95 protein-coding genes and 2 tRNA genes (1 of these 97 running past the window's edge) are annotated in these 115,343 nt (G+C 36.8%); 61 read left to right on the top strand and 36 right to left on the bottom strand.

What is annotated here, in order from left to right; translation table 11 throughout:
• Positions 1-170 carry the start of a sensor histidine kinase gene (locus tag QM481_RS06655; protein WP_283381157.1) on the bottom strand. It extends 919 nt beyond the left edge of the window, so only the first 170 of its 1,089 coding nucleotides appear in the window; its start codon is at positions 168-170; its stop codon lies off the left edge, out of view.
• A gap of 284 nt (positions 171-454) precedes the next feature.
• Here QM481_RS06655 and QM481_RS06650 point away from each other — a divergent pair, with 284 nt between their 5' ends.
• The 5 genes from QM481_RS06650 to QM481_RS06630 all read left to right on the top strand — a co-directional run bounded on the left by QM481_RS06650 (position 455) and on the right by QM481_RS06630 (position 5,186).
• On the top strand, positions 455-1,924 hold the full coding sequence (locus QM481_RS06650) for a CotH kinase family protein (RefSeq protein ID WP_283381156.1): 1,470 nt from the start codon (positions 455-457) through the stop codon (positions 1,922-1,924).
• A 471-nt stretch (positions 1,925-2,395) separates the two neighbouring features.
• Positions 2,396-2,881 carry a hypothetical protein gene (locus QM481_RS06645; RefSeq protein ID WP_283381155.1) on the top strand — a complete coding sequence of 162 codons (486 nt, stop codon included), beginning with the start codon at positions 2,396-2,398 and terminating at the stop codon, positions 2,879-2,881.
• On the top strand, positions 2,871-3,680 hold the full coding sequence (locus QM481_RS06640; protein WP_283381154.1) for a polyphosphate polymerase domain-containing protein: 810 nt from the start codon (positions 2,871-2,873) through the stop codon (positions 3,678-3,680). The genes QM481_RS06645 and QM481_RS06640 overlap by 11 nt, the downstream gene beginning before the upstream one ends.
• Positions 3,640-4,257 (top strand): DUF4956 domain-containing protein, encoded by a 618-nt coding sequence (locus QM481_RS06635; RefSeq protein ID WP_166551526.1) that lies wholly within the window; start codon positions 3,640-3,642, stop codon positions 4,255-4,257. Before QM481_RS06640 ends, QM481_RS06635 begins: the two co-directional genes overlap by 41 nt.
• Before the next feature lie 275 nt (positions 4,258-4,532).
• Positions 4,533-5,186, top strand: coding sequence for a DUF2490 domain-containing protein (locus tag QM481_RS06630; protein WP_283381153.1), 654 nt, complete (start codon positions 4,533-4,535; stop codon positions 5,184-5,186).
• A gap of 66 nt (positions 5,187-5,252) precedes the next feature.
• Here the strand turns inward: QM481_RS06630 and dacB are convergent, their stop codons facing one another.
• From dacB to QM481_RS06615, 3 genes are all read right to left on the bottom strand, one after another.
• Positions 5,253-6,731: a D-alanyl-D-alanine carboxypeptidase/D-alanyl-D-alanine endopeptidase gene (gene dacB / locus QM481_RS06625; RefSeq protein WP_283381152.1), complete on the bottom strand. Its 1,479-nt coding sequence runs from the start codon at positions 6,729-6,731 to the stop codon at positions 5,253-5,255.
• A gap of 247 nt (positions 6,732-6,978) precedes the next feature.
• Positions 6,979-8,865 carry a CocE/NonD family hydrolase gene (locus tag QM481_RS06620; protein WP_283381151.1) on the bottom strand — a complete coding sequence of 629 codons (1,887 nt, stop codon included), beginning with the start codon at positions 8,863-8,865 and terminating at the stop codon, positions 6,979-6,981.
• A 210-nt stretch (positions 8,866-9,075) separates the two neighbouring features.
• A complete protein-coding gene (locus QM481_RS06615) occupies positions 9,076-10,953 on the bottom strand; it encodes a CocE/NonD family hydrolase (RefSeq protein ID WP_310589660.1) in 1,878 nt (625 codons plus the stop codon).
• A gap of 387 nt (positions 10,954-11,340) precedes the next feature.
• Here QM481_RS06615 and hisG point away from each other — a divergent pair, with 387 nt between their 5' ends.
• From hisG to QM481_RS06550, 13 genes are all read left to right on the top strand, one after another.
• Positions 11,341-12,201, top strand: coding sequence for an ATP phosphoribosyltransferase (hisG, locus tag QM481_RS06610; protein WP_283381150.1), 861 nt, complete (start codon positions 11,341-11,343; stop codon positions 12,199-12,201).
• Between the two features lie 107 nt (positions 12,202-12,308).
• Positions 12,309-13,568, top strand: coding sequence for a histidinol dehydrogenase (gene hisD / locus QM481_RS06605; RefSeq protein WP_283381149.1), 1,260 nt, complete (start codon positions 12,309-12,311; stop codon positions 13,566-13,568).
• A 154-nt stretch (positions 13,569-13,722) separates the two neighbouring features.
• Positions 13,723-14,778, top strand: a complete 1,056-nt coding sequence (hisC, locus tag QM481_RS06600; RefSeq protein WP_283381148.1) for a histidinol-phosphate transaminase — start codon at positions 13,723-13,725, stop codon at positions 14,776-14,778.
• Between the two features lie 20 nt (positions 14,779-14,798).
• Complete coding sequence (locus QM481_RS06595; RefSeq protein WP_166551518.1) at positions 14,799-15,329, top strand: hypothetical protein; 531 nt, start codon at positions 14,799-14,801, stop codon at positions 15,327-15,329.
• 61 nt (positions 15,330-15,390) lie between these two features.
• A tRNA-Ala gene (locus QM481_RS06590) sits at positions 15,391-15,464 on the top strand.
• A gap of 242 nt (positions 15,465-15,706) precedes the next feature.
• A complete protein-coding gene (locus QM481_RS06585; protein WP_283381147.1) occupies positions 15,707-15,928 on the top strand; it encodes a hypothetical protein in 222 nt (73 codons plus the stop codon).
• A 76-nt stretch (positions 15,929-16,004) separates the two neighbouring features.
• Entirely contained in the window at positions 16,005-16,475 is a 471-nt protein-coding gene (locus tag QM481_RS06580; protein ID WP_283381146.1) for a hypothetical protein, read from the top strand.
• A 458-nt stretch (positions 16,476-16,933) separates the two neighbouring features.
• Entirely contained in the window at positions 16,934-18,151 is a 1,218-nt protein-coding gene (locus QM481_RS06575; protein WP_283381145.1) for a glycoside hydrolase family 88 protein, read from the top strand.
• Between the two features lie 87 nt (positions 18,152-18,238).
• Positions 18,239-19,489 (top strand): DUF2264 domain-containing protein, encoded by a 1,251-nt coding sequence (locus QM481_RS06570; RefSeq protein WP_283381144.1) that lies wholly within the window; start codon positions 18,239-18,241, stop codon positions 19,487-19,489.
• Between the two features lie 151 nt (positions 19,490-19,640).
• Positions 19,641-21,017: a family 43 glycosylhydrolase gene (locus QM481_RS06565; RefSeq protein WP_283381143.1), complete on the top strand. Its 1,377-nt coding sequence runs from the start codon at positions 19,641-19,643 to the stop codon at positions 21,015-21,017.
• An 828-nt stretch (positions 21,018-21,845) separates the two neighbouring features.
• Positions 21,846-22,319, top strand: coding sequence for an Lrp/AsnC ligand binding domain-containing protein (locus QM481_RS06560; protein ID WP_166551512.1), 474 nt, complete (start codon positions 21,846-21,848; stop codon positions 22,317-22,319).
• Positions 22,320-22,584: 265 nt separating this feature from the next.
• Positions 22,585-24,033 carry a Fe-S cluster assembly protein SufB gene (gene sufB / locus QM481_RS06555; protein WP_095163022.1) on the top strand — a complete coding sequence of 483 codons (1,449 nt, stop codon included), beginning with the start codon at positions 22,585-22,587 and terminating at the stop codon, positions 24,031-24,033.
• 127 nt (positions 24,034-24,160) lie between these two features.
• Positions 24,161-25,048, top strand: a complete 888-nt coding sequence (locus tag QM481_RS06550; RefSeq protein WP_283381142.1) for a bestrophin family protein — start codon at positions 24,161-24,163, stop codon at positions 25,046-25,048.
• A 38-nt stretch (positions 25,049-25,086) separates the two neighbouring features.
• Here the strand turns inward: QM481_RS06550 and pheA are convergent, their stop codons facing one another.
• Together pheA and QM481_RS06540 are read right to left on the bottom strand one after the other, a co-directional pair.
• Positions 25,087-26,163 (bottom strand): prephenate dehydratase, encoded by a 1,077-nt coding sequence (gene pheA, locus QM481_RS06545; protein WP_283381141.1) that lies wholly within the window; start codon positions 26,161-26,163, stop codon positions 25,087-25,089.
• Between the two features lie 88 nt (positions 26,164-26,251).
• Positions 26,252-28,129, bottom strand: a complete 1,878-nt coding sequence (locus tag QM481_RS06540; protein ID WP_205690885.1) for a DNA topoisomerase IV subunit B — start codon at positions 28,127-28,129, stop codon at positions 26,252-26,254.
• A gap of 337 nt (positions 28,130-28,466) precedes the next feature.
• Between QM481_RS06540 and QM481_RS06535 the strand changes: the two genes are divergently transcribed.
• The 14 genes from QM481_RS06535 to QM481_RS06470 all read left to right on the top strand — a co-directional run bounded on the left by QM481_RS06535 (position 28,467) and on the right by QM481_RS06470 (position 48,436).
• Positions 28,467-30,995 carry a polysaccharide biosynthesis/export family protein gene (locus QM481_RS06535; RefSeq protein ID WP_283381140.1) on the top strand — a complete coding sequence of 843 codons (2,529 nt, stop codon included), beginning with the start codon at positions 28,467-28,469 and terminating at the stop codon, positions 30,993-30,995.
• A gap of 34 nt (positions 30,996-31,029) precedes the next feature.
• Positions 31,030-32,118 carry a hypothetical protein gene (locus QM481_RS06530; protein WP_283381139.1) on the top strand — a complete coding sequence of 363 codons (1,089 nt, stop codon included), beginning with the start codon at positions 31,030-31,032 and terminating at the stop codon, positions 32,116-32,118.
• 7 nt (positions 32,119-32,125) lie between these two features.
• On the top strand, positions 32,126-32,953 hold the full coding sequence (locus QM481_RS06525; protein WP_166551507.1) for an ABC transporter permease: 828 nt from the start codon (positions 32,126-32,128) through the stop codon (positions 32,951-32,953).
• Positions 32,954-32,967: 14 nt separating this feature from the next.
• Complete coding sequence (locus tag QM481_RS06520; protein WP_283381138.1) at positions 32,968-34,224, top strand: ABC transporter ATP-binding protein; 1,257 nt, start codon at positions 32,968-32,970, stop codon at positions 34,222-34,224.
• An 80-nt stretch (positions 34,225-34,304) separates the two neighbouring features.
• On the top strand, positions 34,305-35,378 hold the full coding sequence (locus QM481_RS06515; protein ID WP_283381137.1) for a DegT/DnrJ/EryC1/StrS family aminotransferase: 1,074 nt from the start codon (positions 34,305-34,307) through the stop codon (positions 35,376-35,378).
• Positions 35,379-35,404: 26 nt separating this feature from the next.
• Positions 35,405-37,492, top strand: coding sequence for a glycosyltransferase family 39 protein (locus QM481_RS06510; protein ID WP_283381136.1), 2,088 nt, complete (start codon positions 35,405-35,407; stop codon positions 37,490-37,492).
• Between the two features lie 30 nt (positions 37,493-37,522).
• Positions 37,523-38,221 carry a WbqC family protein gene (locus QM481_RS06505; protein WP_283381135.1) on the top strand — a complete coding sequence of 233 codons (699 nt, stop codon included), beginning with the start codon at positions 37,523-37,525 and terminating at the stop codon, positions 38,219-38,221.
• A gap of 78 nt (positions 38,222-38,299) precedes the next feature.
• On the top strand, positions 38,300-38,959 hold the full coding sequence (locus tag QM481_RS06500; RefSeq protein ID WP_095163074.1) for an acetyltransferase: 660 nt from the start codon (positions 38,300-38,302) through the stop codon (positions 38,957-38,959).
• A 29-nt stretch (positions 38,960-38,988) separates the two neighbouring features.
• Entirely contained in the window at positions 38,989-39,873 is an 885-nt protein-coding gene (locus QM481_RS06495) for a class I SAM-dependent methyltransferase (protein WP_283381134.1), read from the top strand.
• A gap of 92 nt (positions 39,874-39,965) precedes the next feature.
• A complete protein-coding gene (locus QM481_RS06490; protein ID WP_166551501.1) occupies positions 39,966-40,898 on the top strand; it encodes a glycoside hydrolase family protein in 933 nt (310 codons plus the stop codon).
• A 107-nt stretch (positions 40,899-41,005) separates the two neighbouring features.
• Complete coding sequence (locus QM481_RS06485; RefSeq protein ID WP_283326666.1) at positions 41,006-41,821, top strand: phytanoyl-CoA dioxygenase family protein; 816 nt, start codon at positions 41,006-41,008, stop codon at positions 41,819-41,821.
• 179 nt (positions 41,822-42,000) lie between these two features.
• Positions 42,001-42,984 (top strand): glycosyltransferase family 2 protein, encoded by a 984-nt coding sequence (locus QM481_RS06480; RefSeq protein WP_283381133.1) that lies wholly within the window; start codon positions 42,001-42,003, stop codon positions 42,982-42,984.
• Between the two features lie 205 nt (positions 42,985-43,189).
• Positions 43,190-45,580: a family 78 glycoside hydrolase catalytic domain gene (locus QM481_RS06475; protein ID WP_283381132.1), complete on the top strand. Its 2,391-nt coding sequence runs from the start codon at positions 43,190-43,192 to the stop codon at positions 45,578-45,580.
• 156 nt (positions 45,581-45,736) lie between these two features.
• Entirely contained in the window at positions 45,737-48,436 is a 2,700-nt protein-coding gene (locus QM481_RS06470; protein ID WP_283381131.1) for a family 78 glycoside hydrolase catalytic domain, read from the top strand.
• 149 nt (positions 48,437-48,585) lie between these two features.
• On the opposite strand, the gene QM481_RS06465 is transcribed toward QM481_RS06470, so the two are convergent.
• A complete protein-coding gene (locus QM481_RS06465) occupies positions 48,586-49,851 on the bottom strand; it encodes an asparagine synthetase B (RefSeq protein WP_166577556.1) in 1,266 nt (421 codons plus the stop codon).
• Between the two features lie 338 nt (positions 49,852-50,189).
• Here QM481_RS06465 and QM481_RS06460 point away from each other — a divergent pair, with 338 nt between their 5' ends.
• Both QM481_RS06460 and QM481_RS06455 read left to right on the top strand, forming a co-directional pair.
• On the top strand, positions 50,190-51,431 hold the full coding sequence (locus tag QM481_RS06460; protein ID WP_166551495.1) for an ABC transporter permease: 1,242 nt from the start codon (positions 50,190-50,192) through the stop codon (positions 51,429-51,431).
• 207 nt (positions 51,432-51,638) lie between these two features.
• A tRNA-Leu gene (locus tag QM481_RS06455) sits at positions 51,639-51,725 on the top strand.
• Positions 51,726-51,766: 41 nt separating this feature from the next.
• Here QM481_RS06455 and QM481_RS06450 read toward each other — a convergent pair.
• Positions 51,767-52,429 carry an alpha/beta hydrolase gene (locus QM481_RS06450; RefSeq protein WP_283381130.1) on the bottom strand — a complete coding sequence of 221 codons (663 nt, stop codon included), beginning with the start codon at positions 52,427-52,429 and terminating at the stop codon, positions 51,767-51,769.
• A 97-nt stretch (positions 52,430-52,526) separates the two neighbouring features.
• Between QM481_RS06450 and QM481_RS06445 the strand changes: the two genes are divergently transcribed.
• The gene (locus QM481_RS06445) at positions 52,527-54,038 is read left to right on the top strand and encodes a DUF4394 domain-containing protein (protein ID WP_283381129.1); all 1,512 of its coding nucleotides are present in this window, start codon (positions 52,527-52,529) and stop codon (positions 54,036-54,038) included.
• 121 nt (positions 54,039-54,159) lie between these two features.
• Here QM481_RS06445 and QM481_RS06440 read toward each other — a convergent pair whose 3' ends face one another.
• Together QM481_RS06440 and QM481_RS06435 are read right to left on the bottom strand one after the other, a co-directional pair.
• Positions 54,160-54,870, bottom strand: coding sequence for a phytanoyl-CoA dioxygenase family protein (locus QM481_RS06440; RefSeq protein WP_283381128.1), 711 nt, complete (start codon positions 54,868-54,870; stop codon positions 54,160-54,162).
• 55 nt (positions 54,871-54,925) lie between these two features.
• Positions 54,926-56,479 carry a DUF5723 family protein gene (locus tag QM481_RS06435; protein WP_283381127.1) on the bottom strand — a complete coding sequence of 518 codons (1,554 nt, stop codon included), beginning with the start codon at positions 56,477-56,479 and terminating at the stop codon, positions 54,926-54,928.
• A 703-nt stretch (positions 56,480-57,182) separates the two neighbouring features.
• Here QM481_RS06435 and pfkA point away from each other — a divergent pair.
• Positions 57,183-58,154 (top strand): 6-phosphofructokinase, encoded by a 972-nt coding sequence (gene pfkA, locus QM481_RS06430; RefSeq protein WP_166551490.1) that lies wholly within the window; start codon positions 57,183-57,185, stop codon positions 58,152-58,154.
• Between the two features lie 184 nt (positions 58,155-58,338).
• On the opposite strand, the gene QM481_RS06425 is transcribed toward pfkA, so the two are convergent.
• Positions 58,339-59,115, bottom strand: coding sequence for a YdcF family protein (locus QM481_RS06425; protein ID WP_283381126.1), 777 nt, complete (start codon positions 59,113-59,115; stop codon positions 58,339-58,341).
• A 372-nt stretch (positions 59,116-59,487) separates the two neighbouring features.
• On the opposite strand from QM481_RS06425, the gene QM481_RS06420 reads away from it, so the two are divergent.
• Both QM481_RS06420 and QM481_RS06415 read left to right on the top strand, forming a co-directional pair.
• Complete coding sequence (locus QM481_RS06420) at positions 59,488-60,933, top strand: DUF4369 domain-containing protein (RefSeq protein ID WP_166551488.1); 1,446 nt, start codon at positions 59,488-59,490, stop codon at positions 60,931-60,933.
• A gap of 94 nt (positions 60,934-61,027) precedes the next feature.
• On the top strand, positions 61,028-62,392 hold the full coding sequence (locus tag QM481_RS06415; RefSeq protein WP_283381125.1) for a TlpA family protein disulfide reductase: 1,365 nt from the start codon (positions 61,028-61,030) through the stop codon (positions 62,390-62,392).
• Between the two features lie 196 nt (positions 62,393-62,588).
• Here the strand turns inward: QM481_RS06415 and QM481_RS06410 are convergent, their stop codons facing one another.
• From QM481_RS06410 to QM481_RS06395, 4 genes are all read right to left on the bottom strand, one after another.
• Positions 62,589-63,143 (bottom strand): hypothetical protein, encoded by a 555-nt coding sequence (locus tag QM481_RS06410; RefSeq protein WP_283381124.1) that lies wholly within the window; start codon positions 63,141-63,143, stop codon positions 62,589-62,591.
• A 29-nt stretch (positions 63,144-63,172) separates the two neighbouring features.
• Positions 63,173-63,319 (bottom strand): hypothetical protein, encoded by a 147-nt coding sequence (locus tag QM481_RS06405; protein WP_283381123.1) that lies wholly within the window; start codon positions 63,317-63,319, stop codon positions 63,173-63,175.
• 81 nt (positions 63,320-63,400) lie between these two features.
• Positions 63,401-64,300 (bottom strand): DUF58 domain-containing protein, encoded by a 900-nt coding sequence (locus QM481_RS06400; RefSeq protein WP_166551485.1) that lies wholly within the window; start codon positions 64,298-64,300, stop codon positions 63,401-63,403.
• A gap of 337 nt (positions 64,301-64,637) precedes the next feature.
• Positions 64,638-65,243 (bottom strand): septal ring lytic transglycosylase RlpA family protein, encoded by a 606-nt coding sequence (locus QM481_RS06395; RefSeq protein WP_166551484.1) that lies wholly within the window; start codon positions 65,241-65,243, stop codon positions 64,638-64,640.
• Between the two features lie 248 nt (positions 65,244-65,491).
• Between QM481_RS06395 and QM481_RS06390 the strand changes: the two genes are divergently transcribed.
• A complete protein-coding gene (locus QM481_RS06390) occupies positions 65,492-65,809 on the top strand; it encodes a DUF3276 family protein (protein WP_095163185.1) in 318 nt (105 codons plus the stop codon).
• A 267-nt stretch (positions 65,810-66,076) separates the two neighbouring features.
• A complete protein-coding gene (ychF, locus tag QM481_RS06385) occupies positions 66,077-67,183 on the top strand; it encodes a redox-regulated ATPase YchF (RefSeq protein WP_166551483.1) in 1,107 nt (368 codons plus the stop codon).
• Between the two features lie 169 nt (positions 67,184-67,352).
• On the opposite strand, the gene QM481_RS06380 is transcribed toward ychF, so the two are convergent.
• The 8 genes from QM481_RS06380 to QM481_RS06345 form a co-directional block, all read right to left on the bottom strand.
• Positions 67,353-68,690: an OmpA family protein gene (locus QM481_RS06380; protein WP_283381122.1), complete on the bottom strand. Its 1,338-nt coding sequence runs from the start codon at positions 68,688-68,690 to the stop codon at positions 67,353-67,355.
• 72 nt (positions 68,691-68,762) lie between these two features.
• A complete protein-coding gene (locus QM481_RS06375) occupies positions 68,763-70,076 on the bottom strand; it encodes a type IX secretion system plug protein (RefSeq protein WP_283381121.1) in 1,314 nt (437 codons plus the stop codon).
• 250 nt (positions 70,077-70,326) lie between these two features.
• Positions 70,327-72,258 carry a ribosomal protection-like ABC-F family protein gene (gene abc-f, locus QM481_RS06370; RefSeq protein WP_283381120.1) on the bottom strand — a complete coding sequence of 644 codons (1,932 nt, stop codon included), beginning with the start codon at positions 72,256-72,258 and terminating at the stop codon, positions 70,327-70,329.
• Positions 72,259-72,307: 49 nt separating this feature from the next.
• Positions 72,308-72,829 carry an NADPH-dependent FMN reductase gene (locus QM481_RS06365; RefSeq protein ID WP_283381119.1) on the bottom strand — a complete coding sequence of 174 codons (522 nt, stop codon included), beginning with the start codon at positions 72,827-72,829 and terminating at the stop codon, positions 72,308-72,310.
• Between the two features lie 153 nt (positions 72,830-72,982).
• Complete coding sequence (locus QM481_RS06360) at positions 72,983-73,579, bottom strand: Crp/Fnr family transcriptional regulator (protein WP_166551477.1); 597 nt, start codon at positions 73,577-73,579, stop codon at positions 72,983-72,985.
• Positions 73,580-73,793: 214 nt separating this feature from the next.
• A complete protein-coding gene (locus QM481_RS06355) occupies positions 73,794-75,344 on the bottom strand; it encodes an FMN-binding glutamate synthase family protein (protein WP_283381118.1) in 1,551 nt (516 codons plus the stop codon).
• Positions 75,345-75,496: 152 nt separating this feature from the next.
• Positions 75,497-76,072 carry a DUF502 domain-containing protein gene (locus QM481_RS06350; protein WP_095163200.1) on the bottom strand — a complete coding sequence of 192 codons (576 nt, stop codon included), beginning with the start codon at positions 76,070-76,072 and terminating at the stop codon, positions 75,497-75,499.
• On the bottom strand, positions 76,032-76,529 hold the full coding sequence (locus QM481_RS06345; RefSeq protein ID WP_166551475.1) for a DUF4139 domain-containing protein: 498 nt from the start codon (positions 76,527-76,529) through the stop codon (positions 76,032-76,034). The genes QM481_RS06350 and QM481_RS06345 overlap by 41 nt, the downstream gene beginning before the upstream one ends.
• Positions 76,530-76,673: 144 nt before the next feature.
• On the opposite strand from QM481_RS06345, the gene QM481_RS06340 reads away from it, so the two are divergent.
• The 5 genes from QM481_RS06340 to QM481_RS06320 all read left to right on the top strand — a co-directional run bounded on the left by QM481_RS06340 (position 76,674) and on the right by QM481_RS06320 (position 81,213).
• Positions 76,674-77,744 (top strand): Ldh family oxidoreductase, encoded by a 1,071-nt coding sequence (locus QM481_RS06340; protein WP_166551474.1) that lies wholly within the window; start codon positions 76,674-76,676, stop codon positions 77,742-77,744.
• Between the two features lie 48 nt (positions 77,745-77,792).
• Entirely contained in the window at positions 77,793-78,842 is a 1,050-nt protein-coding gene (gene mltG, locus QM481_RS06335; protein ID WP_283381117.1) for an endolytic transglycosylase MltG, read from the top strand.
• 109 nt (positions 78,843-78,951) lie between these two features.
• The gene (locus tag QM481_RS06330) at positions 78,952-79,362 is read left to right on the top strand and encodes an acyl-CoA thioesterase (protein ID WP_283326618.1); all 411 of its coding nucleotides are present in this window, start codon (positions 78,952-78,954) and stop codon (positions 79,360-79,362) included.
• 147 nt (positions 79,363-79,509) lie between these two features.
• Positions 79,510-80,346 (top strand): YihY/virulence factor BrkB family protein, encoded by an 837-nt coding sequence (locus QM481_RS06325; RefSeq protein ID WP_205690884.1) that lies wholly within the window; start codon positions 79,510-79,512, stop codon positions 80,344-80,346.
• A gap of 243 nt (positions 80,347-80,589) precedes the next feature.
• Entirely contained in the window at positions 80,590-81,213 is a 624-nt protein-coding gene (locus tag QM481_RS06320) for an L-threonylcarbamoyladenylate synthase (protein ID WP_283381116.1), read from the top strand.
• A gap of 378 nt (positions 81,214-81,591) precedes the next feature.
• On the opposite strand, the gene QM481_RS06315 is transcribed toward QM481_RS06320, so the two are convergent.
• The gene (locus QM481_RS06315; RefSeq protein ID WP_166551469.1) at positions 81,592-82,326 is read right to left on the bottom strand and encodes an MlaE family ABC transporter permease; all 735 of its coding nucleotides are present in this window, start codon (positions 82,324-82,326) and stop codon (positions 81,592-81,594) included.
• A 213-nt stretch (positions 82,327-82,539) separates the two neighbouring features.
• Here QM481_RS06315 and QM481_RS06310 point away from each other — a divergent pair, with 213 nt between their 5' ends.
• The 7 genes from QM481_RS06310 to QM481_RS06280 all read left to right on the top strand — a co-directional run bounded on the left by QM481_RS06310 (position 82,540) and on the right by QM481_RS06280 (position 87,418).
• Positions 82,540-83,217: an SDR family oxidoreductase gene (locus QM481_RS06310; RefSeq protein ID WP_166551468.1), complete on the top strand. Its 678-nt coding sequence runs from the start codon at positions 82,540-82,542 to the stop codon at positions 83,215-83,217.
• 89 nt (positions 83,218-83,306) lie between these two features.
• A complete protein-coding gene (gene tsaE, locus QM481_RS06305; protein WP_310589659.1) occupies positions 83,307-83,894 on the top strand; it encodes a tRNA (adenosine(37)-N6)-threonylcarbamoyltransferase complex ATPase subunit type 1 TsaE in 588 nt (195 codons plus the stop codon).
• Positions 83,895-83,979: 85 nt separating this feature from the next.
• Positions 83,980-85,215: an alanine dehydrogenase gene (locus QM481_RS06300; RefSeq protein ID WP_166551466.1), complete on the top strand. Its 1,236-nt coding sequence runs from the start codon at positions 83,980-83,982 to the stop codon at positions 85,213-85,215.
• Between the two features lie 18 nt (positions 85,216-85,233).
• Complete coding sequence (locus tag QM481_RS06295) at positions 85,234-86,016, top strand: Fic family protein (RefSeq protein WP_283381115.1); 783 nt, start codon at positions 85,234-85,236, stop codon at positions 86,014-86,016.
• A gap of 13 nt (positions 86,017-86,029) precedes the next feature.
• Positions 86,030-86,431 (top strand): hypothetical protein, encoded by a 402-nt coding sequence (locus QM481_RS06290; protein ID WP_166551464.1) that lies wholly within the window; start codon positions 86,030-86,032, stop codon positions 86,429-86,431.
• 66 nt (positions 86,432-86,497) lie between these two features.
• Positions 86,498-87,058, top strand: coding sequence for a Crp/Fnr family transcriptional regulator (locus QM481_RS06285; protein ID WP_283381114.1), 561 nt, complete (start codon positions 86,498-86,500; stop codon positions 87,056-87,058).
• A 123-nt stretch (positions 87,059-87,181) separates the two neighbouring features.
• On the top strand, positions 87,182-87,418 hold the full coding sequence (locus QM481_RS06280; RefSeq protein WP_166551462.1) for a hypothetical protein: 237 nt from the start codon (positions 87,182-87,184) through the stop codon (positions 87,416-87,418).
• Here QM481_RS06280 and QM481_RS06275 read toward each other — a convergent pair.
• The 5 genes from QM481_RS06275 to QM481_RS06255 form a co-directional block, all read right to left on the bottom strand.
• A complete protein-coding gene (locus QM481_RS06275) occupies positions 87,415-87,942 on the bottom strand; it encodes a L,D-transpeptidase family protein (protein ID WP_283381113.1) in 528 nt (175 codons plus the stop codon). The two genes, QM481_RS06280 and QM481_RS06275, sit on opposite strands and share 4 nt — an antisense overlap.
• 465 nt (positions 87,943-88,407) lie before the next feature.
• Complete coding sequence (locus QM481_RS06270) at positions 88,408-90,153, bottom strand: M14 family metallopeptidase (RefSeq protein WP_166551460.1); 1,746 nt, start codon at positions 90,151-90,153, stop codon at positions 88,408-88,410.
• Between the two features lie 53 nt (positions 90,154-90,206).
• The gene (locus QM481_RS06265; RefSeq protein WP_283381112.1) at positions 90,207-91,847 is read right to left on the bottom strand and encodes a M14 family metallopeptidase; all 1,641 of its coding nucleotides are present in this window, start codon (positions 91,845-91,847) and stop codon (positions 90,207-90,209) included.
• 196 nt (positions 91,848-92,043) lie between these two features.
• Entirely contained in the window at positions 92,044-93,954 is a 1,911-nt protein-coding gene (locus tag QM481_RS06260) for a beta-N-acetylhexosaminidase (RefSeq protein ID WP_283381111.1), read from the bottom strand.
• Between the two features lie 101 nt (positions 93,955-94,055).
• A complete protein-coding gene (locus QM481_RS06255; protein WP_283381110.1) occupies positions 94,056-94,364 on the bottom strand; it encodes a hypothetical protein in 309 nt (102 codons plus the stop codon).
• A gap of 182 nt (positions 94,365-94,546) precedes the next feature.
• On the opposite strand from QM481_RS06255, the gene QM481_RS06250 reads away from it, so the two are divergent.
• Positions 94,547-95,611, top strand: a complete 1,065-nt coding sequence (locus QM481_RS06250; protein WP_283381109.1) for a carbohydrate-binding family 9-like protein — start codon at positions 94,547-94,549, stop codon at positions 95,609-95,611.
• A gap of 214 nt (positions 95,612-95,825) precedes the next feature.
• Positions 95,826-96,914, top strand: a complete 1,089-nt coding sequence (locus QM481_RS06245) for a family 10 glycosylhydrolase (RefSeq protein WP_283381108.1) — start codon at positions 95,826-95,828, stop codon at positions 96,912-96,914.
• Between the two features lie 313 nt (positions 96,915-97,227).
• On the opposite strand, the gene QM481_RS06240 is transcribed toward QM481_RS06245, so the two are convergent.
• Both QM481_RS06240 and QM481_RS06235 read right to left on the bottom strand, forming a co-directional pair.
• Complete coding sequence (locus QM481_RS06240; protein ID WP_283381107.1) at positions 97,228-98,325, bottom strand: DUF695 domain-containing protein; 1,098 nt, start codon at positions 98,323-98,325, stop codon at positions 97,228-97,230.
• Between the two features lie 330 nt (positions 98,326-98,655).
• Complete coding sequence (locus tag QM481_RS06235; RefSeq protein WP_166551453.1) at positions 98,656-99,621, bottom strand: sulfite exporter TauE/SafE family protein; 966 nt, start codon at positions 99,619-99,621, stop codon at positions 98,656-98,658.
• A gap of 416 nt (positions 99,622-100,037) precedes the next feature.
• Here QM481_RS06235 and leuS point away from each other — a divergent pair, with 416 nt between their 5' ends.
• Together leuS and QM481_RS06225 are read left to right on the top strand one after the other, a co-directional pair.
• Positions 100,038-102,851, top strand: coding sequence for a leucine--tRNA ligase (gene leuS, locus QM481_RS06230; protein ID WP_283326586.1), 2,814 nt, complete (start codon positions 100,038-100,040; stop codon positions 102,849-102,851).
• Positions 102,852-103,212: 361 nt separating this feature from the next.
• Positions 103,213-103,737 carry a YfiT family bacillithiol transferase gene (locus tag QM481_RS06225; protein WP_166551451.1) on the top strand — a complete coding sequence of 175 codons (525 nt, stop codon included), beginning with the start codon at positions 103,213-103,215 and terminating at the stop codon, positions 103,735-103,737.
• 234 nt (positions 103,738-103,971) lie between these two features.
• On the opposite strand, the gene QM481_RS06220 is transcribed toward QM481_RS06225, so the two are convergent.
• From QM481_RS06220 to QM481_RS06200, 5 genes are all read right to left on the bottom strand, one after another.
• Entirely contained in the window at positions 103,972-105,330 is a 1,359-nt protein-coding gene (locus tag QM481_RS06220) for an MATE family efflux transporter (RefSeq protein ID WP_283381106.1), read from the bottom strand.
• A 110-nt stretch (positions 105,331-105,440) separates the two neighbouring features.
• Complete coding sequence (locus tag QM481_RS06215; RefSeq protein WP_283381105.1) at positions 105,441-106,145, bottom strand: hypothetical protein; 705 nt, start codon at positions 106,143-106,145, stop codon at positions 105,441-105,443.
• 482 nt (positions 106,146-106,627) lie between these two features.
• Positions 106,628-107,548 (bottom strand): carbohydrate kinase family protein, encoded by a 921-nt coding sequence (locus QM481_RS06210; RefSeq protein WP_283381104.1) that lies wholly within the window; start codon positions 107,546-107,548, stop codon positions 106,628-106,630.
• 52 nt (positions 107,549-107,600) lie between these two features.
• On the bottom strand, positions 107,601-108,011 hold the full coding sequence (locus QM481_RS06205; RefSeq protein ID WP_283381103.1) for a VOC family protein: 411 nt from the start codon (positions 108,009-108,011) through the stop codon (positions 107,601-107,603).
• Between the two features lie 20 nt (positions 108,012-108,031).
• A complete protein-coding gene (locus tag QM481_RS06200) occupies positions 108,032-109,342 on the bottom strand; it encodes a sugar porter family MFS transporter (RefSeq protein WP_283381102.1) in 1,311 nt (436 codons plus the stop codon).
• Positions 109,343-109,602: 260 nt separating this feature from the next.
• Between QM481_RS06200 and QM481_RS06195 the strand changes: the two genes are divergently transcribed.
• The 5 genes from QM481_RS06195 to QM481_RS06175 all read left to right on the top strand — a co-directional run bounded on the left by QM481_RS06195 (position 109,603) and on the right by QM481_RS06175 (position 115,217).
• The gene (locus QM481_RS06195; protein ID WP_283381101.1) at positions 109,603-110,661 is read left to right on the top strand and encodes a hypothetical protein; all 1,059 of its coding nucleotides are present in this window, start codon (positions 109,603-109,605) and stop codon (positions 110,659-110,661) included.
• Between the two features lie 430 nt (positions 110,662-111,091).
• Positions 111,092-111,748, top strand: a complete 657-nt coding sequence (locus tag QM481_RS06190) for a response regulator transcription factor (protein ID WP_283381100.1) — start codon at positions 111,092-111,094, stop codon at positions 111,746-111,748.
• Positions 111,749-111,788: 40 nt separating this feature from the next.
• Complete coding sequence (locus QM481_RS06185) at positions 111,789-112,265, top strand: hypothetical protein (protein WP_283381099.1); 477 nt, start codon at positions 111,789-111,791, stop codon at positions 112,263-112,265.
• Between the two features lie 5 nt (positions 112,266-112,270).
• Positions 112,271-113,353 carry a phosphotransferase gene (locus tag QM481_RS06180; protein WP_283381098.1) on the top strand — a complete coding sequence of 361 codons (1,083 nt, stop codon included), beginning with the start codon at positions 112,271-112,273 and terminating at the stop codon, positions 113,351-113,353.
• On the top strand, positions 113,337-115,217 hold the full coding sequence (locus tag QM481_RS06175; RefSeq protein WP_283381097.1) for a T3SS effector HopA1 family protein: 1,881 nt from the start codon (positions 113,337-113,339) through the stop codon (positions 115,215-115,217). The genes QM481_RS06180 and QM481_RS06175 overlap by 17 nt, the downstream gene beginning before the upstream one ends.
• Positions 115,218-115,343: the final 126 nt, after the last annotated feature.

Below are 115,343 nucleotides of genomic sequence, written 5' to 3'. Positions count from 1 at the left end.
ATATAAAATGCCGCCATCAATGCCAAATTATTAAAACACTGGACGGTAAAAAATCGGCTAAATTCAGGTCGATTATAAAAACTATTGGGCATCATAAGCACTGGTAAAAAGAATACCAACGACCAACCAACAATGTGAAATACTAACTGATATTTTTCGAATACTTTCATGCTTTTCAAGTATGTGCTATTATAACAAAGTGTTGAACTAACGTAAGAAAATTCCAAAACCACGCCAACTGTCTATCAAGAATGCCTTTGTGTAGATAAACGCTCGAGCATTAGACTTTTCTACAAATAAACATTCTATATCTATCATCCATTACCTTATAAATTTATTCACAGAATATTTGTATAGTTTTGAAAAACAGTTGTTTATGGCTTTGTTGTAGCTATGTCTAGTTATGCTAACAGAGGAAAAACTGATTATCTAAACATTTCAATTTGAATAAATTATGAAAAGAACACTTGTAGGTGTGTTGTTGTCTTTGATCGTATTGGGCAACTTTTCATGGGGAGAGGCACAAGTTTCTTCTACACCAGATTACGCCAAGGTTTTTCCACAAAACCGATTGAACAAAATCACTATTTCTATTTCGAAAGCAGATTGGGATAGTATCAAAATAGACATGAAGGAAAAGTTCAAAACCGATTTTGGCAAATCTCCATTTCCTCGTATGGGACCACCCAATGGTGAACGTCCTAATCAGCAGGGTTTTCCACCGATGTCACAAGATGGCAAACGACCAGAAGGATTTCCACCACAGCGTGGAGGTGATGGCGAAATGATGCCTCAACCTATGGGGACATCCGAAGAGCCTCGTTACGTTGCTTGCCAAGTGGAATTTGAGGGAAAAAAATGGCATAATATAGGTTTCAGACTCAAAGGTAATTCGAGCTTAATGAGCTCGTGGGGAGCAGGAGTATATAAAATGCCCTTTAGGTTAGATTTTGATAAATATGAAAAATCAGATTTGTATGGTTTTCATGAACTGTCAATGTCTCCCGCATTTCATGACAATTCTTTGATTCGTGAAAAACTAGCAAGCGACATTTACCGACAAGCGGGTATCCCAACGGCTCAGACGGCTTTTTATGAGGTATATCTTGACTATGGTGATGGCGTACAATATGCAGGGGTGTACACCATGGTAGAGGTGATTGACGATACAATGATTCAGTCACAATTTGGTAGCTCAACAGGCAATATTTATAAACCCGAATCAACCTTTCAGCGATTCAGGGAGAAAGAATTCGAGAAAAAGAACTTTAAAAAAGAGAAGAAATTCCAAGATGTTCAGGCATTTGTATCGGCGCTCAACGACTCAAGCAGAATCAAGGCACCTGCCCTGTGGCGTACAAATCTTGAAAAGACTTTTGACATTAATCACTTTATCAAATGGTTGGCTATCAATACCGCTATGACTAATTGGGATACCTATGGTGCAATGGCTCATAATTTTTATTTGTACAACGCACCCAATCGTGGTTTGGTCTGGATTCCTTGGGATAACAATGAAGCAATTTCGACCAACGACAAGCCCAATTTTCCTATACCTGAAGGTATGCCAGAGCCTCCTAAAAATTTCAGAATGCCTAATAGAGGTTTGTCTTTATCGTTGAAGGATTGCCCCAAACATTTTGTTTTGATTACCTACATCGCTCAGGACCCTGTGTATTATGCTAAATATTTGAAAGAAATAGCTGCTTTCAGAAAAAACGATTGGCAAGCTACAAAACTGACTAAGCAAATTGCAGAGTATGCTCTTTTGATAAAACAGGCTGCTAGTAAAGAGAAAGCGCCTTATTCGCACTTGACAAATGAGAAAAGCTTTGAAGAAGGAATCCAGAGTTTGCAAAAGCAAATTGGTAAAAGAGCAACTGAAATAGACCAATTTTTGGCAGAAAAGCCTTCTGGGAAATAACGTTTGTCTAAAGACTTGATAAATTTTACGGATGTTACCAATTGTCGAAACTTATAGGATTTATGTAGACGAGTGGCGTTTTTGGACTAAAAAACGCCATTTTTTGCATAAAATTCTTGTTAAGAAATGTTAAAGTCGACAGATAAAAAGGCAATTTCTACACACTAACATTATCATAGTCGTGGTCTCAAAATTTCTTCCGTGATTTGTGAAGGATTTCGATGGACGCTAGTATTTTCAACGAAAACGAAGTTCGTAAATAGTCAACGGAGATTGTGTATATTTGAATAAAGTGCCTTGGTTATACTCAGAATAGTTTGAGAAAAATAGATATTATTTAGAATCTTTTTTAATAAGCAGGCAACAGTTTCTTAGAATAGTCAGTCATGATAGATAAAAGAGAAACCTAGTACAACGAATATTATTGTAAAATCTTTTATGTACCAATATAAAATCTCTAAATTTTATACAATGAAGCAATTCACCATTGTCGTATTTCTTTCCGTTTTGACTGCTTCTACTTTTGCTCAAAGCAAAAAAGAGGTTAAGAAGAATAAGATTAAAACTGTCACTGAACAAATCACAGATTATGTAGGAGGCAAGGAAATTACTCGTAACGACAGTTATAAAAAATTTAATAAACAAGGTGAAGTATTAGAGGAGATAGAATATGATAAAACAGGAAAGCTCAAGCGCAAAGTGCTTTCAAGATACAATGAGTTTGACGATAAAGTAGAGGAGATTATCGTCGATGCCAACAATCATCAAGTGGAACGAGAGGTGTACAAATATGATTCTTTCAAAGAAAAATCAGAAGTACTTCACTACAATGAGCGAAATGAATTGGATAGCAGGTCTGTATATATCATCAATGGCAACGGACTGAAGACTGAAAAGAAGACTTATGATGCGAAGGGTAAATTAATTCAAATCAAAAAGTATTCGTATGGTTTCTGATACTTTCATGCAGGATGTTCAAATCCAAGCAAGCTTGTTTGAGCCAATTACCTTAGCCCAAATGGACGGGGTAAAACTGATGGATCGTATGGATGTAAAATATTTGATTCCCTTGGCTTTATTGTCTGATATTCTTCGAGAAGCACAGCCTTATTACAAGATTTTGGAGATAGAAGATCATCGTCTCTGTAACTACAAAACCTTGTATTATGACACAGATGATTTGGCGCTTTACAAGGCTCATCAAAATGGTTTGTTGAATCGCTACAAGGTTCGGGCTCGTAATTATGTGGAATCGAGTTTGTCGTTTTTTGAAATAAAGCATAAAAACAATAAAGGTAGAACCAAAAAAACGCGAATAAGACAACCTGAAATTACAGATTTTTTGGAAGAGAGTAGTGCAGATTTTTTACAAAAAACTACGCAAAATATAATCCCAGAGTCTTTAAAAGGCATTCTTTGGGTCAATTATCAACGTATTACTCTGGTAAGTAAAGTCGGTCCAGAACGATTGACAATTGACTTAAATCTAACATTTGAATTTGAAGAGCAGCAAAAGGTATATGCAGCGATGGTAATTGCGGAGGTAAAACAAGAAAAATTGGGACAATCTCCTTTTATTGACCTCATGCGCAAGTATCGACTCAAGCAAGGAGGAATCAGCAAATATTGTTTTGGAATCATCAGTTTATACCACCAAATCAAGCAAAACAAGTTTAAAAAACATTTAAGAAGAGTTTCAAAAATATTGGCGCACCATGACCATCTTGCAACAACTAACCTCACCACAAGTTACTGAGAGTTTTCAGTGGATAGACAAATTACCAGCCAAGTTCTTTATCCGAATGGGAATAGATTTACTCTCTGTTTTGGTATTAATTAGGTTGATTTATTATAAAAATTATCGCCGTGCAGATCTGTTTTTAACCTTTTTTGTATTCAATATTATCATTTTTTTATTGACCTATATGCTCAATAAAGTGGTAATGTCGATGGGAGCGGCTTTTGGGTTGTTTGCGGTGTTTTCGATGCTACGTTATCGTACCGAGGGTATTTCAGCGAAGGATATGACCTATTTGTTTATGGTGATAGCCATAGGGTTGATTTCGGCAGTGAGCAAAGGTGGTTGGGATGAATTATCAGTATTGAATGGATTGATTTTGTTTGTTACATGGTTGCTCGAAAGTGGCTTAATCATGCGAAAGGAATACTCGAAGGTCGTTATGTATGAGCGTATTGAGTTGATTACCCCTGATAAACAGGAAGAACTTTTGCAAGATTTAAGAACACGTACAGGCTTAGCCGTTCATAGAGTCGAAATCCATGAAATAGACTTTCTGAAAGATGCTACCAGAATGACCATTTTTTATCATTAGTGAGGACTGAACAACGGATTTCGAGCTATTGCGGATTTGGGATTTCTGATTTCGGAAATATTGAAAAATACCTTTGTTTACTAATTAAGCTTCAAAATACAGGGCAAATCATTGGTATTTCATTGTTAATTATTCAAAAATAGGTAAACAAACATGCAGAATAAGATTTTATCGATGTTGAATATAAATTCCTAATAGCAGAAAATTTACATTCACAATTCACAACTCATAATTCAGTATTATTACCTAATCAGCCAACCACATATAAGTTTAATATGAAAAAAATCCTTTTACTCTTGCTTCTTATATCTGGAAAGATGTTGGGGCAGGAAACAGATATTCGTTCGTGGACTGGAGTGTCGTTAGAGAAAAAGCTAAATAAACATATTAGTCTCAATGCCAATTTGCAGGTTCGAACAACGGATAATTTTACAGCGGTTGGTTCTTACGTAGGAGAGTTTGGATTAGGATATAAAATCAATAAACACTGGGAGGTTTCGGCTTATTATCGATTTTCGAAAAGACAAAAATGGGATAAAAGCGAAGATGCCTATATCTATAAACCTTTTCATCGGTTTTATGCCAATATTGATTATGATAGAAAAATCTCCATTTTTAAATTGAGTTACCGACTTCGTTATCAAGACCAATTTAAGGATACAGATACAGGGTTGGAAGAAACAAAGAGTTATTTAAGAAATAAAATTGAGTTAGCCTATCCAAATAAAACAAGATTTACGCCGTCTATTTCGGCAGACTTTTTTTACAAAATTGGAGAGGACTTCGACCAAATAAGATATAAGGCAGGCGTTGATTATACCGTAAACAAACGCAATAGTGTGGGACTCACATTTTTTAGAGATTATGCTCTCGTGCCTACCGACCTCGATGTTTATACCATTGGGTTAACTTACAAGTTAAAATTGTAGTAAACGGACTATACGTGATTAGCAAAAAGTTTGTGCGAGCAATGTCTCTGGCACAAACTTTTTCTTTTATAGGTCGGTCAACATGATCATGAGTTTTTCTAGCTCCTTGGTAGCGTTTCCATAGTTAGAATCATATTTATTAAAGATGATAGAAAAACAGTACAACTCACCATTAGAAGCCGTAAAATAGCCTCCATACGCTCTTACGCCTTCAATAGAACCACTTTTGGCATGGATATTTCCAGCAGCTTTACTTTTCTTGGCAAGGTTGGCCACTGTGCCTGATACCCCAACTACTGGAATAGACTCATAATAAGAATTGAAGCTTTTTTCGGTAGTCATAATCGACAAGACATCGGTCATAATATCGGTAGTAACGGCATTGCTAGGAGATAAGCCACTTCCATCTTTCATTTTCAATCCTTGCATATTGAGCCCTTTGGCTCTCCAAATTTGCTCAAAACCTTTTACAGCATCGCTCGTGCCATTTCCCATATTGAGCAGAACAGAAGGCGTTTTCAAAAAAGCCTCCGCATACAGGTTGATGCTTTGATAATTACAAGCTTTCACTAATTCTTTCAAACTAGGAGAGTTTTGTGTAGCAATAGTCATCGTACCATTGGGTTTGCTATGTGTTAAATAGCGTTTGTCTAATTCCAACGTAGAGGTTGGTCCTTCCTGAATTTGAATACCCAACTCCTCACATTTTTTGCCCAATGCAAAAGCCATGTAAAAGGCAGGGTCAGGAATAGATCCTTTAACTGAAAAACTGCTGCCTTGAGGCACAAAACCTTCCATTAATACCGCATCTTGATAGGGCGTAGAATAAATCATGACTTGATCGCCCGTACCAGCTCGATCAGTTAGGACTTTGTTGATTTTGGTTAAATAAGGTAAATCAGGGGCAGTTTTGACAAATCCTGCCGATTCCATATAACCTTTTGGTTGAAAGGTCACCCAAAATAGATTTTCATTGATATTCAATCCATAACAGCCCGCACCATAATAATTGCCCATATCGCCCCAAATCCAAGTGCTAGGAATCACGTTTGCGTTAAAGAAACTCGCATCCCCCATGATTCTGCCATTGATTTTTTTGATACCCAATGCTTTTACTTTACTCGCCCAAGCATCCAACAATTGTTTGTAATCTGGCTGATTTTTGAATCTCCAACTACCCAGCGAGGGGTCGCCATTGCCTTTGATGTAGACGTTGCCATTCAGTACGCTGTCGACAATACTTCCACTATATTCCAAGGTGGTTTGGTACATAAAAGAATCACCCAAAGTCATTAAGGCAGTTGCTGTAGAAAGCAACTTCATCGTGGAGGCAGGAGCAAGGCTTTTTTTAGCTTGAAAAGAAATAACGTTTTTCCCCGTTTTAGCAGATTTTACGCTCATTCCAACCATACCTGTCTGTAAAAAAGGGGAGTTACTCAAACTATCCAATCTGCGATTGACTTGGGTTTGCCATTTGAGCGTTAGACTATCAGAGCTTTGTAAGGAAAATAACCAATGGGTTAGTAGTAAGGCAAATAGTTTCATAAATCAAGGGTAAGGGTGGTTCTAGTAATCACAGAGGAGAGTGGAGTCTCCTCTGTAAAAATAAATGCTAAATTGAGAGCTATGATACAATTGTGGATTGGGGATTTCCGATTTCGGAAATATGCCTTTATTAAATACAAAATAGGATTCAAAAAAATATGGTACACTTCCGCAATCCCCAATCCGCTATCTGAAATAGATGGCTTCACATAATACTTTAAGCCCACTAATTCAAAATTCAACATTATTACTTCAGTATCTCAACTTCTATCGCACTGCTGTTGTACACTTTGTGAGTAGCTTTGATAAAATCTGAAGCATCTGCTTTGTAGATATTGTCAACGAATTTTTGAGGATTAATATCAAACAAAGGGAAAACTGTAGATTGTACCTGAATCATGATTTTATGACCTTTTTTGAAAGTATGCAATACATCTTGCAAACGGAAAGTCACATCAGTAATTTGGTTAGGAACTAATGGCTCTGGTTTTGAGAAACTATTTCTGAAACGGCTACGCATAATCTCACTTCTCACCATTTGTTGGTAACCTGCCAGAGTAATATGTTTAGGAGTAAATGGCGTATTCTGCTCATCGCCAGGATATACATCTACCAATTTTACAAACCAGTCAGCATCCGTGCCAGTGGTAGCTACCTTGAGTTTTGCTAAAATCTCGCCACCTAATGTAACATCTTCGGTCAAAATATCTGTTTCAAAAGTCAATACGTCTGTTCTACGACCTGCAAAACGTTGATCTTCGCTCATGTACGCACGCGGGGTAAAACCAAAAAGTTGCTTGTTGTCTTCGGTGTATGGCACAGGTTTATTTGGGTCAGACACAAATTCAGAATATCCGTCTGAAGTGATTTTGTCAGTCAGTTTTCCAGAATTACTCAAGTAGAAATTCACTTTCTGAGCTGTTTTTACAGGCCATTCTTTAAACTCTTGCCATTGTTTTTTACCCGTGTCGAACAAATACGCTTCTGGCAAATCTGATTTACCATCGCCAGCACCTTTCAAGAAATGCTTGAAGAATTTCAACTCAATATTTCTTTGGAAAAATGTAGCTACGCTATCCCCAAAATATACATTTGAGTGCATGTGATGACCTCTTTCTCTAGCCCAATCACCATGACCAAATGGACCCATTACGATGGTATTGTAGATATTCTGGTTGTTTTTTTCTACGTTTTTATAAATTGTCAAAGGTCCGTACAAATCCTCAGCATCATACCAGCCACCAACAACCATGATCGCAGGAGCGTTTTTGATGTTTTTCAAATGAGGAATGATACTACGCTTTTGCCAAAACTCATCATAGTTTGGATGGTCTACGTGCTCTTGCCAGAAAAAGTTATCCTTGTAATTTGCCCCAAGATTTTTTAAAGGAGTTTGCGTTTTATACCAGTCAAATCCGTCCTGTGTATTTCTTTTTGGAAACAAATTATCGTACCAAGATTCGGTGGTTGGTTTTGGATGCTGAACACCAAACACAGGAAACGTCAATCCATAACCAATCGTAAATGCCCCGTTGTGATGGAAATCATCAAAGAAGAAATCTGAAACTGGCGCTTGTGGTGAAGAAGCCTTAAGCGCTGGGTGACCACAAAGAGCACCTGCAATAGTGTAAAAACCTGGGTAGGAGATACCATATTGCCCTACACGACCATTGTTGTTAGGAATATTCTTGACCAACCAATCAATCGTATCATAGGTATCCGAAGCTTCATCTACGTCTGTTTTGGCTTTTTTGTTGGCAATATGAGGTGTCATATTTGTCCAAGTCCCCTCTGACATCCAACGACCACGTACATCTTGCTCTACAAAAATGAATTTTTCACGCATCATGTGGCGAGAATAATATAGCATTTGTGGATAGTCATCTTTGCCGTAAGGAGCTACATCATAACAAGTACGTTGCATGACGATAGGATACTTATTGTTTGCCGAAGCATCTTTGGGAACATATACATTGGTGAAAAGCTTAACGCCATCACGCATGGAGATTTGGTATTGGTATTTCACATAGTTTTCACGCACAAAAGCCGAGTCTTGTTGAGCAACGGACAATGATTGTGCTGAAATTTTAGTCATACCAACCAACAAGCTCAATAAAAGGAAGAGTTTTTTCATGTTTTAGGAGTGTTGATTCAGATTTGTTTTTTGTTAAAATTAAAACAAAGAATCGGTTTTCATGAGAATACAGTGTGTTTTTTAGCTGAAATAAGCATGAATGATAGATTAATAATCAAATAAAAAAGCGTCACAACTTGGTATAAAATCCATATTGGAAGTTTATACAAGCTTGTGACGCTTAGCATAATCCATATCAGAGATAGGTTTTTAATTCTTCAAAACACCAAAAGTTATAAATGAAGGATAAGCTTTTTGGTGATACACTTTTTGGGTGGCTTTTTGATAATCACTTTCTTTTGCTTCGAAAATATTTACAAATTTTTGAGGATTTCTATCAGCCCAAGGAAAACATGAACTCTGAATTTGTACCATGATTTTATGACCCTTTTTGAACGTATGCAATACATCTTGAAGCTCTAATTTTACTTCCGTTGGTTTACCTGGGACAAATGCTTCTGGTTTTGTAAAGTCGTTACGATATTTTCCTCTAATAATCTCACTACGAATCAGTTGTTGGTAACCACCATATACCACATCAGGATGAGCTGGGTCATTAGGTGTATCGTTTGGATATACGTCAATAACTTTAACTACCCAGTCGGCATCTGTTCCTGATGTTGAAACCTTCAGATTTGCTAGGATATTACCCACCATTGTCAAATCGTCTTTGAGTGTATCAGTTTCAAAACTAATCACATCTGGACGCTGGTAGGCAAATCGTTGGTCTTCCACCATATATTCAGCAGAAAAGCCATCATTGATTTTTCCAGAAAATGGTACAGGACGACTAGGGTCAGATATATAGCTAGTTACGCCGTTTTCGTTTTGAGGTTTAGTAAAACCTAATTTTCCGCCATTTTGTAAATACAAGACTGTTTCTTGTGCATTTTTTGCAGGATATGTATCAAAGCTTTTCCATTGATTACTACCTGTTTCGAACAAGGTAGCCTCGGCTAAGCTCAAAGGTAAAGATTCGTCTATGAGGTAATGATTGAAGAAAGGGCTTTCAATTTTTTCCTGATAATACAAAGACGTTTTTGACCCAAATTCAACATCGGCCAATGATTGTCCTGAAGCACCAGCCCATCCTCCATGAACCCAAGGACCCACTACAAAGCGAATATCATTGTTAGGAGATTGTTTCTCCATGGCTTGATAAGTCTTGAATGTTCCGTACAAATCTTGCTCATCGTACCAGCCTCCAACTACTAGAACCGCATGCTTGATATTCTGTAAATGTGGCAAAATATTGCGTTTTTGCCAATGCTCATCAAAATTAGGGTGGTCAAAATTTTCATGAAAGTACTCATTACGCTTTTTGTAATATTGATCTTCTGCATTACGAGTCGGGCCCATTTTCAAGTAAAAATCATAACCATCTGGACTGTCAAACGAGAAATAGGGTGCAGGACGATTTTTAGTCGGTTGTGTTTGAGCTTGGAAAAAGTTATAAAAACCAAAATTAGCTCCCAACATAAATGCGCCTAAATGGAAGGCATCATCACGCCACAAATCTGCCATTGGTGCTTGTGGAGAGGAGGCCTTTAAGGCAGGATGTTGCGAAACCGAACCAGCCGAAGTAAAAAAGCCTGGGTATGAGATACCCCATTGACCAACTTTGCCATTATTGTTTGGAATATTTTTGGTTAACCAGTCGATGGTATCATACGTATCCGTGGACTCATCAATATCTTTCTCTGACAATTTTTTATCAAGATGTGGCGTCATTTCAATAAATTTTCCTTCCGAAGCCCAACGACCACGTACATCTTGATAAACCACAATATAATTTTCACGAATCATGAAAGGGTTGGGTCCTATTCGCTTTTTGTATTTGTCAGTACCATAAGGATTGCAAGAATAGGGTGTTCTTTGCATGATAATAGGGTGCAGCTTTGATTTGTCTTTGGGCGCATACACCTGTGTGAAAAGCTGAACACCATCACGCATTTTGACCATGAATTCAGATTTGACGTAATTATTTCGAATATACGCCGAATCTTGAGCAACAGAGTATTGATAGGTTGATTGTGCTTTTACAAAAAAAGATAAAAAGCAAAAGAGGTAGATAAGTGAATTTCTCATAAGCATATCATTAAGTAGCGTTACAAAGTATTTTTCAAAGTTAGGAGAAAAAGAGAAAAGGCACAAAGTTGAACAAGGATAGAGGCTTACAGTGAGTAAATGGTCAAGAGAGGTGTCAAAAACCATTTTTTCTATCTGTAAAAAGCCATAACATTCACAGAAATCAGCAATGCTCAACTTTTGAAGTCTGTCTATTTCTTGACAAAATAAACTAGTCACTTTGTGCCTAATCCCTCAATACCTGATCCCTCATCTATATTTTTTACCATAATTTATCCAAAACAGGTCGAAAGCTACGTACGATTCCGTAATTTTGCACCCGAAGTTGTCCCGAGTACGCCATATGTACCAAAAAACAATCTATTAGGACAGCCTCAAATGCTGAAAATGAACGAAGTATTAAGAATTGCGGTCCAAAAATCGGGTCGCCTTAGTGAAGATTCACTAAATCTTTTCAAGGAGTGCGGAATCAAATTTGATAATGGTGCTGGTAAATTAAAAGCGACATCTTCAAACTTTCCCGCAGAATTTTTGTTTCTCAGAGACGACGATATTCCTGGTTATGTAGAAGATGGAGTAGCGGATATCGGAATTGTTGGACAAAACGTTCATGTCGAAACAAGCAAGCATGTAAACGAAGTTAAATTACTTGGATTCTCAAAATGTCGTCTTTCAATTGCAATTCCTCGCAGCGAAACTTATGGCAGCGTAAAAGAATTAGAAGGCAAAAGTATTGCTACTTCTTATCCAGTGATTTTAGGTAACTTCTTGAAAGATAATGGTGTAACTGCCCATATTCATGAAATATCTGGTTCAGTAGAAATCGCTCCAAGTATTGGATTAGCACATGCTGTTTGTGATATTGTAAGCTCAGGAGGTACTTTGTTGAGTAATGGATTGAAAGAGGTAGAAGTTATTTTTCGTTCGGAAGCTATTATGATCGGCTATCCAAACCTTTCTCCTGAAAAGCAAAGTATTGTTAATCAAATCTTGTTTAGAATAGACTCAGTACAACGTGCTAAAAACCGCAAATATGTTGTGCTAAATACCAAACAAGAAAATATTGCTTTGATTCGCCAATTGCTTCCAGGTATGAAAGCCCCTTCAATTTTGCCCTTAGCAGACGAAGGTTGGGTGTCGATGCATTCAGTAATTGAGGAGCAGGATTTTTGGCAAAATATCGAAAAACTTCGTGATGCAGGTGCTGAAGGGATTTTGGTACTGCCAATCGAGAAAATGATTTTTTAATAATTGCTTTCAGCAAATGACATTTCGAGATTTGAAAATAATCTCAATGGGTTCAAAATTTCCCAAGCCGAATGCCAAAGGCTGAATGCAAAAAGTATTCCTTTTGCATGAAAATTATAAAATATCCATCACCATCCGAATACCAAGCGATTCTTACTCGCCCAGTACAGGATATGTCAGTGATTGAACAAAGAGTCATCCCTATTCTTGAAAAAGTAAAGAAGGAAGGTGACAAGGCACTTTTTGAATTGGCATTACAATTTGATAAAGTAACATTAGAAACGCTTGAAATGGATGCTTCAAAAGTAGAAGCAGCAGCAGGATTATTGAGCGAAGAGCTTAAAACTGCCATTCATGCAGCGTATCAAAATATTTATAAATTCCACGAAGCACAGAAACAAGCTCCTGAAAAAATCGAAACTACCACTGGCGTTACTTGTTGGCGCAAGTCGGTTGGTATCGAAAAAGTTGGAGTATATATTCCAGGGGGAACAGCACCATTATTTTCTACGGTGTTGATGCTTGGTGTACCTGCGCAAATAGCTGGTTGCAAGGAAGTGGTTTTATGTACGCCTTCTGATCACCCTGCGATTTTGTATGCGGCTAAACTTTGCGGTATTTCTAAAATCTTCCGAGTTGGAGGTGCTCAAGCAGTTGCTGCTATGGCTTATGGAACAGAATCTATTCCTCAGGTTTATAAAATTTTTGGACCAGGTAATCAGTATGTTACCGCAGCCAAAATGTTGGTAAACAAAGAAGGTGTGGCCATCGATATGCCCGCTGGACCTTCAGAAGTAGCAGTTTGGGCTGACAATTCGGCTAACCCTGCTTTTGTAGCGGCTGATTTATTATCACAAGCAGAGCATGGTATCGACTCACAAGTTTTGTTGGTATCCACTTCAGAGGAAATAATAGAGGCTGTAAACCAAGAATTAGAAAAACAATTGGCGGTATTACCTCGTGCAGAGTTTGCAGCTAAAGCTTTAGAAAACAGCCAAGCAGTATTAGTTGAAAATCAAGATATTGCGATTGATATGCTCAACCAGTACGCTGCCGAGCACTTGATTATGTCTGTCGAAAATGCAGAAGAATTATCCGAGCAAATCTTTAATGCAGGTTCTATTTTCTTAGGAAATTATACACCAGAATCAGCAGGAGATTATGCTTCAGGAACCAACCATACTTTGCCAACCAACGGTTTTGCTAAAGCCTATTCAGGGGTAAGTTTGGACAGCTTCGTCAAAAAAATAACGATTCAGAAAATTACGAAAGAAGGCATTCAACAGTTGGGTAATACCATTATTGAAATGGCCGAAGCCGAATCTTTACGTGCCCATGCCAATGCGGTTCGTGTAAGATTGGCATAATTTTTTGTCATAGAACCAACAAACTAGGTGATAGCTCCTCATTCGGTTGAGATGCGTCACCTTTTGTTGTTAAATGGGGCAGTATTGCCAACAGTCCGTAAACTGAGGCAATCACTAAAATTTACTTATTTCACTAAATCCAAGAAACAAACTTATGAAATTTGACATACACTCAGTCGTGCGTCCGCACATCTTAAATCTTGCTCCATACTCTTCTGCACGTGATGAATATACAGGTAAAGAAGGTGTTTTTTTAGATGCAAACGAAAATCCAATTGGTTCGGCAACGCCCGAAAACTGGAACCGTTATCCAGATCCTTATCAATTTGCGATTAAGGAAAAATTAGCTCCCATCAAAGGCTGTCGTCCAACACAAATTTTCTTAGGAAACGGTTCTGATGAACCTATCGATTTAATTATTCGATTGACTTGTGAACCAAAAGTTGATAATATTATTATATTACCACCAACTTACGGAATGTACGAAGTGAGTGCTTCAGTAAATAATGTGGCAATTCAGAAAATACCGCTTAAATCTGATTATCAATTGAACATTGATGCGATTTTGGAGGCGATAAATTCAAAAACAAAATTGATATTTATTTGTTCTCCGAATAATCCAACAGGTAACTTGATTAATCGTGAGGCAATTTTGCAAATCATCGAAAACTTTCAGCAAGGTATTGTTATTATCGATGAAGCCTATAATGATTTTTCTGATGAGCCGTCATTCATTCCAAGCTTAGACGAATACCCTAATGTGATGGTACTTCAGACTTTTTCAAAAGCTTGGGGATTGGCTTCATTACGCTTAGGAATGGCTTTTGCACAAGAAGAATTAATTACACTTTTGAACAAAATTAAATACCCTTATAATATTAATGGTTTGACGCAAAAGTTATTAATTGAGAATATAGACAATACAGATTTTGTGAAAAAATCGGTAGCTACACTCAACGAAAATAGAGCTCAACTTGAAAAAGAGTTAAGCGAATTACCAAATGTTGAACATATCTACCCTTCAGATGCGAACTTCCTATTGGTTCGTTTCAAAGAAGCAAAAGCTGTATTTGATTACTTAATTGAGAACAAAACAATCGTTCGTGACCGTTCAAAGGTGATTTTATGTGACAACTGTTTGCGTATCTCCGTCGGAACAAAAGACGAAAATTCCATTTTAATGGGTTATCTTCGTTCTTATGAGGCATAAATCAATTAAATAACAATGTTATGAAAAAATCAGTATTGTTTCTTCTACTCTTGGTAGCATCTGTAGGTGCATTTGCTCAAAACAAAGACTGGGCGATAGGCGGTAAAATTGGAGAACCATCAGGACTAAGTCTACGCAACTACTTAAGAAATGACAAAAATGCTATCGAAATTAATTTTGGAATTTATGGAGGTATCTGGGGTGTAAAAGACAGCTACAAAGATGGTGCATTCAACGGTTCGGGTATTGCTGTAAGCGGATTGTATCTATGGCATAACGAGATGGGAAGCAGTCGATTTAAAAACTACTATGGTTTTGGTGGACAAATCACTTCGAGAAAGTATTTTGTAGATGACACTTTCAATGGAGTTGCCTACAAAAAAGAAATTCCAGCGACAGGATTAGGAGGCGTAGGTTCGGCAGGATTAGAATATTTTTCTCCAGACTCGCCACTTTCTATCTTCATGGAAGTTGGAGCGTATGTAGAGTTAGTGCCATCAGTATTTTATTTCCACCCACAAGCAGGTATAGGAGCAAGACTTAATTTTTAAAAATAGAATTGGTACTTGCAAAAGTATTTTGAAATGATAACTTTGCAGTACCAATTCCAATGGGGATGTAGCTCAGTTGGCTAGAGTGCTTGACTGGCAGTCAAGAGGTCGTGGGTTCGAGCCCCATCTTCTCCACTTTGATTTTAAGGCATTTACAAGTTTTTGTAGATGCCTTTTTAGTTTTTATCCGCCCAATATCTCGCCAATACATTAATTTTAACCTTGTAAATATCCAAATACCTTCTGATCTAGCTATTGTAATAAAGCGTTGTTGTTCATACTTCTGTGTAAGAGCATCAAGTTTCCATTTATTCTTGGCTTGTATTAATAAATTATTCATTAGATATTACCAAACCCTATAACAAACATCTTTTAATATGATTGATATTCAAGTAATTATTCACAATTGTGAGCAGCAGGTTTGTCCTGTGCATGGAAAAAATCCTAAGGTAACTTATGAGGAGGATAACTTGGAGATTACAGCCTGTTGTGAAGATTTTAACGTGAGCATTAAAGAAATGTTTAATGAAGAACTTAGACAGGCGTTAGTTGAATATCTTCTAGTAAAACCTATGAGAGAGCGTAACAAAACATCCTAAATTTAAATATTGGACAAATTGACTTTGTTTTTTGTAAAGGACAATAAAGATAGTTATCACCAAAACTTTAAAATTAATGTCAGGAAAACATTCTTTTACGCTAACATTATCCAACAATATCACAGAGAAAGAGGGAGTAAATTACCTAATAGAAAATCATACAGGCTTCTTCAAAATTGACTTGTCAACTAAAAAGAAAATTTTGGATTTGCTACAGATTGAACATCGTTTCCTTCAATCCTTTGATATGATATATATCCCAGATTTTGTTGGGAAGGAGATTAATGGAGATGAAATAGAGACCTATTTGGAAGATATGGTACTGGTTGAACTAAAGACAACCAAGAAATATTTACCCAATAATCCCAAAGGTTTCTTTTTTGGCGCCACGGAGAACGAATTTAATTTTGGAGAAATATTGGGAGAAAAATTCAGATTTTGCTTTGTGAGCTTACATGAAAAAGGCTCTTCCTTCGCTTTACTAACTATTAAGGAACTAGAACTCATTATTCGAAATAAGAGAATACAGTATCAAATTAACTTATAAGTAATCGTGCAGAGTTAAGTTGAATAAATTAATAAAAATAAGGTGTTGGTAATCATAAAATTACACTCAAAACTCATACTTAAGTCACACTCACACCAACGTTATGATAAAAAGATACTCGCTTCAAATCTTAACATTAATTGTCTTGGCAATATGTGTTCATTCTAGTGCAGCAGTTCTTGCCCGAAAATGTACTGGGTCTAAATATTGTTCTGCCTGTAAAAATTGTAAATACTGTAAACATTGCGCCAAAAATGGAGGCACTTGTGGCATTTGTAAATAACTCCTTTCATTTCTAAAATGAATCTTTTACATACAGCACCTCTCCCCAACCAAGGATAGACGTTCTTTTTAATTCTGTAGTTTTGAAAAACTTTTTCATGCTTTGAGTAAAGTATTACCTATTCTGAGCTTTATTGTTTCGGGCATAAGCCTCTAACATTTTAAAACTTTATGTCATGAAATCCCAATTTATTAAAAACTACAGTCTTCTTTTATTCCTTTGCTGCTTGTTAGGTTTTACAAGTATGGCACAAAAAGCCTCTCAAGCTATTTCAAGACCTCTTTTGTTGAAGCAATTCAAACAAAATTTTTCCGATGCACAGAAACAGTATCAGTTTTTGGCTCAACATCTTCCCGCTGGTAAATTTCCTAAAACGTATTTTCCCAACACAGACCGCTATGAGTTTAGCAACTCTGATTGGTGGTGTAGTGGCTTTTACCCTGGCTCTTTGCTTTATATTTATGAACAAACCAAAGACCAAGCTACGTATCAGGAAGCTGAACGTATTTTGAAAGACCTAGAAAAGGAAAAGTATAATACCACAACCCATGATTTGGGTTTTATGATGTTTTGTAGTTTTGGTAATGCTAATCTTATTGCTCCAAAACCAGCATATAAAGAAATTTTGCTGACTTCAGCCAAGTCCCTTGCTACACGTTTTAACCCAAAAGTAGGCTGTATAAAATCATGGGATTCCAAGCCTGATGATTTTTTGGTGATTATCGACAATATGATGAACCTAGAATTGTTGTTTTGGGCAACCGAAGTAACGGGAGATTCTACCTATTATAAGATTGCGGTAACCCATGCGAATACAACGATGAAACACCATTTCCGTCCTGATTATAGTTCATATCATGTGATTAATTATGACGCTAACACTGGTGAGGTAAAACAGAAGAAAACGGCACAAGGATTTGCCAATGAATCGGCTTGGGCACGTGGTCAGGCTTGGGGTTTGTATGGATATACTGTGATGTATCGTGTGACTAAAAATCCAATTTACTTAGACCAGGCAAATAAGATTGCTAATTTCTATTTAAACAATCCAAACCTTCCAGCAGATAAAATTCCTTTTTGGGACTTCAATGCGCCAAATCAACCAGAAGCCTTGCGTGATGCTTCTGCTGCTTCAGTTGTAGCTTCGGCACTATTGGAATTACAAGGATATGTAAAGGCTCCTTTGGCTAAAACTTATGTGTCTTCAGCGGAGAAAATGCTTTGGAGTTTATCAAATTCTCCATACAAAGCTGCTTATGGCAAAAATGGTGGCTTTCTCATCAAGCATTGTGTTGGTCATATTCCTCAAAATACAGAAGTGGATGTGCCTTTAACGTATGCAGATTACTATTTCTTGGAAGCTATGAAGCGCTATCAAGAATTGAAAAAATAAGAATTATCAAAGTAAGATCTCTCTCAATTTGGTTCAAGGCTTAGATAAAATGCTTTGAGCCAAATTGATTTTTCACATTACAAACCTATGAAAAAACTTATCCTTGCCTCTCTTATGGCTTGTGCTTTAAGCTATCAAGCTACCGCACAGAAAACGAAAAAGAAAAAAGAAACGGCTATCGAAGTGCCTGCGCTTACTACACGTGAGATATGGCTCGCACATCTCGATCAGTTGTCACGACCTGTCTTGCAAAGCTTAGCAAATGATAGCCTCAAAATTAAAATGCCTGTCGAATTATCTGTTCATATAGATAACAAAGCAAGCCGTTCGCAAGTAGCGTATCTCGAAGCTTTCGGTCGTTTGTTGTGTGGTATAGCGCCATGGCTCAATGCTGAAGGCGGTAATCCCGCTGAGGTTGAGCTAAGAGATACATACAGACAATGGGCTGTAAAAGCCGTTGCCAATGCTGTAAATCCTCAGGCAAAAGATTATATGAAATTCGAGGGGGCTGGACAGCCTTTGGTCGATGCTGCATTTTTGGCATTGGCTTTTGTGCGCTCTCCTTGGCTTTGGGAGCATTTGGATACAGCAACCCAACAAAATGTGGTAAATTCTTTTGTGAAAACGAGAGAAATAAAACCGGGCTTTAGTAACTGGATATTGTTTTCTGGCATGATTGAAGCCTTTTTCTGCAAGTATGGCTATTCATGGGATATACTCCGTGTTGAGTATTGTTACCGCCAGTTTGAACAATGGTACTTGGGTGATGGTATTTATGGCGATGGCGAAAAATTTCATTTTGATTACTATAATAGCTATGTTATTCAGCCTTTTCTAGTAAATATTCACCAAGTTGTTAGTGCAAAAAATCCTTCTTTTAATTGGGCAGGTAAGAAAATTATGGAGCGTGCACAGCGTTACGCACATATTCAGGAAAAATTAGTGAATCCCGATGGTACATTTCCTGCCATAGGTAGGTCGTTGGTATACAGAGGAGGTGCTTTTCATCATTTGGCTGATATGGCTTTGGTTCATAATCTTCCAAAGGAAATTAGTGTTGCGCAAACTCGTGAGGCTTTAACGGCAATTTTGAAGAAAACAACAGAATCAAAATCAACTTTTGATGAAAAGGGCTGGTTGAAAATCGGATTTTATGGCGCTCAACCCGAAATCGCAGATTCATATATCACAACGGGAAGTTTATATTTATGTTCTTTTATTCTGCTTCCATTAGGCTTGCCAGAAACGGACGAGTTTTGGAGTTCAAGCCCACAACCTTGGACATCTCAACGAATTTGGCAAGGATTGCCAGTTCCACCAGATCATGCCATTGATTAAATGACTTTTAGTGCTTCAATCAGATAATTTTAATTGAAATTTCACCCAATAAATCCTTTTGTATAATGGCTTGAGTATAATTGTGTATAATTGACACTTATCACTACAAGTCAATCTCTGAAAGTTATGTAATCCCTTTAATAAACAAACCATGAAATTATTCAAATCTCTTCTAGGAATTGGTCTGTGCTTGTCAATAGCAGAAGCTACTGTCGCACAAACCACTCGAAATTATAATCCAATTATTCCTGACTTAGTTGCAGACCCAAGTATTGTAAAGTTCGGAGATACTTTTTATTGTTATGCGACAACTGACGGCTATGATAAAGGTTTAGCAACATCAGGACCTCCAGTCCTTTGGCAATCTAAAGATTTAGTGAATTGGTCTTTTGATGGAATATTCTTTCCATCGGCAGCCAAACAACTTTTTTGGGCTCCAAGTTATGCCAAAAAAGTAGGAAAAGACTATTTCTTTTACCCAACAGTCAATACACATATTTATGTAGCAAAAGCATCCTCTCCGAAAGGTCCTTTTAAATTAGTGGGAGAAGATACTTTTGAAAAAGGTAAAGCTCCTGCTCCGCTTGTACTAATGGATGGTCCTAAAAAGACCAAAGGAATTGATGCTGAAATCTTTATTGACGATGATAAAACGCCTTATTTGTTTTGGGCGCAACGTGGTGCAGCTAAGTTAAAGCCCAATATGACTGAATTGGATGGCGATATTCAGGTGATTCAAACTAAGAGAAATGGCTACTCTGAAGGACCAATCTTTTTTAAACGAAAAGGTATTTACTATTATATGTACACCTTGAGTGGTCATGAGCATTATGCCTATGCGTATCAATACAGCAAGGTGTCTCCTTTTGGTCCTTACGAATTCCCTAAGGAAGAAATTATCGCTAAAACTGATACTACTGAAAAAATCTATGGTCCTGGACACGGTAATGTTTTTAATATCGGCGACGATTATTATTTCACTTATCTCGAATTTGGTCGCTCAGGTACCAATCGTCAGGTTTGGATTAATAAAATGGATTTTAATGAAGATGGTACTATCAAACCCGTAAAATTGACGAATAAAGGTGTAAATCCATTGAATGTAAAAGATAAAGGATTGAAAATTGAGGAAACAAGTGCTTCTTCAACCAAGCCAGAATACAAAGTTCCACATATTTATGATGCAACACTCAAACGCACTGAATACTACAATCCAGCCAACGCAACGGATTGGTCAAATGGGACTCGTTGGATGGCTGACGCCAATGATTCTTTAGCCACTTTTACGGCAAAACTTTCAAAATCACAAACCATTAAGAAAGTAGAGATATACTTTGTGAAACCAACTGCTGGTCATGCATACATTTTGGAAGGCTCGCAAGATGGTAAAACTTGGGTCAAATGTGGAGGACATGATGATATTCAAATCAAATCCCCACATACAGATATTTTGAACAAGAAATTTCAATATCTAAGAATTAAGTTCTTGAAAGGAGTTGCAGGTATTTGGGAATTTAAAGTCCAGTAATTCCTCACATCGTGAATATTTATTAAAACCTCGGCTCTTTTGGGTTGAGGTTTTTCTATTTTGAGATAGGAATATTTGAGTAATCGGTAGGAACAAAAGAACTTTTCTTCCTTTTTGTTATCAAAAAAGATAAAATCGAAATGAAAGTACTGCTTTGCTAAATTGAAATATTATTTGGAAAATTTGTAAAATAAGCAAATCAAAATGAGGCTTAACCCAAGAAGATAAAATGGAAAAAGAGCTAAATTCGCTCAATAGGGGAGTTTTATGAAGTTCTAAAGGCTATAAAAACAAAAAAAGCAGACTCAGTAAGACTGCTTTTTTGAATTACACTTCATCAACAAACTAAAAACCAAATAAAACTACTTTTTTATATTCGTAGTCAATCTGATAATCTGGGAATAAAGGTAATCAGGAAATTTTATTTTGCCAAATCGTATATCCCCAAAATTTCAGATAATTGCTGTAGGAGAAGGACTCGAACCTCCACGGCGTAGTTAGGTATAGTACAAAATCTGGTGGTCAACCCCAGTCTATCTTGCGATAGGCATTATACTAACTTTATCCCGTAATCACCACCCCCGAGACAGGAGGGCACGTCTGCCAAATTTCATCACCCTACATTGTGTGTGTCGTTGTTCTTTTAACTTGACAATGCAAAGTTAACAGGTGTTCTGACATTTTGCAAATATTTTAGAAAAAAATGTTAAAATTTATAGTATTTTCAAAAATTCACTATTTTTGTTAACGAATCGTTAAAAATGATAATTCTCAAAGCCTCATTTTTTGCGAAATTGTTAATAAAAACTTTAGACTGTATTAATACCTATGGAAAAAGTACCAGGAATTGACCAAGTTGATTTAAAAATATTAGGGCTTTTGATGAGCGATGCTACTATGCCCTATACCGAAATTGCTAAAAAAATCCATGTTTCGAGTGGTACAGTCCATGTTCGGATGGCAAAAATGGAAGAAATGGGAATTGTTAAAGGTTCTCAATTGATTGTTGACCATACTAGGCTTGGTTGGGATATTTCGGCTTTTCTAGGTATTTATCTGGATAAAAGTTCGCTGTATGCTGAGGTAGCAGACCAACTCATGCAGATTCCCGAAGTGGTAAGTATTAATTATACCACGGGTATCTATTCTATTTTTGCCAAAATTGTTTGTCGTGATACCGTTCACCTAAGAGAAGTATTGCACGATAAAATTCAAAAAGTGGCAGGAATTCAGAGAACAGAAACATTTATATCATTGGAGGAGTCTGTAAATCGTTCGGTTCCGTTTGCTAATCCGACTTAAAAGGAGGGTTTAGGTGGTCTTTTCTTCAAAAATTAGGAATAATTAGGGGACATCTTAGAAAAATTCTAAACAACAGAACTTTTCTTGCGCTTTTTGGTTTATTTTTGTAGACCAATTATTTCAGTGAATGAATTCAAAGGTCAATAATTAGTTGAAAAGCTAACAAAAATCATTTTTTAGAATGATTTTTTAACATGCTTTAAAATTACTTCATTGTCTAGCACAAAATCACTGATATACCAATTGCTGTAACAGATTAAATACAATGGCAAAAGAAGAAATAGACATTCTCGAAGAAATCACCTCCTCGGAGTATAAATATGGTTTCGAAAGTCACTTCGAAACTGATGAAGTACCTGCAGGTTTGAATGAAGACGTTATCCGTCAAATCTCGGCTAAGAAAGACGAGCCAGAATGGATGTTGGAATGGCGTTTGAGCGCGTACCGTACTTGGTTGGGTATGCAAGAACCAGAATGGGCTAATGTTGACTATAAAAAAGTTGACTACCAAGCAATCAAATATTATTCAGCTCCAAAACAAACGAAAGTTGTTAATTCATTGGATGAAATTGATCCTGAGTTACGTCGTACTTTCGAGAAATTAGGTATCTCTCTTGATGAGCAGAAGCGCCTTTCTGGAGTTGCGGTAGATGCTGTAATTGACTCAGTTTCAGTTGCTACTACATTTAAAAAGACTTTGGCTGAAAAAGGTATTATTTTTAGTTCAATGTCTGAAGCAATTAAAGAACATCCTGAATTAATCAAAAAATACTTGGGTTCAGTTGTTCCCGTAAAAGATAACTTCTTTTCGGCATTGAACGCTGCGGTATTCTCAGATGGTTCATTCTGTTATATTCCAAAAGGAGTAAGATGTCCAATGGAATTGTCTACGTATTTCCGTATCAATGCGGCTGGTACTGGACAGTTCGAACGTACTTTGATTGTTGCTGACGAATCTTCTTACGTAAGTTACCTAGAAGGCTGTACTGCTCCAATGCGTGATGAAAATCAATTGCACGCAGCTGTAGTAGAAATCGTAGCACATGAAAATGCGGAAGTTAAGTACTCAACAGTTCAAAACTGGTATCCTGGTGATAAAGACGGTAAAGGGGGTATTTACAACTTCGTAACAAAACGTGGTATTTGTGATGGCGCTAACTCAAAAATCTCTTGGACTCAAGTAGAAACAGGTTCGGCAATTACTTGGAAATACCCTTCTGTGATTTTGAAAGGGGATAACTCTATCGGTGAGTTTTATTCTGTAGCTGTTACTAATAATATGCAACAGGCAGATACTGGTACGAAAATGGTACATATTGGTAAAAATACTAAGTCACGTATCGTTTCTAAAGGTATTTCTGCTGGCCGTTCTCAAAACTCTTACAGAGGTTTAGTTGAAGTGATGAAACGTGCCGAAAATGCTCGTAACTTCTCTCAATGTGACTCATTATTGATGGGTGACCGTTGTGGTGCGCATACTTTCCCATACATTGAAGTAAAAAATAACACAGCCACTGTAGAGCACGAAGCGACTACTTCGAAGATTGGTGAAGATCAAATTTTCTATTGTAATCAACGTGGTATTTCTACAGAAGCAGCTATTGCTTTGATTGTGAATGGATATGCTAAAGAAGTCTTGAATCAATTACCAATGGAATTTGCAGTAGAAGCACAAAAACTTCTCGCTATCTCATTGGAAGGTTCAGTAGGTTAATGAATCGAGTTTTATTCTGATAGATATAAAAACAGCTTCTATTTTCGATAGAAGCTGTTTTTGTTTGTATCGTCGTGTATTAAATTTATCTTCACATTCAAACTGTTACTAAATTATTCTTATCTCTATGATCAATTATAATCCTAAAGAATGGTTCACCTTTATTTTTCGCTTTCACAAAGCCGATACTTTCAGAAAATTGTTTCCTATGTTGATAGCCATAGGGGCTTATTCTGGCTTGATTGCTTATTTGGAAGTAGATGTTTTTAAATTAAGTGAAAATTCACATATCAAAAATATTCCAGCTATGCATGGAATGCTAGGTTTTGTGATTTCTATGTTGTTAGTATTTAGAACAAATACTGCCTATGACCGCTGGTGGGAGGGGAGACGTAACTGGGGTGCTTTGACAAATGCCTCACGCAATTTTGCCATTAAAATTCAGGCGATAGTGCCCAAAGAGCTGGTAGTAGAAAGAGCCTTAATTGAAAAGCTTATCGTAGAATATGCTTTTGCTTTAAAACGCCATTTGCGTGGTCATCAGAATGATAGTGAGTTGTTTATTTCTGAATATAAAGTAAAGTCTGAATATCATAAGCCTAATTATATTGCCAAATTGCTTGTGGATCAAATACAGGCATTGTACGCGAAAAGTATCATTTCTGGCGAGCAACTGCTCTTTATTAATGAAGAAATTCGAACCTTTACGGATATTTGTGGAGCTTGCGAACGTATAAAAAATACGCCAATTCCTTTTTCCTATACGGTCTTTCTGAAAAAATTTATCTTCTTTTATGTAATGACCTTACCCTTTGGGTATGTTTTTACGCTAGGTTATATAGTGATTCCAGTGGTAGTTTTTGTGTTTTATGTGTTGGCAAGTTTAGAGCTGATTGCAGAAGAAATTGAAAATCCATTTGGGACAGATGCAAACGACTTACCATTAGCACAGATGTGTAAAAATATTCAAAAGCATATAGGTGAAATATTTCAAGAAGAATCAGTTTTAAGATAAAAAGAAAGCCGTTAGTTTGTCGCTAACGGCTTTTATTTTTATACCATTTTTACATAACTACCTAACCACTTGATGTCGGATTCATGTTTTTTCATGATATGTTGAACATTCTCATCTAAGAAATACCCATCAAATTCCATCAAGAACCAGAAGTTGAATGTTTCACCTTCTTTTACAGGTCTTGATTCAATTTTTACAAGGTTAATACCACGATTTTCAAACTCCTGTAAGAATCTTACCAGTGTTCCTGGCTTACCATCGTCTGGGAGTTTAGCAATAATGGTGGTTTTGTCTTTTTCACTCTTTTGGTTGACAAAATCTTTTCCAATAATAAAAAATCTTGTTCTGTTCTGAGACGAATCTTGAATATTGTCAAACAAGATAGGAACATCAAACAATTTGGCAGCAATATGAGAACAAACCGCGGCAGACTGCTCATCTTGAGAGGCTAATTTGGCCGCTTTTGAAGTTGAATCTACTTGAACGAAGAATTCTTCATCTTTACCATTAAAATACTCATTCAAGAATTTTTCACATTGTCCAAAAGCAATGTCTTTTGAATAAATACGCTTGATGTCAGATAATTTTTCAGATTTGGTAGCAAACGTAAAGTGAACAGGAATAACCACTTCAGCTACAATTTTCAAATCTGTTTCGTTTAGCAAATCAATCGTTTCCTTTACGATACCTTCTAGGTTATTTTCGATAGGAACAACACCGAATCTTGCACGACCTGTATCAACGCTTTCAAAAACAGAGCGGATGCTTGGCAAAGGCAAGTAGTCACTCATAGCGCCAAAGCGGCTTTCGGCTGCTTGGTGAGTAAAGCTTCCTTCAGGACCCAAATAGGCGATACGTTCTGGTAATTCAAGATTACGAGATACTGCAAAAATTTCGAGGTAAATAGCCTCAATCGCAGGGCGAGTCAATAAACCTTGGCTCATTTCTGCAAGACGGTCGATGATTTGTTTCTCACGCTCAGGACGATAAATAACAGTCTGAGTCGTTTTTTTAAGCTCTCCAACATGCTTTACAACTTCCATTCGCTTGTTGAGTATCCCAAGCATTTCATTGTCAAGCTCATCAATCTGTTGTCGTAATTGTTCTAGGGTCATATTATGGTTAACAGGATATTTCTGCGAATGAGCAGGAAAAGAGATCGTTAAATTAGAACTCAACAATTGTTGAGTTCTAACCTATATCTTATGCTGCTGCCTCGGCAGGGTCTTTTTCAATAATGAGATTGTCGATAATAAACCTCTGACGGTCAGGGGTATTTTTACCCATGAAATATGTTAGAATTTTAGGGATGGTTGTATCCTTTTCTAAAATTACAGGTTCTAAACGAATATTATCGCCTATAAATTTACCAAATTCTTCTGGAGAAATCTCACCTAAACCTTTGAAACGTGTAATTTCTGGTTTTGGACCCAATTTTTGAATGGCATTCAGACGCTCTTCGTCAGAATAGCAATAGATCGTTTCTTTTTTATTTCGAACACGGAATAAAGGTGTTTCCAAAATATACAAATGACCATTGCGTACCAAATCTGGGAAAAATTGCAAGAAAAATGTCATCATCAGCAAACGAATGTGCATACCATCTACGTCGGCATCGGTTGCAATAATGATTTTGTTATAACGAAGCCCCTCCAAGCCATCTTCGATATTTAAGGCATGTTGGAGTAGGTTGAATTCTTCGTTTTCGTAAACAATCTTTTTGGTCAAGCCAAAGCAGTTAAGTGGCTTACCTCTCAAACTAAACACTGCTTGAGTTTGCACATTTCTAGATTTGGTAATTGAACCACTAGCTGAGTCACCTTCGGTAATGAACAACATTGAATCATAACGATTATCGGACTTTTCGTTAGATAAATGCACACGACAATCACGTAATTTTTTGTTGTGTAAATTGGCTTTTTTCGCACGTTCATTCGCCAATTTTTTGATACCAGCAATATCTTTACGCTCACGCTCAGATTGCTCAATACGTTTTTTAAGGGCCTCAGCAGTTGTTGGATTTTTGTGCAAAAAGTTATCCAACTCTGTTTTGATAAAATCTCCTACAAAACTTCTAACGGTTTGAGAGCTAGAATCTGGAGACATGGTGATTGACCCTAATTTGGTTTTTGTTTGAGATTCAAAAACTGGTTCTTGAACACGTACAGCTACAGCAGCAACAATACTGGCACGGATATCTTCGGGAGCGTAATCTTTTTTATAGAAATCACGTACTGTACGAACCACTGCTTCACGAAAAGCTTGCAAGTGTGTACCACCTTGAGTGGTGTTCTGACCGTTTACAAACGAATAGTACTCTTCTCCATATTGGTTGCCATGCGTCATAGCAATTTCAATATCATTTCCTTTCAGATGAATGATGGGATAACGATTTTCCTCTTCGTTGGTTTTTTTGCTTAATAAATCAAAAAGACCTTTTTGAGAAAAATACTTCTGTCCATTAAAATTGATAGACAAACCAGCATTCAAATAAGCATAATTCCAGAAAAGATTATCTAAATATTGTGGGATAAAGTGGTAATTTTTGAAGATAGTGTTATCAGGTTCAAAAATTGTTTGTGTACCATTTTTAGCGTTACTTTCTGGTTCGCCATCTGATTCAGAAAGCATTTCTCCTTTGCTAAATTCAGCCCATTTTGTTTTTCCTTCACGAAACGACTGTACTCTAAAAAAACTTGATAGCGCGTTGGTTGCTTTTGTACCGACACCGTTCAAACCTACAGACTTTTGGAAAGCGCCCGAATCATATTTACCACCAGTATTGATTTTAGATACACAGTCGATTACTTTTCCTAGTGGAATACCACGTCCATAATCACGAACCTCTACACGGTGGTCTGAAATTTTCACATCGATGGCTTTTCCATGTCCCATCATGTGCTCATCGATAGAGTTATCGACGATTTCTTTTACTAATACATATATTCCATCGTCGGACGAAGAACCGTCGCCGAGCTTACCAATATACATACCAGGGCGAAGGCGGATATGTTCTTTCCAATCTAGTGACCGAATACTGTCTTCGGTATATTGAACCTCATTATTTGGAATTGTTGACATACTGCTAGAGAAAGAATGGTTTATTGATGTTTCATCAAAACAAGTTAAAAAAATACATATTGGCTATGTTTTTGAGCTGAAATCTAATCGATATGACTCAGAAATATAGTTTTGGATTAAGAAGTTAGCAAATCTACAAAAAAGCATTAAAAATCGTACGCCTATATTAATTTAATTGTCCACTCCCTAATTAATCTGCGTAAGATTGTCGAGATTTAGGCAAAAGTTCATTTACTTTGCAATTTCATTCAAACTTATCTTAATAATAAAAGTACCGTTTTTTGGATTATTTTGAAAAAATCATTCTCAAATCAAACCAAGAACAAAATTAAAAATCATGCTACAACTCAAAAAACCCAGTAATCTTGTTTTGAAGACTATAAAATCACGTCATTCATTTATGTCTGCGGTTAACTTACGCTCTATATCTTTATTGATGATTGCTTTATGGAGTTTGAATTCTTTTGCACAAATCCCTGGCATACCTGCAAATATGTCATTTCCTACATCTGTTGGACGCCCAACCACCACTTCAACTGGTACCAAAAATTCTAGTTCAAGAAAGGTCACTGAAATCGCTGCTGAGAAAAACGAAGTAGATTCTTTGAAAAGAAAGAAAGAATTAGCTTTAAATGAGGTAGATTCTAACATAGTTAATCTAAGAAAGAAAATTTTTGGTTATTCAATCTTTAACAATTCGAAAATAACATTTGATTCTTATGCGCGTATGGCGACCCCAAAAAATTATGTATTGGGTCCAGACGATGAAATTATTATTGATATTAATGGTTATTCTGAAAGCCATGCTACGTTGCCTGTGTCACCTGATGGTAATATTAAGGTTGACCGTGTAGGTAATATTTTTGTTAGTGGATTAACAATTGAAGAAGCAAAGAAAAGGATTGTAAGTAGATTGTCTCAAATTTATGTTGGATTAAAAGCCAGTGGAGGAGCTCCCGCAAATACTACTGCTACTATCTCTCTAGGCAATATTAGAACAATACGTGTAACGGTTATAGGTGAGGTTATTGCTCCTGGTACATATGCTGTTCCATCATTGGCAAAAGTGTTTAATGTCCTATATCAAGCAGGAGGACCTAACGAAAATGGTACATTCCGTGAAATCAAAGTAATTAGGGGTAAAAAGCTAGTAGCTCGTGTGGATTTGTATGATTTATTAACAACTGGAAATTTACGTCAAGATATAGCATTACAAGATCAAGACATTATTCAAGTTACACCATATAAGTCGCGTATTGAAATTGTTGGGAAAGTAAAGAAACCTGCAATTTTTGAGGTTCTACCTGGTGAAAATTTAGAAATGATAATCAATGATTATGCTGGTGGATTTTTACCTGAAGCATATAAGGGCGTGTTGAAAGTTACTAGATTTACTGATAAAGAAAGAAAACTAATAGATCTTAGTGGAGATATACTTGCTTCATTCTTCCCCAAATCAGGTGATTTTATCACAATAGACCAAATTCTCTTCAACAGATACGAGAATGCTATTAATTTGAAAGGCGCTATTTTCCGACCTGGGCGTTATTCATTAAATGATAATCCAACGTTAACTAAGTTGATTAAACGAGCTGATGGTTTTAAAGAGGATGCTTTTCTAGATCGTATTACATTAGTCCGTCTTAAAGATGATTTAACAAAAGAAAATATTGCTATTAATTACCGAGACATTCTATCAGGAGTAATTCCAGATGTTACTCTTAAAAGAGAGGATGAGATTACAGTATACTCTGGGATCGAAATGATGGAAACCTATACAGTAAGGATACAAGGTGAAATTAATTTGATTGCGAGAGAGAAATTAGCAGAAAGGTTTGCTTCTGGATCTACATCAGTGGGAGCGTTACCATCGAATACTGAAACACCTTCTGTTGGGACATTCCCATATGTTAAAAATATGACTGTTGAAGATTTGATTGTTAAAGCTGGTGGGTTAAAGGAATCTGCTGCAACAGGTAGAGTAGAAGTAATTAGAAGAAAAAAGAATATTTGGAAAGATGACCCATCTCAAATTACTCCTACCATTGGCGAGAAATTTCAATTTGGAATTAATCCAGATTTGTCGATAAGCCCTTCAGCATCTAAATTTATATTAGAGCCATTTGACGAGGTATTTGTACGTTCTTCTCCTAATTACGAAAGACAGCAATTTGTATCAATTGAGGGTCAAGTAATTTTTCCAGGAGTTTATGCCTTGGAGAGAAAAGACGAAAAATTATATGATGTTGTCAAACGTGCTGGGGGGCTAAATGCTCAAGCATACCCAGCCGGTGCTACTTTGATTAGAAAGGTAAGACTTACAGATCAAGAGGTAGAAAGAAAGTCAAAACAGCTACAAGAATTAAATGATAATAATACTGATGCAACTTTAAGAGTAGAACCTGTCAAGCAAGTTTATGAAGAATCTATTGGGATAGACCTAGTAGATGTGTTGTCTGATGAAAGTTCAAAATCGAATTTATTGTTACAAGATGGTGATATTATTAGAATCCCTAAAGAACCTCAAACAGTAAGAATGCAAGGTGAAATCCTATATCCTACTTCTACGAGATTTATAGGCGGAGCATCTTTTAAACACTATATTTCAGAAGCAGGTGGATTCACATCACTTTCTGCACGTAAACGTTCTTACGTGATTTATGCAAATGGTTCTGTCGATAGAACACGAAAGTTGTTAGGGATAATTAATATTTATCCTAAAGTTAACCCAGGCGCAGAAATTGTAGTTCCTAGAATCAATCAAAAGCAGCTTGTTACCCAACAATTGTTGAGTACTATTTCAACAATTACTGCTTCATTATCTGGAATAACTACCATTGTTTTATTAATCCGAACAATCCAATAATTTTTTAAATCTTAGCATTTATAAGAAGAGATATATGTCCCAAATTCAAAATGTATTACCAGAGGATCAATTTTCTTTTGAAGATATAGTAAGAAAAATCATAGTTTTTAAAGATTTAATTGTAGCCAATTGGAAGATTGTTTTAGCCTTAACATTGTTAGGTTTAACAATTGGATATACAATAGACCTTCTAACGAAGAAGCCACAAACTTATACCTCTAAGATTCTATTTAACATGGACAATGGAACAAGTGGTGGTGGTGGACTTTCAGATTTGGCAAGTGCTTTCGGTATTGGTGGAGGAGCTAGTCCTAGTAGTAGCCTATTTAGTGGAGAAAATTTCTTTGAATTATTGAAAACTAAAAATATCTATAATAGAGCAATACTCTCTAAAGTTGAAGTCAATGGAAAGTCTGTTATTTTTGGTAACTTTTTGATTGAAAAATCAGGAGGTTTACAAGATGAGTGGAAAGATAATGAAGAGATGAAGCGTTTTCGATTTAGAGAAACTAATTACGAAAAGCTCACAGCTAATGAGCGTTCTAAAATCAGAATGTTACAAGCATTTTTAGAACCTCTAACATCAATATCTAATGATAATAAGAAATCCTCTTTGATGACAATGGCTGCGACAACTCGAAATGATACTTTGTCCCATGTTTGGACAAATTTATTTTTGAAAACAGTAACCGACTTTTATATTGAAACAAAGACGAAGAAAACACGTGAGTTGTTAGGTATTATGGAACGCCGTGTAGACTCGTTGAAAAGCCAGTTATATGGTACTCAAAGAAGATATGCACAGGTTGTTGACCAAAATCAGCAAGTGATTATGCAGCAAGGGATGATTGAACAACAGAGATTAAATACTAATTCTGCACAATTGCAAGGAATGTACCAAGAAGCTGTTAGAAATCTTGACAACCTGAGATTTTCGATGGTGAAAGAATCTCCTCTGTTTACAAGAATCGATGATTCAGAATTGCCAATTGGAGCCGATGTTACTCTCAAAGGAAAAGGAGTGAAGCTTGGAGGAACCATTGGTTTAGTATTAGCGCTATTATTTGTTGCTGGTCGCGACGTAATTCAAAAGTTAAAAGATAAGAAAAAAATAAATAGTTAATTAGACAATGCAAGAAACAGTCATTGAGGCAGGAAGGTCTGAAAAGCATTATTGGGCTGACATTATTAGATTTAGAGAGTTGCTATGGATTTTAGCAGTTCGTGATATAACAGTACGATACAAACAAACTATGATTGGAGTGGCATGGGCAGTTGTCAGGCCAATTATGACGGTATTGGTATTTGTATTTGCTTTTCATAAGGTTGCCAAAATTGAAGATACTTCAGGCGTTGATTTTAAAATTATCGTATTCACTGGGGTAATTTTTTGGAACTTTTTTGCTACTGCTTTTCAGCAAGTAAGTAATAGTATTACAGGTAATGCCAATCTCGTTTCGAAGGTATATTTCCCACGATTGCTAATGCCTTTAAGCTCAGTGGCAGTTCCATTGTTGGACTTTTTTGTAGGTTTTATTGTATTAGTGCCGTTTTTGATTTATAGCGGTATTTCGGTAGACTATCACTTGTTTTTTGTGCCAGTGTTTCTATTTTTTGCCTTTATGGCAGCACTAAGTTTGGGGATTATTTTTGCTTCTCTTAATGTTCAATATCGTGATTTTCAACAAATTGTTCCATTGATTGTTCAATATGGTTTCTTTATTTGTCCTGTAGCATATTCTACTTCCTCTATAAAAGAACTATCTTGGTATCCTTTCTATACTTGGTTGAATCCATTAGCTGGTATTATTGAAGGTTTCCGTTGGTGTTTGATTCCAAACTATCCATATTTTACATGGGATAGCTTTTTGCCAACCATTATTTTTGTTTGTCTAACCACAATTATTGCGATTATTTTCTTTAGAAAAAGAGAAAACTCGTTTGTTGATTACATTTAAAATATTGAAGTAGAATGACTGTTATTGAGGCACAAAACGTTAGTAAGAGATACATCATCGATCACAAAAAAGGTAATGCAAAGTCAGATACCTTTCGTGAGGTGATTACCAATACGTTTAGAAATATGTTTACTAAAGGGGAGGAAGACGAAGTTGAACATGAAGACTTCTGGGCCCTTAAAGATGTAAGTTTTAAAATAGAGCAAGGTGATAGAGTTGGGGTAGTAGGCTCAAATGGTGCTGGAAAATCAACACTTTTGAAAGTATTAAGCCGTATTACTGAACCTACTCAAGGCAAGATCACCATCAAAGGTCGTGTTGCCAGTTTATTGGAGGTTGGTACAGGCTTTCACCCTGAATTGTCAGGTCGTGAAAATATCTTTTTGAATGGTGCTATTCTTGGCATGAAGCGTGATGAAATCAAGAAGCATTTTGATGCAATCGTTGATTTTGCAGGTGTTGAAAAATTTCTTGACACTCCTGTAAAACGTTATTCGTCAGGGATGTACGTTCGATTAGGTTTTGCTATTTCTGCGCACTTGGAGCCTGAAATCATGATTGTTGATGAGGTGTTGGCAGTAGGGGATGCAGACTTCCAGCGTAAATGTCTTGGCAAAATGAAGGATGCCTCGACTTCGGGACGTACTATTTTATTTGTAAGTCATAACCTAACAGCAGTACAAGGTCTGTGTAATAAAGCTATGTACATGCAAAAAGGACAATTGATTCAAATGGGAGAGACTAATCTCATTATGTCAAACTATTTGAGTCAAATTCAAAAAACAGATTTACAAGTTTCTTATACTAATCAGAATGAAGCGCCAGGCAACGACCGAGTTCGTTTGAAAAGTGTTAAACTTGTACCTAATTATTTGGATAACCAAAACCATTTGGATGTTCGTACTTCATTCAAAATCCAAATTGAGTTTTGGAATTACATGGATCAAGCCAACTTGAATATTAGTCTCCATGTGAATTCGTTGACAGGTGAATGTATTTTTAATATTGGTACACCTTCTATCAAATTTGAAAAAGGTATTATCTCCGCAGAATGTGAAATTCCTAGTGATTTCTTAAATGATGGTTCTTATTCACTCTCTTTTATGATTGTGAAAGACACTGCCTCTGTGATTTATAATTTTGAAGAAGCGTTGATTTTCGAGATTGAGGACTATCGTGAAGGAACAGTGTGGTATGGTAAATGGCCAGGATATGTACGTCCGAAAATTGAGTTTCCAATTATGCAGTTGGAATACGAAAACGCTATTTAATATTGAATTAACTAAAGCTTTCTGCTTTTTGCTAGAAAAGAGAAACTTCGAAATTGAAACTTATATCCAGATTACGCTAAATGATTAATGTAACTAAAACATATTTACCTCCTTATGAGGAATATGAAGCCTACCTAAAGGGCATTTGGGAGCGAAATCAACTCACGAACAATGGCCCGCTAGTACGTGAATTAGAACAAAAAATTAAGGATTATTTAGGCGTAAAGCATTGCTTGTTTGTATCAAATGGTACTATTGCTATTCAGTTAGCACTTAAAGTATTAGGAGTAACCAAAGAAGTTATTACTACACCATTTTCTTACTGTGCAACTTCCCATTCGGTAGTTTGGGAGGGCTGTACCCCTGTTTTTGCCGATATTCTGCGTTCAGATTTGTGTATTGATCCACAAAAGGTTGAAGCTGCGATTACCGAAAATACACAAGCAATTTTAGCTACTCACGTATATGGCAATCCTTGTGAAGTTTATGAGTTGCAGAAAATAGCTGACAAACATAATGTTAAGCTTATTTACGATGCAGCGCATGCTTTCGGAGCGTCCGTAGATGATAAATCACTTCTTTCTTTTGGTGATATTAGCACTTGTAGTTTTCATGCTACGAAAGTATTTCATACGGTTGAGGGCGGAGCAGTGATTACCAATAATGACGAATATGCTTGGCTTTTAGATAGATATAGAAGCTTTGGACATATTGGCGACGATTATCTTACGATTGGAATTAATGGGAAAAACTCGGAGTTCCATGCTGCTATGGGCTTGGTAAATCTTCCTAAAGTGCCAGAAATTATTGCCGCTCGTAAGGCAATTTTCGATATATATGATCAGGAATTAAACTGGGATAAGCTTGGTCGACCAGAGCTTTCACTAAACACAGTGAAAAATTATGCGTATTATCCTGTTTTCTTCGAATCTGAAGCAGCTTTGCTGAAGGTAAGAGATGCTTTGTCTGAAAATCAGATTATGCCTCGTCGTTACTTTTATCCATCATTGAGTACACTCAAATTCGTAACAGAAGAAAGTACTTGTCCTATTTCCGACGATTTTGCCTTAAGAGCTTTGGCTTTGCCATTATATTATGATTTGGCGCATGAAGATGTGTATAGAATTGCACGTATCGTAAACGAAAATCTCTAATACTTCTATTGACTAAAATTTTTGATATGAATTTTATCTATCCAATCCTGTTTGCCAGTTTTATAGGCTTTGTGTTGAGAATAGCCTCTAGGGTTTGCATGAAATCTTTGGTGGATATTGTACTTACGGCATACATTACGTTTTGTGGTAGTGTTATTTTGACAGGATTTGCGCTTTCTGAAATAGGTAAAATCGATGATCGTCGCTTTTGGGCATTGTCAGTTTTTATCCCAGCTTTTGTATTCTACGTACAATTCACCAAATTATTTGGTCGAGATCAACGTGAACGGTTTACATTTTTTGAACTAATCGGAAGTCGAACTCAACTGGTTTGGAATTGGTTTGGAAACCTTCCAGTGTGGTTAAAATGGTCTTTTGGACTACTTTTTGGCGCATTTATTATTACAGAAATCACCAATCTTTTCCTGATTTTTTATACTGTTCCAAACGAGTGGGATAGCATGACTGGGCATTTGAACCGGTTGATGTATTATATGCGTCATGGTTCTATGGCTCATTTTGGAGGAACAAACTGGAATATTGATACGTATCCTCGTAGTGTTTGTACGATTCAAATCTACAATTATCTCATGAGTGGTCGTATTGAAAATTGGTTTAAGGTGATTCACCATACCGCATATATCATTATTGGTTTTGGCGTATTTGGTATTGCCGAAAGATTAACCAAAAATTTTACGGCGAGTGTTTTTGCTGCTTTAGTAATGTGGTTATTGCCCGATGTCATGATACAGTCAATTTCAACCGAAACCGATATCGTGTTAGGTTCGTATTTGGCTTGTTTGGTGTATTTTCTTTTTACTTACAGAGAAAAACATTGGAGACGCTATTTATATCTTGCAGGATTGACTTTCGGAATAGCTTTAGGACATAAGATTACTTTCGTTTTTTCTTTCCCTCCGCTGTTTTTGATTATTATTTATACAGTTTTTGGCGAAGATTTAAGAGCGAAATTTATTGATAAACTCGGTGATTCTTACCAACATTTCTGGTCAAGAACCTTTGGTAGATTGACTCACTTAGTTGTTGGCTTAACCGTTGGGATTGTACTGTTTACTTTACCAACAGGTTATTTGAGAAATATCCAATTGTTTGGTCACCCGATTGGACCACCTACTGCATTAAAACACCAATCTGTGGAACGTGCAGGAACATTGAAAAACCTTATCAAACAAGGCTCTCGTAATGTTGTGAGATATTCGATTGATATGGTGAATTTGGATGGATTGAGAAATGTTGAACAATTTGAAACAGTCAATCAATTAATAAGAAAACCTATCGAGAAAGTTGAGAAAAAGCTTCATCTTCGCCTCGAAGAAGAAACGGACTTTACCATTAACCCTTTTTCGTATAATGTAAGGTTTGAATTTTTTAATGCAAACCCTCACTGGGGAATATTTGGCTTTGCCATTGTTTTACCGCTGGTGGTATTGGTGTTGATTGGTTTCATTCGTAGAGGAATTGCGTTTTATGTACTGGCAGTTGCCTTTTGTTTGCATTTCGCGGCATTGAGTTTTACGGCACCTTACGACGCATGGAAAGGTCGTTATATGATTAGTACTGCCGTGTATGCGGTTCCATTGGTGACATTGTTATTTCATGAAGGCAATAAATGGAGGTTACAAAGCGGGTCGTTTATACTATTGAAATTCTATACTGCAATTGTTATATTAGTGGCATCAGCATCAGCCATTTTGGTTGTGTATTTGAATGAACGTTGTTTGCCAATTGCAGCCTTGGGGCGTCCTTCTGCTTTTGATACTGATAGAATTGACCTTCAAACATGGGCTCGTCCTGACATAACGCCTGCCTATCATAAGTTTGACGAGTTGGTACCTCAAGATGCCACCGTTGCGCTGGCTACTATTAACGATGACTTTGAGTATCCATTATGGGGCAAAAAATTGACCCGTACTTTGATCGTTATAAATCCTTTCGAAAAAGGTGTTCAACCAATTCCGAAGGAAGCACAATATTTATTCTTCGCCAAAAAGGTCATTAAACCTCAGCCTGGGGATATTCGATTGGGAACAGATACGACCATGAAGAATATGATTACTAGAGGAGAAGATTATTATTTAAGAAAGTTAAAATAAAGTTCTTCGGTTGTTGGAGAAGCTTACGATATGAAACTAGCGATTATGCAACCCTATATTTTTCCATATATAGGGTATTTCCAATTGATTAAAGCAGTAGATAAATTTGTCATTTATGATGATGTAAATTTTATCAACAGAGGCTGGATTAATCGCAATAGAATTCTGGTAAATGGCAAGGATAGTCTTTTTACTATTCCCTTGAAAGAAGCAAGTCAGAATAAGTTAATCAATGAAATAGAAGTAAATTGGGATGATGCTTGGAAATCAAAATGGTTAAAAACGCTGGAACAGAGTTATAAAAAAGCACCATATTTTCAGCAGGTTAGACCTATCATAGAGCAAACGTTAGAACAAGAAAAAACAATTTTTTCTGAAATTATTGTTGAAAATCTAAAGCTTATCAATGTTTATTTGGGCATCACAACGGAGATAATTTCTAGCTCTTCAATCTACCAAAATACGGAATTGAAAGCACAGACTCGTATCGTAGATATATGTCTACAAGAAAAGGCTAATCATTATATCAACCCAATTGGTGGTATAGAGTTGTACCAAAGAGAAGTGTTTGAAAAACAGGGAATGCAATTGAATTTTATTAAAAGTAAACCCGTTCAATATCCGCAATTAAAGAATGATTTTGTCCCTTGGTTATCCATTATTGATGTTTTGATGTTCAATTCTGTCGAGCAAATACAAACATTTTTAGATTCGTATGAATTGGTATAACTGCTAAGGTAAAAATCTATATGAATTTACACTAACCAGACTGGTTGAGCTTTTTTGACCTAATAAACTAAACGAACTATGGCAAAAGTTGTTGTTTTTGGAACAGAGCTGGTGGCCGAACTCGCCCACTATTATTTGACTACTGATACAGACCATGAAATTGTGGCCTTTACCGTAAATCAAGAGTATATTAAAGAGCCAACCTTTTGTGGCTTGCCAGTAGTACCTTTCGAAGAGGTAACGACTTTGTATCCGACTAACGAATACAAGTTTTTTGCGCCACTGTCAGAAAGAAAAATGAACCAAGTTCGTGCCAAGGTTTATCAAGAAGCTAAAGATTTAGGATATGAATTTATATCGTATATCAGCTCAAGAGCTACAGTACTGACAGACAAAATTGGCGAAAACTGCTTTATTCTCGAAGACAATACTATCCAACCTTTTGTGACAATTGGTAACAATGTCGTGCTTTGGAGCGGTAACCATATTGGGCATCATGGCACAATTAAAGACCATGTGTATTTTACCTCTCATGTGGTACTTTCGGGTCGTTGTGTGGTTGAGCCTTATTGCTTTTTTGGAGTAAACGCTACCATTCGCGATGGAGTACATATCGCAGAAGGAACGTTGTTTGCTATGGGAACTAACTTCACAGGAAAGAAAACAGAGCCTTGGAGTATTTATAAAGGCAATCCTGCTGAAAAAGCAAAAATTTCTAGTAAAGACATTAATTTATAATTCATATCACGAAAAATTCGTGCAACGCAATGAGTAACTACGAACAAAAATTTATTTGCCCTAAAACTAAAACAGCTTTGGTTTTGGCAGAAGACGGCAATACATTACATAATACTTCGACAGAAGAACCCATTTCTTATGAAATCAACGACATCGTTGATTTGACATACCCTAAGGAATTATTTGAGCAAGATCGTAAAGAACAATTAGCCTACAATGATGCTTATCAGCGTTATGATCGTGGAGTGACTTGGGTTTTTGAGTCATTGAATTCTGACGAAGCGACTGTTCGCCAAAAAATGACGAACCTTCTTGGTCTAAAGCTTGGAATGAAAGTATTGGAAGTGGGTGCTGGTACAGGCAAAGATTCTGAGTTGATTATCAAGGCCATTGCACCTGGAGGTCAAGCATTTTTGTCGGATTTGTCTCCAAATATGTTACGTTTAGCAAAACAACGTCTTCAACCAGAAGGAGTAGATGTAAATTATTTTATTGCCAACGGTACATATTTGCCTTTCGAAGACAATACTTTTGATGCAGTTTTCCACTTTGGAGGTATCAATACCTTCTCAGAGCGTAAAGAGGCGTTCGAAGAGTTTAATCGTGTGGTAAAAGTTGGCGGCCGTGTAGTAGTAGGTGACGAAAGCGTTGCGCCATGGTTGCGTGATCAATCAAGTTACCAAACGTTGATGTCTGCCAACCCAATGTTTGCAGATCAAGTACCTTTGGAAGACCTTCCTAAAAATATTGATAATTTTGAGTTACATTGGATTTTTGGTTTTGGATATTACGTATTGGCGTTTGAGAAAACTGACAAAACTCCAGAAGTAAATGTAAATCTTCAAATTCCAGGAAAAGATTTTGAAGATAACTGGAGAATTCGTGCAGAGAGAAACGCACAAAAGAAAGCGTAAAAAAGTGTTGAGTTTAGAGTTGGAGTTTGGAATTTTATTGGATAAAATTTTGAGTTCACAACTCTCCGTTTATCATTCAAAATCAAAGTACTATGTGGGTTAAAAAAGGAGTAGTTTATAAACCAGACGGTTCATTGGCGCATAGTCAATCGCACGCTCAAGTGCCATTTGCATACAAACACGAAGATTTTTTAAGAATATATTTCTCAACTAGAGATTCACAAGGTCAATCACGTCCTACATTTATCGATGTTGAATATGATGACCCAACTCAGATTCGCTATATCCACGATAAGCCTATCTTAGAACTGGGTGGCCCTGGCGAATACGACGAAACAGGAGCTATGCCTTCTTGGTTTGTCGATATGCCTAATGGCGATATTTGGTTGTATTATACAGGTTGGAACCGTACGCATAACTCTTATCGCTTGTCGATGGGCTTGGCGATAAGTCATGACGGAGGATTGTCATTCAAGAAAATGTTTCGTGGACCAATCATGGATCGTTCGATTCATAATCCAATCTGGGCAGCTCAGCCTTCGGTAATGTATGATAATGGGGTTTGGAGAATGTGGCATATTTCAGGTCAAAAATGTGAGTATATTCACGGGTATCCAGAACCGTTCTACGACTGTCGTTATGCAGAATCAAAAGATGGTATTCACTGGACTTCGACAGGCGATGTAGTACTGGCTTTTGACGATTTTCTACATGCAGTAGGTCGCCCGAGTGTGTTCAAGGAAGATGGTATTTACAAAATGTATTACTCATATCGTCATACGGTTGACTATCGTACGAATCGTGATCAAAGTTACCGAATGGGCTATGCAGAGTCGTTAGATGGTATCAAATGGGAGCGTAAAGATAATTTAGTGGGTATTGCAAAATCTGAAAATCCAGCAGATTTTGACTATAACATGATAAATTATGCGCACTATTATGAACATAATGACAAAAAATATTTGTTGTACAATGGCAATGGCTTTGGTGCATCAGGTTTTGCCTATGCAGTTTCAGAAAAATAGTCACTCAGGCTTTTGATATTTGTCATAAAAATCCCAAATCCTGTACTATAATTTTGAGCCATTGTTGAACCCATTGCTAAGCAATTAGCCAAACATTTCACAAAGCTATGGCAGCCTCAAAAGAACAATTCAATAAAGACGGATTTTTGATTTTGAAAAACTTCTTTTCAAAAGAAGAAATCAATAAAATTTATACAGAAGCAAGACAGCTTTTTGCGATTCAAATCAAGCGTGTTGTAGGTATCGATGTGGATATTAATGACCGTGATACTTTCGAAAAAGCGATGTTTGATTATTTTCAGGCCGATTTCACTTCTTTTGTCAATACAGGTAAGCAAGTACAACACTTGATTTCGATGCACCGTCTGGGTACAGACGAGCGTATTGTAAACCTATTGAAAGAAATTGGGTACGAGTTTCCGACCATTGCTGTTCGTCCTGCGATGCAATTCAATAGCCGATATCTATCAAAAGGTGGTAGTCACTGGAAATTGGGCGCTCATCAAGACTGGCGTACAGGTCAAGGATCTTTAGACAGCGTAGTTTTGTGGTTCCCATTAGTCGATTGCGATGCAGATTTAGGCGCTTTACAAATCATTCCTGCAAGTCATACGGTTGGTTTGTTACAAGCTGATACTTCTGGCTATACAGGTTCTATTCAAGACGCATTACCTGAAGAAGATTATGTACAAACTTCCTTTGAAGTAGGCGACTTGTTGATTTTCTCAGCATTCTTGGTACACCGTTCTGGCGACAATATCACACAAAATATTCGCTGGTCGATCCAATTGCGTTACAACAATATGGCTGAGCCAACTTTCCAAGAAAGAGGATTTCCAATGCCATATATTTACAAACCTGAAGAAAATTTGGTAACGCCAGATTTTCCTAAGAAAGAACAATTAGAGCAACTTTTTGCCTAACAATATTCCTTGTATCTTTGCAGACCTGTGAGCATCCCTCACAGGTCTTTTGTTTTTGAACAAAAGGTTTTATCGATTATTCTTTCCACTTAAGTAATAGAAATTAAATCAGTACTAGTTTTCGAAGAAGTTAATGTATTTTCTTCTTTTCTAGATACTGCTACCTAATACCCATTTCAATGATTAAAGTAAGCGTAATTGTCCATACATATAAGCACGAAAATTACATACGTCAAACGCTCGATAGTATTGTTAATCAGCAAGTCAATTTTGAGTACGAAGTAATTGTCGGCGATGACGCATCGCCCGATAGCACTCCTGATATTATTAGAGAATATCAGCAAAAATATCCTCACTTAATCAAGCCATTGTTACATTCTGTAAACTTGGGTGGTTTTGGAAAAAACAATACAATGGCAACGCTTGCTGAAGCAAAAGGGCAGTATATTGCACCAATGGATGGCGATGATTATTGGACAAGTCCTCATAAATTACAAAAACAGGTTGATTTTTTGGATGCTAATCCTGACTTTGTCGCTTGTTTTCATAATGCTTTAATTCATTTTGAGGATGGTTCTCATCCAGATGAATATGTCAATACGCCTGATCAGAAGGTTGTTACAACGCTTGATGATTTAGTAGGCGAAGACGAGGTTTGGTATATGGCAACCTCGGCGGTGATGTTTCGTCATGGAATCATGAAAACTTACCCTCAGTGGTTTCATGAGTCTAAAAGTGGCGATATCCCAAGATATATTTTGCTCGGAAAACATGGTAAATTTTACTATATGAACGATGTCATGTCTGTTTATCGTAAAAATGGCGGAGGTATGAGTTTTACAGATGGTAAGCAGGATGCAGAATTTTTGTTCAACCGTATTGGTATGTATAAGGGTATTGATCAAGAATTAGACTATCGTTTTCATACAAGAGTACGCAAGAATATTGCTAGGTATTACTTGATGTTGGCGAATTCAATTCAATATGGTAACAACCCTATTTTATCATGTTACTACGCGTTGAAGTCACTGGTTCTTTCTAGACCAAATAAACCAGAGCATTTGAAAAAGGTAATGATGAGCTATGTGATTCCTCATAGCATCATGGGTATATATGCCAATATAAAATGGCAACTGATGAAAATAGTAGGAAAAGCTAATTAAATTTAATTATTTTCTCTTTTAAAAAAGGCTAGAAATCACCTCTATCGTGATATTTCTAGCCTTTTTTGATTTTGACTCTAAGGAACAAGGACTGACAATGACAGTTGGAACAAATAGGGTTTTTACATTTATGAATAAATCTAATATAAAATAGAATTTTGCCATGCTATTTTATAATTATGATAAAATATAAATAAACTATCCAATGAAAACACAATCCTTAAAACTTCTCCTCTTACTTCTTGGTGTGAGTTGGGCTACTACTGCCCAAACAATTCATCCAGATATACTCAACAAGATATGGTCCGCCTATTGGATTGCAGCTCCGCAAACGGTTCCGCAAGCGTATGGTGTGTATCATTTTCGGAAAAACTTTGAGCTTCCTCAACAACCTTCAGATTTTACTATTCATGTGTCGGCAGACAACCGATATAAGCTGTTTGTCAATGGTAACGTCATTTCGCAAGGACCTGCCAGAGGAGATTTATCTTACTGGAATTTCGAAACCGTAAATATTGCTCCTTATCTTAAAAAAGGTAAAAATACCATCGCTGCCATTGTTTGGAACGAAGGGAATTTTAGGGCAGAAGGACAAATTTCGCACCGCACCGCATTCGTGTTGACAGGCAATACCTCAGCCGAGAAGATTGTAGATACCAATCCTACTTGGAAGAGCTTTTCGAATCAAGCCTATCAGCCATTGTCCAAAGGCGTTGGTCATCCTGCCTATTATGTGGCAGGTGCTGGTGAATTGTTGGATTTCACTAAAACATTGCCATCCAACTGGAATTCAGAAAACTTTGACGATAATCAATGGGTTACTGCTGAACGAGTTGGCTGGAGAGGCGCTTGTCCGAAAGGAATATCAGATATTAATAACTGGATGTTAGTACCTTCAGCTTTGCCTGAAATGGAATATAAAAAACAATATTTCAGTGCAATTAGAAAAGTTGAAGGAGTGACACTTACGAACCCTAATCTCGAAAATGTATCTTGGGAAATACCTGCTAATACACATGTGAAAATCTTGCTTGATCAGGGTTTTTTGACCAATGCTTTTCCTAAAATTACTTTTCAAAAAGGAAAAGATACTAAAGTAGGTTTGACTTATGCCGAAGCATTGATGGATGCCGATGCACTGAAGAAGAGACAGATTTTGAAAAATAATCGTAATGAAATTGAGGGTAAAATTATCGTAGGCCGAAAAGATAGCCTTTTACTTTCTGGAAAAGATTCTGAGGTATTCGAATCTTTGACTTACCGAACATTCAGATATGTCCAATTAGAGATTCAGACAGGAGCAGAGCCGCTTACGATAAAGGAAATATCAAGCACTTTTGTAGGATTTCCTTTTACGCAAAAAGCACAATTACAAAGTGCGACCATCGACTTTCAACCTTACTTGAATATTGGTTGGCGTACAGCAAGGCTTTGTGCAGTAGATACTTATATGGATTGTCCGTATTATGAACAGCTACAATATATTGGCGACGCTCGTATCCAAGCGTTAGTGTCGTATTTCAATGCTGGGGACGACCATTTGGCTCGCAATGCCTTGAATCAAATGGAACATTCTCGTATGGCAGAGGGAATTACCCTGAGTCGTCACCCTTCTTTTTCTCCACAACAAATACCTACTTTTTCATTATGGTACATTGGTATGCTTCAGGATTATTTAAAATATCGTGGAGACGCCAATTTTATCAAAGAGAAATTGCAAGGTGTGAGAAACATCTTGTGGTTTTTTGAGAAATACCAAAATCCTGAAGGCTCTTTACGTAAGGTTCCTTACTGGATATTTACAGACTGGGTCGAAAACCGTAAAGGGTGGAGTAACGGTGAAGCTCCTTATGGCAAAAATGGTTCATCAGCTGTATTGGATTTGCAATTGCTTTGGGGCTATCAAGTGGCGGCCGACCTCGAAAGTCAGTTGGGCATGAAAGCTTATGCTGAGATGTATGCGCAGAAGGCTTTGCAACTGAAAAAAATGATTTTACAAAAATATTGGGATGCCTCAAAAGGGATATTGGCTGATACCGAGGATAAAGATGTATTCTCTCAACATGCTAATAGCCTTGGTATTTTGACAGGGGTAATATCTCCAAATAATTATGCACAAGTAAGTAATAAACTTCTCAATGATAAATCTTTAGCTCCAGCCTCAATTTATTTTAAATACTATTTGCACCAAGCTTTGGTAAAAGCGGGAAAAGGGGATGAATATATTGCTTGGTTGAGCGATTGGAAACGTAATATAGAACTAGGGTTAACTACATGGGCAGAAATTTCAGAAATAGAGCATGCTCGTTCAGATTGCCATGCTTGGGGAGCCAGTCCCAATATAGAATTTTATCGAGTGATATTAGGAATTGATTCTGACGCACAAGGTTTTTCTAAAGTGAAAATAGAACCTCATTTGGGTAATTTAACTCAAATTAAAGGAGAAATGCCACATCCTCAAGGCAAAATAGTTTGTGATTATTCTCAGATAGGAAATCAATGGAAAATACAGATAGAAAGTCCAGTCGAGGGAACTTTTGTTTGGAAAGGAAAAACGATGCTTCTTAAAAAAGGACAAAATCAATTCAAGTTATAGTGCGCTTAAACAGGGGTTAGGAATAGGTGAAATCGATAAAAAGTTAAAACCTTACCTCGTAAAACTTTCCTAACCCTATACGCTAGACCAAGACAGATTACCAAAAAATATTTTCTATTTTTCAATAAAACCAAATTTTACTGTCGAAAATAACCTATGAAATATCATCTACCTCCATTTTTAATTGCCTCACTCTTGAGCTTTAGTAGTTGGGCACAGCTTTCAGTTCAGAATTTAACAGTAGAAAATCTCTCCAATCCAATTGGAATTGATAGAGCGCAGCCACGCTTTAGTTGGCAACTCAATTCGGACAAACAAAATGTTAAGCAAACAGCCTACGAAATTAGTGTTCGTTCTGGAAAGAAATTGGTTTGGTCAACAGGGAAGATTTCTTCCGAAAATTCTCTTAGAATTCCTTATGGTGGGGCAAATCTTGAGTCAGATAGTAAGTACACTTGGCAAGTAAAAGTGTGGGATAACCAAACGAAAACTCCTGCCTTAGCAACCTCCAATTTTCAAACAGCCATGATGCGTCATGACGAATGGAAAGCGCAATGGATTAATTCGGGCATTGAGGCGGATTCAGTCAATGGAATTGTGCCACATTTAAGAAAAACTTTTGAGGTAAAAAAGCCCATTGCATCCGCAACGGTTTTTGTAACCTCCAGAGGTTTGTATGAGGCAAGTTTGAATGGTAAAAGAGTAGGAGATACCTTTCTGACTCCAGGCTGGACAAGTTATAACAAGCATTTGCAATACCAAACTTATGACGTTACCAAACAATTGAGTACAGGGAAAAATGCTGTTGGTGTTACACTCGGAAGCGGTTGGTACAGGACGAAATTAGCTTGGGAAAATCATAAAAACCTATATGGAAAAGAAACCGCTTTATTATTTCAGTTACATATCAAGTATGCCGATGGTTCAGAGGATTGGATAGTTTCTGATAATTCTTGGAAATCAACGACCAGTCATATTTTATTTTCTGAAATATATGATGGCGAGCGTCAGGATTTAAGAAAGGAAATCAAGGGTTGGGATTTAGCAAATTTTGATGATTCTAAATGGCAAAATGTAAAAATAGCTTCATTTGCGACAGATTATTTGAATGCTTCCGTAAATGAGCCTATCAAAAAACATGAAACATTTAAACCTGTCAAAGTACTTACCTCACCGAAAGGAGAAACAATTTTAGATTTTGGACAAAATGTAGTGGGGTGGGTAAAGTTTAAGATTTCGGGAAAAGCAGGTCAAATGATTAAGCTATATCATGTCGAAATGTTAGATAAACATGGAGTTCCATATTTTGAAAACCTACGTTCAGCCAAAGCACAGGCACATTATGTGTTGAGTGGCGAGCCGAATCAAACAATTGAGCCACATTTTACCTTTTTTGGATTTAGATATGTAAAAGTAGAAGGGTTAGAAGGTAAAATTAATCCCGAAGATTTTACGGCTGTTACCTTATATTCTGACATGAAACCACTTGGGAGTTTTGAATGCTCAAATCCGATGGTGAACCAATTACAAAAAAATATTCAGTGGGGACAAAGAGGCAATTTCTTGGATGTTCCGACCGATTGCCCGCAACGTGACGAACGCTTAGGTTGGACGGGCGATGCAGAGGTATTTTCAAGAACAGCAGCTTATAATTTTAATGTAAATCAATTTTTTGCTAAATGGCTCAAAGACGTAACAGCTGACCAAGAACCAGATGGTGCTATCCCATTTGTGATTCCTAATGTGTTGGGTAAGGTGACAGGAGCGGCGGGTTGGTCTGATGCTGGTATCATTATTCCTTATAATATGTATGTGGTTTATGGCGACAAACAAATCTTGCAAGACCAATATGCGAGCATGAAGGCATATTTGAACCATGTGAGAGGTTTAGCAAAAAATGACCTCTGGAATATGGGATTTCAGTTTGCCGATTGGTTGTCGTATAGAGTTGATGATTCGAAAAGTGCTATTGGACAAAAATCAGCCGTGACTGATGTGTATTTGGTAGCTCAATGTTTTTATGCGTATAATATTGAGTTGATGATAAAAGCAGCTAAGGTATTACAGAAAAATGAGGAGGTTGCAGACTATGAGGCTTTATTACAAAGAGTCAAAAAAGCATTTCAGCAAGAATTTATGACGGCTTCGGGAAGATTAATTTCAGAAACGCAAACCGCCTATATTTTGGCATTGCAGTTTGATATGTTACCAGAGTCGCTACGCCAAAATGCCGTAAATCGCCTTGTTGAAAATATCAAATCCTACGAGTATCATCTAACTACGGGCTTTTTAGGAACGCCATTTCTAAATCCTGTTTTGACACGTTATGGGCAAAATGATGTAGCCTACAAACTACTTTTACAAGATACCTATCCTTCGTGGTTATATCCTATCAAGTCGCATGGTGCAACTACCATTTGGGAGCGCTGGGATTCGATGAAACCAGATAGCACTTTCCAAGACCCTGGTATGACCTCTTTCAATCATTATGCCTATGGTGCCGTTGGCGATTGGATGTATCGCACCATTGCAGGAATAGATACCAAGGAAGCAGATGGAGCTGGCTATAAGTTGAGCGTTATCAAACCAGAACTAGGAGGAGGATTGACTTTTGCAAAAGGTAGTTATTTGACGCCTTATGGTAAAATTGCTTCAAACTGGAAAATAGAGGGGGATTGGCTAACCCTAGAAATAGAAGTACCTGCCAATACCGAATCAACAGTCTATTTCCCGACTTCGGATATAAGCTCTATAAAAAATAACGGAGTAGCTTTGACTGATTTGAAGCAAGAGGGTAAATGGATTTCTAAAACCTTTGGTTCAGGAAAATATGCCTTCACTATGAAAATTAGATAATTTAGTAATTTGAAAATTTGGGGATTTGAAGATTTGAAAATGTCTAAAAATTTAGGAGTTTAGGAATTGGGAAATTTTAAAAACCAGATTAAAGCATTTCCAAATCTTCCCATTTCTAAATCCTCTTATTTTCAAATCTTCAAATTAAATTAAGTCTTTTGTTTCTTTTTCTTTGCTGCAGGAAACAAAACGTTATTCAAAATCAAACGATAGCCTGCCGAGTTAGGGTGAAGATTCAAATCTGTAGGTTCCTCGTTAACAAAGTGCTGATAATCTTCAGGGTCGTGACCACCATAAAATGTCCAAAAGCCTTTCAAGAAAGTTCCATGAATATAACGAGCTTCATTTAGCGAGCGATTTTCCCCTAAAATAGTTACTTCTGGTTTAATCAAAGATTTTTTGTAAGAAGTAGTTTGCCCCATAAAACCATGAATGGTTGTCTCATGATTTTGTGTCAACATCGTAGGAATAGGATCCCATTTTGCTGAAAATTGAAATAAGTTAAAATAATCATTATCTTCTCTTACTGGACGCTCGTTGTTAGGATACGCCTCGATTGTAGAGAATTCGATTACCTGAGGATGATATACTAATCCAAAGTTTTGAAAGGCAAAAGAATTGGCATAATTCAATTTTTTGTCAGCATTGGGGTCATAACCATCGCCATCATAAAAGGCATCGACGATATCAAGCCCTTCGGCTGCCAAAGCGATATCATACGTATCTGTTGCAGTACACATGGCAAACATATAGCCTCCACCTGCAACAAAATCTCTAATTTTTTTGACCACTCCTAATTTTAACTGAGATACTTTGTTAAAGCCATATTTTGCCGCATTTTTCTTATCCTCACGCAATTGCGCCTGATACCAAGGTTGACTACTCTGGTTCCAGAATTTACCCATTTGACCTGTAAAATCTTCATGGTGTAAGTGCAACCAGTCATATTCTGGTAGTTTGTTATTTAGCACATCCTCATCAAAAATTAAATCATAAGGAATTTCAGCGTAGGTCATTGCCAAGGTTACTGCATCGTCCCAAGGCTGGGCTGTTTTGGGAGAATAAACGGCAACTTTTGGAGGTTTTTGTAATTTTACAACATCCATATTCACATCAGGACTACTCAATTCTGTACGGATTTGAGCAGCATCTCCATCCGAAATAACTTCATAGCTAATACCACGAATCACCAATTCGTTTTCAAACTTTTGTGCTTGTTGAACCATAAAAGCACCACCACGATAATTCAATAACCATTCAACTTCAGTTTCGTGGTTTTTCAAAACCCAATAGGCCAAGCCATAAGCTTTGAGGTGATTTTTTTGGGTATCATCCATCGGAATAAGGATGTACGAGGCCCATGCACGGGTGCAAAAAAGAAAAAATATGATAAACGGAAATATAAGGCGCTTCATTGGTTTGAGAATTTTGTCTGACAAGACCTAAATTTGTTACGTCATAAAACTATTATAGCCAAACTACTCCAGAGAAGTACTGAAAGCTACTAAGCGGATAAATACAGTTGATATTTCAACGAAAATGTTACCGTGGAATGTATATCTCTGCAAGGATTCCTTACCACAAATATAGTGCTAATCACCAAAGCACATAATATGATTCGTAAAGGAAGTTGTTTTGTACAGAATAATCTTTAACAAACATCGACATGATAAAGGATTGTTTTACAAAATTTTAGTTCAGAAAATAATAGTGACAAATTATCATTATTGCACAAAACTTAAATTTCAATTATATGAACTTTATTGAAAATATACGAGAAGCCCTACGTTCTATCAAAGGTAATATGCTGAGAACGGTCTTAACAGCGCTGATTATTGCCATAGGCATTACCTCTTTAGTGGGTATTTTGACAGCCATAGACGGGATTCAAAGCTCGGTAGATAATAGCTTTTCGGGATTGGGTGCCAACTCTTTCGATATTCGCAATAGAGATGTTTTTAGAATTAGAAAAGAAGGTGAAAAAGAACGTAATTATCCACCCATCAACTATCGTCAGGCAAAAATGTATAAAGCGTTGTTTGGCAAGCAGGCAATTATTGGGATGAAGACCAACGTTACATTCAATTCAGAAATTAAACACGAATCAAAAAAGACAAATCCTAACTCCAGAATTATCGGTACTGACGAAAATTACTTGGATATGAAAGGATATAAAATTGCGAGTGGTCGTGATTTTTCAAGTAGTGATTTGGAGCGTGCGGCCAATGTTTGTATTGTTGGAGTAGATGTAATTAGTCAACTTTTTGAAAAAAATAGTAACCCACTAAATCAAGAAATTACGATTTCTGGTGGAAAATATAAAATTGTAGGTTTACTAGAGAAAAAAGGAAGTTTTATGGGTGGGGGTGACGACCGTGTAGTTTTTGTGCCACTCGAAACGGGTCGCAAACTGTCGCAAGGACGTAATCTGACATTTGATATTGTGACTTCTGCTCCTAATATCAAAGACGTTGAAAATATTATGGAAGAAGCTCGTGGAGCCATGCGTATCGTTCGTCAGGATGAGTTAGGTAGAGAAGATTCTTTCAGTATCGAACGTTCAGATTCATTGGTAAAACAATCGGAAAGTATTACAGGTGTATTACGAATAGGAGGGTTTGGTATCGGATTTATTACCTTACTTGGTGCGGCAATTGCCTTGATGAACATTATGATGGTGTCGGTAACTGAACGTACAAGAGAAATCGGTATCAGAAAATCATTGGGAGCAACACCAAGAGTAATTCGTTTACAATTTTTGATTGAAGCAATTGTGATATGTGTTTTGGGTGGTTTGGCAGGTTTGATTTTGGCTATCCCAATCGGAAACGTAATTGCTAGCGGTATCATGTCTGGCACATCAAGTTTTATTGTTCCTTGGTTGTGGATGTTCCTCGGTATCGCTGTCTGTGTCTTCGTAGGAATCCTTTCAGGTTTTTACCCAGCTAGTAAAGCCTCGAAATTAGATCCTATTGAATCTTTGAGATATGAATAAAATGAACCAGCCATACAAGCACTTTTTTGAAACACGTATAAATGTGAAATTATTTAAAAAAATAATGGTTTTATAAAGGCTATAGTAATCAGAAGATTATGGTAGATGTTACGAAAAAGTTTTATTTTTTTTAAATTTTGCGTTTGCACAGTAAATTTTAATCCTCTAAATTTGCATCACAATCACACAGAAAATGATGTGAATTGAGCCCAGATGGCGGAATTGGTAGACGCGTTGGTCTCAAACACCAATGCCTTCATTGGCATGCCGGTTCGACTCCGGCTCTGGGTACCAAACGGAACAAAGTAATTTGTTCCGTTTTTTGTTTTTAGCTGTTATCGGTTTAATTCTTTCTTAATGATACTCGTTATTTCTTCGGAATGAGTAATTATCATAAAATGCCCACCATTTTCTATCCCATATTTTAACATATCAATAGATGAAATCTCTGTAGGTTTCAGTAGCAGCCTGTCTTTAGTACCATGCAAATGAACAACCTCTGTGTTTACCTCAGTATTTTTCCATTGTGTAATTTGTCGAACCGCCCAAATGAGAAAATGATAGTCTGTATCGGCTAAAATTTGACGTAACAGTATTTTTTCATGTTGTCTAGTAATGCCAAATAACCAGAATGTTACAGGGTTAGCTTTGAGAATGAAGTTTTTGGGAAGAATTTTGATAATTTTGCTCCAGTCCCATAGTCGAAAAAACCAAGGAATTTGTCTAAAATAAGAAGCAGAAGAAATTAAAATGATTTTATTGATGGGGATATATTTAGCCATTTCAATAGCTACCATACCTCCAAATGAAAGCCCAATAAGGATAGAATTTGGCTCTATTCGAGCTGATAATCGTTGCGCATAATCAGAAATATCTTCATAATTACGAGGAGGAATCCATTCAACTAACTGTGGCTGGTACTCTTTCAAATCAATATTGTCGAATACTCTTCCATCTACACCTAATCCACTGAGGAGGTAAATTTTTCTATTCTTCATGACCGTTCAATCAGTTTACACTTTTCTTTCAAATCCGAAATCGCATATCTTTCGTAATAAAGACCAAACATACAAACTTTACTTTGTCTTAATAGCGATGAAAAAATCAGTTCTTATTTCATTGACGGCTATGAGCTTGTCAACAGGACTTTTTGTGTCCTCATGTAAACAAACCGAAATGGAGTCAGCTCCTAAACCTGACGTTAACCTCTATCTTCTTGTTGACGGAACCAAACTAGCCAAAATCAATGCAATGCAGTCAGATATGACTACCTCAAATATAACAATTACAGGCTTGATGTCAGGCGATGCACTAACTTCTATCGACTTTCGTCCTGCCACTGGCGAATTGTATGGCGTAAGTACCATGAATCGCCTCTATGTAATCAATCAAGAAACAGGTATGGCAAGAGTGATTGGTGCAACAGCATTAAATCCAACGATTAGTGGAACAGCAGTTGGCCTAGACTTTAACCCTACGGTGGATAGAATTCGTTTGGTAACTAACACTGGTCAGAACCTACGTATTCATCCTGAAACAGGAGCTGTGGCTGCCACAGATGGTGCTATAAATGGAGGCATGAGTCCAACGATTGAATCGGTAGCCTACACTGGAAATACGGCTGGTTCAAGTGCAACTATTTTGTATGATATCGATTCAAAAACAGATAAATTGTACAAGCAAGATCCACCTAATAATGGTACTTTGGTAGAAGTTGGCGCATTAGGTGTTGATATATCTGCCTCTGGTGGATTCGATATTAACCCAGACGGTACAAAAGCGTTAACAGCTGTAAAAGTTAATAGTGTTTGGGAATTGCATCAAGTAGATTTGATGACAGGGAAATTAACTAAAATTGGCAATCTGCCATCTGGTAATATCACGGGCTTAGCTATTCCAACCAATCCTGTAGCTTATGCTGTAGATGAATCAAATAATTTGGTAATTTTTAATCCTAGTAATATCGGAACGCCAGTTTCAAAAGCTATTACTGGTTTGCAAACAGGAGAGTCGATATTAGGTATAGATTTTCGTCCAATCAATGGTCAATTGTATGCATTGGGTAGCACTAGTAGGCTTTATGTGCTCAATACCTCGTCGGGAGCGGCTACAGTCGTAGGAACAGCACCGTTTGGTACTTTACTCTCTGGTACATCGTTTGGATTTGATTTTAACCCAACTGTGGACAGAATCAGATGCATAAGTAATACAGGTCAAAATTTGAGATTACATCCTGAAACGGGTGCAATAGCAGCGGTAGATGGCGCGTTGAACCCTGGAACTCCTTCAATTACAGCATCGGCTTACACCAATAATTTTGCAGGAGCAACCACTACAATTTTATACAATATTGATGTAAATACTGACAAATTGACGGAACAGGATCCACCAAACAACGGAACTCAAGTAGAAGTTGGAGCATTGGGTATTAATGTGGAGGCTTCAAGTGGATTTGATATTGGTAGTAGAAGTGGCACAGCTTATGCAGCATTGAGAGTGGGTAGCACATCGGTACTTTATACTATTAATCTAACAACTGGTGCAGCAACCAAAGTAGCAGACTTGCCAGTAAATGTAAAAGCTTTTGCGCTTGGAACAGGTTTTTAATGATTAGGCGGTCGGCATTGAGCTTTCGGTAAAATGTTTCCTTTATTTATTCAAAAACATATTTAGAATTTTAGCTTACTGTATATAAGATAAAAAGGTGTTAGTGAAAACTAACACCTTTTTATGCCTTCCAATTCCATCTTTCAGCCCACTCCAGACCATTGGGTAATGCAGCATTGGCAAATTCCAAATGTATGACTTTTCTTGGTTGGAGATTGGTGGTTCGCTTGGAGCTATGGAGTAGTAATGGTTTCATGAGCATAATGCCGCCTTTTTCTACAGGACAAACCTTTTCAGTGGTATTACTCCAATCAATTAACTCTGGTCTTAAGATACCCTTATTGTGTGACTCTGGAATTATGTATAAAGCACCATTTTCGGCAGAAGTATCATCCAAATGAATTCTCAACGTCACCATTTGCTCTAAGATAGCTAAGGGCGGTTGTACGGCATAGTTATCGGGTTTGACCGTCCATGGTCCGAAACTTTCGGTATCTATTTTTTGATTGACAGAAATAGTCAAATCTTGATGATAGGCCACATACCAATTTGAATCGGCAGGCTTGTCGAAATAGATACTTTTGACAAGAAAATAATTTTCTCCAAGTAATTCTGTAAGAATAGATTTGAGTTTTTGAGTAAACACCAATGGGAGAACTTCAGGTATTTCTAACAAAAATCTACGAATAGCGAATAGGTTATTCGACCTTCTGAAGTTTACTTTATCTTTTGTATTGACCTCAATAGTATTTACAATTTCGAGAATTTCCTCCTCTGAATATAAAGGAGGAATAAAATCAAAGCCCTGTTGATTGAAAGTATCAGTTGCCATAATCATACGTAGTTTTACTACAAAATAGGACTTGGTTTTCTAATGAATATATCGTCTACCTTTTCCAAAACATCAATTTTTGTAAAAATGACTTTTTACCTTCGTCTTCATACCAGCATGAATTAGGTAATGTTGGTCCTGCATTGAATATGGGTAAATTTACACCAAAGTAAGCATCAAACCCTTTAGGTTTTCCTAAATTTAACAAAGAACCGAGATTATCAGTGCCTACAAATACGGGGCCTAATCTTGTTGCTAGACCAAAACCAAATTTGGTATAATTGTCAAATAACACCAATGGCATGCTTACTTCTATCCATTTTCGTTCATATCGTGGCGTTACACTTAACAAAGATGGTGTGCGCAGACCTCTGGTTTTGCTATTTGTGAGATTCTGCACCCAATACCCCGCCACATATACGTGAGGTTTTACTTGATAATCTGCTGTGACTTGTAAGGTAGCTGGCAAAATGGTCATAAATTGTTGCGCATTATTACCTGGACCAGCTCCTAATTTGTTATTGATCTGGTTAAATAAGGCATCAAATCCGCGAGAACCTCTAAAATCTTCTCGAGTAAAAGCAGTATTGTTTATCGCTAAATCCCAACTGTTGGCGTAGAATTGATTATTGTAATTGAGATAACCTATATCGTTGAGGGATACGCCCAATTTATATTTATACTTGTTTTTGCTTGCATCAAGTTTTCGCTTTCCTTTTTCTCGGTAGGTATATTTGTTGATATCTGGACGATATTCATACACAAATCCGAGGTCTAAACCCCAACCACCACCAGCAGAATTACCTCCCAATAACCAACCTAATGATGGATTAGCACTTTTTAGGGCATCTTCATCTGTGTAGCCATACTGAAGTTTTAGCGAGTTGATTAGTAAAGTGTTATTAACAGGATTTCTAAAATCAGGAATAATTTGATAATTGGCCTCATTAATAAGCGCATAAGCAGCATAAATCCCTGCTAATCTTTTCGCAGTGATACCCACTTTGATATATTCTTCGTCATTATCAATCAACGTTTGCCCATAAGTAATACCAACCTCGGCATAACTATTAAGATTGACCATCATGTTTTTGAGGTCGTAAGCTGAGGTACTTGGTTGGATGTTGTCAATGCCATAATACATGGCCTGTGCAAAATCACTATCTACATTGGTAGCGCTCATACCTGCTCGCACACGTGTTGTTAATGCCACCGAACGAGTGTCATTGATAGTATAAAGTGCCGAAGGTCCACGGGTGTCGGTGAGTGCGTACACCGACTCAAATGAGCGATTTGAGTTGGGACTCAAATACTCGTCTTTATAGACAATCACACTTTTGGCATTACGATAGGTATCAGAAACGCTATTAGTGAACATTGATAAATAGGAATATGGCGCATTCCACCCAAAATAGCTATTGGTGGCAAAAACATCGTTTGCTGCGATATTCAAATAAAACTTATATCGAGAATCTGTAACATTAGCTGGATTTACATAGATTGCATTTGTGCCTGCATAGTTACTATTAGCAATACCCAACCATTGCTGCGCTTGTGAGATAATTGGCAAGAAGCAGATACCTAGAAGGGTAATTATTCTTTTAAACATGTATTATAAAGCCTATGAGTTGTTTTATTGTTTGATTATGTATGGGTAACGGGTAGGTGTGAGGAGTATAAAAATATAATACTTAGTTGTGGATGCAAATTTAATAAGGTTGGTTTAATATTTTCGAAAGAGCTTTAATTCTGCTGAACTGTTTATTAAACTCCAAATATGGATTCATTATTGTACGGCGATTTTATAAAGCATTTTCATTTCTTTTTGATAATTTAATTTTATTCTAACCCCCAATTCAAGACAAAATTCGTTAATTAGTCCGTTACTTTGCAAGAACGTTTTGATTAAACGATTAAATATTGGTACTTAGGTATGTAAAATCTTTCATTTTCTGCCCCAAAACTTAAGCGAAAATTCGAAGAATTTCTAAATGTAAGAAGTCTTGTACAAATCGAATAATGATTTGGGATAAATGAAGAGATTTTTTTTAGAGTCAAAAAATACTCGTAAAATTGTTGTATAATTTTAAGTGAGGTCTTGGATATTTCTAAGTGTATTATTTTTGGAGTGAAAAAATTATACAAAAAATTGGAAAAATAATATAATTAGAGCTTTTGCAACTGTTTGCGCTATTTTTTTGCGAAAATGATTCGAAACGTCATTTTTAAGCAATAAATTTGCAGTGATTTGCATAAAAAGCAAATAATATTTGGGATTTAGCTTAACCGACTAAAAATAATAAATTGTCTATATGAAAAGAGTCGCAGTATTTACCTCTGGGGGTGATGCTCCAGGCATGAACGCTTGTATTAGAGCTGTTGTACGTGGAGGTTTACATTATGGCCTAGAGATGTTCGGAATTATCCGAGGCTACAACGGAATGATCAAAGGTGATATCATTCCTCTTAATTCTCAATCAGTAAGTAATATCGTACAACGTGGTGGTACAATATTGAAATCAGCTCGTTCAAAAGAGTTTATGACTCCCGAAGGTCGTAAAAAAGGCTATGATCAGCTAAAAGCACATGGTATCGACGGTTTGATTGCTATTGGTGGTAACGGTACTTTTACTGGAGCTGAGATTTTCTTCAACGAATTCCAAATTCCGACTGTTGGTGCGCCAGGAACTATCGATAACGATTTGTATGGTACCGATTACACAATCGGTTTTGATACTGCTGTAAATACAGCTTTGGACGCTATTGATAAAATCCGTGATACAGCCGACTCACATGATCGTATCTTCTTTATCGAAGTAATGGGTCGTGACTCTGGTTATATTGCTATGCAGTCCGGTATCTCTGGTGGTGCTGAGTCTATCTTGATTCCTGAAGAAAGACAAACTATCGACGATGTGGTATCTGTTTTGAAAGCTGGGTTTGATAGAAAGAAGTCTTCTTCTATTGTAATAGTAGCAGAGGGTGACGAGGAAGGTCATGCAGCTGAGGTTGCAGACAAAATCAAGGCAACTATCGATGTGCCTGTTGATATTCGTGTAACCAATTTAGGTCACATTCAACGTGGCGGAAGTCCAACTGCCTATGACCGTATTTTATCAAGTCGTTTGGGTCTTGGTGCGTTAGAAGGGTTGTTGAATGGACAGAAAAATGTAATGGCTGGTATCGTAAATGATGAGTTGATTTACACACCTTTCCACGACACTATTACCAAGAAAAAATTAATCAATAGTGATTTGTTGAGAATGGCATCGATTCTTCGATAAGATTCTAAATCAAAAACTAGAGCTCATGGCATTGTGCCAAAGCTCTAGCCAAGCAATACTGAAATAAAGTTTTACGGATTTTCTGTAAAATAAAATTTTTCGGGTGAAGAGTGGTAGTGAGTTTTTCACTATATACTTTTCACTCAAAAGTTGATAGTGACCAGCATTACTTTCACCCTCTCTTTTAGCAATACCCCATTGCCTTATAAACACAAAACCCTATTATTTCATGGATTAACTGATAAGCCTCTGCTAAGGCTTGTTCACTTGGTATGATAAGTGTGTCGGGTGTATATCCTATGTCTACAGCACGCACAGCACAACTAAATAGAGTGGTGTTTAAGCCTGCTTTTCGGAAACAACCAATTGCCCTCCGTCCATGAAAGGCAGAGGTGAATAATACACTTGTTTTGAGTTCAGGAAAAGAACGCAGAATTTGTGCGCAGTTAAGGGCGTTTTCTCGTGTATTACGCGCTTTTGTTTCCAGTAAAATATCTTCAGGTTTTACCCCCAATTCAATTAAAATTTGTTGTGTTTTAGCGGTCTCTGAGTCATGTTCATTGCTGAGGGGATTTATGCTGACATCGCCACCCGAAATAATAATCTTCTTCAAAAGCCCTCTTTTATACATTCTTAAAGGTTGAATGAACCTATCGGCCGTTTTTCCTGTAAAAATCTGCTCTTTGGTACTTGTTCGATTCATCATCATACCGCCTGAAATAATAATTCCAACATCATATCGTTGTGCGAATGGACTAGCTGGAGGAGGTGTTTCCCATAAATGATACCCCCAATTGACGAGCGTACTGTTTCCCAAAATGAGGATAATTCCCAAGCTTGTCAAAAGTAGTGGCTTCTTAAGCTTTAAAGATTTAGTGACAATGCCCCAGACAAGCGTTATCGTTATCAAACTGATAGGCATGAATATATAAAACAAGAGTTTGGAGAGGACAAAAAACATCGTTTGATAGGGATAAAAGTGTCTTACAGATAAATTTGAAAGTATTTGATGTATATCCTAGCCATCGGAAAGGAAGTTTAGATAAATTTGTAAATTCAAATGCGAAATAGAAAGAATGATTAGTTGCTTTTGTCATATTATAAAAATACCTTTTAAGATGGTAATATATTCCATAAAAAGCATTTGACTAGATTTTCACCATAATGATAAGGACTAAAGTCCAGAACCTAGTAATAGAACGATAGCTCACAAGTCATAATTCTATATTACTGTACGAGAGTTTGGTAAACAGGATTTAAATTAAAATTCACATTAGACCCGACACTCAATCTTAACTTACATAAATTGTTGTTTCAACCTTAATTACATACAATGAAGCATTATTCTAAACAAATTTTTCTATTCCTTCTTGTGTTAGTGTTTGGTACGCAAAGCTTTGCACAAACACCAAGCAGTTTTTCAATAAAAGGAAAAATTGCAGGACTTAAAGATACCACGGTATTTCTTGCGCACTATTTTGGGTACAATCAACAAGTAATAAAAGATACGGCAAAAGTAGATAGTTACGGACAATTTCAGTTTAAAGGCACCAAAGAATTACCAGAAGGTTTGTATTTGATTGCTTTACCCAAAGGCAAATACTTGGACGTGGTGATTGGTAATACCAATTTTTCTTTTGAAACAGATACGACCAACCTGATTGGAAAGATGAAAGTAACTGGCTCGAAAGAAAATGAATTATTTTTTGGCTTTCAACAAGAAATGTCTTCAAAGTTTGAAAAACTCAAACAATTAGATGCCATGCGTCGCCAAAAGAAAGATGCTGTATCTGAAGCTGCATTCAAAAAACAACAAGCCGATATTGAGACTTTTCAAAAAACTTGGTTAGAACAAAACAAAGGTTCTTTTGTCGTAAAATTGATTAAAGCTGCTCAAGAACCAGAAGTGCCAGCTTATGGCAAACCTATTGTTACAAAAGCAGACTCTGCCGCCATGTATCAGTTTCAGTTCTCTTATTACAAATCGCATTTTTGGGATAATTTCGATTTAGGTGATGAACGTTTGATGAGAACACCATTTTATCAAAAGAAATTAGAAAGGTATTTTGAAGATTTGACGGTTCAACATGCTGATTCAATTTCGCTTGAAGCAGATAAAATCTTAGCTAAGGTAAAAGGAAGAGATATTCGTCGCTACACGATTTATAAAATCACTAGCTCGTATGAAAACCCTAAAATTTTGGGTGTAGATGGTGCCTTTGTCCACATGGCTGAAAAATACTATATCGGCGAACCAGCACTTTGGGATACCAGTACGGTACGCAAAATGAAGGAGAGAATTACCATATTAAAACCATTATTAAATGGGAAGCCTTTCCCTGATATGTATTTGACAGATACCCTCGGAAGAGAAATTGATATTCGTCGTATTCCTGCAGATTATACTGTGGTATTTATTTATGACCCAGAATGTAGCCATTGTAGAGAATCTGCACCAAAATTGGCCAAAATGTATCCTGCTCTCAAACAGAAAAATATCAGAGTATTGGCAGCATCTATTGATCGTAGCGCTCCTAAATGGAAGAAGTTCATCAAGGAGTTTAAATTTGAACCAATGATTAATGGAGTAGATATTCATAAAAATCCTCAAACAGGCAAGGAAGAATACTATACCGATTTTAAAAATCTTTTTGATGTGTACGCTACTCCAGTGATTTATGTGCTGGACAAAGACAAAAAAATTATAGCCAAGCGACTACCACTTGAACAAATTGAAGATTTTATAGATTTTCATAAAAAACAAAATATTAAAAAATAATTCGAATGGCACAGCCTACCAAGCTGTGCCATTTGTTATTTTTGGATGCTGTAGTATTAGCACCACCTTTTCAACCATACTTATCACTAGTTATATGAAATATTTTTACCTACTAACCATTTCATTAGTTTGTTTATCTAGCCAGCTTTTTGCTCAATATCGTATTGAGGCAAAATTCAAGAACCTTCGCGATTCTGTTTGCTATTTGACGTACTATTACGAAGATGTAAACTATGTTCAAGATTCTGCGAAAGTGAATGCTAATGGAGTAGTCGTATTTCAAGCAAAGCAGAACTTAGAGCCAGGGCTCTATAATCTGATGATCGGAGGTTGGAAAAGTATTGATATTCTTGTAGTGGAGCAGCAGTTTTCGTTTGAAGCAGACGCCAAAGATCTGGTGAATTCGATTAAGTTTACAGGCTCAAGAGAAAATGACCTGTTTTATAGCTATCAACAGAAAATAGTAAGAGAGGGCGTTAAAATAGCCCTATTAGAAGCTAAAACAGATTCGGTTTCGATAAATAAAAAGTATGCAATCCAATACGAATTAGAGCAATATCGTAAAAAGTTTGTTACGGCATTTGCGGGTACATTTGCCTCAAAACTAATCAAAGCAACTATGCCAATGGATTTACCACCAGCACCAAAGTTATCCAATGGACAAGAAGACCCGCTTTGGTCAAATAAGTTTTTCGTCAATCATTTCTTCGACAATTTTGATTTGACCGATGACCGAATGATTCGCACACCCTATATTCATCAAAATGTAGCAAGCTATTTCGAACCTCTCACGTATTTACCTATTGATTCTCTGATAAGTTTATCTCGTAAAATTGTTGAAAAAGCAGGACGGAATACGGCTATGCGAAAGTATTTGATTACTAAAACAACAGGTTTTTTCGAGACAAGCAAAACTATGGGGCATGATGCAGTTTTTGTCTACATGATGAAAAAGTATTATCTGCAGGAACCGCAACTATGGGATGAAAACACTATTAAACTAGTAAAGGAAAGAGTATTTTATCTAGAAAAGCTCTTGATTGGAAGTAAAATACCAGATGTGAAGTTGACAGATTTAGCAGGAAAAGAACAGACTTTACACGCTCAAAATGCGGATTGTACGATATTATATATTTATGCAGCAGATTGCGGGCATTGTAAAAACTTCACTCCTCAATTAGTACAATTACACAGAAGATATGCCGACAAAGGGTTACTAGTTTTTGCGCCAATTTTTGGCAATGATTTGGAGACTTGGGGTGAATTTATCAAACATTATCAAACGCAAGATTTTGTAAATGTGATTGACCAAACAGGAAATGTCAATTTTTTCCAAGAGTTTGATGCTCAATATACTCCAACAATATATATTCTGGATAAAGAGAAAAGGGTGGTAGGCAAGGGAAATCTGGCGATTGAGGATATGGAACAAATTGTAGTGAGGTATTTAGGGAAATAAGTTAGTGGGCAAAATTAAAATAATTTTACCCGCATTAAGCTTTAGGCTTTATGCATTAGGCTAAAAGTCAAAAAGTATTTCTCACGAAATAAGTAAACCTTATGCCTACGGCTTACAGCCTAATGTAATTTTTACCTATTTATTTTACAGTAATACTTAAATTAATAAATAAGCTTTAACTTATGCTGGGAACATGTTAATGTCCAATGTCTGGAATTATCTTATAGGTTCTTTCAAACATTTCCTTTACTCTTATTTCCTTTGCATATATATCTTTTTCATTGTTGTTAATTAATAGGTATGAGCTTATCTTCTCATAGGCAAAATGAGTAAATGTAATATTTCCTATTCTCTCCTGAATAAATCTACTGTAAATTCTAAATCGTTGATTTTGGGGTAGCCCCTCAGTCAATCTTTTCGAACTTGAAAAGTCTACGCTTCTTGATGATAAAAGCGCAAAATTACAATTAGGAGATAATTGAAGAAGCATAGGAACCACTGAAAGACAAGTATTGAGAATTTTCAAAACAGTAGAACTGTTATGTTTATTAATAATTTTGTTATACTTGAAATCACTTCTTTTATCTTTTTTGCAATAAAATTTAATCGCAAAAATATTTTCTGTATGATATTCTGCTCTAATGATGTAATGTAGTTTAGAATCATAGCAAAAAAACTTGTAGATATATGAAAAAAGATGGTCGGAGCCATCTTTACATATATCTTTTTGGATAAATTTAATTTCGTACATAAAGTATATAGGGTAGATTAGATATTTTGTTAGGCAATGACTAATTTTTTAGAGTCAGTATTGGAAGCGATTACCTTCACCCCTTCTATATTTTTAGCAGAAATTTGAACTGGCGTTACACTTTTTAGTGGTTTCCAGTTTTGTTTTTTAGCTTTTGTTAATGTTTGTGCCTTCATAATCATTGAGTTACAACTATTTTGTAAATATACAAATTGAAATAAACATTATAGTAAAACACCGTATTATTTATGGTTGAGCTATCTCATTTTCGCTCGTTTAACCAAATAAGCTGAAAGGATTTGTTCGAAACCTTGTGCTATATCAGCTTCAATAAAATCAATTTTGTATTGTCCACATCTGAGCTTCAAGTCATGATAAAAGCTTTGTAATGTTTTCTGATAATCATCTTTCACTTGTGCAGGATTAAGCTTGATCTTTTCATTTGTTTCTAAATCAATAAATTCATAAGGGCGATCTTCGAAAGCAAAATCCGACTCAGTCTTTTTGTCGGTGACATGAAAAATTAATACCTCATGCATATTGTGCTTGAGGTGTTGTAGTGCCGAAAATAGCTTTTCTGACTCGGTAATATTGTCGAACATATCACTAAACAAAATCACCAAAGAACGACGATGTATTTTCTCCGCAATTTCATGAATCACAGATGCGACTCCTGTGCTTTTGGAGGCGTCAGGTTTTTGCATCAACTCCTGTAAATCCAAAAGTATTTTGTGGATATGCGTTGGCGTTGATTTTATGGGAGTTTGAATTTCTACTTTATCAGAAAAGGTCGTTAAACTAACAGCATCTTTTTGCTTTTGCAGCATATATGCCAACGCACCAGCAGCCATAATGGAAAAAGTAATTTTACCATAACCAGGCGCAGGATAGTACATAGAGGATGAAGTGTCTATTAGCAAATGGCAACGCAAATTTGTTTCCTCTTCATAGCGCTTAGTATAAATACGGTCAGTTTTGGCATAAACTTTCCAGTCTATATGACGTGTACTTTCACCAGTGTTGTATAATCGATGTTCTGCAAATTCTACCGAAAAGCCATGAAATGGAGACTTATGTAGACCTGTGATAAACCCCTCAACCATTTGTTTGGCTAAGAACTCAATATTTCCGTATTCTCTGATTTTTGCTAAATCCATAATTCTGTTGTATAGGAGGCAGTAGTCCAATATTATGCCAATTTACAAACTTTCTTGGCATGGCTTGTCATTTGTGAGAAAAGTCTAATTGAGCATATTAAAAAAAGACAAATTGTAGGAAATACCCCCAAGAGCTTGAATTCTAAAAAAAGTTTAATAAAGATAAAAATCATTATCTTTAAATTTTACAATTTCTATTCTACAAAAAACACATCAGACGATACAAGATTTGTTCCCTGTATATCACTTTGATGCCAAGTGCTAAACGTACAAAATAGTACTAAAATTGTCTAAAAGAGTGTGCTATATGACTGAAATACGCTTAATTAAGCGTGTATTATTTTGACTTACTTTTTTGTTCAGCTTTTCTATTTCTAGCTAATTTTCGTAGATAAGAGTTTACTTTTAAGCGTCTCTTTTTGAGATGAGGATATTTACGTTTGTGCCAATTTTTTCGCAAACGGTAGTATTTTGTATGTTGAAGAATAGGTTTTTGATAATATTTAGATTCCAACTTAGGGGTGGCTACTACGCGCAAAGAGTCATAAGATTCTAGCATAATATCTCCATCAAATCCTACAACTTTTAATCGCACATTAGTCAAACCGTCCTTTCTCATTTTGAGCCACTTAGCAGGATTCTCAGTGAGGTCAATAATACGACCGGGTTTGTAAGGCCCACGGTCGTTGATGCGTACAATTACAAAGCGTTTGTTGGCAAGATTAGTCACCTCCAACATGGTTCCAAAGGGTAGGGTCATGTGGGCCGCTGTATATTGATTTTCTTTCAAAATCTCACCAGTGGATGTCGGTTTGTTATAAAAATTATTAGCATAAAAAGAGGCAATTCCATACGATTCGTCGCCTAATTTTTGTGCACTTGCAGTGGAGGCTACTGATAGAATCAACGAAATCTTGAGAATTCCAAAGTGTTGTTTCTTCATTGTAAGTGATTAGTATATACTTGATGAATGTGTGCGAAAGAGTTAGTTATTACTGGAAAAAGGCACTAATTACAAATCTATGCTTTTTGGAATCAAAATAAAAATATTTATTGGTTTTGTTATATTTTTATTGGTAAATATTTAGTTTAAAAGTCCAAAATGCAAATTTTATTTTATTCGATTTTTTTGTTAGAATCAATAAAATTTTTACTTTTACCAATCCATAAACCCTAAATTTTAATAGTACAGTGGAAGAAAGAGAAAGAGAAGAATTGTTTTCAAAACGCATTAGAGCGGGGAAAAGGACGTATTTCTTCGATGTGAAATCAACTCGCTCAAACGACTATTACATTACCATCACTGAAAGTCGTCGCTACCAAAAAGATGATGGCTTTGCTTACGAAAAACACAAGATGTTCTTGTACAAAGAGGACTTCGATAAGTTTTTGGAAGGTTTAAGAGAAGCTGTAGATCATGTGAAGCATGAACTGTTACCAGATGTAGATTTTTCACAGTTCAACCGTGAAGAAGACGAAGGTTTTGGTAGTGAACTAAAGTGGGAGTAGGCAGAAAATTGAATGCTAGGTCAAATTTATTCTAGTGTACCCAAGCTATGATGAATCGTAAGAGAGCAGCTCTATGTAAGACGCTGTACTTGCTACACTATTGACCTTTTCTACTTAGTATGCTCTCTAAAAAGACTTAGCCTCTGATTTTTCAGAGGCTTTTTGTTGTTACAGGAATATTCATGTAACTTTGCACCTCCAAAATCAAAGAATTTAAAACGCCAAGATGAATTTGTTTCTCTTGGCCCTATCAATAACAAAACTTCAATGGGTTTAAAATGCGGTATCGTAGGTTTGCCGAACGTCGGAAAATCTACTTTGTTTAGTGCAATTTCTTCTAATAAAGCCGAAGCGGCCAACTATCCTTTCTGTACCATCGAGCCCAACGTAGGTGTTGTGACTGTTCCAGATGAACGTCTTCAAGTACTCGAACAATTGGTAAATCCACAACGTGTGTTGCCAACTGTAATCGAGTTTGTAGATATTGCAGGTTTGGTGAAAGGTGCTTCTCAAGGTGCTGGTTTGGGTAACAAATTTTTGGCAAATATCCGTGAGGTTGATGCTATCATTCACGTAGTACGTTGTTTCAATGATGACAATATCGTACACGTAGAAGGTCGTGTTAGCCCAGTTTCTGACAAAGAAATTATTGACCTTGAGCTTCAATTGAAAGATCTTGAGTCAGTAGATAAAAAATTACAAAAGTTTGAACGTGCAGCCAAAGCTGGTGATGCCAAAGCAAGACAGATTGTAGGAGCGTTGAGCCAATACAAGTCAACTTTGGAAATGGGTAAGTCTGCAAGAACAGTACAAGACTTAGATGCTGATTTGAAAGAAGAAGCTATTGGTGATTTGTTCTTATTGACTGATAAACCAGTTATTTATGTAGCAAACGTTGATGAGACTTCGATTCAATCTGGTACAAACGAATACGTGGAAGAGTTGAAAGCAGCAGTTGCTGACGAAAATGCTCAAGTAATTGTAATTTGTGCTTCGGTTGAGTCTCAAATCTCAGAAATTGAAGATTTGGATGAACGTCAAATGTTTTTGGAAGAATATGGCTTGAAAGAGTCAGGTCTTTCTCAATTGATTCGTGCGTCTTATGCTTTGTTGAACTTGATTACCTATTTCACGGCAGGTGTGAAAGAAGTTCGTGCATGGACTATCCAAAAAGGATGGAAAGCACCAGCAGCAGCAGGTGTTATTCACACTGATTTTGAGCGTGGCTTTATTCGTGCGGAAGTAATTAAATTGTCTGATTATCAGCAATATAAAACTGAAGCAGCTTGTAAAGAAGCAGGTAAAATGAACGTAGAAGGTAAGGAATATGTAGTTGCTGACGGTGATATTATGCACTTCCGCTTCAATGTGTAGATAATAGAAAGTTATTAGTTAATAGTATATCAGTTATTTGAGTACTCAAAATTAGAGGGCAATTGTTACAGAGATATTAGTTCCTGCTACTGAGTATAAAATATTTACCAATAAAAAATGACGGCTCTCAAGAGCCGTCATTTTTTATTGGTAGTAAAATTTCTCAGATTTACATCTTCAAAACACTCATCTCTACACGTCTGTTTACTTTGCGTTGTTCTTCTGTTCCACTTTTGATAATGGGTTTTGAACTACCATAACCAATTGTTTGGATACGAGCTGGTGCTATTCCTTTTTTGACTAAATAATTCTTACATGATTCAACTCTTTCCTCTGAAAGCTCCTGATTGGCATCGGGGTCACCTACTACATCTGTATGTCCTTCGAGTCTGATTTCCATTTGTGGAAAATCCTGCATCATGGTTACTACTTTGTCTAGCTCAACATAAGAGGCAGGTAGTAAATCTGACTTTGATAGTTCAAAATTGATATTCTGCAACGTGATTTTGTCACCTACAGCCAGTGGGTTTAGGTAAATATCTTTGTTTAATTTGCCATTAACAGCTAATTTGCTCAAATCAATTGTTTCAGTAAAGGTGGCATAACCTCTAGCATAAGCAGTAATCACAAAAGATTGATTTGCAGCCAGATTAGAGCGATAAATTCCTGTGCTCACAAAACTTTGAGTAGAGTCGACTTTTTTATTGTTATTGGTTTGTACAAAATTAATGGTTGCACTCACTGCTTTTTTGCTTTTTGCATCACGTACAATTCCCATTACCAAAATGGTATTTGTTTCAGTTGGTTTGGTACTGTTATCCACTTCACCTACTTTTCCAGATTTTGGCTTTTTGGTAGGGGTACCGTTTGAGCCACTCGGTGCTGGAATCGAAGGCGTATTGGAAGGATAACTTGGCGTGTTGTTCGGATACGTTGGTGTATTATTTGGATAGGTTTGGGTATTGTTGGGTTGTTGCGGATAATTCTGTGAAGTCGCAGGATTACTCACTCGAATATTGTAAGAATTCCAACATTCCGTCCCATTGCTATCTTCGCACTCAAATAGGTCGAAAATCTCAATCCCTGGATTTAATCTTTCATAATAGACACTAAAATTTACTTCTTGCTGTGCCGAAACCTGTGTCATTTGAGGAGCAATTGTAATACCCTCAGATTTGATAAATCGAAATGATCTACCATTAGAAGCTAGCAATCGTGACTCAGCACTAATCGCAATAGGGACTGTACTCACACGACCTGTTTGTGGGTCGCGCGTAGTTGGGTCTGAGTTTCTGAAACTCATGTCCAAAATGGTATATTGATTGGTCAGACGAACATTATTGATTCTGATACTCGTATTTGACCTTTGAGGTGTTGGTGTTTGAGTCGGATATTGATTGCCACCACTATTTCCGCTATCTGTACCTCCATATCCTCCGCTTGGTTGCATACTTACACAGCTTTGGAATAATGGAACAAATCCTAAAATAATGAGAAATTTTTTCATAAGACGGATATAATTATTGAGTGAATTTGGACTTAATAAATAATGGGTTTTGTGCCTTTAGTTGTTATAATTCTACCTTGATTTGATGAGCGAATAACCTACCAAACTATCTGCTCGTCCACCTATAGATTGGTGATATACAAAGATTTCATACGAGTTTTCAGTTTGTGAATGACTACCTTCAATATCACGTTCGTTTATAATTCCTTTATTGTCTACAGTAATATACTGAAAATTATAAATACCTTGTTTGAGCTGAATAAAAGATTCGTAAGCGCTACTTTCGGGAACATAATGCATTTGATTGGTTTCATTGAGCTTCCAATCGTTGTAAGCACCCAAAATATATACTTTTTTGTTGATTAATGAATCAGTTTTTAACTGAAAACTAACCCTCACATAGTCTGCTTCGGTGGCGCCTTTGTTGGTTTCGTAATTATCAATCACAAACATGCCGTCAAAGTCTTTTGTGTCCACGTAAGCCAAGCCATTTTGAGGTTTATCAGTAAAAAGTTCAAAGACATTTTCTTTATCTCCATAGAAAATATGGGAAATGCCGACCAATTTTTGTTGTGAACTTCGAATATCAAATAGACGAAATTCGTTAATGCCTTCAATACTATTTTCGCCATCAAAAAACTGATAATCAAGTTTTCTATTAAAATTATCAACCATAAAAGGCTGAAGGTTTTTGAGGGTTTTATTGTCTCGAAAGTTTTGACGAATAATTATTTTTAAGTCATTCTTTGGGTCAAGAATTTCGTAGCCTGAATAATTAATCGCAAAATTGACTTGCTGATGTGTACGACGTTTGTCAGGAACATTAGAAAAAACAATTTTTCCACCGACACTTACACGACTATCATACACTTGAAATCTTCTGGACAGAACTATATCTTTTTCATTCCGATTTTTGTAAACAATCACGATAAAATTGCCCGAAACACGTACTTTAGGCAATACCAAACTAAAGTGATTATATTGGATTTTGGTAGCAAAAGAGTTATAGTAATCATAAATCGGAATATCATTATATTCAGAAAGATATTCAATTTCGTTGAGAGTAGAAGGTTGCCAGTCGGCATTACAATGAAAGATTTTTACTCGAAAATTTTGGACGGCAGGGTTCAAACAATCAAATTCTAGTTTAAGATTTTGGTTGTTATTTAGACCAATCACAGGTGGATTCAAGGTTGCCTGTACGTTATTTGTACCGTCAAAAGGGTAGAGGAGGGGTGTTTTGATATAAGGCTCATAAATCTGATTATCATAAATCAAAGTTTTGTCTTTTTGAGCAAATACTGCAAAACTTATCAAAAGCAATAAGCCTGTTTTCAGTAAATTTTTACCAAAAACAGGCTTTGCAGATAGGATTATATTGGACATAGATCAACGGAGTATTGGTAAATGAGGGAATGGTGATTTAGTAGCGTACGTGAATTTTTAAGCAATTTCGGATTGAGGATTTCTGATTTCGGAAATGAAATACCTTTGTTTTTTACAAAATACAGTAAGTTACACTTCCGAAATCCAACATCTAATATCCCCAATAGATGATTCTTAAAATCCTTGATGTAGTTCTGCCTATGATTGAGCGACTGTTTCGAATCAATTTACCCAATCTCTCAATCATTCCTTAGTTTATGCTAGCTTCTACCTCTTCTAGTTCAATCATGGCAGATTCCCAATCCTGATTGGCTTGCGCTAAATTTTGTTGAACTTCTTGGTATGAAGCATTTGCTTTGGCTAACGCTGCACTATCGTTATAAATTGCAGGGTCACCCAATTGATGTTCTAAATCAGTTTTATTTTCTTCTAATTTCGAAATTTTATCTTCCAAATCGCTTACTTTTTGATTCAGCTTTTTGATTTGTTTTTGAGCTTCCTTTTTAGCAAAATCACTTACCTGAGTTTTCGCTTCGACCTTAGGTGCTTCTGCTTTTTTCTCTACTGGTGCAGGTGCGGCATTGGCTTGTCGCTCGGCTTGCCAGATTTCGTATTCATCGTAAGTGCCAGGATATTCCTTGATTTGTTCATCCTCAATATACCAGATTTTATTAGCAATTTCGGAAACAAAGAAACGGTCGTGAGAAACCACCACATAACTACCTTCATATTGTTGTAATGCCTGAATCAGGATATTCACCGACATCATGTCGAGGTGGTTGGTAGGTTCATCAAGTAGTAAAAAGTTGGCTTCTGAAATTAGCACTTTCGCCAAGGCTACTCGTGATTTTTCTCCTCCAGAAAGTACCTTAATACGCTTGAAAACATCCTCGCCAGTGAACAAGAAACAGCCTAAAACACTTCTTAATTCTGTTTCTAGCTTGGCAGTTCCTGCCATTTTTAGTTCATCCAACAGAGTATTATTGACATCCAAACTTTCAAGTTGGTGCTGTGCAAAAAAGGAGTCAATCACATTATGTCCGAGCTTGCGTTCGCCATCGAGGTTTTCGGTACCTGCAATGATTCGTAAAACGGTTGATTTACCTTTTCCGTTTGCCCCAATTAAGGCAATTTTATCACCACGTTCGATTACCGCATTAGTACCACTCAAAATACGTTTGGAACCGTAAGCTTTACTTACATCTTCCAGATTCATGATAAAGCGACCAGGCTGGGTGCCAAAGTTGAATTTGAAATTCACTTTTGCCGCTTCATCAATCACATCATCAATTACATCCAAACGAGCTAATGATTTCACACGTGATTGTACCTGACGAGCTTTGGTAGCTTTAGACTTGAAACGCTCAATAAAACGCTCTGTCTGACGAATCATAGCTTGCTGGTTTTCGTAAGCACCTTTCTGGATTTCATTTCTCATGGCTTTTTCCTCCACATAAAATGTATAGTTTCCAGAATATTGTATCAATTTAGAACCAGTGACTTCCACAATCGTATTCACGGTATTATCCAAGAAATATCGGTCGTGAGATACTACGATGATAGCTCCTTCATAATTATTGATATAGTTTTCTACCCACTCAATCGATGGTAAGTCAAGGTGGTTGGTAGGTTCATCGAGCATCAATAACGAAGGTCGTTGCAAGAGTAATTTGGCAAGCATCACACGCATACGCCACCCCCCAGAAAAGGTACGAAGCGGTTGACTTAAATCGGCAGTGGTAAACCCTAAACCTTCCAGAATCGCTTCGGCTTCAGACTGCATGGTGTATCCACCCAAGGCATCAAATTCGTCTTGTACTCTAGCTAATTTATCGACATCAGTATCCTCGTAATTCGTTTCCATTTTGTGCAGGATACGGTCGATTTCTTTTTGCAGGAAATTCTGACGTTCGAAAGCCTGCATGGCTACCGAAAGGATAGATTCGTCGGATTGATAAGAAAGTAAGTCTTGATTCAAAAACCCGATAGTGCAATTGCCTGATTTTGAAATATTTCCACCATCTGGCTGATATTCGCCTGAGATAAGGCGCAAAAGAGTTGATTTCCCTGTTCCGTTAGCCCCAATCAAACCGATTTTGTCTTTAGGTTTGATGTGTAAGTTGGCTTCATAATACATCGGGCGACTCCCGAAATAGAATGATAAATTATTAATAGATAACATATCACAAAGATAGTGGAAATTGTGGACTTGATAGATAACGCTGTGTATGCTAATTAGGGATTAAGAAATTTTTCATAAACTCCTCCAATAATCTCTTCGTCTCCTGATGCGTAATGTCCCCTTCTGGCGATATTTTCCCTTTTACTCCCTGAATCAGCAGCTGAGTGTTGTCATGAAGTGATGCTCCTAATGTACTTAAAATTAAATGTAGCTCTTCGTGTCCTTTTGTTCCATTGGCAGAGGCCGTAATTAAGCCAACAGGTTTATCTGAAAAAATAACCGTAGACACCGACCACTCTAAAAGATTTTTTAAACCACTCGGAATCGAAAAAACGTATTCGGGCGTACAAATAATCACTCCATCTGAATGCATGATAGATTCTCGAAACTTGACTATCTCCGAAGGTGTATTTTCAACAGAGAGCTCAGGGCTGAAGTGAGGATAGTGTTTTAAGTCTTCAAAAATCTCAAATTCAATTTCGGATGAACATAAAGATTCAAAATACTTAACGATACTCAAGTTAGAGGAGTTGGCGCTGGCACTGCCAACAATAGCAACGATTTTTTTCAAGGCTTATAGCGTTTTATCTTAGGTCTATGTTCTTTTAATTTGCTGCGAAAGTTTTTAGTTCAATCTAAAAAAAATAGACCGCACCTTTACAAGAAGAGTGCGGTCAAAAACCGTTTAAGTGTAGAAGGGCGTGTCAATTTCGGAAGAATTTTATCATATTTTATCTGTCGAAATTTTTTGACTTCTTGAACGCAATCTACTTAGCGATTCTGGGGTGATACCCAGATAAGATGCAATGTGATATTGTGGAATACGTTGCATCAAATGAGGGTAAGTTTGCAAAAAAGCTTCGTACCTTTCATTAGCGGATTTCTCGATAAACCATCGCAAACGTAAATCTTGCTGTATCAGAATGGCTTGTAAAAATAACCGACCCAATCGTTCCCAATTGTGAAAACGGTCATACAACTTTTGTAAATCTTCAAATTGAATAGCAAGACCTTCGCAGGGTTCAATTGCTTGAACAGCTTCGTATGAGGGTTGTTGTGTAAAAAAACTCACCGCCGAAGTGTTAAACATACTTTCCTCTGCAAAATAATTTGTGATTTGTCCCTTGTTTACAACTGGAACATAGTTTCTCATGATACCCTTATTAATGAAAAACACCTCCTTTGCCACTTCTCCAATTTGTAATAGATGTTCATTCTTGCCTAGTTTCTTTGGATAAAAATTCTTTTCAATTAAATCTAACTCCTCCTTCGTAAAGTCCGAAACGAATTGTGAAACTACTTTTCTAATGTGGGTGTACATAAATTTTTATTTACTGGTTATAAATACAAAGTGTGTGTTACTAAGTTGTTAAGGTATCAGAAAGGATTGAATTTTCCCAGTGATGAAAAAACTCAATGAAAGTGTAAAATACGTAAAAAATGTCAAAAAATTCAATTTTTTTGTGATAAGGAAGTATAGGAGGTGATGAGTGAAGGACGCAGTTGGGAGGAAGACCCCAACTGCGTGAAAATGCTTATTTTGTAGCTTTGTTTCCGCCGAGATATGGCGATTTTAATAAGTCAGAAACACCTTTGAATGGTACTGTAGTTTTGTCGTATCCGAAGGTTGTAGCTAATGACTGAGTTTTGTTATTGTCACCCATGGCCATATCCACGTCTTTCATGGTCATTTGTGAAGGATGCTCATAACCACAAGCGTGGGCAATTTCGAGCATTTCTTTGTTAAGCGTTTTGATGTAATTGTAGAGACGCTCACTTTTTAAAGCAGGGTCGATACCTCCTTGCAACCATTTGCTAGAAGTGGCAATGCCCGTTGGGCAACGGTTGGTATGACAAACTTGTGCTTGAATACAGCCAATCGACATCATAGCCTCACGACCAACATTGATCAAGTCACAGCCCATAGCAAATGCCATCATGGCTTTTTCTGGAAAACCTAATTTTCCAGAACCAATAAATACCACCTTGTCTGCCAATCCATAGCGTTGGAAAATCTTATAAATTTTGCTGAACGCAAACGTAAATGGCAGCGAAACGTGGTCTGCAAAGGCGTGTGGTGCTGCACCAGTACCGCCTTCGCCACCGTCGATGGTGATAAAGTCAGGACCTTTACCTGTCTTAACCATATACTGTGCTAATTCTTCCCACATTTCTACTTTACCAACGGCAGATTTAATACCGACTGGTAAGCCTGTATTATGCGCCATTTTCTCGATAAATTCTACCATTTCAGGTATGGTAGAAAAGGCAGAGTGATAGGCTGGCGAAATAACATCTTTTCCCATCGGGATATGACGGATGTCTGCAATTTCTTGAGTGATTTTTGAAGCTGGTAAAACACCGCCTTTACCAGGTTTTGCGCCCTGTGAAAGCTTGAGTTCTAAAGCACGGATAAAAGAGTTATCTTGTGTCATTTTGATGAGTTTTTCCATTGAGAAATTCCCTTCATCATCACGCACACCAAAATAGGCTGTACCAATATTTACTATGACATCTGCTCCAAATTTATGATAGGGCGACAGCGAGCCTTCGCCCGTATTGTGATAGCAACCAAACTTGATAGCCCCTTTATTCAAGGATTCGATAGCTTTTGCCGAGAGCGAACCATAACTCATCCCCGAAATATTCACAATTGAATAAGGCTTGTAAGGACGCTTACGATTGTGGTATTCTCCAATAGTTTTGGCACAAGGCACCGCGCTTGGGTCTTGTAAGTTAGGATGGTCTTTTGGGAGCTTTAGCCCTAACATGGCATGTTTAATAAAGATATATCCTACCGAGTTGAAGTCTTGGTCTGAGCCAAAACCTTGTAGATTATTCTCTTTTTTGGAAGATGCATATACCCAGGCTCTTTCACCTCGATTAAAAGGCAATTCTTCACGGTTGTTAGCAACGATATATTGGCGCAATTCTGGACCAATTTTTTCGAGCATGTAACGAATGTGCCCAATCACAGGGAAATTGTGTTGGATGGTATGTCTTTTCTGTAGAATATCACGGATTGCCAGTCCTACAATCGGTATCACAATCCAGACGCTCCAGTGTAAATTTTGAATGAAATCCATAAAGTTGATTGGAATTATTGTTGCTTTAGGTTAAAAAGAATTAAGACTCTAAACTACTCAAATATGCGTGTTTTATTAAGTCCATTGGTGTATTCTAAGCTCGTTTTAAGATAGAAAGGTAAAGTAATAAAGCGCACAGTTTCATGATATGCCTACTTGTCTTGTGTAAGTGATACACCACCCGAAATAATCATTTTCATGGCATCCGACGAGGGAATATCCAAATGAATAATACTACTTTTGGGCACAATCATCATTTCGCCAGAAAAAGCATAGGAATGTGGGCAATACACCATCACATCGCCATCGAGTGATAAAAAACTCAGGTCGCTTTGGGTAATAAAGCCAATTTTTTTGATGCCATTTTCTTTATTTATCGTAAATAGTACGGGCTGATTAAACTTCTTTTTGTCTCCCACAAAAGCTTCGACTAGGTCCTTAAGCGAGAAATAAATAAGTCCGACAAGGGGCAATCTGGAAAGCCCTTCTTCAAAAATCTTGAGAACAGGCACCGCCAAAAATGATGAACCCAAAAAGCCCACGACCATTATGATGGCTAAAAGAACAACAAGTCCTGTGCCTCGAAAATGAAAGTAAAAATGTTCGTCAAGAGAAGATAGTAGGTTGAAAATAATATAGCCCGTAATATAAACTGGTGCTAGTAAAAGTAGACCTTGTACAAAATAACTAAAAAGCTTTGCGCTTATACGTTTGAATCTGAAAGACATTTTTTATATCTATTATGGTTTTGCCTTTTGGATAATGAACTCGATAACTCAGTACGATTGTTTTGGCTTCTTTGGGTTTGAGTGCAAAATCCCATAAAAGTTTATTTCGGTTGTAATCAACAGTGGCATCTGAATTTTCCTCCATTTCAAAAACAATATCAGTGTCCTTAATATTAGGAATGGTTTCGCCTACCACAATATTTAAAGTCTTCAACCATGGATTATATACTCGAATAGCTATTGAGCGATATTCGTGAATGAGCTCATCGTCTACCTGTTTGGTATGATGTTTAATATCACGTCTAATTTTAATTCTAAGATTTTCCTCAACACTCAACGAAAGTGTGTCGGGTTTGTTGATGGGGCGTAACTTTTGCGACTTGTTTTTTTGAGCTAGAATGCTGTAACAAGTACAAAAAAAGAGGGTGAAAAGTGCCGTCTTTAAAGTTTTTTGCAAGAATTTTACTAAAATATTTTTCAAGGTCTTCAAAATAAGGATGATGGCTAATATCAGTGATTTTTTAAAATAGAGTCATTCAACGAACATTTATTTGTAATTTTGCGTCAGAAATCTCAAAAGAAATAGTCAAAGTTTTAGATAATGAATTTTCAATATACACAATTACAAGAATTTATCCAACAGGTTTTTCTGTCGATTGGATGTAGCGAAGAAGATGCCTTGTTGGCGTCTCAAGTATTGATTTCAGCTGATTTAAGAGGGGTAGATTCGCACGGTATCGCTCGCTTAAGCGGCTATGTGCGATTGTATGACAACGGTCGACTTAATCCTAAGCCAATTATCAAAATCATACACGAAACGCCTTCAACTGCCGTTATAGATGGTGACAAAGGACTTGGTTTGGTGGTTGCTCCCAAAGCAATGGAAATTGCGATGGAAAAGGCTGATAAAGTAGGTTCTGGCTGGATCTCGGTTCAAAATTCCAACCACTTTGGCATTGCGGGTTATCATGCTATGAAGGCTTTACATAAAGATATGATTGGCTGGGCTATGACCAATGCTGCCCCTTTAGTTACACCAACGTTTTCAAAGGAAAAATTATTGGGTACAAACCCTATTGCTGTGGCTGTTCCTGCCGCTGAAAATCCTCCTTTTGTTGCCGACTTTGCTACTACAGCAGTAGCTTATGGTAAAATGGAGATTTTACAACGTAAAGGGGCGCCTGCTCCACTTGGTTGGGTACAAGATAAAGATGGTAATCCAACCGACGATGCCAACGCAGTGAAAAATGGAGGAGCATTGTTGCCATTGGGTGGCGACCGCGAACATGGGTCTCACAAAGGATATGGTTTAGGTGCGATTGTAGATATTTTCTCAGGTGTACTTTCTGGAGCCAATTTTGGTCCTTGGGTTCCGCCTTTTGCCACAGCTGGATTTATGGCTGCTGGCGAACAAGTAGGAAAAGGTACAGGACATTTCTTGGGTGCGATGCGTATTGATGGATTTAGACCAGCAGACGAGTTTAAAGCTGATATGGACAAATGGATCAATCGTTTTAAAGCAGCGCCAGCGGTAGACGGAAAAAATGTAATTATTCCAGGTGATCCTGAGCGTGAATTAGAGGCTGAACGCAAAGCCAATGGAATTAATTTGTTGGAGCCTGTTGTTAATGACCTAAATGCTTTGGCAACTCGCTTTGGCATAAAATTTTAAAAAAAGCAATCTCAAGATTAACTCAATAAATAGCTTATCAAATCAAAAATGCAAAAGAATAACAAACTCATTCGCTATCTGATTATTACAGTTGCTTTGTTTGCGGCAATGTTCTCTTATTATGTTTGGCAAATTGCTAAAACGCCTAATTATCAGGTAGATGAAAAGAAAGGGTTCGCTTTGTTGATTCCTAAAGGAGCCACATTTGAAACAGTATGGGACTCTTTGAGTGCTCATAAAATTGTAAGAGATGAGCTATCATTTAAGTTTTTAGCTAAACTTTTAAAGTTTCATGAAAATGTACATGAAGGTCGTTATATGATTACGGCTGAAATGGGTAATTATGAGTTATTGAAAAAACTTCGCTCTGGTCGTCAGGATGCTATTCGCTTGACTTTCAATAATATTCGTTTGAAAAAAGATTTGGTACACAAAATAGGTAACCGTTTCCAATTCGACTCATTAACATTTGCTAAAATGCTGAATGATAGTGCTGTAGCTAGTAAATACGGTTTTACTAATGAGACTATTATGTGTATGTTTTTACCAAATACCTACGAAGTTTATTGGACCGTTACACCCAATGAGTTTTTTGATACAATGCACGGTTGGTACAAAAAATTCTGGACAGAAGAACGCAAACAAAAGGCCGCTGCCATTGGTTTGACGCCAATTCAAGCGCAAATTATGGCATCAATCGTCGAAGCCGAAACCAAAAAGCCAGACGAAAAGCCAAGAGTAGCAGGTGTATATATGAATCGTTTGAATGCAAAAATGCCTCTACAGGCTGACCCAACGGTGGTTTTTGCGCACCAAGATTTTACGATAAAGCGTGTGAATAGTACCTTGACAAGTATTAAATCGCCATATAATACCTACAAGGTTATTGGTTTGCCTCCAGGGCCAATTAACTTGCCAGATTTGAAATCAATTGATGCTGTTTTGAATTATGAACATCATAAATACATGTATTTCTGTGCAAAAGAGGATTTTTCAGGTTATCACAATTTTGCTGAGAGCTTCGAAGATCATTTGAATAACGCTCGCATTTACCAAGATGCTTTGAATAAACTCAATATTCATAGTACTAAAAAATAATTCTCAAAGACCCAAAGACTATAAAGTATGGCATACGTGGCAACTTTGTAGTCTTTGTTTTTTTATACCAAATCAAAGCATCCAATTTCCTCAAAATTTCGTAATTCTTATGTATATTCACGAATTCACATACCGAGTTCGCTATGCGGATACCGACCAAATGGGCTATGTATATTATGGCAACTATGCCCGTTTGTATGAAATTGGTAGGGTAGAAGCACTGAGAAGTTTAGGCTTTAGTTATAAAGAAATGGAAGATTCTGGTGTCATGATGCCAGTGTATGAAAATAAATCCAAATATATTGCACCAGCGCTTTATGACGAAATGCTCACTATCAAAACGAGTTTACAAACTATGCCATCCGCACGTGTTGTTTTCAATTATGAAATATTCAATACGGAAGGAAAATTAGTCCATACTGGTGAAACCATCTTGGTGTTTGTAAATCGTGAAACCAATCGCTTAACAAAAGCCCCCAAAGAATTAACAATATTGCTACAACCTTATTTTGCGGGCTAAATCTAAAAGATTTTTTGAAGGAAAGTAAAAGATACCGGAATGCTCAAACGACTAAGAAATACTAAATTATACTCCCTCGTAATCTATTTTTTACAAACAACACATTTAAAAAATACTACTGCAACTGTTTATTACGTACTGAAAATCTTGATTCAAAAAATCATTCAGTTCGATATTGACGTTCGTGCAGCGGCGGTGGCGTATAATTTTACTTTGGCGGTTTTCCCTACGTTGATTTTTCTTTTTTCTTTAATTCCCTATATTCCTGTTGAGAATCTAGACGAAAGAATTCTTAATTTACTTTCAGATGTAATGCCTGCAGGAATTTATGGAGAAGCCAAACGTACAATAGTCGAGATTATAAGTAAGCCCCGAGGAGGCGTTTTATCACTCGGTTTTTTCTTTGCCTTGTATGCTTCTACAAGTGGAACAATGGCGCTGATGCGAGCCTTTAATTTAACCCTGACAACACAAGAAAAAAGAGGTTTTGTCAAAGCTAGATTGATTGCTGTTATGATGAATTTCTTGTTGACAATGGTGTTGTTTGTATCAATTGTGGTATTGATTGTAGGACGACTTTTAGTTGATATGCTGTTTGAAGGAGGGATGATTGACCCCAATTTTACGTTTTATATCTTACAAGCATTAACCTATTTCGTAATATTTGCGCTGTTTTTTCTGGTGATATCCATTGTGTATTATTGGGGTCCATCGGTACACAAAAAATGGAAATTTATTAATGTCGGCTCAATTACAGCCTCTATTTTGACAATTGTTATTACGAACGGATTTTCCTATTACCTTTCCAACTTTGCCTCCTACAACAGGCTTTATGGAACAATTGGTACCTTTATCGCCCTGATGGTTTGGCTATATCTGATTGCGTTGGTATTGATTCTTGGTTTTGAGATAAATGCGAGTATCGACCATGCGATTAATGTGCCGCCAGATAGCGAGGAAGAGTTTTTATCGGTTGAAAATTGAAAAAGCCGCACTCAAAGTAAGCACGGCTTTTTGTACCCTAACCCATAAAAATCAATGAAGTATTCCTACTTTTTAGCATTGATAATCAATTTTCCTCCATAATCGTGCCAAATTTTTACTTTTCGAAAGAAATAGAAGCATTTTTGAAAAAAAAGTAGTTCTATTTTGTTTTTTGACATCAAGTTCCCACCTTGTTACATCAATAAATCGCAATCCACAGAACATTTTTTAGAAGGAGGTACCATGGCAGAGTTTATTAAGCTGTACGAAAAAGGTACAGATATGCGAAAAATCGATCAGATTATTTCGTGCCTAAAAGACGGTGGCGTCATTATATACCCTACCGATACGGTGTATGGATTGGGATGTGATATTCATAATACCCGTGCCGTTGAACGTATTTGTCAAATCAAAGGAATAAAGCCGAACAAAAATAATTTCTCTTTTATCTGTTATGATTTGAGTCATATTTCGGATTATGCTAAGGTTTCGAATGCCGCTTTTAAGCTAATGAAAAAGGCCTTGCCCGGACCGTTTACTTTTGTATTGGATGGTAACAACAAGGTACCGAAAGTGTTGGCTCAAGGAAAGAAAACTGTTGGGATACGTATTCCTGATAACGAAATCACACGATTAATTGTCAAAGAGTTAGGCAACCCAATTATCACAACTTCGATTCGTGATGAGGACGATATTGTGGAGTATTCAACTGACCCAGAATTAATTTTTGAAAAATTTCAAAATGTAGTTGATATTGTAATTGATGGAGGATTTGGTAATAATATTCCTTCAACGATTGTAGATGCTACTTCCGATGATTTTGAAGTGATTCGTCAAGGATTGGGCGAATTGGAGGAGTTTTTGTAGTTGTGAGTGATGAATTGTTGGTTGTCCTTTGTACTTGCCTAAAATAGGTTGGATTTTGTTTTGCACTATTAGTCATTATTAAATATCAGGCATTCCTAATTTTACCATTTAGGTTATTTTCTAAGCATTTATCAAACATGAGTCATCCCGAATTTTAAGATTGGGGTTATTCTCTAAGTTTTCATCAAAAAAGCGGTCGGAAAATATTTTCTGACCGCTTTTTTGATGAAACTATGCTAGAATTTACTCAGCTTAAGACGCAATCATTGCGTCTCTACTACCAGAATACAAATTTTAAATTAATCACTCATTCATTCAATCGCTAAATCACTAAATTAGGGATGACTCATGTTTGATTCTTAAAGAACGATGACTATCTCAACTTCCCACAAGTAATTGCGCAAGTAAATAATCGGCAACTAATACGGCAATACAGCTATTTGTCACGGCTTTGGTCGATGACTGCCCTACCTCTAATGCTCCACCTTTGGTAAAATAGCCTTGAAATGCCGAAATGGAAGCAATCAAAAAGGCAAAAACTACTGATTTGATAATCGCAAAAGGTACATATATAGGATGAAAGTCAAAACGTAAGCCTTGAATATACTCTGATGGTGAAATAGCACCTGAAAGCCAACCTGCTAAATAACCTCCATAAATAGAAAGAAATCCTGCTAAGGCTACCAACATTGGAAAAGTAATAATGGCACCAATGATTTTGGGTAAAACCAAATAAGAAGTAGAATTAATACCCATTACCTCCAAGGCATCAATCTGTTCAGTAATTTGCATGGTACCCAATTGACTGGCAATGTGCGAGCCAACTTTTCCTGCCAAAACAATGGCAGTAATGGTTGGTGCAAGTTCCAAAATTGTAGAATCTCGTACAATCAAACTAATAATGTACTTCGGTACAAAAGGATTCGACAAGTTAGCAGCGGTTTGTACACAGGTTACAGCACCAATAAAGGAGGAAACAATTGAAACAATGAGTAGAGAATTAATTCCAATTTCATAAGCCTCCTCAAATACCAAATCAAAATAAACCTTAAATTTTTCAGGATTTTTAAATAAATTCCCCATGAAAATGAAATATCTCCCTATTCTTGTCACTTCGTTTTCTGTTAAGCGTTATAAGTTAGTAACTTCGTTGCTACGTTTTTTGTAGCTATGACAACTTTAGCAAGCTGTGCCCTCAAAGATAACAAACCTTACAGGAATAATCGGTGAAGGGAACAGAGTTTTTATGACTGATGTTGTTATTAGGAATAGGAAAATAATTCAGGTTAAGGTATTATTGAAGATATATGCCATAAACAATCATTTATGAAATCAATTATAGTAACGGGCGGAACAAAAGGTATCGGAAGAGCTATTGTTGAAAAGTTTGCCCAAGAACAATATCAAGTGTTCACGTGTGCTCGTACTGAAGACGAGTCCTTAAAAGAATTATCGAATGTATATTTTTTCAAGGCAGACTTATCACAACGTAGCGAAGTGATAGCATTTGCAGACTTTGTTCGTCAGCATACCGAAAATGTAGATATTTTGGTAAATAATACTGGTTTCTTTATCCCCGGTCAAATTCATAATGAAGAGGAAGGAACGCTTGAGGCAATGATTGAAACCAATGTTTACAGTGCTTATCATCTAACTCGACAATTTGTAAATCAGATGATTGCTTTGCGTTCGGGACATATTTTTAATATTTGTTCTACTGCAAGTATTACAGCCTATACCAATGGTGGCTCTTATTGTATTTCGAAATTTGCGCTTTTGGGTATGAGTAAGGTATTGCGTGAAGAGCTAAAACCTTTTAATGTACGTGTTACAAGTATTCTTCCAGGAGCGACCTTGACCAATTCATGGGCAGGTGTCGATTTGCCAACGGAGCGTTTTATGCGTTCTGAAGATGTCGCAGAAGTAATCTGGACGGCACACAAAATGCCAGCCAGCACAGTTTTAGAAGAAATTTTATTACGCCCACAATTGGGAGATATTTAATGGTGAATTAGTAAGTTGTGAATTAGTGATTTCTGCCGTCGATGGAGTTATCTCCAATGACTTAAGCAAGCGTCAGCAACTACTCAAGTGTGGAGGATAGGATTGGGCTGTTGCTAACGCAAGGTTGTTGGAGAAAACTCCCCAAAAGGCTAATTCCAACGATGACGAATGGTGAAAAAATCACTAAATCGCTCATTCACAAATCACTAAATAATATCCTACCTCTTGAAATCGTAGAATTAATTTTGGAAATGGAAAAACAAATTCAATATCAAAGTCTAGAACAATTACCAGAAGTAGCGGCTCAAATTGCAGAATTTGGCAAAAGCGAGTTGATTTGGTTGTTTGAAGGACAGATGGGAGCAGGCAAAACTACGTTGATTAAGGCGTTGTGTGCCCATTGGGGTGTTACCAATCATGTACAAAGTCCTACCTTCTCAATTGTCAACGAATATGTTACCGAAAATGGAGAAACGCTTTATCATTTTGACTTTTATCGTTTAAAAAATGAAGTAGAAGCCATGGATATGGGTGTGGAGGAGTATTTTGATTCGGGAAACTATTGCTTTGTTGAATGGCCTTCAAAGATTGAAAACTTGTGGCCCTTGAATTATTTAAGCATTGAAATTTCGGTGCAAACTGATGGAAGTCGCCTTATTATTTTGAAAAAAAATTAGTAAACCTTCACGATAGAATTTTGGAAAGGTCAAGCAACACTTTATTTTCGTGCTATACTAACCCAATCTTGTGTTGAATAAAGCAATGGCTAAACAATCTGGATTTAAAGAAATACTCGCCCAAACAGGTCTTACTCAAACGGCTCTAATGCCTCAAGAAGCGTTGTTATGGACCAAGCAAAATGCGAAGAGCTTGTTCATTGGCTTACCAAAGGAAATTACCTTACACGAAAAACGTGTTTCCTTAACCCCCGATGCCGTATCGCTTTTGGTAAAAAATGGTCATCAGGTTTTGATTGAGACTGGCGCAGGCGAAGGAGCCAAATTTAAAGACTCTCAGTACTCCGAAGCTGGTGCTCAGATTGCCTATTCTAAAGAGGAACTGTATAAAGCCGATGTGATTGTGAAAATTCAGCCACTTACGGAAGAAGAACTCGAATACTTAAAACATGGAGCAACTTTGATTTCGGCACTCAATATGCAAAAATCAACCAAAGAGTATTTTGAGAAACTGAATCGTAAGAAGGTCACAGCATTGGCGTATGAGTTTATCGAAGACAATGCAGGCGGATTGCCTTTGATTCGTGCGATGTCCGAAATTGCTGGAAGTACCGTTATGCTGATTGCTGCCGAATGTTTGAGTAGCGCCAATAATGGTATGGGCGTAATTTTGGGAGGAATAACAGGCGTACCACCCACGAAAGTAGTTTTTTTAGGTGCTGGTACCGTTTCAGAATACGCCGCTCGTACAGCGATTAGTCTGGGGGCTGATGTGAAGATTTTCGATAAAGATATTTATAAACTTCAGCGCCTCAAACATGCCATTGGTCAACACGTTTATACTTGTATTATCGATTCTCATGTTTTGCCAGAAGCAATTATTCAAGCAGATGTGGTGATAGGAGCGTTACGTGCTGAAAATGGTTTTACACCATGCATTATTACTGAAGAAATGGTGTCGAGAATGAAACCTGACTCGGTATTAATAGATGTATGTATCGACCAAGGAGGCTGCTTTGAAACATCTGAGTTGACCGATTTAGCAAATCCTACCTATCGTAAATATGATGTGATTCATTATTGCGTGCCTAATATTCCTTCACGTGTGGCACATACTGCTACACAGGCATTGAGCAATATTTTTACCTCGTTTTTGCTAAAGACAGGAAAAACAGGTGGAATAGAAGAAGCAATTTTTGCCAATAAAGCTTTCATGAAAGGTGTTTATAGTTACAAAGGAAGTTTGACAAATGCTCAAATAGCAAAAAAACTAGGAATAGCTTATAAAGACCTAAGTTTGTTGGCGGCTGCTAGGTTCTAAATAAAACTAAATTTATCGATGGGAAAATTGATTACCTCAAGATATCTGAAGACTTGGAAATCATTGTTAGACCTCGATATTCAGGATGAATTTTCGGAGGTAGAACAAATACGTTTGGAACCTCATAGCTTTACATTTTATACTTCTGTTTCAGTAATGTCTTCCTCTAAGATAGAAGGAGAACAGCTTGAGGTTGATAGTTTTGTGAAGCACAAACTTTTACAAATTGAATATCTTCCTGAGCTAACAGAAAAACCTAATGATTTATATAATGCATACCTGTTTGCTCAAGATTATCCCTTGACGTACGCCAATTTCTTAGAGGCGCATAAGCTGATATCAGCTCATTTACTTCCCGAAAGGCTAAGAGGTACGCTACGGAAAACCGAAATGCTTGTTATGGAGCATAAAACTGGTAGAATTCAGTATGAGGCAGCTCCACTTGGACTAATAGAGAAAGAATTTGAAGCTTTTTGGACTGAAATAGATGAATTGTTGCAAGAACCAATGCCAGTTGAAGAGGTATTTTATTACGCTTCCTTTATCCATCTGGTATTTGTAAATATTCACCCTTTTAGTGATGGTAATGGACGACTAGCTCGATTATTAGAAAAGTGGTTTTTAGCTGAAAAATTAGGGAGAAGTGCATGGTTTATTCAATCCGAAAAGTATTATTACAAAAACGTAAATACTTACTATAAGAATCTAGCAAGGTTAGGTATTTATTATGAGGGCTTAGATTATGAAAAATCGATTCCTTTTTTACTAATGCTTCAAGAGGCATTAATTTTTGAAAAGTAAAATTTTAAATAAAATGATTGAAGATTATCAAGCTATATCTAATGCCCCCAACTCTCCTGATTTGAATGGAAAGTACTTGGGCATTATTTCAACAGACTTCGCCTTAGTGGCAGAATTTGTTAAGGAAGCTTCTTATCAAATTAGAACAAGAGGTTTTTCTAAATATCCTATTTTTGCAGTTTCTCGTACCGTTGTGCCTGTTGGTTCAAAATTGATCGGTATCAACGAAATGAATGGGAATACTTGGAACTATAATGCCACAGTAGCCGAAGAGTTTATACAAAGGGGAATTATTTCATCTGAAAGTATCGAGGTTTTTGAAACAAGTTACAAAGACCCAGATGAGTTTTGCTGTTTGTTTGTCTTTGATAATGATTTTGCTAGTTTTGTGTATATTCCTTATCCTGAGGACTAAACATTGCGTAATTAACCCACTATTAGATGTAATGAGATGATAGTAAATCCCCAAAAAATAGAAATCGTGAAAGAGGCAATCTTCAGACTAGCAAACTTCTCGTCAGAAGAGTGGGACTTCTATCGTAGTCATATAGAAGAAGTTCAATTTAAGAAAAAAGAGTTTTTAACAGAGATTGGACAGGTAGAGTCATGTATTTACTTTATCGTGGATGGTGCTGTAAAATATATTTCCTTCAAAGAGGATAAAGAAATTTGCGTGGATTTAGGCTTTAAAGGAAATTTTGTTAGCTCTTTTGCCTCATGTTTATCACAAACACCGTCATTCATAGGCATTCAGGCGGTTACTAAGGTTACAGCTATGCGCCTACGTTATCAACCTGTTTTGGAGCTTTTAGAACGTTCCAAAAATGCAGAACGTTTCCACCGAAGAATTGCGGAGGGCTTATATATTCGTGAAACTAAACGCACTTATAGTTTGATTTCGCAAAGTGCCGAAGAGCGCTATCTCAATTTGATTACCTACCAACCAGATGCTTTGAGGCTTATTCCTGTAAAAGATTTGGCTTCTTTTTTGGGTATTCATCCCGATAGTTTGAGTCGTATTAGAAATAATATTAAAGCCTAATACAAGGCAAATCAAAAAAGGCTGAAAAGCCTTTTTTGAAATTTTATTAAATGATTATATGTTCATATATTTGTGTAAAATTGATGGATTTTTTACTACTTTGAGCAATTAAATAATATTGACATGGATTTAAAGAATTGGAGTGTGATGCGATTTCTACGTTTGGCAGTTGGAGCATGGGCTTTGACAAACGGGATGATGCAAAAGGATTTTTTACTATTAGGGTTGAGTGCTTTTGTACTTTTTCAAGCTATTACCAATACTGGGTGTTGTGCCGCAGGGAATTGTAGTACTCCAGTCAATAAAAAAGCAGATACAAAAGATGCTTTGAAAGAACCAGTGGAATTTGAAGAGGTTTAGGGAAAAATTATAATGGGAGTACCAACAGGAACGGCATTATATAATTCGTCTATTTCGGAATTTTGAACGGCTATACAACCTAAAGTCCAGTCAAACCAGCGATGAAATTTGCCTAAAAGTCCCATGTAATTTTTTAGTCCATGAATTTTAATTTCGCCTCCCGCTGGGCGGTGTAACTTTCGTGCGTGAGCTATATCTTTTGCGTTGGGGTAGGAGATACCCAAGTTTTTATAATAAGCACTCATCGGATTTTTGTCATTAATGATATAACTGCCTTCTGGGGTTTTCAAATCGCCTTCATATTCTTTGGCACCAAGCGGTTGTTGACCTAAGGCAATCGAGTAAGTTTTGAGCAGTTGCCCATCGTAAAAAGCTAATAATTGTCGCTTTGATTTTAATACGACCAGACTATCGATTTGTGCATTTTTAGGGAGTGGAGTTTCGGGTAAAAATTGATAAATAGCTAGCCCTAGAATAAGAACAAGTATAAATGTGCGAAAGATAATTTTGAGAGGATGAGTCATAAAGTTTTAGGAATTAGAGAGGGCAAAGAAGAATTTTGTTTACAAAGATAGTATATGGTATTTCTCAGAAGATTGAAAAGCAGCTATTTAGGGGGAAATCTAGAGGTGTAGTTAGTAAACGGTCAGAGTTATAAATTGGTATGTGATTATATTTTGAAAAACTTGTGTTATACTGTTTTGAATTTTTAAGCGTATTCAGATTCGAGATACTGTTCATAAATCATGAGCTATCCTAATGGAGTGATTTGTGATTGATTACTAAAATTTGAATGCCAATATGTAGGAATAAAACTGAGTCTTCCCGAATATTAAGATTGGGATTATCCTCCAAGTTTTCATTAAAAAAGCGGTCGGAAAATTCTTTCCAACCGCTTTTATGCTGTAGGTTAAAAGTTGACAAGAATTTCTTATAAAATAATTTAAGCTTTTTAGCCTAATGCCTACGGCTTACAGCCTAGAGCATATTTACAAAGTTTTACTCGTTAAGCCTCCTTTTTGACTATCAACTTCCACAGTTGCTTTATCCAGTTTTCCTTTAACAATCCAGCGAACTTTCACAGCGCTCATTCCTGAAATGTTTGAAACTTCAATCGTTTGAGGTGTGTATTTTTGTTCTTTAGTCAAATTGATGTCTTCATTTTCAACAATCATACCTGCTACTACATTGGCATTTTTCAAAGAAATATAATCGGGTCTTTCGATTTTGTATTTCAAATCATGCGCTGAGTGAGTTGGAATAACTTTGGCGTTGGTAACTACGGCTGTTACTTCGGTAAAACCACCTGCTAAGGCTTTTTGACGAATCTCTGATACTTCTAATTTAGGCATCTGCGAAGCATGCAAAACCGTAAAAGCCATGTTTCTATGAGCGTCTTCTTCCAACATAAAACCAGGGTGGTTTCGTGTGTAGTTTTTCTTTGGCCCACCAATTTCAATATCGCCATATTGTGGGTGTTTGAACGGTTTCCACGCGACATAAGCATCATTGAATAAAAGATTTTTGCTAAACTCTTCAAAATCATTATTCTGACCACGACCCTCCTCACTTTGTTTTCCGAATAATTTATAAGAAGTAAATAACTCTGTCGAGAACGTAAATACTCCACGACCAAGTGCAAGCCAGTCAATTTCTCCTCCATATACAGTGTATAGGTCTTTGTAAATCACAAAGTACTTATATCCCGGATTGATTTTCTCTCCAATTTTTCCAAAATAATCATACACAGCACCATCTTGAGGCACATAAAATCCTGCGTCTTCTTCGGCACCAGGTCCACGTAAAAACATACCTCCATTATTATGATAACTTTGCGCTCCAGCTATATTAGGGTGAGCATACACAAAGTTTTTGATATTGCGCGTCTCAGCTAACGTGCCTGGGTGATACAAGGCTCCACGTTGAATATAGTCTGGTTGCCAGTTCCAGCCCCAGTCACGGTTAGGGTCATAATAACCAATCAAGTCTTCATTGACAGCACCATCGCCATCATTGTCGATACCTTCATAACCTAACATTTCGTATTCCCCTTTTTCGTCTGGTTTAGCAGGAATCATACGTTGTGGATTATCACAATCAACCTTCCAGCGACCATAAGGTGTTTTGCGACGCATCATCACGATATTGCCATCGCCGTCGAGGTCATCAAATTTGTCTTCGTCTGCTTTCCCATCTCCATCATCATCAAAAGCCAACATTCCCGAACGAGGGGAGTGTGGGGTATTAGGATTTTTCAAGAAATCCTCACGTGCATCTGGGTTGATGGTTGGAACAATATAAAAGACCTTATCTTTTAAAAGTTGTTTGATAAAATCTACGGAATTAAAACTTTCTGCCAAATACCAAGCTGTGTACATTGCCACTTCAGTTCCTTGTATCTCGTTGGAGTGGATATTGCCATCGATATAAAAGCCTGGTTTACGATCTACATTTCCAGACTTAAAATCCGAAATCGTTAAAACCCACATTTCTTTCCCTTGAGTGGATTTTCCAATAGACTCCACTTTTACCAAGTCTGGATAAGCTTTTGCTAAATCTTGGCAAAAACGAGTAATCATCGCATAATCATTGTAATGATTCCAGCTAATTTTTACTTTTGGCGAAGCGGGAGTTCCTATAGCACGAAGCCCTGTGAGGTCATCGTTGATGGTTTTTTCTTGCGCTGCTGCACCCAATGAGCATGACAGCAAGAATAGGGATATATATTTTTTCATAAGAAAATGCTAAGATAATTTGTTGAATATTGTACGTTGTGAAGGATAAAAAACTATTTCAGCGCTACAGATACCGTTTTAATACCTGTCATAGCATTACCAGCTTCGATAGTGATATTGCCTGAACCGCTAATCAACCAGCTATATTCCTGTGATTCACCAGCCGACATAGCACCACGAAGGTTGACTTTTTTACCTGAAATAATGGTTTGAGAACTTGAAGTTTTCACCTCTGTTCGCACCTTTTGTACCCAACGCACACGATCCCCGATTTCTGAACCAGTTGGCAATAAACCTTTATTGGTTACTTGGACAGTTACGCGAGTTAAACCAGCAGAAACAGATTCAGTTTTTATATTAAGAATCTGTACATCTGGCATTTGAGAAGCAAATGCCTTGAAAAACTTGATATGTTTGTCTGTAGCTTCATTCAAATAACTGATAGGAGGGTTCAGTTTTGCATAAGGAGCGATTCCTCCAACTTCAACGGTTTGATTAGGAAAGTCTGGATGATTGATTTTTTGCCAAGAAATAAAACTTCCTTTTAGTTGCTGAGCATCAGCCCACTTCAAAAAGCGGACATCTTCATTGTCACTTGCTTTGATATCTTTTACTTCTTTCTTGGTAGAATCTTTTGGTGCAGATACCTTTGGAGCCCACCATGTTGGCGTGCTAAAACTTAATCTTCCGTAGTGATAGTAGGCCGTTTGAGAAAGATTTCCTTTGGTTTGTGGCATAGCAGGTGCGTCTTTCAAGCCTGTTTGCGTATTGTAGAGTTTGGTAATTTGTTCTCCTACCGAAGCATCTTTTTCTAAAATACCTGTGACAATTCGTTTCAAGGTCTTAGATTTATCAAACTTGGTGGCTTCGCTCAAGTTATTGGCAGGACCAAATGTAAATACTGCATAAATATTTTTGGTGGTGTACAAAAAGTCTAATAAAGCTTTCGTTTCTGATTCAGATGCAGCATATTCTCCCGAACCTTGTGTAAAAAATGGATAGTCGTAAGTACCATTTTTGTCGATATTAACACCTCCTACACCATCTTCGTTGAAAACACCATCCTTGTCATTGTCAATACCCTCGCTGAGGAGGATATATTTGCCCACTTCCCCTTTGCTCGGGTCGGCTTTTACCATGACTCTTGGGTCTTCTTTGCTGATGATATAAGCGCCAGTTGGGTCTTCAATGCGCATCCATGTGATTTGTCCGTCGTTGTTCAAATCTTCAAAAGGATCTTCATTTAAGCGTCCATCACGGTCGTCGTCGGTATCTACGTCGTTGCCACTACGCTCGAATTTGAGTTTTGCTGAAAATTGTTCTTGTGCATCAGGGTTGATGCTAGGAATAATATAGAAGGTTTTTGATTCTAAAACTTTAGCAAGAGAATCGGAAGCCACAAACTTTTCGGCTAGTTGCAAGGCTACTTCTGTTCCTGCTAAATGCGCTCCATCGGCACCTGCCAAGATAGCTATAGCTGGTTTATTACTTGCATCGCCTTTACTAAGTGTTAGGGCAAAAATGTCTTTTCCGCCTTTGCTTTTACCTATAGATTCTAATTTGACGGTGGTGGCGTATTTGCTACTGAGGGTTTTGAGGCGTGTGCTCAGTTGCGCATGGGTTGAATAGGAGCTTTGGGCAAAAGCACAACTCGAAAAAGCGAGTAGCCCAGCCAGAATAAAGGTTTTTTTCATTGTTAAGTACTTTTTTCTCGACTTCAATGATTCTCAATTTTCGAGAATGAAGAGAATCATATAGTTGCGATGAAGGTTGGATAAGTGATTTTTCCTAAAAATACAGGTATTCCTAGAAAATCCATCAATCACACCTACATGATTCGATGTAATACACGTTTGAGAGTCTCAATCGAGAAAAAAGTACGATGAAAAATTATTTTGAGCGTTTGACTAATTCTTCACGACTCAATGTAATCATTCTTCCGATAGGTTTGCCATTACGATAAGTGTTTACACGTAAAGTAATAGGTCCTTCTGGAATCTGAATAGGGTCTTTGTACACAGGGCTAAATTTGCTAGGAACGGTGTCGTCAATCGAATAATGAATTGTCAAATTCGGAATTTCGGCTTCTAATTCAACAACCAATTTTCCATCTTTCATGTAGGGTTTGATAGCCGCATCGTATGCTGAGCGAGCATAATTGATCCCTGCCAAATCGGCACGGTCAAAATGGTTTTCCATTTTAGTGACAAATTTCTCCCAATTCTTTTTCTCTTTTGGCGACCAATATACTTCTGATAATGCCCAGCAACGAGGATAGGTCATATACTCAGCATAAGCCAAAGTAGGAATGCCTTCAGTCCAAAGGTTGGCTTGTCCTCCTAAGATAAATTTGCCATCTACGCCTTCAGGAATTGGTTCGAAATCATAGCATTTTTTCAAACGTAAGGTTGCATAAATGGGTGGCTCCAAGGTTCTGTCACTTTGCATAAAGTCAATATACACATAAGGAGAAGGCGTCATGACTACGTTGTGTCCCAATTTGGCTGCTTCAATACCGCCTTCGATGCCTCTCCAGCTCATAACCGTGGCTTCTGGCGCAATTCCACCTTCCAAAATCTCGTCCCAACCTAGGAGTTTTTTACCTTTAGTTTTCAAGATTTTTTCCACTCTTTTCATAAAATATCCTTGCAATTCCTCGACATGTTTCATGTTTTCTTTCTGCATCAATGCCTGACAATTAGCATCGGCTTCCCAGAAACCCTTGTAACATTCATCTCCACCCACATGGATATAAGGATTAGGAAAAAGCGCTGCTACTTCTGTAAATACTTTATCCAAAAATTCATAGACTTTTTCATCAGAAGGATTCAGCGTGTTGTCGGTCAACATCTTGAATTTACCATTACCATACCACTCCGCAAATTTACTTCCTGGGTTTACTTTTGTTTTTGGATCTTTACTACAAGAAAGTTCAGGATAGGCTGCAATTGCCGCCATACTATGCCCCGGAACATCTATTTCAGGTACGATGGTTACGTTACGGTCTGAAGCGTATTTGATTACCTCTTTAATGTCTTCTTGGGTATAAAAACCACCGTCAGTTGCTGCCTCGCCATCTTTTGGAGCATCCAACTGATTAAATTTACCAATACGTGGCACACGCCAAGCACCCACTTCGGTGAGTTTTGGCAATGACTTTATCTCGATTCTCCAACCATTATCATCAGTCAAATGCCAGTGGAATGTGTTGTATTTGAGACGAGCCATTACATCAATAAAACGCTTCACTTCGTCTTTGGTGAAGAAATGACGACTTACGTCAAACATGATACCACGCCAAGCAAAACGCGGATAATCAGTGATTTTGACAAAAGGAATCGTCCAGTCTTTTTTAACGGCAGTGTTACTTTCTATTTCTGTTGGCAATAGTTGCAAAATACTTTGCATCCCATAAAACAAGCCCCCTGTTTGATTGGCAGTTACCTTAGCTCCATTGGCATCTACCTCTAGGTTATAGCCTTCTTTTCCTAGCTCATCCACAGGATTTTTATGTAGTGAAAAACTAATCGCGTTTGGCTGATGTGGCCCTTTTTTTACGGTAAAATTCCAGCCTGTAGCTTTGTTCAAACGTGCTGCCAAAAGCTCTGCTGTAGTTCTGGCTTCTTCTTGTTGAATAAGAATAGTAGTACTTGATTTTACGAAGAATTGCCCTTTGCTCGTGCTAATCTTGACAGGCTCAGGAATTACATTATGGGGTTTATCTTGAGCTTTGAGCCCTCCCGAAGCGAGGAGGAGGAGGGCGAATGCTCCAGCTTTAAAGGTTGAAAACGGTTTTTTCATAGAATTTTGGGATTTTGGATAAAATTTAAAAAAGGAAAATTATGACTTTTTTTTGATTGATAAACAAGGTTTTATCTGCTTTTGTAAATTGTCTTTTAGTCTCAACAGCTTTTTAAGAGTAATACGTTAAAGAGTAAACCTTCGGTTTCAGGATAAAAGGTTTTGAGTAGAGTAATCAGTTCGTCCTTATTCATACCTGCGTCAAGAAAAGCCGTCCAATCGTCTAATTCAAAAAGGGGCAGTGTTTGGATGTTGATGATGACTGCTTTTTTAAGAAAATGCTCTTGACAATAAATATCTATTTCTGCACCGACTTGATAAATATCTCGTTGTGGGCGAATCGAGGTAAAATATTCACAATCCAATTTATGATTAAAGTTTTGTGCAAAATGAAGCGATAAATTCGACATGATGAAGTTTGATTGAGTTGATACCATTTTGAAATATAAAAGTCTGAATCTTGAAATCAAAGCTTAGAATGGGAATCGCTACAGTTCGGTATAGTTAATACACAAAACTGTCAGAATATTGTACGATTCTATTTTGTACAAAACCTAGATAGAACACTTCCAATTTTCTTTATTAATATCTTATGAAAAAACTCTTTTTTACCCTGTGTCTAGGCATCTTTGGTTTTCAAAACTTTGCGCAGGTTCCTTATTTTCCCAAGCAATATATTTGCTACAAAACTCCTCAAAATCTAAAAATTGATGGAAAACTAGATGAAGAAGCTTGGCAAAAAGCAAGTTGGACCACCGAGTTTGTGGACATAGAAGGTGCCAAACAGCCTTTGCCCTTGCAAGCGACCAAAGCCAAAATGTTGTGGGATGATAAGTATTTGTACATTGCTGCCAAATTGGACGAAAAACATTTGTGGTCATATCAAAATAAGAAAGACCAAGTCGTATTTCTCGAAAATGATTTTGAAGTATTTATCGATCCTGACGGTGACGGACATGACTATTTTGAGCTCGAAGTCAATCCTATTAATAATACCTTCGATTTGTTTTTGCCCAAATCATACAGAAATGGTGGCGATGCCCTTATTTCTTGGGATATAAAAGGTATGAAAACAGCGGTTTATTGCCATGGAACGGTTAATAATCCTAAGGATGAAGATCAATTTTGGACGGTTGAAATTGCCATTCCTTTTGAGTCAGTGGGTATGGGATTGAAGGTGCCATTTCCTAAAGATTTAAGTCTATGGCGTATCAATTTCTCCAGAGTAGAATGGCAGCACGAGGTTAAAAATGGTAAATATGTAAGAAAAGCAAAAGCAGATGGAACGGGTGTATTGCCAGAATATAACTGGGTATGGTCGCCACAAGATGCGATTAATATGCACATCCCTGATCGCTGGGGCTATTTAATTTTCTCTGACAAAAAGGTTTCAGAAAGCCCCATTCACTACCAATTGCCAAGTATCGAAACGGCGAAAAGATGGGTTTGGGCAGGATATGACGCTCAACAAGCTTTTTTGGGAAAAAATAAAATATACACCTCTGACCCGAGTCAGTTAGGTTTGAATTGGCCAAAAGAGTATGAAGTCAAAATAGAAGCATCTGAACATCTATTTATGATTTTGCTAAAAGATTTGACTAACAGAAAACTGCTGACACTCACACAAGATGGCAGACTTTTAGTGCGAGATTTATAAATTTACCTAGGTTAAAGGTTGAAAGATAATTTCAACAGGTTTTCAGCCTTCAAAGCTGGCGTTAGCAACTACCTAATTATCAAGAATAGGGACCAGTTGGTTTGTTACTAATACAAGTATGCGAGACAAAACTCCAACATGGCTTAATAAGAAGTTTTCATTTTCAACCTAACAATCTTACCTTAATTTTTCCAATTTTCAATTTTTAAAAACTATGAAAAAAAGAACATTTTTGAAGCAAATTGGCTTAGGGTCTTTGGCCTTGGCGGGTGGTTCTAGCACTGCTGTCGCAACTGGAGAACAGCAAATTTTTTCAGCAAAAGCAAAACGTAAGTTTTGGATTTGGATCAATCCAGACCACAAAGCGACAGAAGAAGCGCTGATCAAGCAGTATAAAGAGTTTCAAGAAAGTGGTATTACTGGTATTTTCTTTGAAGCCGATGACGAAAAGCATTTTACTATTGCCAAAAAACAAGGTTTGGAAACGCACCGTTGGATTTGGACAATGAACCGTGGGGAAGAAAGTCTGTTGAAATCTCATCCTGAAATGTATGCTGTGAGTCGTAAGGGCGATTCTTGTGCGACGAAACCTCCGTATGTGGATTATTATCGTTGGTTGTGTCCATCCAAACCAGAAACAAAAGCTTATCTTGAAAATGTGGTAAAAACAGAATTAAGTAAGCCCTACGTTGATGGTATTCACTTGGATTATGTACGTTATTGTGATGTGATTTTACCTGTAAATCTTTGGAAAAATTACGGCATACAGCAAAATCAGGAGCTACCTGAATATGATTTTTGCTACTGTGATACTTGTCGCTCGAAGTTCAAGGAATTAAAAGGAATTGATATTCTAAAGTCAGAAAATCCAGACCAAAATCTTTCTTGGCGTAAGTTCCGTTATGACAATATTACCCGAATCGTCAATCATTTGTCTGCAACAGCGGCCACGTTCAAAAAGCCTATTACGGCTGCGGTATTTCCAACGCCTGAGGTAGCCAAGCGCATCGTTCGTCAAGATTGGACTAACTGGAATTTGTCAGGAGTTTGTCCTATGATTTATCACAAATTTTACAAAGAAGATGTTAATTGGATTGGCGATGCTGTAGAAGAAGGAGTAAGAACTCTCCATGGAAAATTTCCTTTGTATGCGGGATTATTTTTACCAGATTTTGATAATCAAGGAGAAATTGTGAAAGGTATTCAACTAGCCCTCAAAAATGGCGCTTCAGGCGTTTCTCTTTTTGGAAATGTCGATGCCAAAGTTTTATCAGCCTTGAAAGAAGCGATTAAAACTGCGTAGTTGATTTTGATAAAATGAAATATCCTGATTATTAGAACTGTACGAAGGAATTCTAACTATTGCGGATTTGGGATTTCTGATTTCGGAAATAAAGTAAAATACTTTTGTTTTTTACAAAAAATAAAAGCTTACACCTCCGAAATCCACATCCAATATCCGAGATAGACAGTTTTATCCTTCGTTCACTCCTAATATCATGTCTTGGATGGTTCCCTAGATTTTATCAAACATGAGGCATCCCGAATTTAGCGATTGAGTGATTATGTTAAAATAATCACTCATCCACTCAATCTCAAATCACTCAATTTAGATATTAAAGCGCTACGCGAAAATGCTCAAAGGAGCGCCAATATTTATCTCGATAAATAAAGTATTCAAACTTGAAGTTTTGTTCTATTTCGGGCGTAAGTTCATACACCTTTTTGGATGGCTCTCTGAAGTTTTTGCAAGTAAAATAAAACTCACACATATTCGAACCTACCTGTCGACCTGTGTACAAGCACATGCCCGAATCCAACAAATTATCGAGTAAGGTATCCTCCAATTCATTCAGAATTTCAAAATCGCTTTCATTGGGTAGTCCATCGTTTTGTTGACCGTTATATTGTAACTCTAAACGCAAAACCCATGGAAATGAAGGTTTGGCATCCCAGTTTAGGAGCGGCATATTGATGGTCGCAATCAAGGGCATTTCGTTTTCACTAGTTGCTTGAAGTGTAGTGAGCGGAATATCATCGTCAGGGATTTCGGTAGCTTCATACTTTTCGATAAACTCTTTTTCTCTCCAATTCAGGTAGGCAGGAAGCTTGGAAATAGGAATCAAATCGGGATAGGAAGGGTCTGGTCCTTGAATTTTGATTTGGTCCAGCTGCACACCAGCGTTTAGTTCCCCTAAAAGGTTATCTAAAAACATATAAATACCAGAGACAATCGTACCATGTTCTTCGGTTGAGTAGTCCTGATACACAATCGTAATCGCAATCTCGTCAGGATATTGCGGATATTCGTCAGGGAAAAAGCTTAGGCTTGGTGAATTGATGATTAATTCTTCAATGCCAATCTGCCAATCTGCCATATCTACAGCTTGTTTGAGTGCCGTTATTTTCCAATTCGGAAATGCTGGTGCTGCTTCAATGAGTTCTTCAATAAAAACAATGTTTTTTACAATGCCGTCGGCGGTAAGGATAAGTTCGGCAACGTCTTCGTCGTACATTCCCGAAAGAAAAAAGATTCCTTTATGTAATTGTTCTAACCTAGGACTTAAAATGGCAAAAAAAGCTTCATCGATTTTTTCTCCATCTTTAACAATTTCAAAAAACTTTTTTTCATTTTCCGAAAACCAATTCCAGAACTCTTGATACGGGTTATTGGGTGCAGATTTTTTCTGAAAAAAACGTTTAATAATACTCATAAAAAATAAATATCAGATTTTAATACCGAGCAATTTTATATTAGTTTGAGATATAGCATTGCCTTGCAAGTGAATTGAGAAGTGTTCTCGAAAGTTTTGGAAACTAATAGCCTTTCAAAGAAACGCAGGTTTAATGCCGAAAATGGAAGTTAAACAAAGTAGCTATGTTAAGGGTATCAATTTTTATGAAAATTAATGGGAATATTTTGAATCACCAAGATTAGGTCTATCTACTTAGTGATATTCTGACTAAGCGGTCAAATAATACAAAAAAAGCCTTCTCAACTAGGCTGAGAAGGCTGTATCTATCGATTGTTTTTGAAAAATTTCTTATCCTATAATCTTTTTCAATGACGCTAGAATTACCACAATACCGACTAGAATCATGAGTGCTTTGGTAGGTATCTTAGTGGATAATTTAGCCGCGATTGGAGCCGCGACCATCCCTCCCAAAATCAATCCTAAAATAACCTGCCACTGTGAAAATCCAATGACGAAAATAAAGGTTAATGAGGATGAAAGAGAAATAAAGAACTCTGCTAAGTTGACCGAACCAATCGTATAACGAGGATGACGTCCTGAAGCAATGAGCGTAGAAGATACAATCGGTCCCCAGCCGCCACCGCCTACCGAGTCCATAAAACCACCAAACCATGCTAATGGTCCAATCATTTTTACATTTTTCTTAGCCTGACGTTTTACTAATGCTTTTTTGATAATTAATATACCCAAGCAGAGTGTGTAAATGGATACTGCTGGTTTTACATATCCTATATATTGCTCTAATAATGTTGAAAGCAAATAGGCACCTAGTATCGCACCTATTACACCTGGTATCAAGACTGCCTTGAATAATTTAGAGTTTACATTTCCAAATTTCAAGTGCATATAACCAGAGGCTCCACTAGTAAAGATTTCTGAGGCGTGTACACTCATACTGATTACCGCAGGCGAAACACCTACGTTAGCCAAAAACGTTGAAGCAGTAACGCCATAAGCCATACCCAATGCTCCATCAACCATTTGGGCGATGAATCCGGCCATGATGAAAAAGAGAATATCGGAGGTAACTTCGCTAAATGCGGTTGTAATATTTTGAACTGTCAGATAGGTAAATAAAAAATGACCCACCAACATAAGTGCTATAGCATTGAAGATGTGAATAACAATTTCAGCGGGGGTTCTTTCACGCTTCCATAATTTAATAATAGCTTCCTCAAATGGATTTTTAGAGGATTTTTTCGGGACAATTGTTTTTGTTTCCTGAATTTCTGCTTGTGTCGAGCCTTCTATCATTGGTCTATAAAATCAATATTTCCTACAAAGTTAATAGAGTTTTATTATTCTACAAATATGGTAGATTAAATATTTTGTTGGAGAAATTATTTTACCCCTTGGCTGAGACGCGACGTTTGCGTCATGCATTGAAGCCACTAAGTGGAATTATAGGTCAAGAACTAAGTAAATCATTCGCTTTGGCACGAGATGCATGTAAAATTCAGCACAATCCACTTTTCTCTTTGCCATGAATATTGAAGGCTCTAATGATTAGGGTAGAAATACTAAATCAAATTTTCAGGTAAAGTAGTTTAAACCGATTCTCTAGAAAATCTCCTACAGGAAATTCCGACAAAAATCTGTAATTTTGCCAAAATTTTCGAGCGCAGAATGCTTAACTACATTTTATGCTCCAATCATTCAATTTTATAGAAATGTCTGCAGAATACAACTTTAGAGAAGTAGAACAAAAATGGCGTCAGTTTTGGGATGAAAACCAAACCTACAAAACTGAAATCGACCACTCAAAACCAAAGTATTATGTGTTGGATATGTTCCCTTATCCATCAGGAGCGGGTTTGCACGTAGGTCACCCGCTTGGGTATATCGCAAGTGATATTGTGAGCCGTTATCGTCGTCTCAAAGGTTTCAACGTGTTGCACCCGATGGGTTTTGACTCTTTTGGTTTGCCTGCTGAACAATATGCTATCCAAACGGGACAGCATCCTGCCATTACAACCGAAGATAATATTGCTACATATATCCGTCAGTTGAAACAAATCGGTTTTAGCTATGACTGGTCAAGAGAAGTGCGTACTTCTGATCCTAAGTTCTACAAATGGACTCAGTGGATTTTTATGCAACTTTTCAACCATTATTACGACAAAGATGCTAATAGAGCTTTGTCTATTGATTCTTTGGTGGAACGTTTTGCAGAATCTGGAAACACTGCCGTAAAAGCGGTTTGTGATGAGGAAACTCCAGTATTTACTGCTGAGGACTGGAATAATATGTCAGGTCATCAGCAACAAGAAATGTTGTTGAAATACCGTTTGACTTTCCCTGATGAATCTGTAGTTAACTGGTGCCCAGGATTAGGAACTGTTTTGGCAAATGACGAGGTAAAAGACGGCGTTTCTGAGCGTGGTGGTTTTCCTGTTGAGCAGAAGAAAATGAAGCAATGGTCTATGCGTATTACCGCGTATGCTGACCGTTTGATAGATGGCTTGAATGAAGTAGATTGGTCAGATGCTATCAAAGAACAACAACGTAACTGGATTGGTCGCTCACAAGGAGCCTCAGTTCGCTTCAAAGTTGACCGTTCTACAGTATCAGAAGAAGCACCAGAGTTTATCGAGGTATTTACTACGCGTGTTGATACAATTTATGGAGTAAGCTTCATGGTAATTGCTCCAGAGCACGATTATGTTCCATATTTGACTACAGAGGCTCAAAAAGAAGAAGTTGAGGCTTATGTAAATTGGGCAAAATCTCGCTCAGAGTTAGATCGTATGTCGGAGGTAAAACGTGTTTCAGGTGCGTTTACAGGAAGCTACGTTATCAATCCATTTAATGACGAGAAAGTACCTATCTATTTAGCTGATTATGTGTTGGCTGGTTATGGTACAGGCGCTGTAATGGGGGTACCATCAGGTGACCAACGTGACTGGAATTTTGCTACGCATTTCAATTTGCCAATTATTCCTATTTTGGATGCGCAAAAAGAAATTGAAACGCAAGCTGACAATACCAAAGAAGGGAAATATATCAATTCGGGTATCATCAATGGTATGGAATACAAAGAGGCTACAGCTACTTTGGTTCAATCCTTAGAAGAAAGAGGTATTGGTAAAGGTAAAACACAATTCCGTTTGCGCAATGCGGTATTTAGCCGTCAGCGTTATTGGGGCGAGCCAGTACCAGTATATTTCAAAGATGGTTTGCCATATTTAATTGAAGAATCTGAATTGCCTTTAGAATTACCTTCGATCGATAAATATTTGCCAACTGAAACTGGCGAGCCACCACTTGGTCGTGCAGAAGGTTGGAAATATAAAGGCGAATACGAATACGAATTGAGTACGATGCCAGGTTGGGCAGGTTCATCTTGGTATTGGTACCGTTATATGGATGCTCAGAACGAGGAAGCAATGGCAAGTAAAGAGGCTATCGATTATTGGCAAGCAGTTGACTTGTACATTGGTGGTTCTGAACACGCTACAGGTCACTTGCTGTATAGCCGTTTCTGGAATAAATTCTTGAAAGATATTGGTTTAGTAAACGAAGAAGAATTTGCCAAAAAGTTGATTAACCAAGGTATGATTCAGGGTCGTTCTAACTTTGTGTATCGTATCAAATCTTCAAATGGCGAAGGTAAAAAGCCTGTCTTTGTTTCGGCTGGCTTGAAAGACCAATACGATGTGACTTCATTGCACGTAGATGTGAATATCGTAAACAACGAAATCTTGGATATTGAGGCTTTCAAAGCTTGGCGTTCAGATTTTGCAGAGGCTGAATTTATCTTGGAAGGAGACAAATATGTTTGTGGAGTAGAGGTTGAGAAAATGTCAAAATCGAAATACAATGTCGTAAACCCAGATGTGTTGGTAGATAGAGTAGGAGCAGATACCTTACGTTTGTATGAAATGTTCTTGGGACCATTGGAACAAGCAAAACCTTGGAATACAAATGGTATCGATGGTTCTTTCAGATTTATCAAAAAAGTATGGCGTTTGTTCTACGATGAGCAGGGCAAATGGAAAGTGAAGGACGAAAAAGCTACTAAAGAAGAGTTGAAAGTATTGCATACAGCCATCAAAAAAGTTGAAGACGATTTAGAGCGTTATTCGTTCAATACTGTTGTTTCAAGTTTGATGATTTGTGTAAATGACTTGGGTTCTTTGAAATGTTCTAAAAAGGAAATTTTGGAACAATTAGTCATCTTAATGTCTTCATATACACCACACTTGTCTGAAGAATTATGGTCGTTGTTAGGTCATGAAGCTGGAACTGTTTCAAAGGCTTCTTTCCCTAAATTTGAACCTTCATACTTGGTAGAATCAAGTTTTGAATACCCAATTTCTATCAATGGTAAAGTAAGAACAAACATTGCTTTCCCTGTAGATTTGGCAAGTTCAGAAATCGAAGCTGGCGTATTGGCAAACGAAGTAGTACAAAAATGGCTTGAAGGAAAAACACCTAAGAAAGTTATCGTTGTGCCAAAACGTATTGTTAACGTTGTGTTGTAGGAGAATTTAGAATGGTGAATTGCGAGTGTAAAAAGAAATTCACGCGTAGAGACGCAATGCTTGCGTCTAAAAATGTATCATTCTGAAATATAGTATCAAAAAAGGCGGTCGAAAAACTAATTTCGACCGCCTTTTTGTTGATGGTGTTCAAATTTTTTGTCACGGGTGAATAAATTCACCCGCTAAGTGGAATCACTTTCATTTCCGAATAGGTAAGTTTTTCTATTAAATTTTCACTACCACTGAGTTGAGATGAAATGTTATTGAAATGTAGTTTGTTACTTAGGAGAGATATTATTCATCTTTATCCAAAATCATAAATCATCCCTTTATTCGTTCTGAACAAAACAACTTTGAAAAAATGGACATTTCAGCATTACAATTCCCCATTGGAAAATGGTCGCCAAAAGGCGAGTACACACCAGAAGAGTTTCAAGAAAGACTCAATATCTTAAAGAATATTCCCGCAGAGTATCGTGCTTTAACTGAAACTTTGTCACATGAAGATTTGCAAAAACAATATCGTGAAGGAAGTTGGACTATTCAGCAATTAATCAATCATGTGGCGGATATGCACCTTTTGCATTACATCCGTTTCAAACACGCGTTGACTGAAACCGATCCCAATGGCGTTGTAGCTAAAATTGATGCTTGGGCAACAATGGAGGAGGCAAAAACAGCCCCTATTGCATTTTCTTTACAAATGATCGAAGGAACTCACGCTCGTTGGACTTACCTCATCGAACAAATGTCTGAGGAAGAATTTCAGCGAGGTTATTATCATCCGATTCGCCAAATATATATCAAGCTTATCGACGCCTTAGACATGGGTGCTTGGCATGCCAAACATCATTTGGAACATATTAAATTGGCCTTAGGGAAATAAATGATTTTATTAATTTAGTGAATTGTGATTGAGTGATTTTTTACTACATATTTCATTTGTAGAGACGCAATATTTCGCGTCTAATTTTGAGTTATTTAGCATATTGATATTACTATACTGGCTGACTCAGCTTAAGACGCAAAGCATTGCGACTCTACTGCTAGAATACAGATTTTTAAAACAATCACTAAATCACTCATTCAACATTCACTAAATCAGGAAATGTCTCATATTTTAATGCCACAGTTTGTTTGCTTTTACATAAAATCTCCAACTCAATAGAGATGCTGAAACAAATAAGCTAGAAGTGAGTCCAATCCAGATACCAATATGTTTTAAATCTAGCACAAAACCCAAGAAATAGCACATCGGCAAACCTACCACCCAATAGGCAATAAAAGTAATAATGGTAGGAACATTTACGTCCGCCATGCCTCGTAAGATACCTACACTAACTGCCTGTGTTCCATCGAATAGCTGAAATATTCCTCCCCAAATAATCAATTCGGCTGCAAGTGCTACAACTTGGTCATCTTTGACATAACTCGCCAAAAAATCATTGAATATCAAAAATATAAGACTGCAAGTGCCCATAAATAGCAAGCCCATTAATAGGGCAGAAGTCCCTGCATCGATGATCGTTTTTCTGTTTTTTTCACCCATACCCGAACCTACACGGATACCTCCCGCAGCACCAATACCTGTAGCAGCCATAAAGGTCATGGATACAAAACCAATCGCTACTTGGTGTGCAGCTTTATGTGGTAAACTTATCCAACCCATCATTACTACTGCGCCATAAAAGGCTGCAACCTCACTAAATCCCTGAAAACCACTCGGAATTCCTAGTTTCATTATTTTACCAACCAGTGTTTTGATAGAATCCAAACCTTGTGTGGAGGCTTGCAAGTACGGTTTGAATGCCTTGTCCCGAAGGGTGTAAATAATAATTGCCACTGCCATATAAATCCTAGCAGTTAAGGTAGCATAACCAGCGCCATTTAAGCCTAATGCAGGAATGATATCTTTATAACCATTGATTAAAAAATGATTTAAAACAACATTAAGCAATAAGGCACTTACGGTGATTTGCATCGCAACTTTAGTATGAGAAAGTCCATCCGTAAAACTTTTAATAGCAGAAAATACAAAAGAAGGAAAAATGGAAATGGTTATTATCCAAAGAAAGTCTAGTGTCATAGATTTGATTTCTTTCGGCTGTTTCAACAAATCAATATTCAATCCAATCAACACGATGAGCATGGCGCATATCACACTCATAATGAGTGAGACCACTACACTTGCGCGTAGGAGTTGTTTGCATTCGCCTGGGTTGTTTGACGATTGAGCTGAGGAAACAAGTGGTGCCACCACTTGTAAGCAGATATAGCCAATAATGGCAATATTAAAGAAAATACCATTGGCGTCGGCAGCAGCTGCAAGCGCAGGTACTGATCCTTGTGCCATTCGACCTACTTGTACGGTGTCTGCAAAACCCATTAACATTACCCCAACTTGAGCGGTAATAATGGGTAGTGCAAGGTTAAAAGTAGCTTTAAAATCAGATTTATAACGATTGAGAAAAGTATTCAAGAGAATGGATGGTTTTGTTGTTGATAAAATTCGGAGGGCAAAATTACAAAAAATAACCTCACACTTGGTGAGGTTATAAAGAGTTTTCTACAAATAGTCACAAAGGGTAATTATTTAAGCAAATCGTCGAGACGAAGCGTTTTTCTATTTTCATAAATCTCAACAAACTGTTTAAATTGATAATAGCCATATTTGTATGGATCCCTTGATAGCTCTTCATATTTGCTATTAAAAAACTTAATTGGGTCTTCCCCCTTTGGAATAGGATTGGCAAGCTGTTTGGTAAATTTTAAAGCATACTCATAGCATTTTTGTAATTCTTTCTCATAGCCTGCTTCTTGCCAATAAGCAATGGCAATTTGATTGGCTAAATATTCTCCCTCGTAGAAATCTAAATACTTTCGATTGGCTTTTTTTGTCAAATAGGCATCAGTTCCATGCCCTAATTCGTGGATGATATAAAAGCCATTAAAGAATAACCCAAACATTTCTTCTCCTTTACTTTTACTCTTGTTTAGTTCGGTAAAAAAGGCTTTTTGAGGCTCGATTACCTGTGACCAAATGGGTAAATTAACGGTAAACAAATCATTATCCCAGTATACCAAATAGGGACTCGTGTTTAAAATAGCCTTAGCTTTTGGTAAAATATTACCTAATTTTTGAGCAATTCTGATTTGATATTTGAGTCTAACCACGTTGGCATCTCTCACCAATAATGTAGAATCTGTGTAGCGATGAAACAACCCATTTTGAGAAAAGGTTAAGCTGGAAGTTACACAAAGGAGGAATAGCGACAGAAGTATATGTTTTTTCATAAAGTAAAGCTTTATTTAAGGTTCAATTTTAGTAAAGATAAACCTTTAGTTTATGTAATATGTATCGCAAGGTTTTAATTGAGTATCTGGTTTGTGTATGTTGGTAAGGTGCTGAAATGCAACGCTATAAAAATAAAAAACCGCAGGAAACAGAAGCTTCCTACGGCATTGTTGAAAGGGGATAGATAGTGTTAAAATTTTTGTTTGGAAATAGGGCAGTCAAATATCGACTGCCTATTTTCCTCTATCAAATTTATATAAATGGTTAATGCGACAATATAAAGTAGGGACTTCAGTGACAAATTGTGCGGCTTTGTTTAAAGTCCCCAAAGGAGTTGAACTCCATATTTGGTTGTACTCAGAGAATATCTTTTTAAGGCACTAGGGGTGAGGGTATAGGGTTTAGTTTTTTTCGAAAAAAGTTGAAAAAGTGATTAGATAGGATGTGGGAGCGTTTTTCCCTAACCCCTAACCCCTAACCCCTAACCCCTAACCCCTACCATCACTCCCTCAATATCAGCCTCGGTAATAGCAGGATTAGCTCCGCTGTGAGAAGCTACAACAGCACCAATAGCACAGGCAAAATTGAGTGCGTATTCTGAGGATTTTCCATTAAGAATATTTTTGAGAAAACCTGCTAAAAATGAATCGCCACTTCCGATGGTGTCTGCCACGACCACTTTGTATCCTGCTTGTTGATAAAAATGTTTTTTACCATCGTTTTCTAATCTTAACAGAATCGCTCCGTCGCCACCTTTGGTCACTATTAAAGTTTTAAGGTCGAATTTCTGGCTAATTTCACGCAACTGCTTTTCCTCATCTCCTGCTATGTCGTACCATTTTGCTACAATTTTGAGTTCGTCCTCATTTAATTTTACAATATCAGCATATTGTAAAAACTCTTCAATCAAACTTTGTGAGTAATGTGGAGGACGAAGATTAATATCGAATACCTTCAAAACATGAGTTTCTTGTGGCAAATTTTTCAAAATACTCAAAAGCGTTTGATACGAGGTATCATCACGACTTGCCAAAGTGCCAAATACCAAAGCAGAAGCCTGATTTACCAATTGCTGAACGGTGTCATTGGTCTCAATAAAATCCCATGCCACAGGGTGAACAATGGTATAAGTTGCCTCATTTTTTTCAGATAATTGCACTTTTACCCAGCCTGTATTGAGCGTTTCATCTTCTTGAATCCACTCAGTAGTACAATTTTTACTTTCCAGAAAAGCTTTAATTTCTGCTCCTAACTCATCCTTTCCTACTCGACTAATCATTTTGGCAGGAATACCTAAGTTTTGCAAATGCGTCGCCACATTCATTGGTGCACCTCCAGGCAATTTGCCACTGGGAAGCATATCCCACAAAACTTCACCAAAACAGCAGATATATTGTTGCATTTTTCTGAAAAATTAAATCGTTATTTGTTTGTTTGCCAAAATTCAGTGAAACTTATAAAACTTGATTGAACTCCAATCGTTCACCGTCTGGTCCTTTGATATTGAAGTATTTACAACCATTTTTCCAGAAAGGAAGAAAAACAGGCGCTTCTTCAAAAATTTCATATCCTCCAGCTTTTAAGGTTTCAAAAGTCTGGTCTATATTTTCCACATCAAAAGCAATATGGTCAACATGTCCATCTTTTCTGTTAGCAATTTCGGGTAAAACTACCTCAGGAAATTGATAAATTTCGATGATAATTTCACCACTTTTCATCATGGCAACTTTCCCTTTTCCCTCAGGGTGCTCAAAGGTAGAACCCATGACGTTTTCAAAACCTAAACTTTGATAAAACGCCTCTGATTTTTCGAGATCAGTGACAGGAATACCTATATGTTGTATTTTTTTTAAGACTAATGACATAGTGAAAATGCTGTTTTTGATTAATGAATCAATCTTTTTTGCAAATCTTCGAGCGAAACACCTTTGGTTTCTGGCATCATTTTCCAGACATAAATCAATTGGAAAACCATCATGACACTGAAAAAGGCGAAGATGGGACCACCACCTAGATGGTCAGCAAAGTATGGGAAGAAATTGGCAATCAACGCCGCAAATACCCAGTGAGTTAATGAGCCGAAAGCCATACCCGAAGCGCGAACTGAGTTAGGGAAAATTTCAGAAATAAATACCCAAATCACAGAACCTTGTCCGATTGCGTGTGCACCAATGAAGGCGAATACATAGTACGGAACGTAGGCGTAAGATTCATTATAGAAAGCCATGGCAATCAATGCCAATGAGATAATATAGCCAATCGAACCAATATACATCAATACTCGTCGACCGTAGCGGTCAATCAAATACCAACCAATAATCGTAAAAATTAAGTTGAAAACACCAATTCCCGAGGTTGAAAGTAATGCCCCTTCTTTACCCAAACCTGTCATTTCGAAAATACGAGGTGCATAATAAATCACCGCGTTGATACCCGAAGCCTGATTGAAGAAAGAGAATAAAAAGGCCAATAGGAGCGGGAAGAAGTATTTTTTCGAGAAAAGTTTATCTGTGCTACTTGATGCTTCTTGTTTAGCTGACACCATAATTTCATTGACAGCACCCGTGACGTTTTCTTCCGTAATTGCCAATACTTCCCTTGCTTTGGCTTCGTCACCTTTGTAAAGCAATAACCATCTTGGTGTTTCAGGAGTAAATAGCATCAAAACTGAGAATAGTAATGAAGGAAAAGCCACAACACCTAACATCCAACGCCACGAATCTGCACCGCCTTGAAGTAGATAGTTAGACACATAAGCGATCAGAATACCAAAAACAATGTTTGCTTGGAATGAAATCACCATACGACCACGGTATTTTGGCGGAGCAATTTCGGAAATATACACAGGCGCAACCACCGATGATGCCCCGATGCTCAAACCCCCAATAAATCGGAAAACCATAAACATATTTACACCAGAAGCAATTGCAGCCCCAACCGATGATAGGAAAAATAGGATACCAATCCACAAAAGTGTGTTTTTGCGTCCATACTTATCGGCAGGAATACCACCAAACGCAGCGCCAATTACCGTACCATATAAAGCAATAGCAACTGCCAAACCATGCGTCCAGCTATCGAGATTCCATAATTTTTGAATTTCGAGTTCAGCACCCGAAATTACAGCAGTGTCAAGACCAAATAGGAAGCCCCCCAAACCCACCGTAATTGCCCAAAGTATCAGTTTATTGTTCATCGATTATTTTTTTAGAGATTGAAGTATCCTTAATAGTAAAATATTTATCGGAATCATTATTAAACCCTAACTGCTTTTCTGCCCAAAGTTCAATGCCAATTTCTGATAGCTATTTTGGTATTTATCAAAGAATGAATGCAAAAATATAAAGGTAGTGGTGTAATTAATTATTTGTTTTATTCTATTTTTAGTAAGAATGTTTTGAATATATTGTACTATTTTTGTAACAAATCGGAACAATTTGGAACAGTCTGAAAAAGATGAACATAGAGAAAAACGTTTGCGAAAAATTATATGCAGAAGTAAAAACTAAACTTCAACAAGAGCTTACCAAGAGAGGTAAAACGTTTCGAGGGTCTGAAACACATATTTGGAAAATGACCGAACCGAAACTTGAGAAAACCTATTTTCAATTAGTTCTGGAAGAAAATACTGGATTGAGTTTTTCGGCAACCTTTAATAATATGTACCTCTGGCGAAAAATGAATGAGGTGCAAACCAAAAAAGTAGTCAATTTTCAAGAAGACTATTTGGTCATGTTTGTAAAATTTCTTGGATATGAAGCCCCACAAGCTTATCTCGACCAGTTTTCGATGAATCTTTTAGACTTTTTTGGCATCAAAAAAGAAAGTAAAATTTGGATGATTCAGGCGATTTTTGATGCCAAAGACCGACAAAATCCAAGTGGGTTATTTGAAGGGAAATCTCCGAGAAGCGATGAACAAACAGTAGATTCGAGAGATACCGAATGTTTGCTTGAAATCATAGACCTTTTTCACGAAAGTAATTACATTTTACCCAAAAGGCATTATGACCAAGACTTGGTAAAATTAGAGCACGGACAATATTTTTTGAAAGAATCAGACGCTCCTTGGGACAAAGTGGACTGTGTTTTTGCGATAGGTTTTTATTCTAATTATTTTGTCAAATGGGCTTTACAGCAAGAATTGGGCGCTTATATTGAGTTCGATGAATATAAAACACGATTCAGAGTAAGGTATTATAATCAGATTTTGGAACAAATACTTTGGAGCGATTATTATGAAAGTAATACCGAGTTTGATGTAGGTTTTTTGGCGAAAGTCCCAATGCAACTACCCAATAATCGGATTATTACGGCCTATTTTATTTCAGGTATCGAAAACAAATCTACTCGCTCCATGACCAGCTATCTTTGTCAATATTGGAAAGCCATCGCCGACAAATACGACGTAGAACAAAACCTATCAATAGACAATTCACCTTTTGTGATGGTATTCAAAGTTAATAAATCTAATTTAAGAGAGCTGTATTGTCAGCAAGTGGTACTTATCCAATAAAAAGGATATTCACTGAGCAAAAAACTGAGACTTACTTGTATGTAAGAAATCGTCAGTTTATGTATTGCACTATAGATAATTGTAAAATGTTTCAATTATTTCGTTGGCACTTCTAAACTTTAGTCTTCAGGATTTATCCTGTAGACTAGTTTGGATAATGTCATTTTAAGATTGATTCCCATCTTCTATTTACTCCCCTAAATTTACTTACTATTAGGTATAGGAATATACTCCATAAAAATTGAATTTTGAATAATTCAACTAAAATATTCTTGCTACTGATTATTTTTTGCGACTTTAATCACTTTAACATTTTATTAACAGATTTATTTGTAATAAATCTGTGCATCAGATGGTTATCTTATCAAAGGTCTAATTGATAGTTTCTTGTTTGGTGCTTTGTAAAGAACTTTTAAGCCACACATTCATCATGCCATCAATCAAAATATTAATTGCTGACGATCATCCATTAGTAGCCGAAAGTCTAGGAATGCTCCTCGATTTACAAGAGGATCTAGAGGTAATTGGAACAGTAAATAATGGTTGGCAGGCTCTTAACTTTGTCGAAAGTGCACAGCCAGACATCATTATCGCCGATTTACAAATGCCCTTACTAAATGGGATTAGCATGACGATGCGTTTACGGGAAAAATATCCTAAGGTGAAGGTAATTCTGTTAACTATGAGCGAAGAAGCATCAGATATTAGAGAAGGACTTCAGGCTGGAATACATGCGTATATTATGAAAAGTGCAGAAAGACCTGAACTCCTCAAAGCCATATATGCGGTATCAAATGGACAAAAGTATTTTAGTGAAAAAATTGAAAAAAAACTGGCAGAAATACCAAATCCCGAAAATCCAAGTGGACATTTTACATTGAGCGATGAAGTGCCTCTAACCCCACGAGAATTAGAAATTGTGAGGCTGGTTTTACAAAACAAATCAAGTGTAGAGATAAGTGAAACGCTTTTTGTTGCCCTTAACACGGTACATACTCACCGCAGAAATCTCATGAAAAAAATAGGAGTCAATACAAGTATTGGCTTAATGCAATGGGCTATCAAACATGGTCTTGTCGAACCTTAAAATAATAATCTAAACTATCACTTTTTAACCTACCTTCAATATGACGACTTCATTAAGAGTTCTTTTAAGCCCTTCAAATTCTTATGCTGAGAAATTTTTAATTTTAAAGCAAGAGCCAAATACTCGTTACAGAACTTTAGTACATGTATTTGATGAAAAACTTACTAATGTTAATAAAATCGATGATGCTTTTGACAAGTATGTATCGCTGCACATACAAAATGATGAATTATTGAAAATGCAAGCGACAGGGCGTGAAATTCAATTTGTACGTGAGGGAGGTAAACTTCAGAGTCTGAAAGAATATAACCTTGAAGTTGATGGAGACCCATTTATCTATATTATTTGTTTTGAAAATAATGAAATGGTAGATTATAAAAGATATTCATTGCTATCCATATTTTCAAATGGGGAATTGAAATTAGAGAATATTGACTTTAAAAATCAGTTCAAAGTATATAATGCAACAGTATCTTTACCTCCTCATAATGGTGATGTAACTATTGATTTACCTTAAGCTCTATGAAACAAAGTGTTCTTCAAACTGAGTATCGCACTTTAGAGTTTTTGTTATGGTGCATTTCGAATCAGATAAATGATGATAAAGGCTTATTTTATTCCATATTGATCGAAATGTATCATAACAATGATATGAAATGTTATACCATCGCAACAGAATCCCTAAGAAACTATTTAAGAATTCTAACGGGTAATGGTGAAAGTTTTTTATTGAAGCAGCCCAAAAAACTTGAGAATAATTCGACGCTAGTTAATGAAGAAAAGATTTATACAGTTTTTGAAAGCATCGAAGAAATCAAATGCTTTTTGCCTCATAAGGTAAGGTTCTTTAGTGAATTTAATGTACTTGTAACGAAGCATTTTCCAGTTGAAAATTTATATCAAGCATTTAGTAGAAAGGAAAAGCCTAATGCTACTATTAATTATCGTGAAACGATAGCATTTTCTATTGGAGAAACTTTAAGCTTAATTCATACTAATTTACGCTCAAGTGTTAGTAATCATACATTTGATACTAGATTTCCCAATAATACTCCGTACGTAACTATTTCAAAACTTATAAGTGATGAGCATTTTTTTGATTCGATTACTAATAAAGCACTCTTAGATTATTCATTAGTAGAGTTCTCAAATTTTAATAATCCGACACTTAAAAATTTGATTATCGAATTCTCTAAGTTATGGAATAACAATGATTTCATACATTTTGATTTAGCCACTCGAAATATGATTTATTGGGAAGATAAAGTCATATTTCTTGATTGGGAAATGTGCGGTTGGGGAGATAAGATTTGGGATGTAGTTTGCTGTTTAAATTCAATACTTGATACTATTTATATAGACTCATCTTTGATTGTACAAGTTAGTGTTAATACTTCATCTCCTAAATTTACACAGGCCAAAAATATGATTAACCAGTTTTTGATAGGATATTTTGGGGAGGAAGAGTTGGCAATACACCTTGCGAAAATTGAAGTATATTGGATGATTTATTACTTAAAGGTAATAGTTCAATCTGACAATAATTTTAGTAAAGTATCTCAAACATTAAACTTTTTTCTTCCAAAAAATGAGTCAATTCGCTGAAGATCTTCGCCTTTTATTGGCAAATATTACATTTGATAAAAAACAGTCAAGGTGGGTGAATGCAAAACTGCCAAACGTATCTCGACTGGAAGATATGCTTTATCATAACTATCACGTTTATCCTAAATATAAAAATAGTTGGCTGAAAAATGAAGATATAGAGTCTTTTGCCATAGAAAGTCAAATCAATACCGAAAGTAAATTTTGGTTTATTAAAGAAGAAACAAATGAAAAAGACGGCCAACTTGTTGAAAAGAATAGTCATGAATTTATAATAAAAGATGGCAAGTATATTCGTGGAGGTAAATTAAACATAGATGGCGAATTCAAAGAGTATGTGTACTTGAGTACACCTAAAAAATATTTTTCTGAAACTTCAAAAAATAGTGAAAAATTGACAGTAGCTATTGCTGGCGACAATTATATCTACATGGTCGGAAAGCCTACACTAAGGATATACTTCCATCTAAAGTGTTTTACTCGTGGAATAAGAGAATGGGTGAAGTTTATCTCAGAAAAATTAGATAGTAAGGGGATTCCATTCACAATGAAGTACTTACTAAATCAAAAGGATTACATTTATAGTGATTCTGCTGTTCTTTACATTTCACAAAGTAATTACCCATTAGTTCTACCATTTTTACATGAAGTAGCTGTTATATTTGGTAACACGGAAGCTAACCTTTTAAGAAGCAGTACTCCTCTGTTTACAAAGAAATTATTTCGTGGAATTGCTATCGCAGAAGACCCCATTTCCAATATTGACCAAAGCAAAGAAGATACAAGTTTTGGAAGAGAATGTTGCAAACGTATTGTAAAGATGCTAGAACAAGAATCTGTCAAATCTCTACTGGAAATAAATAGCTATAATATTGAGAGTGTAATTATTAAAATTGAAAGAATGGTTCAAAATGAATCCTTGTTTAACGTAGAAGAACCATTTAGAAATCCAAATACATCTTTTGATTATGAGCTTCCAACATTTAATGAAGGTAGAGAGCAAACAACTTATCTTCCATGGTGGGGGGATTCAGGGAAATTACTATTTCTAAAATTAGCTCAAAAATATGCAGATGAACTTTGTGAAAAAGCAATCTGGGTTTCATCAAACAATTGTACTTGGATTACTTACATCGAGGAACCAGTCAAGGACGAAAAAGAGTACAATAGAACTTGTCACAAGCTAGTCGGGAAAAAAGAATTAGGCTTGATTAAATATTTTCTAGAGAAGTTTTCTCAATTCGTAAAAGATAATGATTATTATAAACGAGTGTATTCTTCGATAAACTACAATACAGAAATTGATGGCGATATTTTTTCAAATGAAGATTTTGATAGGCTAATGGATCATTTAGTACTTGATGAAATAAGGAAGTCCTATTTCAAAGATTATATTAATACGTTAGTTTCAAAGTTTGAAATCTCATTAGAAGATGCTATTAAAATAATAGAAAATGCAATCATAAAGCTAAATAATGATACTGAGCTCAATGTACTAATAAAGGACATTTCTCTCCTTCCATCTTTGAGCCAGAATAATGCTCCTATTCAACTTGCCATCGAGATTCTTCATGAAATTAAAAGAAGTATGCCACTTAAAATGCCAAAAGATGAGTTACTGAATCAGGTAGTTATTGATGGTAATATTACTAACCTAAGAAACATTTCAGAGAGAGATGCATTAAAGCTTGCAGATATAATTATGAAACGATACGAAAGTATAGATTTACCTTTAAGAAATACCTTTAATAATTATAATTTTTGTCCAGGTATTGAAGGTAAAGCTGGGATTGGATTGTTTTTTTTAATTCTTTTTGTGCCTTCGGTTACTCCTAATGTAAGATTTTTACCAGAAACAGCTTAATTACCATTGTAAGCTTCCCCAAAAATAGTACGGATTAAAAGTTTAAAAAGTGTGATATTTTTTAACTTTAGGTAAGTATTATGAAAAGCAGCAAATTTAGTCCAACCGAAATTGCTAAGATTCTTA

Source organism: Flectobacillus rivi, from assembly GCF_030056655.1.
GTDB classification, from domain to species: Bacteria; Bacteroidota; Bacteroidia; order Cytophagales; family Spirosomataceae; genus Flectobacillus; species Flectobacillus rivi.
This window is presented reverse-complemented; position numbering and strand designations above follow the sequence as displayed.

Excerpts from the sequence above, each read along its gene's own strand:
- QM481_RS06195 (WP_283381101.1), top strand. The coding sequence starts at position 109,603 with ATGAACATAGAGAAAAACGTTTGCGAAAAATTATATGCAGAAGTAAAA.
- QM481_RS06260 (WP_283381111.1), bottom strand. The coding sequence starts at position 93,954 with ATGAAAAAACCGTTTTCAACCTTTAAAGCTGGAGCATTCGCCCTCCTC.
- QM481_RS06375 (WP_283381121.1), bottom strand. The coding sequence starts at position 70,076 with ATGTCCAATATAATCCTATCTGCAAAGCCTGTTTTTGGTAAAAATTTA.
- QM481_RS06615 (WP_310589660.1), bottom strand. The coding sequence starts at position 10,953 with ATGAGAAATTCACTTATCTACCTCTTTTGCTTTTTATCTTTTTTTGTA.
- QM481_RS06620 (WP_283381151.1), bottom strand. The coding sequence starts at position 8,865 with ATGAAAAAACTCTTCCTTTTATTGAGCTTGTTGGTTGGTATGACTAAA.
- QM481_RS06360 (WP_166551477.1), bottom strand. The coding sequence starts at position 73,579 with ATGTACACCCACATTAGAAAAGTAGTTTCACAATTCGTTTCGGACTTT.
- QM481_RS06180 (WP_283381098.1), top strand. The coding sequence starts at position 112,271 with ATGAAACAAAGTGTTCTTCAAACTGAGTATCGCACTTTAGAGTTTTTG.
- leuS (WP_283326586.1), top strand. The coding sequence starts at position 100,038 with ATGTCTGCAGAATACAACTTTAGAGAAGTAGAACAAAAATGGCGTCAG.
- QM481_RS06540 (WP_205690885.1), bottom strand. The coding sequence starts at position 28,129 with ATGTCAACAATTCCAAATAATGAGGTTCAATATACCGAAGACAGTATT.
- QM481_RS06640 (WP_283381154.1), top strand. The coding sequence starts at position 2,871 with ATGGTTTCTGATACTTTCATGCAGGATGTTCAAATCCAAGCAAGCTTG.
- QM481_RS06570 (WP_283381144.1), top strand. The coding sequence starts at position 18,239 with ATGAAAAAACTTATCCTTGCCTCTCTTATGGCTTGTGCTTTAAGCTAT.
- QM481_RS06380 (WP_283381122.1), bottom strand. The coding sequence starts at position 68,690 with ATGAAAAAATTTCTCATTATTTTAGGATTTGTTCCATTATTCCAAAGC.
- QM481_RS06350 (WP_095163200.1), bottom strand. The coding sequence starts at position 76,072 with ATGTCTTTCAGATTCAAACGTATAAGCGCAAAGCTTTTTAGTTATTTT.
- mltG (WP_283381117.1), top strand. The coding sequence starts at position 77,793 with ATGCAAAAGAATAACAAACTCATTCGCTATCTGATTATTACAGTTGCT.
- QM481_RS06175 (WP_283381097.1), top strand. The coding sequence starts at position 113,337 with ATGAGTCAATTCGCTGAAGATCTTCGCCTTTTATTGGCAAATATTACA.
- QM481_RS06245 (WP_283381108.1), top strand. The coding sequence starts at position 95,826 with ATGAAAAAAAGAACATTTTTGAAGCAAATTGGCTTAGGGTCTTTGGCC.
- QM481_RS06585 (WP_283381147.1), top strand. The coding sequence starts at position 15,707 with ATGATTGATATTCAAGTAATTATTCACAATTGTGAGCAGCAGGTTTGT.
- QM481_RS06505 (WP_283381135.1), top strand. The coding sequence starts at position 37,523 with ATGAAACTAGCGATTATGCAACCCTATATTTTTCCATATATAGGGTAT.
- sufB (WP_095163022.1), top strand. The coding sequence starts at position 22,585 with ATGGCAAAAGAAGAAATAGACATTCTCGAAGAAATCACCTCCTCGGAG.
- dacB (WP_283381152.1), bottom strand. The coding sequence starts at position 6,731 with ATGAAACTATTTGCCTTACTACTAACCCATTGGTTATTTTCCTTACAA.
- QM481_RS06450 (WP_283381130.1), bottom strand. The coding sequence starts at position 52,429 with ATGAAGAATAGAAAAATTTACCTCCTCAGTGGATTAGGTGTAGATGGA.
- QM481_RS06560 (WP_166551512.1), top strand. The coding sequence starts at position 21,846 with ATGGAAAAAGTACCAGGAATTGACCAAGTTGATTTAAAAATATTAGGG.
- QM481_RS06520 (WP_283381138.1), top strand. The coding sequence starts at position 32,968 with ATGACTGTTATTGAGGCACAAAACGTTAGTAAGAGATACATCATCGAT.
- QM481_RS06225 (WP_166551451.1), top strand. The coding sequence starts at position 103,213 with ATGGACATTTCAGCATTACAATTCCCCATTGGAAAATGGTCGCCAAAA.
- QM481_RS06300 (WP_166551466.1), top strand. The coding sequence starts at position 83,980 with ATGGCTAAACAATCTGGATTTAAAGAAATACTCGCCCAAACAGGTCTT.
- QM481_RS06395 (WP_166551484.1), bottom strand. The coding sequence starts at position 65,243 with ATGAAGAAACAACACTTTGGAATTCTCAAGATTTCGTTGATTCTATCA.
- QM481_RS06210 (WP_283381104.1), bottom strand. The coding sequence starts at position 107,548 with ATGCAACAATATATCTGCTGTTTTGGTGAAGTTTTGTGGGATATGCTT.
- QM481_RS06440 (WP_283381128.1), bottom strand. The coding sequence starts at position 54,870 with ATGGCAACTGATACTTTCAATCAACAGGGCTTTGATTTTATTCCTCCT.
- abc-f (WP_283381120.1), bottom strand. The coding sequence starts at position 72,258 with ATGTTATCTATTAATAATTTATCATTCTATTTCGGGAGTCGCCCGATG.
- QM481_RS06500 (WP_095163074.1), top strand. The coding sequence starts at position 38,300 with ATGGCAAAAGTTGTTGTTTTTGGAACAGAGCTGGTGGCCGAACTCGCC.
- QM481_RS06295 (WP_283381115.1), top strand. The coding sequence starts at position 85,234 with ATGGGAAAATTGATTACCTCAAGATATCTGAAGACTTGGAAATCATTG.
- QM481_RS06405 (WP_283381123.1), bottom strand. The coding sequence starts at position 63,319 with ATGAAGGCACAAACATTAACAAAAGCTAAAAAACAAAACTGGAAACCA.
- hisG (WP_283381150.1), top strand. The coding sequence starts at position 11,341 with ATGAACGAAGTATTAAGAATTGCGGTCCAAAAATCGGGTCGCCTTAGT.
- QM481_RS06320 (WP_283381116.1), top strand. The coding sequence starts at position 80,590 with ATGGCAGAGTTTATTAAGCTGTACGAAAAAGGTACAGATATGCGAAAA.
- QM481_RS06410 (WP_283381124.1), bottom strand. The coding sequence starts at position 63,143 with ATGTACGAAATTAAATTTATCCAAAAAGATATATGTAAAGATGGCTCC.
- QM481_RS06480 (WP_283381133.1), top strand. The coding sequence starts at position 42,001 with ATGATTAAAGTAAGCGTAATTGTCCATACATATAAGCACGAAAATTAC.
- QM481_RS06215 (WP_283381105.1), bottom strand. The coding sequence starts at position 106,145 with ATGAAAAAACATATACTTCTGTCGCTATTCCTCCTTTGTGTAACTTCC.
- QM481_RS06595 (WP_166551518.1), top strand. The coding sequence starts at position 14,799 with ATGAAAAAATCAGTATTGTTTCTTCTACTCTTGGTAGCATCTGTAGGT.
- QM481_RS06355 (WP_283381118.1), bottom strand. The coding sequence starts at position 75,344 with ATGGATTTCATTCAAAATTTACACTGGAGCGTCTGGATTGTGATACCG.
- pheA (WP_283381141.1), bottom strand. The coding sequence starts at position 26,163 with ATGACCCTAGAACAATTACGACAACAGATTGATGAGCTTGACAATGAA.
- hisC (WP_283381148.1), top strand. The coding sequence starts at position 13,723 with ATGAAATTTGACATACACTCAGTCGTGCGTCCGCACATCTTAAATCTT.
- QM481_RS06270 (WP_166551460.1), bottom strand. The coding sequence starts at position 90,153 with ATGAAAAAATATATATCCCTATTCTTGCTGTCATGCTCATTGGGTGCA.
- QM481_RS06425 (WP_283381126.1), bottom strand. The coding sequence starts at position 59,115 with ATGTTTTTTGTCCTCTCCAAACTCTTGTTTTATATATTCATGCCTATC.
- QM481_RS06400 (WP_166551485.1), bottom strand. The coding sequence starts at position 64,300 with ATGGATTTAGCAAAAATCAGAGAATACGGAAATATTGAGTTCTTAGCC.
- QM481_RS06190 (WP_283381100.1), top strand. The coding sequence starts at position 111,092 with ATGCCATCAATCAAAATATTAATTGCTGACGATCATCCATTAGTAGCC.
- QM481_RS06565 (WP_283381143.1), top strand. The coding sequence starts at position 19,641 with ATGAAATTATTCAAATCTCTTCTAGGAATTGGTCTGTGCTTGTCAATA.
- QM481_RS06650 (WP_283381156.1), top strand. The coding sequence starts at position 455 with ATGAAAAGAACACTTGTAGGTGTGTTGTTGTCTTTGATCGTATTGGGC.
- QM481_RS06475 (WP_283381132.1), top strand. The coding sequence starts at position 43,190 with ATGAAAACACAATCCTTAAAACTTCTCCTCTTACTTCTTGGTGTGAGT.
- QM481_RS06235 (WP_166551453.1), bottom strand. The coding sequence starts at position 99,621 with ATGATAGAAGGCTCGACACAAGCAGAAATTCAGGAAACAAAAACAATT.
- QM481_RS06460 (WP_166551495.1), top strand. The coding sequence starts at position 50,190 with ATGAACTTTATTGAAAATATACGAGAAGCCCTACGTTCTATCAAAGGT.
- QM481_RS06530 (WP_283381139.1), top strand. The coding sequence starts at position 31,030 with ATGTCCCAAATTCAAAATGTATTACCAGAGGATCAATTTTCTTTTGAA.
- QM481_RS06515 (WP_283381137.1), top strand. The coding sequence starts at position 34,305 with ATGATTAATGTAACTAAAACATATTTACCTCCTTATGAGGAATATGAA.
- QM481_RS06630 (WP_283381153.1), top strand. The coding sequence starts at position 4,533 with ATGAAAAAAATCCTTTTACTCTTGCTTCTTATATCTGGAAAGATGTTG.
- QM481_RS06250 (WP_283381109.1), top strand. The coding sequence starts at position 94,547 with ATGAAAAAACTCTTTTTTACCCTGTGTCTAGGCATCTTTGGTTTTCAA.
- QM481_RS06470 (WP_283381131.1), top strand. The coding sequence starts at position 45,737 with ATGAAATATCATCTACCTCCATTTTTAATTGCCTCACTCTTGAGCTTT.
- QM481_RS06420 (WP_166551488.1), top strand. The coding sequence starts at position 59,488 with ATGAAGCATTATTCTAAACAAATTTTTCTATTCCTTCTTGTGTTAGTG.
- QM481_RS06340 (WP_166551474.1), top strand. The coding sequence starts at position 76,674 with ATGAATTTTCAATATACACAATTACAAGAATTTATCCAACAGGTTTTT.
- QM481_RS06330 (WP_283326618.1), top strand. The coding sequence starts at position 78,952 with ATGTATATTCACGAATTCACATACCGAGTTCGCTATGCGGATACCGAC.
- QM481_RS06185 (WP_283381099.1), top strand. The coding sequence starts at position 111,789 with ATGACGACTTCATTAAGAGTTCTTTTAAGCCCTTCAAATTCTTATGCT.
- pfkA (WP_166551490.1), top strand. The coding sequence starts at position 57,183 with ATGAAAAGAGTCGCAGTATTTACCTCTGGGGGTGATGCTCCAGGCATG.
- QM481_RS06265 (WP_283381112.1), bottom strand. The coding sequence starts at position 91,847 with ATGAAAAAAACCTTTATTCTGGCTGGGCTACTCGCTTTTTCGAGTTGT.
- QM481_RS06290 (WP_166551464.1), top strand. The coding sequence starts at position 86,030 with ATGATTGAAGATTATCAAGCTATATCTAATGCCCCCAACTCTCCTGAT.
- QM481_RS06525 (WP_166551507.1), top strand. The coding sequence starts at position 32,126 with ATGCAAGAAACAGTCATTGAGGCAGGAAGGTCTGAAAAGCATTATTGG.
- hisD (WP_283381149.1), top strand. The coding sequence starts at position 12,309 with ATGAAAATTATAAAATATCCATCACCATCCGAATACCAAGCGATTCTT.
- QM481_RS06510 (WP_283381136.1), top strand. The coding sequence starts at position 35,405 with ATGAATTTTATCTATCCAATCCTGTTTGCCAGTTTTATAGGCTTTGTG.
- QM481_RS06535 (WP_283381140.1), top strand. The coding sequence starts at position 28,467 with ATGCTACAACTCAAAAAACCCAGTAATCTTGTTTTGAAGACTATAAAA.
- QM481_RS06465 (WP_166577556.1), bottom strand. The coding sequence starts at position 49,851 with ATGAAGCGCCTTATATTTCCGTTTATCATATTTTTTCTTTTTTGCACC.
- QM481_RS06485 (WP_283326666.1), top strand. The coding sequence starts at position 41,006 with ATGGCAGCCTCAAAAGAACAATTCAATAAAGACGGATTTTTGATTTTG.
- QM481_RS06205 (WP_283381103.1), bottom strand. The coding sequence starts at position 108,011 with ATGTCATTAGTCTTAAAAAAAATACAACATATAGGTATTCCTGTCACT.
- QM481_RS06645 (WP_283381155.1), top strand. The coding sequence starts at position 2,396 with ATGAAGCAATTCACCATTGTCGTATTTCTTTCCGTTTTGACTGCTTCT.
- QM481_RS06445 (WP_283381129.1), top strand. The coding sequence starts at position 52,527 with ATGAAAAAATCAGTTCTTATTTCATTGACGGCTATGAGCTTGTCAACA.
- QM481_RS06495 (WP_283381134.1), top strand. The coding sequence starts at position 38,989 with ATGAGTAACTACGAACAAAAATTTATTTGCCCTAAAACTAAAACAGCT.
- QM481_RS06635 (WP_166551526.1), top strand. The coding sequence starts at position 3,640 with ATGACCATCTTGCAACAACTAACCTCACCACAAGTTACTGAGAGTTTT.
- QM481_RS06575 (WP_283381145.1), top strand. The coding sequence starts at position 16,934 with ATGAAATCCCAATTTATTAAAAACTACAGTCTTCTTTTATTCCTTTGC.
- QM481_RS06280 (WP_166551462.1), top strand. The coding sequence starts at position 87,182 with ATGGATTTAAAGAATTGGAGTGTGATGCGATTTCTACGTTTGGCAGTT.
- QM481_RS06240 (WP_283381107.1), bottom strand. The coding sequence starts at position 98,325 with ATGAGTATTATTAAACGTTTTTTTCAGAAAAAATCTGCACCCAATAAC.
- QM481_RS06200 (WP_283381102.1), bottom strand. The coding sequence starts at position 109,342 with ATGAACAATAAACTGATACTTTGGGCAATTACGGTGGGTTTGGGGGGC.
- QM481_RS06580 (WP_283381146.1), top strand. The coding sequence starts at position 16,005 with ATGTCAGGAAAACATTCTTTTACGCTAACATTATCCAACAATATCACA.
- QM481_RS06310 (WP_166551468.1), top strand. The coding sequence starts at position 82,540 with ATGAAATCAATTATAGTAACGGGCGGAACAAAAGGTATCGGAAGAGCT.
- ychF (WP_166551483.1), top strand. The coding sequence starts at position 66,077 with ATGGGTTTAAAATGCGGTATCGTAGGTTTGCCGAACGTCGGAAAATCT.
- QM481_RS06550 (WP_283381142.1), top strand. The coding sequence starts at position 24,161 with ATGATCAATTATAATCCTAAAGAATGGTTCACCTTTATTTTTCGCTTT.
- QM481_RS06415 (WP_283381125.1), top strand. The coding sequence starts at position 61,028 with ATGAAATATTTTTACCTACTAACCATTTCATTAGTTTGTTTATCTAGC.
- QM481_RS06435 (WP_283381127.1), bottom strand. The coding sequence starts at position 56,479 with ATGTTTAAAAGAATAATTACCCTTCTAGGTATCTGCTTCTTGCCAATT.
- QM481_RS06255 (WP_283381110.1), bottom strand. The coding sequence starts at position 94,364 with ATGTCGAATTTATCGCTTCATTTTGCACAAAACTTTAATCATAAATTG.
- QM481_RS06275 (WP_283381113.1), bottom strand. The coding sequence starts at position 87,942 with ATGACTCATCCTCTCAAAATTATCTTTCGCACATTTATACTTGTTCTT.
- QM481_RS06490 (WP_166551501.1), top strand. The coding sequence starts at position 39,966 with ATGTGGGTTAAAAAAGGAGTAGTTTATAAACCAGACGGTTCATTGGCG.